At 53.2% G+C, this 115,343-nt stretch carries 97 protein-coding genes and 2 pseudogenes (2 of these 99 running past the window's edge); 41 read left to right on the top strand and 58 right to left on the bottom strand.

The genetic code is table 11. The features are described 5' to 3' along the window. Window positions 1-292, bottom strand: the 5' portion of a protein-coding gene (locus tag BH714_RS01840; RefSeq protein WP_040016885.1) for a phosphotransferase family protein. 497 nt of this gene lie to the left of the window's left edge; 292 of the gene's 789 nt are visible here — the first part of the coding sequence; the start codon lies at window positions 290-292; its stop codon lies off the left edge, out of view. 201 nt (window positions 293-493) lie between these two features. On the opposite strand from BH714_RS01840, the gene BH714_RS01835 reads away from it, so the two are divergent. Beyond that, window positions 494-1,114 (top strand): LysE family translocator, encoded by a 621-nt coding sequence (locus tag BH714_RS01835; RefSeq protein WP_040016884.1) that lies wholly within the window; start codon window positions 494-496, stop codon window positions 1,112-1,114. A gap of 223 nt (window positions 1,115-1,337) precedes the next feature. Then, on the top strand, window positions 1,338-1,742 hold the full coding sequence (locus BH714_RS01830) for a nuclear transport factor 2 family protein (protein WP_032677634.1): 405 nt from the start codon (window positions 1,338-1,340) through the stop codon (window positions 1,740-1,742). A gap of 150 nt (window positions 1,743-1,892) precedes the next feature. On the opposite strand, the gene BH714_RS01825 is transcribed toward BH714_RS01830, so the two are convergent. Further along, window positions 1,893-2,810, bottom strand: coding sequence for a LysR family transcriptional regulator (locus BH714_RS01825; RefSeq protein ID WP_032677633.1), 918 nt, complete (start codon window positions 2,808-2,810; stop codon window positions 1,893-1,895). Window positions 2,811-2,913: 103 nt separating this feature from the next. Here BH714_RS01825 and BH714_RS01820 point away from each other — a divergent pair, with 103 nt between their 5' ends. Next, complete coding sequence (locus BH714_RS01820) at window positions 2,914-4,122, top strand: MFS transporter (RefSeq protein WP_032677632.1); 1,209 nt, start codon at window positions 2,914-2,916, stop codon at window positions 4,120-4,122. Between the two features lie 188 nt (window positions 4,123-4,310). Here BH714_RS01820 and BH714_RS01815 read toward each other — a convergent pair whose 3' ends face one another. Both BH714_RS01815 and BH714_RS01810 read right to left on the bottom strand, forming a co-directional pair. After that, a complete protein-coding gene (locus BH714_RS01815; protein ID WP_040016883.1) occupies window positions 4,311-4,667 on the bottom strand; it encodes a nuclear transport factor 2 family protein in 357 nt (118 codons plus the stop codon). Between the two features lie 15 nt (window positions 4,668-4,682). After that, complete coding sequence (locus BH714_RS01810; protein WP_032677630.1) at window positions 4,683-5,642, bottom strand: LysR family transcriptional regulator; 960 nt, start codon at window positions 5,640-5,642, stop codon at window positions 4,683-4,685. A gap of 92 nt (window positions 5,643-5,734) precedes the next feature. On the opposite strand from BH714_RS01810, the gene BH714_RS01805 reads away from it, so the two are divergent. Continuing rightward, a complete protein-coding gene (locus tag BH714_RS01805) occupies window positions 5,735-6,211 on the top strand; it encodes a GNAT family N-acetyltransferase (protein WP_014169039.1) in 477 nt (158 codons plus the stop codon). A 108-nt stretch (window positions 6,212-6,319) separates the two neighbouring features. Here BH714_RS01805 and BH714_RS01800 read toward each other — a convergent pair whose 3' ends face one another. From BH714_RS01800 to BH714_RS01755, 10 genes are all read right to left on the bottom strand, one after another. After that, window positions 6,320-6,706, bottom strand: coding sequence for a hypothetical protein (locus tag BH714_RS01800; RefSeq protein WP_040016881.1), 387 nt, complete (start codon window positions 6,704-6,706; stop codon window positions 6,320-6,322). Window positions 6,707-6,769: 63 nt separating this feature from the next. After that, window positions 6,770-8,713, bottom strand: coding sequence for a putative bifunctional diguanylate cyclase/phosphodiesterase (locus BH714_RS01795; RefSeq protein WP_032677628.1), 1,944 nt, complete (start codon window positions 8,711-8,713; stop codon window positions 6,770-6,772). Between the two features lie 16 nt (window positions 8,714-8,729). Further along, window positions 8,730-9,224 (bottom strand): putative pterin-binding protein, encoded by a 495-nt coding sequence (locus tag BH714_RS01790; protein ID WP_020885054.1) that lies wholly within the window; start codon window positions 9,222-9,224, stop codon window positions 8,730-8,732. Window positions 9,225-9,633: 409 nt separating this feature from the next. After that, entirely contained in the window at window positions 9,634-10,221 is a 588-nt protein-coding gene (locus tag BH714_RS01785) for a TetR/AcrR family transcriptional regulator (RefSeq protein WP_032681464.1), read from the bottom strand. 75 nt (window positions 10,222-10,296) lie between these two features. Next, window positions 10,297-10,842, bottom strand: coding sequence for a cytochrome b (locus BH714_RS01780; RefSeq protein ID WP_040016880.1), 546 nt, complete (start codon window positions 10,840-10,842; stop codon window positions 10,297-10,299). Beyond that, window positions 10,839-11,894, bottom strand: coding sequence for a catalase family peroxidase (locus tag BH714_RS01775; protein WP_040019003.1), 1,056 nt, complete (start codon window positions 11,892-11,894; stop codon window positions 10,839-10,841). Before BH714_RS01775 ends, BH714_RS01780 begins: the two co-directional genes overlap by 4 nt. A gap of 97 nt (window positions 11,895-11,991) precedes the next feature. Then, the gene (gene aroQ / locus BH714_RS01770; protein WP_040016879.1) at window positions 11,992-12,555 is read right to left on the bottom strand and encodes a gamma subclass chorismate mutase AroQ; all 564 of its coding nucleotides are present in this window, start codon (window positions 12,553-12,555) and stop codon (window positions 11,992-11,994) included. 334 nt (window positions 12,556-12,889) lie between these two features. After that, window positions 12,890-13,537 (bottom strand): isochorismatase family protein, encoded by a 648-nt coding sequence (locus BH714_RS01765; protein WP_020885059.1) that lies wholly within the window; start codon window positions 13,535-13,537, stop codon window positions 12,890-12,892. A 170-nt stretch (window positions 13,538-13,707) separates the two neighbouring features. Next, window positions 13,708-14,622: a LysR family transcriptional regulator gene (locus BH714_RS01760; protein ID WP_040016878.1), complete on the bottom strand. Its 915-nt coding sequence runs from the start codon at window positions 14,620-14,622 to the stop codon at window positions 13,708-13,710. A 232-nt stretch (window positions 14,623-14,854) separates the two neighbouring features. Next, window positions 14,855-15,592 carry an SDR family oxidoreductase gene (locus BH714_RS01755; RefSeq protein WP_014169027.1) on the bottom strand — a complete coding sequence of 246 codons (738 nt, stop codon included), beginning with the start codon at window positions 15,590-15,592 and terminating at the stop codon, window positions 14,855-14,857. Between the two features lie 125 nt (window positions 15,593-15,717). Between BH714_RS01755 and BH714_RS01750 the strand changes: the two genes are divergently transcribed. After that, a complete protein-coding gene (locus BH714_RS01750; protein ID WP_020885062.1) occupies window positions 15,718-16,626 on the top strand; it encodes a LysR family transcriptional regulator in 909 nt (302 codons plus the stop codon). 19 nt (window positions 16,627-16,645) lie between these two features. Here the strand turns inward: BH714_RS01750 and BH714_RS01745 are convergent, their stop codons facing one another. Then, on the bottom strand, window positions 16,646-17,515 hold the full coding sequence (locus BH714_RS01745; RefSeq protein ID WP_014169025.1) for a LysR family transcriptional regulator: 870 nt from the start codon (window positions 17,513-17,515) through the stop codon (window positions 16,646-16,648). Window positions 17,516-17,628: 113 nt separating this feature from the next. On the opposite strand from BH714_RS01745, the gene BH714_RS01740 reads away from it, so the two are divergent. The 4 genes from BH714_RS01740 (at window position 17,629) to BH714_RS01725 (ending at window position 21,255) form a co-directional block, all read left to right on the top strand. Beyond that, window positions 17,629-18,375: a glucose 1-dehydrogenase gene (locus BH714_RS01740; RefSeq protein WP_040016877.1), complete on the top strand. Its 747-nt coding sequence runs from the start codon at window positions 17,629-17,631 to the stop codon at window positions 18,373-18,375. Window positions 18,376-18,424: 49 nt separating this feature from the next. Further along, window positions 18,425-19,882, top strand: coding sequence for an MFS transporter (locus BH714_RS01735; RefSeq protein ID WP_040016876.1), 1,458 nt, complete (start codon window positions 18,425-18,427; stop codon window positions 19,880-19,882). A gap of 107 nt (window positions 19,883-19,989) precedes the next feature. Further along, window positions 19,990-20,373 (top strand): RidA family protein, encoded by a 384-nt coding sequence (locus BH714_RS01730; protein ID WP_020885066.1) that lies wholly within the window; start codon window positions 19,990-19,992, stop codon window positions 20,371-20,373. Window positions 20,374-20,472: 99 nt separating this feature from the next. After that, window positions 20,473-21,255 carry an alpha/beta fold hydrolase gene (locus tag BH714_RS01725; RefSeq protein WP_080765222.1) on the top strand — a complete coding sequence of 261 codons (783 nt, stop codon included), beginning with the start codon at window positions 20,473-20,475 and terminating at the stop codon, window positions 21,253-21,255. A gap of 86 nt (window positions 21,256-21,341) precedes the next feature. On the opposite strand, the gene BH714_RS01720 is transcribed toward BH714_RS01725, so the two are convergent. Both BH714_RS01720 and BH714_RS01715 read right to left on the bottom strand, forming a co-directional pair. Continuing rightward, window positions 21,342-22,736: a sensor histidine kinase gene (locus BH714_RS01720; protein WP_040016874.1), complete on the bottom strand. Its 1,395-nt coding sequence runs from the start codon at window positions 22,734-22,736 to the stop codon at window positions 21,342-21,344. After that, complete coding sequence (locus BH714_RS01715) at window positions 22,736-23,413, bottom strand: response regulator (RefSeq protein WP_020885069.1); 678 nt, start codon at window positions 23,411-23,413, stop codon at window positions 22,736-22,738. Before BH714_RS01715 ends, BH714_RS01720 begins: the two co-directional genes overlap by 1 nt. A gap of 205 nt (window positions 23,414-23,618) precedes the next feature. On the opposite strand from BH714_RS01715, the gene BH714_RS01710 reads away from it, so the two are divergent. Next, the gene (locus BH714_RS01710; RefSeq protein WP_040016873.1) at window positions 23,619-24,455 is read left to right on the top strand and encodes a MipA/OmpV family protein; all 837 of its coding nucleotides are present in this window, start codon (window positions 23,619-23,621) and stop codon (window positions 24,453-24,455) included. A 152-nt stretch (window positions 24,456-24,607) separates the two neighbouring features. Here the strand turns inward: BH714_RS01710 and BH714_RS01705 are convergent, their stop codons facing one another. The 3 genes from BH714_RS01705 to BH714_RS01695 form a co-directional block, all read right to left on the bottom strand. Continuing rightward, window positions 24,608-24,925: a YebG family protein gene (locus tag BH714_RS01705; protein ID WP_014169017.1), complete on the bottom strand. Its 318-nt coding sequence runs from the start codon at window positions 24,923-24,925 to the stop codon at window positions 24,608-24,610. Between the two features lie 76 nt (window positions 24,926-25,001). Continuing rightward, the gene (locus BH714_RS01700) at window positions 25,002-26,789 is read right to left on the bottom strand and encodes a hybrid sensor histidine kinase/response regulator (RefSeq protein ID WP_014169016.1); all 1,788 of its coding nucleotides are present in this window, start codon (window positions 26,787-26,789) and stop codon (window positions 25,002-25,004) included. Continuing rightward, window positions 26,786-27,418: a LuxR C-terminal-related transcriptional regulator gene (locus BH714_RS01695; protein WP_040016872.1), complete on the bottom strand. Its 633-nt coding sequence runs from the start codon at window positions 27,416-27,418 to the stop codon at window positions 26,786-26,788. Before BH714_RS01695 ends, BH714_RS01700 begins: the two co-directional genes overlap by 4 nt. A gap of 175 nt (window positions 27,419-27,593) precedes the next feature. Between BH714_RS01695 and BH714_RS01690 the strand changes: the two genes are divergently transcribed. From BH714_RS01690 to BH714_RS01675, 4 genes are all read left to right on the top strand, one after another. Continuing rightward, window positions 27,594-27,908 carry a lipoprotein gene (locus BH714_RS01690; protein ID WP_014169014.1) on the top strand — a complete coding sequence of 105 codons (315 nt, stop codon included), beginning with the start codon at window positions 27,594-27,596 and terminating at the stop codon, window positions 27,906-27,908. Window positions 27,909-28,024: 116 nt separating this feature from the next. After that, window positions 28,025-31,042, top strand: coding sequence for an autotransporter outer membrane beta-barrel domain-containing protein (locus BH714_RS01685; protein ID WP_040016871.1), 3,018 nt, complete (start codon window positions 28,025-28,027; stop codon window positions 31,040-31,042). 255 nt (window positions 31,043-31,297) lie between these two features. Then, window positions 31,298-31,834, top strand: a complete 537-nt coding sequence (locus BH714_RS01680; protein WP_040016870.1) for a GNAT family N-acetyltransferase — start codon at window positions 31,298-31,300, stop codon at window positions 31,832-31,834. 137 nt (window positions 31,835-31,971) lie between these two features. Then, window positions 31,972-32,883, top strand: a complete 912-nt coding sequence (locus BH714_RS01675) for a PhzF family phenazine biosynthesis protein (RefSeq protein WP_040019002.1) — start codon at window positions 31,972-31,974, stop codon at window positions 32,881-32,883. A gap of 156 nt (window positions 32,884-33,039) precedes the next feature. On the opposite strand, the gene BH714_RS01670 is transcribed toward BH714_RS01675, so the two are convergent. The 3 genes from BH714_RS01670 to crrC all read right to left on the bottom strand — a co-directional run bounded on the left by BH714_RS01670 (window position 33,040) and on the right by crrC (window position 37,658). Continuing rightward, window positions 33,040-36,156: a multidrug efflux RND transporter permease subunit gene (locus tag BH714_RS01670; protein WP_040016869.1), complete on the bottom strand. Its 3,117-nt coding sequence runs from the start codon at window positions 36,154-36,156 to the stop codon at window positions 33,040-33,042. Window positions 36,157-36,199: 43 nt separating this feature from the next. Continuing rightward, window positions 36,200-37,108, bottom strand: a complete 909-nt coding sequence (locus BH714_RS01665; RefSeq protein ID WP_040016868.1) for an ABC transporter six-transmembrane domain-containing protein — start codon at window positions 37,106-37,108, stop codon at window positions 36,200-36,202. Between the two features lie 199 nt (window positions 37,109-37,307). Next, window positions 37,308-37,658 (bottom strand): colistin resistant protein CrrC, encoded by a 351-nt coding sequence (crrC, locus tag BH714_RS24555; RefSeq protein ID WP_437435011.1) that lies wholly within the window; start codon window positions 37,656-37,658, stop codon window positions 37,308-37,310. Window positions 37,659-38,032: 374 nt separating this feature from the next. Here crrC and BH714_RS01655 point away from each other — a divergent pair, with 374 nt between their 5' ends. Together BH714_RS01655 and BH714_RS01650 are read left to right on the top strand one after the other, a co-directional pair. Next, the gene (locus tag BH714_RS01655) at window positions 38,033-38,737 is read left to right on the top strand and encodes a response regulator (RefSeq protein ID WP_032677610.1); all 705 of its coding nucleotides are present in this window, start codon (window positions 38,033-38,035) and stop codon (window positions 38,735-38,737) included. Then, a complete protein-coding gene (locus tag BH714_RS01650) occupies window positions 38,734-39,804 on the top strand; it encodes an ATP-binding protein (RefSeq protein WP_040016866.1) in 1,071 nt (356 codons plus the stop codon). The genes BH714_RS01655 and BH714_RS01650 overlap by 4 nt, the downstream gene beginning before the upstream one ends. On the opposite strand, the pseudogene BH714_RS01645 reads toward BH714_RS01650, so the two are convergent. After that, window positions 39,792-40,728, bottom strand: a pseudogene (locus BH714_RS01645) (ATP-grasp fold amidoligase family protein). The gene BH714_RS01650 and the pseudogene BH714_RS01645 overlap by 13 nt on opposite strands. A 283-nt stretch (window positions 40,729-41,011) precedes the next feature. On the opposite strand from BH714_RS01645, the gene BH714_RS01640 reads away from it, so the two are divergent. Continuing rightward, window positions 41,012-41,317 carry a chorismate mutase gene (locus BH714_RS01640; RefSeq protein ID WP_040016863.1) on the top strand — a complete coding sequence of 102 codons (306 nt, stop codon included), beginning with the start codon at window positions 41,012-41,014 and terminating at the stop codon, window positions 41,315-41,317. A gap of 108 nt (window positions 41,318-41,425) precedes the next feature. Here BH714_RS01640 and BH714_RS01635 read toward each other — a convergent pair whose 3' ends face one another. Continuing rightward, on the bottom strand, window positions 41,426-41,752 hold the full coding sequence (locus BH714_RS01635; protein WP_014169010.1) for a winged helix-turn-helix transcriptional regulator: 327 nt from the start codon (window positions 41,750-41,752) through the stop codon (window positions 41,426-41,428). An 89-nt stretch (window positions 41,753-41,841) separates the two neighbouring features. On the opposite strand from BH714_RS01635, the gene BH714_RS01630 reads away from it, so the two are divergent. Beyond that, entirely contained in the window at window positions 41,842-42,168 is a 327-nt protein-coding gene (locus BH714_RS01630; RefSeq protein WP_040016862.1) for a nuclear transport factor 2 family protein, read from the top strand. Then, entirely contained in the window at window positions 42,168-42,947 is a 780-nt protein-coding gene (locus BH714_RS01625) for an SDR family oxidoreductase (RefSeq protein WP_025204736.1), read from the top strand. The genes BH714_RS01630 and BH714_RS01625 overlap by 1 nt, the downstream gene beginning before the upstream one ends. Before the next feature lie 332 nt (window positions 42,948-43,279). On the opposite strand, the gene gstA is transcribed toward BH714_RS01625, so the two are convergent. After that, window positions 43,280-43,885, bottom strand: coding sequence for a glutathione transferase GstA (gene gstA, locus BH714_RS01620; RefSeq protein ID WP_040016861.1), 606 nt, complete (start codon window positions 43,883-43,885; stop codon window positions 43,280-43,282). A 128-nt stretch (window positions 43,886-44,013) separates the two neighbouring features. On the opposite strand from gstA, the gene BH714_RS01615 reads away from it, so the two are divergent. Both BH714_RS01615 and BH714_RS01610 read left to right on the top strand, forming a co-directional pair. Further along, window positions 44,014-44,889, top strand: a complete 876-nt coding sequence (locus BH714_RS01615; protein WP_040016860.1) for a LysR family transcriptional regulator — start codon at window positions 44,014-44,016, stop codon at window positions 44,887-44,889. 268 nt (window positions 44,890-45,157) lie between these two features. After that, window positions 45,158-45,664, top strand: a complete 507-nt coding sequence (locus tag BH714_RS01610) for a P-loop nucleotide/nucleoside kinase family protein (RefSeq protein ID WP_040016859.1) — start codon at window positions 45,158-45,160, stop codon at window positions 45,662-45,664. Window positions 45,665-45,740: 76 nt separating this feature from the next. On the opposite strand, the gene BH714_RS01605 is transcribed toward BH714_RS01610, so the two are convergent. Continuing rightward, a complete protein-coding gene (locus BH714_RS01605; protein WP_032677601.1) occupies window positions 45,741-46,418 on the bottom strand; it encodes a DUF1963 domain-containing protein in 678 nt (225 codons plus the stop codon). Window positions 46,419-46,765: 347 nt separating this feature from the next. Between BH714_RS01605 and BH714_RS01600 the strand changes: the two genes are divergently transcribed. Then, window positions 46,766-47,077: a hypothetical protein gene (locus tag BH714_RS01600; protein ID WP_025204747.1), complete on the top strand. Its 312-nt coding sequence runs from the start codon at window positions 46,766-46,768 to the stop codon at window positions 47,075-47,077. 148 nt (window positions 47,078-47,225) lie between these two features. Here BH714_RS01600 and BH714_RS01595 read toward each other — a convergent pair whose 3' ends face one another. The 4 genes from BH714_RS01595 to BH714_RS01580 all read right to left on the bottom strand — a co-directional run bounded on the left by BH714_RS01595 (window position 47,226) and on the right by BH714_RS01580 (window position 49,788). Then, window positions 47,226-47,969: an SDR family oxidoreductase gene (locus BH714_RS01595; RefSeq protein WP_040019001.1), complete on the bottom strand. Its 744-nt coding sequence runs from the start codon at window positions 47,967-47,969 to the stop codon at window positions 47,226-47,228. 171 nt (window positions 47,970-48,140) lie between these two features. After that, complete coding sequence (locus BH714_RS01590; RefSeq protein WP_032677599.1) at window positions 48,141-48,623, bottom strand: glutathione peroxidase; 483 nt, start codon at window positions 48,621-48,623, stop codon at window positions 48,141-48,143. Between the two features lie 117 nt (window positions 48,624-48,740). Beyond that, window positions 48,741-49,040, bottom strand: a complete 300-nt coding sequence (locus BH714_RS01585) for an AzlD family protein (protein WP_014168994.1) — start codon at window positions 49,038-49,040, stop codon at window positions 48,741-48,743. Beyond that, entirely contained in the window at window positions 49,033-49,788 is a 756-nt protein-coding gene (locus BH714_RS01580; RefSeq protein WP_032677597.1) for an AzlC family ABC transporter permease, read from the bottom strand. Before BH714_RS01580 ends, BH714_RS01585 begins: the two co-directional genes overlap by 8 nt. Window positions 49,789-49,890: 102 nt before the next feature. Between BH714_RS01580 and BH714_RS01575 the strand changes: the two genes are divergently transcribed. After that, window positions 49,891-51,270 (top strand): aminotransferase-like domain-containing protein, encoded by a 1,380-nt coding sequence (locus tag BH714_RS01575; protein WP_040016858.1) that lies wholly within the window; start codon window positions 49,891-49,893, stop codon window positions 51,268-51,270. A 329-nt stretch (window positions 51,271-51,599) separates the two neighbouring features. Continuing rightward, window positions 51,600-52,076 (top strand): efflux pump transcriptional repressor OqxR, encoded by a 477-nt coding sequence (locus BH714_RS01570; protein ID WP_020885097.1) that lies wholly within the window; start codon window positions 51,600-51,602, stop codon window positions 52,074-52,076. Window positions 52,077-52,145: 69 nt separating this feature from the next. On the opposite strand, the gene oqxB is transcribed toward BH714_RS01570, so the two are convergent. Continuing rightward, window positions 52,146-55,298, bottom strand: a complete 3,153-nt coding sequence (gene oqxB / locus BH714_RS01565) for a multidrug efflux RND transporter permease subunit OqxB (protein ID WP_020885098.1) — start codon at window positions 55,296-55,298, stop codon at window positions 52,146-52,148. A gap of 23 nt (window positions 55,299-55,321) precedes the next feature. Then, window positions 55,322-56,497 (bottom strand): multidrug efflux RND transporter periplasmic adaptor subunit OqxA, encoded by a 1,176-nt coding sequence (locus tag BH714_RS01560; RefSeq protein WP_014168988.1) that lies wholly within the window; start codon window positions 56,495-56,497, stop codon window positions 55,322-55,324. Window positions 56,498-56,829: 332 nt separating this feature from the next. On the opposite strand from BH714_RS01560, the gene BH714_RS01555 reads away from it, so the two are divergent. Beyond that, window positions 56,830-57,180, top strand: a complete 351-nt coding sequence (locus tag BH714_RS01555; protein WP_032670748.1) for a helix-turn-helix domain-containing protein — start codon at window positions 56,830-56,832, stop codon at window positions 57,178-57,180. Window positions 57,181-57,253: 73 nt separating this feature from the next. Here the strand turns inward: BH714_RS01555 and BH714_RS01550 are convergent, their stop codons facing one another. Continuing rightward, entirely contained in the window at window positions 57,254-58,087 is an 834-nt protein-coding gene (locus BH714_RS01550; RefSeq protein WP_040016857.1) for an oxidoreductase, read from the bottom strand. A 103-nt stretch (window positions 58,088-58,190) separates the two neighbouring features. On the opposite strand from BH714_RS01550, the gene BH714_RS01545 reads away from it, so the two are divergent. Then, window positions 58,191-59,111, top strand: a complete 921-nt coding sequence (locus tag BH714_RS01545) for an AraC family transcriptional regulator (RefSeq protein ID WP_040016856.1) — start codon at window positions 58,191-58,193, stop codon at window positions 59,109-59,111. A gap of 70 nt (window positions 59,112-59,181) precedes the next feature. Here BH714_RS01545 and BH714_RS01540 read toward each other — a convergent pair. The 3 genes and pseudogenes from BH714_RS01540 to BH714_RS01530 all read right to left on the bottom strand — a co-directional run. Continuing rightward, window positions 59,182-59,592 (bottom strand): annotated as a pseudogene (locus BH714_RS01540) (YidB family protein); the annotation flags it as partial. Window positions 59,593-59,621: 29 nt separating this feature from the next. Continuing rightward, complete coding sequence (gene lysM / locus BH714_RS01535; protein ID WP_040019000.1) at window positions 59,622-60,071, bottom strand: peptidoglycan-binding protein LysM; 450 nt, start codon at window positions 60,069-60,071, stop codon at window positions 59,622-59,624. Window positions 60,072-60,272: 201 nt separating this feature from the next. Further along, complete coding sequence (locus BH714_RS01530; protein ID WP_040016855.1) at window positions 60,273-63,821, bottom strand: response regulator; 3,549 nt, start codon at window positions 63,819-63,821, stop codon at window positions 60,273-60,275. A 226-nt stretch (window positions 63,822-64,047) separates the two neighbouring features. Here BH714_RS01530 and BH714_RS01525 point away from each other — a divergent pair, with 226 nt between their 5' ends. Beyond that, window positions 64,048-64,398, top strand: a complete 351-nt coding sequence (locus tag BH714_RS01525) for a hypothetical protein (RefSeq protein WP_040016854.1) — start codon at window positions 64,048-64,050, stop codon at window positions 64,396-64,398. Between the two features lie 66 nt (window positions 64,399-64,464). Here BH714_RS01525 and BH714_RS01520 read toward each other — a convergent pair whose 3' ends face one another. Further along, complete coding sequence (locus BH714_RS01520) at window positions 64,465-65,739, bottom strand: tetratricopeptide repeat protein (protein ID WP_040016853.1); 1,275 nt, start codon at window positions 65,737-65,739, stop codon at window positions 64,465-64,467. Between the two features lie 481 nt (window positions 65,740-66,220). Between BH714_RS01520 and BH714_RS01515 the strand changes: the two genes are divergently transcribed. Next, on the top strand, window positions 66,221-69,166 hold the full coding sequence (locus BH714_RS01515; protein ID WP_040016852.1) for a transporter substrate-binding domain-containing protein: 2,946 nt from the start codon (window positions 66,221-66,223) through the stop codon (window positions 69,164-69,166). A 66-nt stretch (window positions 69,167-69,232) separates the two neighbouring features. On the opposite strand, the gene BH714_RS01510 is transcribed toward BH714_RS01515, so the two are convergent. The 7 genes from BH714_RS01510 to BH714_RS01480 form a co-directional block, all read right to left on the bottom strand. Next, window positions 69,233-69,931 carry a response regulator gene (locus BH714_RS01510; protein WP_025204758.1) on the bottom strand — a complete coding sequence of 233 codons (699 nt, stop codon included), beginning with the start codon at window positions 69,929-69,931 and terminating at the stop codon, window positions 69,233-69,235. 47 nt (window positions 69,932-69,978) lie between these two features. Further along, window positions 69,979-71,478 carry a TolC family protein gene (locus tag BH714_RS01505; protein WP_040016851.1) on the bottom strand — a complete coding sequence of 500 codons (1,500 nt, stop codon included), beginning with the start codon at window positions 71,476-71,478 and terminating at the stop codon, window positions 69,979-69,981. Between the two features lie 6 nt (window positions 71,479-71,484). Beyond that, window positions 71,485-72,720 carry an HlyD family type I secretion periplasmic adaptor subunit gene (locus tag BH714_RS01500; protein WP_020885110.1) on the bottom strand — a complete coding sequence of 412 codons (1,236 nt, stop codon included), beginning with the start codon at window positions 72,718-72,720 and terminating at the stop codon, window positions 71,485-71,487. Then, window positions 72,717-74,999 (bottom strand): type I secretion system permease/ATPase, encoded by a 2,283-nt coding sequence (locus BH714_RS01495; protein ID WP_020885111.1) that lies wholly within the window; start codon window positions 74,997-74,999, stop codon window positions 72,717-72,719. Before BH714_RS01495 ends, BH714_RS01500 begins: the two co-directional genes overlap by 4 nt. A gap of 216 nt (window positions 75,000-75,215) precedes the next feature. Further along, a complete protein-coding gene (locus BH714_RS01490; RefSeq protein WP_040016850.1) occupies window positions 75,216-76,124 on the bottom strand; it encodes an OmpA family protein in 909 nt (302 codons plus the stop codon). A gap of 46 nt (window positions 76,125-76,170) precedes the next feature. Next, window positions 76,171-81,825, bottom strand: a complete 5,655-nt coding sequence (locus BH714_RS01485; protein ID WP_040016849.1) for an Ig-like domain-containing protein — start codon at window positions 81,823-81,825, stop codon at window positions 76,171-76,173. A 116-nt stretch (window positions 81,826-81,941) separates the two neighbouring features. Then, a complete protein-coding gene (locus BH714_RS01480; RefSeq protein ID WP_140418750.1) occupies window positions 81,942-87,509 on the bottom strand; it encodes an Ig-like domain-containing protein in 5,568 nt (1,855 codons plus the stop codon). 309 nt (window positions 87,510-87,818) lie between these two features. Here BH714_RS01480 and BH714_RS01475 point away from each other — a divergent pair, with 309 nt between their 5' ends. After that, window positions 87,819-88,442 (top strand): response regulator transcription factor, encoded by a 624-nt coding sequence (locus BH714_RS01475; protein ID WP_020885115.1) that lies wholly within the window; start codon window positions 87,819-87,821, stop codon window positions 88,440-88,442. Window positions 88,443-88,465: 23 nt separating this feature from the next. On the opposite strand, the gene BH714_RS01470 is transcribed toward BH714_RS01475, so the two are convergent. Both BH714_RS01470 and BH714_RS01465 read right to left on the bottom strand, forming a co-directional pair. Then, window positions 88,466-89,419 (bottom strand): GlxA family transcriptional regulator, encoded by a 954-nt coding sequence (locus tag BH714_RS01470; RefSeq protein ID WP_025204763.1) that lies wholly within the window; start codon window positions 89,417-89,419, stop codon window positions 88,466-88,468. 62 nt (window positions 89,420-89,481) lie between these two features. Next, on the bottom strand, window positions 89,482-90,210 hold the full coding sequence (locus BH714_RS01465) for a cysteine hydrolase family protein (RefSeq protein ID WP_040016846.1): 729 nt from the start codon (window positions 90,208-90,210) through the stop codon (window positions 89,482-89,484). Window positions 90,211-90,506: 296 nt separating this feature from the next. Between BH714_RS01465 and BH714_RS01460 the strand changes: the two genes are divergently transcribed. The 4 genes from BH714_RS01460 to BH714_RS01445 all read left to right on the top strand — a co-directional run bounded on the left by BH714_RS01460 (window position 90,507) and on the right by BH714_RS01445 (window position 93,475). After that, complete coding sequence (locus tag BH714_RS01460) at window positions 90,507-91,133, top strand: response regulator (protein ID WP_032681506.1); 627 nt, start codon at window positions 90,507-90,509, stop codon at window positions 91,131-91,133. Between the two features lie 28 nt (window positions 91,134-91,161). Continuing rightward, a complete protein-coding gene (locus tag BH714_RS01455) occupies window positions 91,162-91,935 on the top strand; it encodes a response regulator (protein WP_072040309.1) in 774 nt (257 codons plus the stop codon). A gap of 327 nt (window positions 91,936-92,262) precedes the next feature. Further along, complete coding sequence (locus tag BH714_RS01450) at window positions 92,263-92,736, top strand: GlcG/HbpS family heme-binding protein (protein ID WP_020885120.1); 474 nt, start codon at window positions 92,263-92,265, stop codon at window positions 92,734-92,736. Window positions 92,737-92,782: 46 nt separating this feature from the next. After that, window positions 92,783-93,475 carry an outer membrane protein gene (locus tag BH714_RS01445; protein WP_040016843.1) on the top strand — a complete coding sequence of 231 codons (693 nt, stop codon included), beginning with the start codon at window positions 92,783-92,785 and terminating at the stop codon, window positions 93,473-93,475. A 155-nt stretch (window positions 93,476-93,630) separates the two neighbouring features. Here the strand turns inward: BH714_RS01445 and BH714_RS01440 are convergent, their stop codons facing one another. The 3 genes from BH714_RS01440 to BH714_RS01430 are packed head-to-tail and all read right to left on the bottom strand — an operon-like array spanning window position 93,631 to window position 96,696. Next, window positions 93,631-94,497 carry an efflux RND transporter periplasmic adaptor subunit gene (locus BH714_RS01440; RefSeq protein WP_040016839.1) on the bottom strand — a complete coding sequence of 289 codons (867 nt, stop codon included), beginning with the start codon at window positions 94,495-94,497 and terminating at the stop codon, window positions 93,631-93,633. Continuing rightward, window positions 94,494-94,709 carry a DUF1656 domain-containing protein gene (locus BH714_RS01435; protein WP_020885123.1) on the bottom strand — a complete coding sequence of 72 codons (216 nt, stop codon included), beginning with the start codon at window positions 94,707-94,709 and terminating at the stop codon, window positions 94,494-94,496. Before BH714_RS01435 ends, BH714_RS01440 begins: the two co-directional genes overlap by 4 nt. Further along, complete coding sequence (locus BH714_RS01430; protein ID WP_040016834.1) at window positions 94,699-96,696, bottom strand: FUSC family protein; 1,998 nt, start codon at window positions 96,694-96,696, stop codon at window positions 94,699-94,701. The genes BH714_RS01435 and BH714_RS01430 overlap by 11 nt, the downstream gene beginning before the upstream one ends. A 76-nt stretch (window positions 96,697-96,772) precedes the next feature. On the opposite strand from BH714_RS01430, the gene BH714_RS01425 reads away from it, so the two are divergent. Further along, on the top strand, window positions 96,773-97,567 hold the full coding sequence (locus BH714_RS01425) for an AraC family transcriptional regulator (protein ID WP_025204769.1): 795 nt from the start codon (window positions 96,773-96,775) through the stop codon (window positions 97,565-97,567). On the opposite strand, the gene BH714_RS01420 is transcribed toward BH714_RS01425, so the two are convergent. Further along, window positions 97,564-98,454, bottom strand: a complete 891-nt coding sequence (locus BH714_RS01420) for an oxidoreductase (RefSeq protein WP_025204770.1) — start codon at window positions 98,452-98,454, stop codon at window positions 97,564-97,566. The two genes, BH714_RS01425 and BH714_RS01420, sit on opposite strands and share 4 nt — an antisense overlap. Window positions 98,455-98,597: 143 nt before the next feature. Here BH714_RS01420 and BH714_RS01415 point away from each other — a divergent pair, with 143 nt between their 5' ends. After that, entirely contained in the window at window positions 98,598-99,719 is a 1,122-nt protein-coding gene (locus BH714_RS01415; RefSeq protein WP_040016833.1) for a YbdK family carboxylate-amine ligase, read from the top strand. Here the strand turns inward: BH714_RS01415 and BH714_RS01410 are convergent. The 3 genes from BH714_RS01410 to BH714_RS01400 all read right to left on the bottom strand — a co-directional run bounded on the left by BH714_RS01410 (window position 99,670) and on the right by BH714_RS01400 (window position 106,690). Continuing rightward, a complete protein-coding gene (locus tag BH714_RS01410) occupies window positions 99,670-102,804 on the bottom strand; it encodes an efflux RND transporter permease subunit (protein WP_040016832.1) in 3,135 nt (1,044 codons plus the stop codon). The two genes, BH714_RS01415 and BH714_RS01410, sit on opposite strands and share 50 nt — an antisense overlap. 9 nt (window positions 102,805-102,813) lie before the next feature. Further along, a complete protein-coding gene (locus BH714_RS01405; protein WP_040016831.1) occupies window positions 102,814-103,875 on the bottom strand; it encodes an efflux RND transporter periplasmic adaptor subunit in 1,062 nt (353 codons plus the stop codon). A gap of 106 nt (window positions 103,876-103,981) precedes the next feature. Then, window positions 103,982-106,690 carry a cation-transporting P-type ATPase gene (locus BH714_RS01400; RefSeq protein WP_040016830.1) on the bottom strand — a complete coding sequence of 903 codons (2,709 nt, stop codon included), beginning with the start codon at window positions 106,688-106,690 and terminating at the stop codon, window positions 103,982-103,984. A 488-nt stretch (window positions 106,691-107,178) separates the two neighbouring features. Here BH714_RS01400 and BH714_RS01395 point away from each other — a divergent pair, with 488 nt between their 5' ends. Then, window positions 107,179-107,427: a DUF1158 domain-containing protein gene (locus BH714_RS01395; protein ID WP_025204775.1), complete on the top strand. Its 249-nt coding sequence runs from the start codon at window positions 107,179-107,181 to the stop codon at window positions 107,425-107,427. A gap of 60 nt (window positions 107,428-107,487) precedes the next feature. Here the strand turns inward: BH714_RS01395 and BH714_RS01390 are convergent, their stop codons facing one another. After that, a complete protein-coding gene (locus BH714_RS01390; RefSeq protein ID WP_040016829.1) occupies window positions 107,488-107,829 on the bottom strand; it encodes a RamA family antibiotic efflux transcriptional regulator in 342 nt (113 codons plus the stop codon). A gap of 32 nt (window positions 107,830-107,861) precedes the next feature. Next, on the bottom strand, window positions 107,862-108,965 hold the full coding sequence (locus BH714_RS01385; RefSeq protein ID WP_020885133.1) for an MBL fold metallo-hydrolase: 1,104 nt from the start codon (window positions 108,963-108,965) through the stop codon (window positions 107,862-107,864). A gap of 190 nt (window positions 108,966-109,155) precedes the next feature. On the opposite strand from BH714_RS01385, the gene BH714_RS01380 reads away from it, so the two are divergent. The 3 genes from BH714_RS01380 to nfsB all read left to right on the top strand — a co-directional run bounded on the left by BH714_RS01380 (window position 109,156) and on the right by nfsB (window position 110,879). Then, on the top strand, window positions 109,156-109,746 hold the full coding sequence (locus BH714_RS01380) for a TetR/AcrR family transcriptional regulator (RefSeq protein ID WP_020885134.1): 591 nt from the start codon (window positions 109,156-109,158) through the stop codon (window positions 109,744-109,746). Then, entirely contained in the window at window positions 109,736-110,104 is a 369-nt protein-coding gene (locus tag BH714_RS01375; RefSeq protein WP_032677586.1) for an MmcQ/YjbR family DNA-binding protein, read from the top strand. The genes BH714_RS01380 and BH714_RS01375 overlap by 11 nt, the downstream gene beginning before the upstream one ends. 121 nt (window positions 110,105-110,225) lie before the next feature. Then, complete coding sequence (gene nfsB, locus BH714_RS01370) at window positions 110,226-110,879, top strand: oxygen-insensitive NAD(P)H nitroreductase (protein ID WP_040016828.1); 654 nt, start codon at window positions 110,226-110,228, stop codon at window positions 110,877-110,879. A gap of 121 nt (window positions 110,880-111,000) precedes the next feature. Here nfsB and BH714_RS01365 read toward each other — a convergent pair whose 3' ends face one another. Both BH714_RS01365 and BH714_RS01360 read right to left on the bottom strand, forming a co-directional pair. After that, on the bottom strand, window positions 111,001-112,035 hold the full coding sequence (locus BH714_RS01365) for a hypothetical protein (RefSeq protein ID WP_040016827.1): 1,035 nt from the start codon (window positions 112,033-112,035) through the stop codon (window positions 111,001-111,003). Continuing rightward, window positions 112,032-112,901: a helix-turn-helix transcriptional regulator gene (locus BH714_RS01360; RefSeq protein ID WP_040016825.1), complete on the bottom strand. Its 870-nt coding sequence runs from the start codon at window positions 112,899-112,901 to the stop codon at window positions 112,032-112,034. The genes BH714_RS01365 and BH714_RS01360 overlap by 4 nt, the downstream gene beginning before the upstream one ends. A 107-nt stretch (window positions 112,902-113,008) precedes the next feature. Here BH714_RS01360 and BH714_RS01355 point away from each other — a divergent pair, with 107 nt between their 5' ends. Together BH714_RS01355 and BH714_RS01350 are read left to right on the top strand one after the other, a co-directional pair. After that, the gene (locus tag BH714_RS01355) at window positions 113,009-114,445 is read left to right on the top strand and encodes an MFS transporter (protein WP_032681520.1); all 1,437 of its coding nucleotides are present in this window, start codon (window positions 113,009-113,011) and stop codon (window positions 114,443-114,445) included. A 66-nt stretch (window positions 114,446-114,511) separates the two neighbouring features. Continuing rightward, a protein-coding gene (locus BH714_RS01350; RefSeq protein ID WP_014168964.1) for a mechanosensitive ion channel family protein crosses the window boundary here: on the top strand, window positions 114,512-115,343 show its 5' portion. It continues 413 nt past the right edge of the window; only the first 832 of its 1,245 coding nucleotides appear in the window; it begins with the start codon at window positions 114,512-114,514; the stop codon falls past the right edge of the window.

The following is a 115,343-nucleotide window of genomic DNA, read 5'->3' as shown; positions in this document are numbered from 1 at the left end:
CTGGTGGAGTGCAATGAAGATGAGAAAGGCATTTCAATATGTCATCCCCCGACACCTCATCCTGAGACACTTTTCCAGGGATATATTCCAGCCTTAACCGGCGTGGATGTGGATCGGCAGACAACAGCGTCGGCGTTTTGATTCCCCTGCTGTTGAGCTCTTCCGCCGCATACTCGTAGAAAGCGTATTCCACAGGGCTAACAGGGCATTTTTCTATGACTTGCTGACCATATTGATCCACCAAACGCTGCACTTTTGCCGCACCCATTTGGGATAAATTCTCCGCAGACATACATGACTCCCTGTGTCAGGTTTGGCTTTAAGGGATAAGTGTAGTGTGATGCGGAGAGATCAGGGGCATTGCGGTTTACGGGCAGTGTTGCGGGTTGTGGGAAGGTCCGCTTAGAGCGAAGAGCAGACCTTTAAAAACAATATTTAATGGATTGATTGTAGGGAGCTAAATGATTAGCATCTGCTCTTTCGGACAAAGAAAATGACTGTTAACGATTCCCTCTTCGCATTCTCTCTCGCAGCACTGTTACTTACCCTGACTCCCGGTCTTGATACGGCACTTATTCTGCGCACCGCTTGTGCTGAGGGCGGTAAAAAGGCTTTTCACGCTGCGCTTGGCATTGATGCTGGCTGTTTTGTATGGGGCGCGCTGGTTGCGTTAGGTCTTGGTGCTCTTCTGGCGGTTTCAGAGATGGCTTACACTGTGCTCAAAGTTTGTGGCGCGGTCTACCTGAGCTGGCTGGGCTTACAACTGCTGATACGTCCTCGATCATCTTTCAGTGATGGTGATGACAACAACGTTTCTCAGGGGAACTGGTTTATCAGAGGAATGCTGGGGAATGTGCTCAATCCCAAAATGGGCATTTTTTATGTCTCTTTTTTGCCGCAGTTCGTACCTGCCGGTCACTCACCTTTAATATGGACTTTTATCCTGGTCAGCATCCACGTAGCGATTGGGACTATATGGTCAGTCACTCTCATTTTATCTACGCATTTTGCGTCAGCCGTACTGAAGAAAAGTCGCGTTGTCCGGGTGATGGACAGAGCAACAGGGGGCTTGTTTTTATGTTTCGCGGCTAAACTTGCTATTAGCACGAGATAGCCTTGGGCTGGCTGGCAATGTCCGCTTCTGGCACAAAGCGGACAAGCTAACTGAGCCAAAGGTCCGCCATGAGCGAAAATCGGACAAAAGCCCCCCCAGGGGACTGAGTAACGTACCAACCGCTCTCTATAACATGATCAAACAGCACCGTAGGACAAGGTGATTTTTAATACCATCGTTTAGTCTGACAATCCTTAACTACTCTTACTGGGATTAACAAGCTATGACAGTCCAAACACCACAGGTAGTAGCGGAAACTTTTTTTCATCGTATAGCCACAGCAGAAGATGTGAATGAGATAGCGGCACTGGTAAGTGAAAGCGTCGACTGGGTGGTCGCTGGAAATACTCAGTTAGTTCCCTGGATTGGCCGAAAATACGGCAGAAACGGTGTGGCAGAATTCTATGCGCAAATACGGACACACCTCTCACCAGAACATTTTGAAATAAAAGATATTCTCATCAAAGACAAGCGACTGGTTGCTATTGGTGAGCTTGCATCACGCGTTAAAAAAACACAGAAGCTGATTGAAACCGAATTTGTACTCGACATGTACATCGAAAATGGTCTTATTACCCGCTTTCGCATGTTTGAGGATAGCTTCGGAGTTTCCGAGGCGTGCCTTTAATTGCAGATACGTTTATTCCATTGAACGTCCGTTTCTGGCACGCAACGGACAGCCCACGTGGTCATAAGGTCTGCGTTGAGCGTACAGCAGACATTCTGCATTTAGAGACCATTGAAACACTGGAACTCTCTGTAGCTGTTTCATCTATCCTTAGGCTGCTAAGGATAGATTGCTCAAATTCTGCTGTATGTATTCAATAAGCGCTCGTGTTTTAGCGGGCAAATAACGCTTGTCTGAATAAAGTGCGTACAATTGAAGTGGGGCTGGCGGTTGTTCGAACTTAGTCTCGATCAGTCGTCCATCGTCGATGTAGGGCTGGCAGGCCTGTTTCGAAAGAATAGCGAAACCAACACCCGCTACCGCCGCGCGTCCTGCCATCTCTCCGCTGTTTACCCGGTAATGGCCTTTAACCTTTATCGTCTCAAATCCCCCCTTTTTATTCACAAACTGCCACGGAGCACCTTTAAGTGCATTTACCGTGGTAATACAGGGTAATTCTTCAAATTGCTGTATACGAGAAGGTATGCCATAACGCTGAATGACGGAGGGGGCTGCAACGATGGTGCAAGGGATCGTCACCAGGTGACGGGCTATGTAATCACCGTCATCCATCTGGCCACGGCTCACAATGATGGCTAAATCGAGATCGTCTCTCAGGGATTCAAGACCAGACAAATTTGTGACACAGCTAATTTCCAGATCCGGGTGCTGGCAGGCGAAATCGGCAATCACAGAACCCAGCAGTGCAGGACCTATTTCATTGGGAATACAGATACGTAGTGGCCCCTTGAGCTGCATCTGCCGCAACGTTAATTCTGTTTCAGTCTGCTCAAGTGCATCCATTAATGGCTTCGCCCGGGAATAGAGCAGGTGCCCCGCTTGTGTGAGTTTCATATGTCGGGTGCTGCGCTCAATGAGCTGAAGATTCAGTCTGTCTTCTAGCTGAGAAATACAACGACTAACGTTTGATGTCGGCATTTCAAGGACTTTAGATGCCCCAACAAAACTTTCTCTTTCAACCACCGCAATGAAAACTTTCAGGGTATTAAAATCAAGAGCTGGTCGCATAGACTATCCCATAAATGATAACAATACGTGCCAGTTTTACCATCTACTGAATAAGATTGAAAGCAATTAAACTCGGATATCTTTTACCCACAGGTCGCTTGTTATGTCATCGGTCACAACAACGTTTAATCATAAAGCCCTCATCCGGATAGCGGTTGTCATGGCTTTTATCCAGTTCACAAATGCGCTGGAATATATGATGTTCAACCCTGTTTTTGCTTTTATGGCAGCAGACTTCGCCGTTCCCGTGTCATTCTCTGGCTACGTATCGGGCATGTACACCTCCGGGGCGGTCCTGTCGGGAATTATCGCCTTTTACTGGATTGGTCGTTTCAATAAGAAACGTTTTTTAATCGCCAATATGGCACTACTCGGCCTACTGACACTTTTGACGACATTTACCTCCAGCTTTAGCCTTCTGCTTACATTACGATTCTGTGCCGGATTGGCTGGAGGCACAACTATGGGGGTGAGTATCAGTATATTGATAAATCTCGCACCAACTAACTTGCGAGGGAAATTGTTGGCGACGGTAATTGCATCATTTCCGATGATAAGCATTGCCGGAATGCCCACGATACTATTTTTGTGCGCTCATTACGGTTGGCATGTCGCTTTGTGGCTAACCAGTACGCTGTGTTTGTTGGCAATGCCACTGATTGTATCCATCATCCCTCAGGATACAGTCTCTTTCGATACACCCCACGCACTGCCTCTCGACGTTAATACTTTACTGTTCGCTTCCAGTAATGCGCTGGTACAGTTTAGCCCGATGCTGGTCATTCCTGTTTTGGTACCATTAATGACCCAACAGCTGGGGGGCTCTCAATACCTGCTGCCATGGCTGTTTTTCGCCGGGGGCATTGCAGGATACCTGTCAACAAAAATGACAGGTGCGCTAACTCCGCATTTTTCTGCAGTGAGTCTGGCTACAGGGTCAACTTTCGTTTTTTTACTCGCTTTGCTGATACCTGTTATGGGCTATTCGAATCCGACGCTATTTATTATTTTATTTCTCGGTGCATCTTACAGTCGTCTGGTTTCCTCCTCGGCGGTGAGTATTCAGTTTCCTGATGACAGGCAACGAGCGGGATTTTCTTCATTGCAGTCATCAATAATGTACCTGATCACAACTGTCGCATTTTTTCTGTCTTCTTTTCTATTATCTGGGCACTCCATAGCACAACAAAATATGAACACGTTGCTGGGGGTATGTGCAATTTCCGCATCAGGGTTCCCCATCATCGTTATCATTCTGCAAAAGAAGCTGGCTAAGCGTACGCTCCAGCCAAATCATCTCATCAATGATTAGCATAACGTCCGCTTCTGGCACAAAGCGGACCGACATAAGAGCCGCAAGGTTTGCTACGAGCGATAAGCGACCCCACAAACTTAAAATGAGTGCGGAGTAATGCCGCTATTTCAGGTCACTCCGTCGGCTGGCTTAACTCACCCCACTTGAGATCCAGAAATCGTTTTCTGCGGTGCGCTCCTGGGACCTTATCCGCTCACCGCAACAGGTGTCCCCTGATGGAATACCAGTTTCCATTGCCCGCTCCCGGCCCGCTCCCAACACGAAGAACGCAAAATCGGGCGAGCGCCGTCCGCATTGAATGTCCTGTAGTGTAATATCGCGACATCCTCTCTTATTTGGATGAGCTGAAAGTCGCTGCTGAGAATGGTCGGGATAACTGTTTCGGCAGAAAGTGCCTCTATTGTCTGCGAACGATCGATCAACACACCTGATCGTGTCATTTCCCTGAACTGGTCGTGAAGTATCTGTTCAAGCCATTCACGATCGTTGCGCCTGCTGCCATGAAGCGTGCGTTCCAGCGTTTTCAACTGTTCCAGAAGCATGGCATTTACCCTCATTCAAATTCGACTGTCAGTTGCATGGCCATAAATGTTTTGCGGCAACTCGTCCGCCAGCATGTGAAGTGTCGTCTTCAGCCATTTGGTTGCCCCTCTCTGGCCACTGCGTTTATGCGAGTAAATCTTTACTTCAAACGGGCTTATGGTGAACGGCAATGAAAAAATCTGAATACTGGCAGCATGTTTCAGCTTCTCAGCAGCAAAACGGGGGATGGCCATTAGCAGGTCACTTTCCGCAACGATAAACGGGGCACTCAGCATGGATGGCGTCTTAAGCGCTATCTGCCGCGTATACCCCAACTGCTCAAGCCGTAAATCCAGTACACCCTGCTTTTCGTTCCAGGGGGTTATCACCAGATGCCGTGCGGCAAGATAATCTTCCAGCGTCAGCTGTGTTCGGCGGGTATTGCTGATGACAACATACTCATCCTCAAACCAGTTTATCTCGTCCAGTTCATTGTGACGGATATCGTCGGGTGTACTGAATCCCAGCGCCAGATCCACTTCTCCTGCCAACAGTTCGTTCAGCGCCGGGCTGTGTGGCAAATAGCGTAAATCAAAGCGCAAGCCAGGAGCTTCCTGCTGCAGCCTCTGCATCAACGTCGGGAAAATGCACAACGCGGTAAAGTCCGTAATCGCAATCTGGATCCGCTCCGTGCTTTCGCAAGCCACGAACGCCGGTTGTACAGTCAGCTCCTGATTGAGAAATTTCAGTGCTGATGCAATAGAGGGCGCGAGCTGGGTGGCATACACGCTTGGGCACATCCGGTGTCCTTCCCGGTAAAATAGCGGGTCATTGAGCGCAATACGCAGTCGGGACAGTGCGTGGCTCAACGCAGAGGTGCTCATCGCCAGTTCATCCGCAGCGAGGCGAACGGAACAGTGCCGATAAATGGCGTCAAAAATGAGCAGCAGGTTTAAATCAAGACGTCGCAGCGCTGGATGCATAATATTCATCATTGGGTGATTTCATTGCACTTAATTCTTCTGACAATACCCCCTATGCTTAATGCCATCAATAACGATGCCTTGCAAAAAAGACAGGAAAACATATGAGTATCAGCCTTCGCCAGGCCCGCCCGGAAGATGCCTCCGCTATTTACGATATGATTTATGAGCTGGCGGTTTACGAAAAAGCCCCGCAAGAAGTGGTCACCACACCGGATGAGATTCGCGAAACACTCTTTGGCGACGGCAGCCATACCGAAGCGTTAATCTGCGAGATTGAAGGGAAAATCGCCGGATACGCCGTGTTCTTCACCAGCTACTCCACATGGCTTGGACGTAACGGTATTTATATGGAAGATTTGTATATTTCCCCCGATTATCGCGGCAAGGGCGCGGGAAAAGCGATGCTGAAGAAAATTGCGCAATATGCCGTGGAACGGCGCTGCGGACGCCTTGAATGGAGCGTACTGGACTGGAACCAGCCCGCAATTGATTTTTACCTCAGCATTGGCGCATTACCTCAAAACGAATGGGTACGGTATCGCCTGGAGGGTAACGCGCTGTTGAACTTTGCCGAATAACGCGACCGTGTTGCAGCAAATTGCAGATGCAGGCTGCTTCTGTTGAGGGGCAGTCATGTTCGCGTTGAGGGGAGTATCAGGAACACATTGATCAGGCTTCGGGCCTGTTCAGCCGCGGCGTGTTCGTCGGTGGAGTATTTCTTCGACATAATGGTCAATGGCAATATTGTGCTCACGGCTCACGCGCGAAATGAATATGTGCAAAAGCGCCAGCGATGCGTGGAGTGTGACTGCGACCAGGTTGTCGAAGTCTTTCTGAGTGAAACGGTCATTCCCCTTCAGTGTCGAATGCTGGAGCAAAGTGTGGGCCGTGATCTCGAGGACGGCTCGCCTGTAATCGCTCGACAGCAGGACATCCAGATCGGTCTGGCGAAGATCAAACGTGAAGTTAAAACTGACAAATCCGGAATCGACCGGCAAAGAGTAGGTCAGTCTGTCACCCTGTTGCTCAACGTACGGTTCATACCCCTCCCCCATCAGCCGTTGCGCCTGCATATCGCCCTCTCTTCTCTTCCAGGCGCCAGGCACACGTGTTGACCAGTGAGCGTCACCGCAGGATTAAACAAGTGTTTCACCCGCTTTGATTGATTGACTGATAAAGGGCGCGGGCTTTCCAAAGAGATATCCTTGTGCCAAATCACACCCCAAACGTTGAAGGCATAACAGTTGATCATTGGTTTCAACGCCTTCAGCAATAATTACCATATCAAGGCATTTCGCCATGCCGACCATTAATTTTGCGATGGTCTGAGTTTCTTCATCCGTGGATATTGTTCGCACAAAAGATTTATCGATTTTTATTTTATCAAAGCCTAACTGAATCAATCTTGAAAGGGAGGAATAGCCCGTACCGAAATCATCAATAGAGATTTTTATGCCCAGCACTCTGAGCGCCATAAGGATTTCGATGGGGGTTTCACTGTCGGTAAACAGCGAAGATTCCGTCACTTCCAGCTCAAGCCGGGTAGCGGGCAACCCCGTTTCGGCCAGCACTGCGCGTACTGTATCGACAAAATTCATACTGCTTAACTGCACCGGAGACACGTTGACAGAGATCCTTGCTGGCACCTTCCATGTCGTCGCTTCCTTGCAGGCGATTTCAAGCGCGGCTTTGCCTATCTCATGGATGAATCCCGTTTTCTCTGCTACCGAAATAAAATCATCCGGCGCAATGATGCCCTTAACGGGATGATTCCAGCGCAGAAGGGCTTCATAGCCATATATTTCAGTGGTGTACGAATCAACAATCGGCTGATAGTAAACGACCAACTCTTTATTTGCGACTGCCACTGATAAATCACGCTCCAGGGTTCTGCTTTCCTCGAGCTTTTGCAGCATGATGCGGCGAAACACTTTGATCATGTTTAAGCCTGCACGTTTAGCTTCATACAGAGCAAGATCGGCAAACTTATAAAGGTAATCTGAACGTCGTTCTAATTCTGAAACAACAATACCGACGCAGGTACCAATGGTGACGTTAGAGTTACCTATTATGTAAGGCTTTTTAATGCACTCACAGATTTCCATTGCCAGATTAACGGCACTTTCTTCTGTCAGCTCATGCGACAATAATGCAAACTCGTCGCCCCCGAGGCGATAGAATGTATTTGTTTCGTTGCTCATGGAGGATAAACGGTGCGCAACCTCACGCAATAACAGATCGCCGGCATCGTGACCAAAGCTGTCATTGACTTCTTTAAAGCGATCGAGATCAAACAACATGACCGTGACAGGCCTGTGTATGCGGCTCGCTATCGAGATATTATTAATAAGATCATCCCAGAAATAAAGCCTGTTTTTAAGCCCCGTCAACGAGTCATGGTAAACGTCATACGCCAGTTTTTTATTCTGTTGCTGGAGTATTTCCTTCGATTTCTGAAGTTCATTTGCCAGGCTGGTAACCTGTCGGTGAGTTTTAAGTATCTTCCTGTTCTGGCAGACGTTTAAAACACCCAATATCGCACTTAAAATAATCAGCAGAACCGAAAGGCCTGAGTAGATACGATACAGCTTTTGTATATTCTGGTTTGTCTCGTTGATGGAGTTAACATCATTGGAGAGTGCACTGGATGAAAACTGGCTAAGGGAGGAATCAAGCGCATACATTTTCTCAAGATAATCAGCAAGTTGAGCGCGACTCATCCCTTCCAGATGATGATCAAGATAATCAAGCGTTTCATGCAGATTTTTTGCCAGTGCATTATGGCTTTTATTCGACTTTACATATTTCCCTAAATCGCCTTCTTTCAGTAACTCACGCTGGCTAAGCATGATCTCCAGCCGCATGCGGAGATCGTCCATGGTGATATCAGGATTATTGTCAGAATAACGGCTGATCCACGACTCCAGCCTGTAGTATTCTGAAACCATCTGAGAGACAGACCAGGAGTCTTTATAATGGTTGAGTTTTTGCAGATCCTCCTGCCGCTCATGCAAAAGAAATGAAATATACCCGGTTGTAATGAATAGGAAAAATATAATGCCTACCAGGATCCTGTTCATGCATTTCTCCAGATTATTACTCTACGACCATTTTGCTAATCTGCCATGCTGATCTCGAGTAATAGACCTGGTTATCCAACTCTTTGTTACTTTCATAAGGATAGACAATAAACAGAGGGCCCTTGTCGCGAACGCGCATATATTGGCCGTTCATTTTTATTGCAAGGATCACGTTATATTTTGTGAAGTCTTCAATGGGAATTTCAGTCGTATAATCATTGAGCGCGGTTACACTCAGAACAGTGCCTTTGGCGCCGACCAGTTCCATGAGTTTTTTCATGGGAATACCCTCAAAGCTTGTCTGGTCATTATACCATGGGTTACGGGTACGCATGGTAACGAGGCCGATTTTTTCCAGGCCAGCGATATCAAAGACTGCAGCGCCATTTTGATTACTGTTCTCGATTTTCCCGGAGATGGTTAACACGGGTTTCCCTTCAAGCTTAGGGAGTTCCTTCCCCCAGGAACAGGTCGAAATAATCAAGAAAAGTAGGGTGATTGCCATTCTCATGCGCGATGACTCCATTAAGGAAATAGGTATGTCTTGTCGTCTATTCTGACACAAATTGTTACCAGCCAACCAGATAAGACTCCAGGACGAAACGGTCCCGTTATACTCTCGTTTAACGGTCCATGACAGCCATCCCGACGTTGTTGCTTGCCGTATCGTCATTAACAAAGATTAGCCTTCAGACGTGTCCCTGTCTCCCTTTTACACCATGATAATATGAGACAGAGCAGGTTATTAAAATTGGACGAAGGCGGAATTTGAAAAAATTGTCGTTTCTAATCCCCCGTTGCGTCTTAAACGGTCAGAATTTGTGCGGAGTGGTCAATTATTGGTACGGAATACCCTCAGGAGAGATGCACATTGCGCCCTTATAAGCAGGTTAAAAGGGCAATGTCGTGCTATCGAGCGATCAATCCGACACAAGAATATTGTCGATGACCGGCTGGACGATTTGCTGAAATACTTTCGCGTCGTTAAACGCGCGTGCGGCTAACATGGCACCATGTACCGTTGCCATTAACTGCCCCGCCTCGCTGGCGTGGGTTGACCGGACAGTAAAGCATTTTTCCCTTTCTCCTCTCTGAAGCAACTCCGTCAGCCAGCCAGAGAGATCGGCGAAATGTCCCGTCACTTCCGAAGCGACTTCGGGCGGCAACGTCGGCAGTTCGGCGGCAAGCATCGCGCAGATACAAAATGGCGCAGAACCGTCCTGGATGCATTTGGCCCAATAATCGGCATAGGCCTGAAGTTCGGCAACCGGATTATTTAGTTGATGGCTTAATGCCTGCATTCCGGCGCGGGCCTCCTGGCGATACTCGCTCACGACGACCCTTACCAGCTCCGCCTTGCTTGAAAAATGGTGGTGAATACTCGCCTTGCGAATATTCACCTTTTCAGAAAGGTCGGCAAAACTGAAGCTTCGGTAGCCACCGGTGGTAAGTAATTGTCGGGTGAAAAATACAATGTCGTTTGCTTTCTGTGAACGTTCGGTGGACATAGCCGTAACCCATTGTCAGTATACAGATCAATAAGATATCAGAGAGCAGAGCGAAAACCTACCGACAGGCCGCCTTTACTGCCGCCGTCTGCCGGTCCCCGCCATACTGTCAAAGACGCCATCTCGCAGCACTAACGCATGAAAAAGCGCGGCCGCCAAATGCAGCATCACGGTAGCAAATAGCATCAGCGCAACCAGAGAGTGCAAAGGGCGCAGAATGGCAAACCAGTCGTTATTCACCGGAACAATGGGTGGCAAAACAACCCCGCCGCCGAGGGTGATGGGGTACCCCGCCGCTGACTGCATCGCCCAGCCAATCAGGGGCTGAAGGAACATCATGAGGTATAACACCCAGTGTGAGAGATGCGCTATCAGGCGCTGCCAGGCCGGTATGGAAGCCGGTAGCGAAGGGACGGAGGTATAAAACCTCAGCCATAGCCTGACCACCACCAGAACCAGAATCATCAGCCCCAGCGGTTTGTGGATCGCCACCAGCAGGGCATGCTTCGACGAAATGGTTGAAACCATCGCAATGCCGATAAACAGCATTGCCACGATAGCCGCCGCCATGAACCAGTGCAGAATGCGCAACGCCGGATGGAAATAAGCAACCTGTTTCATAAGCCAGCTCCTGACTGTTGGGACTGTTCACGGGTACGCGCATTGTAGGATTTGGCATAGGCCGCCGAGCGCGCATTCAGTAAAGGATCGTCCGAAGGGGCAATGCCATCGGGCAAAATCAGCGGATCGTAGTTGATGTCATTGCACGGACCGTTTTGCTGCGGTGTTGCACGCGTCAGCACGAGGATGCCGGCATTGATGGTTTGCCGATCTTCAGGCCAGACCTGGCTTGCATCGTTGCCCGGATCGCCCGGTTTAGCGACGGTAATCATCAGATCCCATTTCAGCGGCCCTTGCTTCAGGCGCTCTTCAAGATCGTGCTGCAGAAAATCTTTATCATTTTTATCCGCCTCGCTCATCGGCTGAGAGCCAATATGCGGCACCATACTCCAGCGGACCAGATGCTCTTTACCCGCTTTATCAATAAAGCGAAATGCATTCAGGCTATTAAAGCGATCGCTTGCCCAACTGGATGAAGGTACATACTGCTTTGCCCAGGCGAGGTAGGGTTGCATCTGAGGATGCGCGATCACAAACGCCTTAAGCTTATCGGGGTTGGGTTTACCGGTTGCCGGATCGGGCAGAGTCAGGTTTTGCAGCGCATAGAAGTCTTCAACGGTAGAGACCGGAAAGCGTGGCATCGCGTTCATGCCTGTTCGCCACTGCTCGCCGTTGCTCTGCCTGAATTGCAGCGCCATGCTGCGCACGGGAACGGCATAATCCGGCGCTTTTGGGTTACCCCCTGCGATGGCGAAACGGCCCGTAACTGGCGTTTCGCCAGGGGCAAATAGCGCTGCTCGCGATAACGAACTGACCTGGCCGTTAGAGATAAAATCCCCCACCACGCACACGCCCTTCGCGTGATTGCGGCGAAAACCGGGATGTTCCCCACCCGATTTCTGCAATACCGAAACCAGTTTGTCAGACGTCAGACGATTCGGCGTCAGCCAGCCGCCTGACCAGAGAAACAGCGCTATCAAGACAAGGGGAATAATCGCGACCAGGCACAGGCGGACTATTTTTTGGCCGGTGGAAAGTGAAGTGTTCGTCATATTTTTGCTCACACAGTGAATACACAATCAAATACGCGAGAACGTATTCCTGAAAACATTAAGCACGTCTTTCGCTGCTGGCGTGATAACTCGCCCATTAAGACGCGCCACAGGATGAATGAAGCAGGATTTTTTTAACTGTAGCCCAGAGCCGCTCTTTATCTCTGTCACGTACTTTTTCATGCTGAATTTCTCGCATGAATGCCGCTTTATCAGCTCCGGAAAAGCCGCCCTCCGTTTTTAATTTCCGGGCGATACTGCGAAGCGTTGATTCATCGGCATGGGCAATTTTTGCTCTCACCGCAGAGAGCGGCATCGGTGTCCTCGGTGTGTCTTCTTCCATCAGCCAGTCGGCACAATGGAAATGCTGGATAGCCTTCGCAATGTCCATCTGCAGTTGAATGAAAGACCTGACGCTCTCTCTTTCCAGCCCTGACGCGTGGGCGACAGCAAAGGCTCTTTCAAGCACGTCCCGTTCCTGTTCAGGGTCGGCAATTGCCTGACCCTGCTGCGCCTTATACGCTGCAACCTCTTTCATCAGGCAAAAACGCAGGTTGATACTCATGCCAGGGCCGGAAAAAACCTCGATCGCTGTCGTTGTTTCCGCAATGCCATCTCCCTGAATGGATGGCCCTGCCGCTAACTCATGCTTTTTCTCCATTACCGATCTCACTTATCGCATAGGTAAAAAAATAACGTTCTCAGGCCCGGATCCGGTTGGCTGGAAAGTGAACGAAAACCAACCTACCAGTTGGTAGGTTTAGTGTCAATTTCATCACTCATTTTTTACTCAATGCTGGATGCCATGTTTGTTCGGAATGGTTTTCAAAAGAATTCGGGGTAAGACAGGCTGCCGAAACGGCGAGCGAGGGGGAACGAAGAAAGATGAACAGAACTCAGAAAAAACATGCGGGCAGGAATACTGCATCCTGCCCGCATACCGGCCATACGGTCATTCCACTCCCCCAGCAAAAAAAATCGTATGGCGAGTTATCTTAGGCGTGAACCATATCTGCACAATACTGGATGCCAATACCGAACGCTCCGCCATGTTTCTGGCTGATCGAAGTGGTCAGTTCGTAGGTTTCATGACGTGCCCAGTCACGTTGCAGTTCAAGCAGGTAAGTCAGGGCAGTAATCGGCTTTGCGCCAGCCTGAATCATGCGTTGCACAGCGCGTTCATGAGCTTCTGCACTCATGTCACCGCTGGCGTCTGTGACTATATAGACGTCAAAACCTTGCTCAATGGCAGACTGAACCGGACCATTCAGACAGACCGAGGTCCACAGACCTGCAAACACCAGGCGGTCGCGCTCCAGTTTGTTGACGGCATCAACAAAATTACCATCTTCCCATGCGTTTGAGGTGGATCGGTTAACGTACGACGCGTCATCCGGGAATACCGCTGAAACTTCAGGAAATACCGGGCCCGCAAAATCATGGCGTGAAATCGTCGAAACAAGGGTCGGAATATTAAACCCCTTACCTGTTTCCGCGAGGACTGCAGTATTTTGTCTCAGCAGGCCGATATCAATATTTTTCACATTGAACGCCATCTGGCTCTGGTGATCCAGCAGGATCAGCGCATGGTTTTCCGGGCTTAACAGATTTCTGGCCGCTGCAGGTGTTGCTTTAATCGTCATAATAATTTCCGCGATGTTTGTTTAAATTTATCAGTGTATTAAGGACCTGATTCGTGAACTCGGGAAAACTATACAAAACAAAATATTCTTTTGTCCGTTCATTTTTGCAAAGGGCTTATTGCAAAAATGAACGCTGTGAAATATTAATGAATTTTATATGAAAAAAGGAATTAACATGTTTGTCCGAATATTCTCTTTCTGTTCTCTGCTAAATAGTGGGAACAGTGATTCATAAATTCCCTTATTTTTGCTGATTTCCTTACATCAGGATGCGCGAGCAGCCAAATGTCTTCACCCAGTCCCTCCACGATGGGGCTAATCTGAGCCAGTTTATCTATCTGATTGCCATGCATGCAGGGTAACAAACCGATCCCAATCCCGCTTGAGATTGCCGACGCAACACTGAGAACGGAGTCGCCGCGAAAGGTGATATTTTTCTCGGGAATATTTTTTTCAATCCACAGAAAGGCGTTTAACTTAGACATTGCGTAATGGAAGGAGACCCAGCGATGCTCCGTGAGCGCCATAGCATTGACTTGCTTTTTTTCCCATTGTTCACGTAAACCATACACTGCCCAGAACGCCGATCCCACCTTGCGGCCGGAAAGATGCTCCGGAATGTCTCTGGTGGCTCGAAACGCGATATCCGCCCCGCCATCGAACAAATTGACGGATTCATTTCCTGTCGAGACCTGAAAGGTAATGTGGGGATTTACCCGGCTAAATGACGCGATCAGCGGGTTAAGGTAATCCTGCAAAAGGGCATCTGACGTGGTGATCCTTATCTCCCCCGAAAAACCGCATTCATCCTCTTCAATGTTTTGTAGAACATAGTGGATATCCTCTTCAATGCGGTGTCCCAGGGCGATCAGCGCGGTTCCGGCTTTTGTCGGAACGTAGTGGGTACGGCGACGCAGAAAGAGGGCTAATGCCAGCGACGTCTCAATGGCCCCCAACCGACGAAACAAGGTGGAATGATTGATGCCCAGAGCATCTGCGGCGCGTGACAGATTACCGTGCTCACCTATAGCCATAACAGTTTTCAAATCATCCCAGGAAAAGTTCTGGGAGGTCATTTTCTTCATACTCTTTAAATCCAAATATCTTATCGGCAGGCCAGCTGTAAAAATTGCTGGCGGATGCGCTCGGCAATGGCATTGACCACCGCCGCACTCTCATCAGTCGGATCAATATCAACCCGGAAGGGACGTTTCCCGCAGGTGTATTGACGATATTGACTATTGCCTGCGCGGCATGACCGTGCAGGCCTCATCGCTCATTTACCCCGGAAGCGTATGCATCCGCCTGTCGGGGGGATTAGGCGAAGCCACCGTTTACACGAATAACCTGCGAGTTGATCCAGCTCCCGTCCGGACCGGCGATCATCGCTACTGCGCTGGCGATCTCTTCTGGGGTACCGATGCGCTCGAGCGGGGCCAGTTTTGCAACGGCCGCAACCTGCTCTTCGCTCTTACCGTTAAAGAAGAGCTCAGTCCCGGTGGGGCCCGGAGCAACGGCATTAACGGTGATATTTCTGCCCCGCAGTTCGTTTGCCAGCACGTGTACAAGCCCTTCCACGCCTGCTTTTGAGGCGATATAGGGACCATAAGCCGGGAAGGATTTGGCGATCACGCTCGTCGAAAGGGCAATGATTCTGCCGCCTTCACTCACGGTTTCAGCAGCATTTGCCAGCACCAGAAATGCGCCACGCAGGTTGGTATGAATGACACGATCAAAATCGTGAAGACCGGCAGGGGTAATCTTCGCCATTGGCATGATCCCCGCGCTGTGCACCACCACATCCAGTCTGCCGGTAACCGCTTTCGCTTGCTGGAACAAGTGGCTGACGTCCGCTTCGCTGGCAACATCAGCCTGAATCGCCGTCGCACGGCCACCTTTAGCGACGATGCTCTGCACGGTTTGCTCTGCCGCCTCGGCATTACCTGCGTAATTCACGATAGTGGTAAAACCGTCCCGCGCGAGACGCTCAGCAATGGCGCGGCCGATACCACGGGAACCGCCCGTAACAAGGGCAGTTTTATTGACTTTGTCCATCGTTCTCTCCGGTTTCAGTGAAAGGGGGTCTGAATGGAGATATTAATGTTTTAGCGGGAGAGATAAATGGGTGATATTTGATAACATAATTCCATTATCGTTAATAATCGCCTTCAGGATCCGTGATGGATAAATTTGATACCATGCTGCTCTTCACCCGCATTGTAGAGCTTCAAAGCTTCAGTCAGGCCGCGGACCAGCTAGGGATCCCCAGAGCGACGGCCAGCAATGCAATAAAAAGCCTGGAGAAAAACCTGGAGTGTCGTCTGCTGGAGCGGACGACCAGACACGTGCGGGCCTCGCTGGATGGCGAGGCATTTTATGAACGCTGCGTGCATATTCTTTCTGAACTGGACGATGCGGAGTCTTCCCTGCGTCATTCCGGCGTAAGACCACAGGGGATTTTGCGCGTGAATCTTCACGGGGCCCATGCAACCCGCATTGTACTGCCCCGTATTGACGAGTTTCACGCCCGCTATCCCGCCATCAGGCTGGTTATCAGCAGTGGGGATCGTCTGGTCGATCTGATTCGGGAAGGCGTTGACTGCGCCGTACGCGCGGGCAAGCTCTTTGATTCATCATTAATTGCCCGGCCTTTAGCCCAGATGCCTCAGGTTATCTGCGCCAGTCCGGACTATCTTCGTAAGCACGGCCGACCGATGACCCCTGACGATCTGCTTTCTCACCAGAGCGTCAATTTCTTTTCCACCAGCCGGGGTAAGAACTATCCTCTGGAACTCATTGTTAACGGTAAAGAGAAAAGCTATCCGACCAAAGGCTGGATGACAGTGAATGACGCAGAGAATTACGTTATTTGCGCGTTGCGTGGATGCGGGCTGGTTCAGCTTCCACGTTATCATGTGGACGATGCCCTTCGGGATGGCCTGCTACAGGAAGTGTTAAGCGACTGGAAAAGCCCGGCCATGCAACTTTCGGCTATCTATCCACAGCACCGACAGCTGTCTCCCCGTGTCCGGATTTTTGTAGACTGGCTGGTTTCTCTCTATCGGGAACGCTTTGAGGTGAACGCTTAATGGCTGCGTAAACCGTCGCTCACGTTGACGGCGCCGCGGGATCGGCAAGCATCGCATCGGCGATATCCAGCATAACCCGCAGGCGATCCATATGCCGGAGGTCAGAGTGATACCCTACCCATATATCTTTGGACGGCGGTGGCTCCGGCATGCTGATAGCCGCTAAGCCGGTGATGGCATCACCAAGCGGGCGCGGTAACACGGCGATGCCCATTCCGCGCTGGCACATCTGTGCCTGTACGGCCCGGCTGGTACTGGTGAACACACGTCGTGACTGGGGGAACCTGTCGAGCAGCCAGGCGACGTCAGAGAAGTGGGATTGTGCCGTGTTCATCAGAATAAGCCCCACTGCGGCCGGATCGTGTCGGGCGATATCGGCGATTTCCGGCGTTCCATATAGCGCATAGGGGATGCGCATCAGGCGGCGCTGGACAATATCCGGTTCGGTAAAGGGAACGATGCGAAACGCAATGTCGGCATCACGCCGCGACAGGTTAAGTAGGCGGTAGCTTGCGATAAGCTCCGGCACAATCGCCGGATGGCGGCGCGTCAGTTCCTCCAGGACAGGTGCGAGTACATAGTTGGCAAACCACTCTGCTGAAGAGATCCGCAATATCCCTTCAAGACGTTCGTGATTACCGGCGAGACGCCGCTCCATCGCCAGCGCGGAGTTTTCCATCGCTTCTGCCAGCTTCAGCACCCTGTCGCCAGCGTCGGTCAGAACCAGACCCTCCTGTGTCCGGCGAAATAGCGCTTGCTGCGCCTCTTCCTCAAGCGCCTTTATCCGGCGACCAATCGTCGGATGGCTCACACCCAGGCTTCGTGCCGCCTCGCCGAAAGAGCCCTTACGCATAACTGCAAGAAATACCCGGACGTCGCCCCATTCCATGCCAGTGTCTCACCGTACAAAAATGAACATTGAATATACAAAAGTGGCAGTTCCAAAACAACTTTGTCGATATCACTATAGCGTCCTCACCCCCCAGTCAGGAAATGAATGACATGTACAAATTAAAAGACAAAGTGGCGATTGTAACCGGTGGTTCCAAAGGCATCGGAGCCGGGATTGCCCGTCAACTGGCGGCTGACGGCGCGAAGGTCATTGTCAATTACGCGTCAGGCAAAAGTAGTGCTGATCACGTCGTTGCCGATATACAGGCTGCCGGTGGGCAGGCGGTAGCGGTCGCGGCGGATGTCACCCGTCAGGCTGAGGTTGAGGCGCTGGTTAACGCGGCCATCGACATTTTCGGGCGGCTGGACATTGTGGTGAACAACGCCGGCATTTATGAGTTCGCCCGCATTGAAGAGAGCACAGAGGCACTCTACCGCAGACAATTCGACATCAATGTTCTGGGCCCGCTGTTAATGTCCGGCGCTGCTGCGCCGCATCTGAATAAAGGCGGCAGCATCATTAACATCAGTTCGTTCGTCACCCGCGTCTTTATCGCCGAGAGTGCCATCTACAGCGGCACCAAAGGGGCGATCGATGCTATTACCGGGGTACTGTCACGAGAACTCGGCCCCCGGGGAATTCGCGTCAACGCGGTCAACCCTGGCCTTATCGAAACGGAAGGCAGTCATAGTGCAGGCGCGATGAACTCGGACTTCCAGACATGGAATGAAAAGCAGACCCCACTCGGCCGCATCGGTCAGGTGCAGGATGTTGCGCCAATCGTCTCATTTCTCGCATCAGACGATGCGGGATGGATCACCGGTGAGGTGATTCTTGCCTCCGGTGGCATGCGCTAACGCCCTGCCTCTCAATCTCTGCACATAACCGTTACCTGTGGAGTGTTCCATGTCGACCCCTATCCTCCCGCAAGCCGAGCCGCGTCGCTGGGCAATGTTTGTCATCCTGCTGGTTGGCGCATTTTTGCCCCCGCTCGATTTTTTTATCGTCAATGTTGCGCTGCCTGCTATTCAGGACGAGCTGAGCGCCTCTTCCTCTGCTGAACAGCTGGTCATTTCGTCCTATGCAGCCGTGTATGCCGTAACCTTAATTACCGGCGGCCGTCTGGGTGATATTTATGGTCGTGGGAAGATGTTTTTTATAGGGCTTATCGGTTTTGCGGCGGCATCGCTGCTGTGCGGTTTAGCCTGGTCACCATGGGTACTGATTAGTGGACGCGTGTTACAGGGTGCTACGGCCGCGATTATGGCGCCTCAGGCACTGGCTTCCGTACAGGCCATTTTTCCGGAAGCGGAAAAACCGTTCGCGTTGAGTATCTATGGCGCTGTATTTGGCCTCGCCTCGGTTATCGGGCAGGTAGTGGGCGGTATCCTGATCTCAGCGGATCTGTTTCACCTGGGATGGCGCGCTATTTTTCTCGTTAACTTGCCGGTGGCGCTGCTGGTCATTCTCTTCGGGTTGCCACTGCTGAAAGAGACGCGTGCGCCATCCGCACAACGACTGGACCCGGTCGGCATGTTACTGGCGACCGCCACGTTGAGTGCGCTGATTGTGCCGTTAATTGAAGGCCGTGAAGCGGGATGGCCCTGGTGGACATGGCTGTCATTTCTGGCTGTCCCGCTGCTGGCGTCGCTGTTATGGCGTTATGAGCGTCGCCTTAGCCAGAACGGCGGTTCGCCTCTGCTTGATCCGGTCGTGTTACGCGCACCGGGGCTGGGCCAGGGGCTGGCGATCGTTTTGCTGTTTTATTCTATCGGGGCCTTCTTTCTTTTGTTCTCCGTTTATCTACAAGATGCGTTGCAGTTAAACGCCCTGACTGCGGGCCTGCTTTTTCTGCCTTTTGGCGTGGGTTTTCTGATCGGTCCGTTGCTAACACCTTATCTGAGGCGTTTTGTCGGCAATTACCTGAGCGCAATCGGGATGGGATGCGAGACGTTGGGGTTAGCAGGCCTGGCAGGGTTGATTGCCCATACCATGACGGGTAGCGCACCGTCCATGCTGCCACTCGCCGTATTGCTTTTTATCACCGGCCTCGGCCAGGGACTGGCGATGCCGACGCTGGTCCGGATGGTGACAGGCCGCGTTGCACCGGCGTTTTCAGGCATGATTGCCGGAGTAACCAGCTCGACACTCCAAATCAGCACTGCGCTGAGCGTCGCCGTCATCGGTGGCATTTTTTACAGCATGCTGGACACCGGCAGAAGCGGTGCAAATATTACGCATGCCTTTATCGTCGCCCTTCTGGCGATGGCGATATGCCTGGCCACGGGTGCCGCGCTAAGCATCCGGCTTATCCGGCAGGCCTCCGGTTTATTTTCTGCTGCGAGCGGCGCCTCTATCAAGTAACGTAACAGACAATCAACTGGCTGAGGCGTGGACATCCTTGCCCATGTTCCTCCCCAGCGTGCCGTTTACCCATAGCACGTACTCCTGCATCAACCTGAGAAAAAATCATGAAAAAATCGATAGTCCCTGAAGAATTCCAACACTATTTCGATGACTGGCACTTCTCGCCTGTCATCGAAGCAGATGGCACGGTGTATCTCTCTGGTGTTACCGCGGCACGGAAGGACAAACCGATAAGTCAGCATCCGGAAGAACAATTCCATGATGCGTTTTATAAGCTTGGTGTTTATTTGAAAGCCGCAGGCTTAGGGTATGAAAATATTCTTGAGATGACCACTTTTCATATTGATCTAAAAAAACATATAGACGTTTTTTCTAAAGTGAAAGATGAATATGTAAAGGCACCCTACCCGGCATGGACCGCGATAGGCGTATCAGCGTTCATTCCAGAAAATGCGCTGGTGGAAATGCGGATTGTGGCTAAAAAATAGTACCACCGTGTGTCCCCAAATCACCTCAGGCACGAACCGGATCGACTTAAGCGCCGCAAGGTCTGCTACGAACAAACGGCAGACCTCGACGAGACGACAATGTCTTCATCAACTGCAATAGGCTATGTTTACAGATTCAGAAACCCTGGCAATGGCACTGCGGCCAGAAAATGGGACTTGCCGATGAATGCAGAGAACCTTCCTGTGGTACTTATCCCGGGATTTATGCTTGATGAAACATTGTGGGACGATTTTATCACCGCATTTCCCGAGCGCAGGCTCTTTATACCTGCAAGCCTGGGCCAGGGAACCACAATCCAGGATATTGCCGCTGACATAGTCCGGAAACTACCGGAGCGTTTTGTGCTGGCCGGCTTTTCGCTAGGTGGTTATGTTGCCAGAGCTATTTATGAGGCTTTTCCGGAACGGACAGCGGCGATGATCCTCATTGCCACATCTCTCCGAGAGGATTCGGCAGAACAGATAAATACCCGTGTTGCTGCAGCGAATATCAATTCCTCCAGAGAATTTAGTGGGCTGAGCACAACGGCCATTAGAAAATCACTTCATGCTGATCTCGCCAGTAATACGGCCATTATTGAGAAAATCCGTAATATGGGAAAAAGGCTGGGAGCCGATGTATTCAGAGTTCAGTCAGGGCTAAACCGCGAGCGAATAACATTAGAACCCATTTCATGCCCGACCTACGTTATTGCAGCGAAACATGATCGGCTGCGTTCAACAGAGGAGGCAGAAGAACTCGCCAGGCTAACCGGAACCTGTGTGGATTATGTTGACGGTTGTGGACATCTTATTCCTCTGGAAAAACCGGATGAACTGGCCCAGCGTCTGTCCAGATGGCTCGATAAAACAGGCCTTTAAAATAACGTTGGTGCAAACAGAGTCCCCCTATTCTCTGCGAATCAAACGCCAGGTCATTTTTCTTAGATGTCTGCTTCTGGCCTCTGCTACGCATTTTCGGCTATCTGAGTTGGGAAATCGACAGTGACCAGCAGCCCGCCTTCTGCAGACGTACACAGGCCTACGCTGCTGTTGTGTTGCTGTGCAACCGCGTTGACGATGGCAAGCCCCAGTCCACTCCCGCTTTGCATCTGGTTGGGATCGCGAAAAAATCGGTCGAACACACGCTCCCTCAATTCAGGCCGAATACCGGGCCCGGCATCTGAGACACGAAGCTGCGTGGCGTTATCCCGCGATCGTATCTCTACTTCAACCCGTCCGCCCTCAGGGCTGTACTTGACTGCGTTCTCAATCAAATTGTCAATCAGCGACATCAGGCGCTCCCTGATGCCTGTGATCCAGACTTCATCATCAGAGATGAATTCAAGCTCTATCCTGCGCTCCGTAGCCAGCGGTTCCAGTGCAGCCATTCGCTCCTGAATGAGCGTCGTCAGCGGCACTGGCTGCATAACGGTATCAATACGTGCTTCACTGTGCATCATCAGCAATAATTGATTGACGAGTCGGGCGGCCCGGCTGTTGCTGCGAACAATCCCCGCCAGTAATTCCTGTTGAGTCTCATTGCTTACATACGACTGCAGCGCCTCCACGTTGATTCGCATTGCAGCCAGAGGAGTACGCAGCTCGTGAGCGGCATCAGCAATGAAAATCCGTTCCCTTTCCGCGCTTTCGCGCACCCTGGCAAGAAACACGTTTATCGCGTCCACCATTTGACGAAGCTCCCTGTGTTTTGGCATGGCTTTTAATGGAGAGAGATCGTCTGGCGTTCGCAAGGATATTTCATTTACGACCTTGCTCCAGGGTCGCATTGCAATACGAATTGACAGCCACGCGGGAAATAAAAGAAAAGGAATGCATACCAGTAGCGGCAATATGTAATAGCCACGCGAGTTCAGGTAGATAAAGAAGTTCCAGCCTCCTGCAGGCGTCACAAGTGTCACCTCCACATCGGAGTTCCCGGATTTTAGCGTACGGCTGGTCCAGGTGCGCCCCTCACTCTCAATGCGCTGTAATTCCCCAAATTGGGTGTTTACGACCCCTGTTGGTGCGCCATCAGATGAATAAATTATCTCGTTATGTTTGCGAATAATGAGGCTGATTGACAGTTCGGGATCTTCACCTCCGCCATATCCTTCCCGCAACGCCTTACTGAACGTGTTCAGCACATCGGTGCGTTCCTGCGGGCGATCGTCCATACTGTCCACCAGCGTAAAAAGGGTTTCGTAGGTCTTACTGCCCGTTAATATCGGGGGGCTACGCAAGTCCTCCCACAAAACAAAAGTCAAAAAAAGACACCACAGCAAGGTCAGCAGCAGCATCTGGGCGATGATGATTCGCCGTACGAGCGTGGGGAGTCTCAGGGTGCGCCAGATATTTCGCATCAATCACCGCCTTTGTAGATCGGTACAGTATCAATGACATACCCCACCCCTCTCACCGTTCGCACATAACCGTCCCCGATTTTTCGACGCAAATTCCCCATATGCACGTCGAGAGCATTACTCAGATTTTCTTTGGTGCCGAAGATTCTTTCTTCCAGAAATCGTCGTGTAAGCACGCGGTCAGCGCGCAACATTAACGTTTCAAGCAGCGCGTATTCACTTGCCGTCAACTCCACGTGACGGGCACTCACCGTCACGCGACGCGTTGGCACATGCAGAGATAACCCTCTGATTTCTATTGCCTCATTCTGAAAACCGTAACTGCGGCGCGCAAGCGCTCTTACCCTGGCCAACAACTCGGCGAGAATAAAAGGTTTAACAAGGTAATCGTCTGCACCGGCATCCAGCCCGCACAGGCGATCCTGTAGCGTGCCTCGGGCAGTCAGGATGATGACAGGGATCCCCTTGAACTGCTGCCGCAAGCAGGTCATCAGGCCCATGCCATCGCCATCGGGCAGTCCCAGGTCGAGCAATATCAGTTCTGGCACGCAGGCATCAAGCTGATGCAGCGCATCCTCTTTGCGGCGAACCCATATGACATCAAATCCTTGATCTGCAAGGGCGATCCGCACGCCATTGCCCAGATCCAGGTCGTCTTCGATTAGTAGAATTTTCACATTGGTTACGGTATCAACAGTGAATGAAGAACGTCTTAAGAAAAAAACGGTTTCGATAAATCTATCAGGTTTACTGCAGCGGTACTTGCTTCAGCGTTTCTTCATTTTCGGCTCATAAGAACCTTAGGGTGCGTATTCAAACTGAGAAAACTGGCGTGAATAACCGCTTGTATCGTCATCATTTGAATCCACAAGGACTTCTTTAATGAGAAACATCGCACTGCGTCATCAGTTTCCTCCTTTGCTCCCGCCTCGCAGCCTGAAAAAAATAGTGCCGGGAGTCGTTCTGGCGTTTCTGACCACCCCGACACTGGCGGCAGAACAGAACCAGGGTAACGTATTGACCCTGGGGGGAGGTGTGGATATTGCGCCACGCTATTCTGGTTCGGATAAAAGCCGCGCCACTACAGCATTAGTGCTTGATTACTCCATGGCAAATGGCGTCTTTATCAGCACCACGCGGGGTATCGGTTACGGTAACAGTGTCGGTAAACTGGAGTACAACGCTGCGCTGAGCTACCGCGCTGGTCGCAAGGATCGTGACGTGAACAGCGATTCAATAAGCTCCGGCAGTGACGACTTGCGGGGTATGGGTGACGTCAAAGGCTCGGCCATCATTGTGCCCGGACTGGGGTATAAGGTGACCGACTGGCTGAGTGTGCAATTGCAGGCTGAAGTGCCGGTTTCTGAAAGAAACAACGGTGAGGCCCTGCACTTCGGGATTATCAGCCCGCTTTATACATCACCGAAAAATTCCCTGACGCTGGCCCTGACCACCAGTTGGGGATCCAGCAAATACATGCAGACTTACTACGGAGTGAATGCCGCACAGTCAGCAGCATCGGGGTTTTCCCGACATGATGCTGGATCCGGTATTTATGCTTACTCGCTGAATGTGGACTGGACCCACAAGCTCACCCCGGACTGGAGCGTAGCTGTCGCAACAGGCGTTACGCAGTTGACGGGAGATGCAGGCAATAGCCCCATTGTTCAACGAAAAACGTCGCCCACGGGAAGTTTGAAAGTGACGTACAGCTTCTGATCGTGATGGGATGAGTGCTTCCCGACGACTTCTCGCTCTGAACTCTCAATAATATGTATTCGTCCCGCCCCTGTCAGATAACGGGGCGGCACTCAACACGCCCTGATGCCCCCCTGACTCGGGGCATCAGAATCGATGATGCACTCTGGCGATCAGGCAGCTTTAACGGCTCTGATTTTTTTACTGCCAGCCGCATCTGGCTCGGGGTTATCTGTGGCAGTGGCGGCATTGAGATCGGGAAGCTTGCTGGTACGCAGAATATGCTGCACGGCCTCTTTCTGCTCGGCGAGATACAGCCCAAGATTTTCAGCCTGCGTTTCATCCATCTGCATTCCGCTTTGCAACAGCCAGTCGGTGAACGCTTCTGCCATGTCGAGCAGTTTGTCGTGAGCGTCAGCCTCTTTTTTACTGGCAAATGTCATTTTCTCTTCACCTTTTCGTACGACAACATATTTTGTTTCAACAGCCATTACGCACCCCTCACACTGTATTTATATACAGTATAGTATTTCCAGAATTGTGTTGCAGTCAAATTGTACTTTCGTTTTAGCCCGAGCCTGCAGACCACTGTGTCAGTAGCGCATGCAGTTTGGCTGGCTCCAGCGGCTTACGCAACACCAGGTAGCCTTCCTGCTCCGCTTCCAGCAGAACCGGCGAGTTAAACTCCCCGCTGACCATCGCGCCGCTCATGTCGGGCAGACGTTCGAAAAGTGCTTTCAGGATGTCGAACCCGCTTTCGCCGGATCGCAGGCGCTGGTCGCACAGTACAGCAAATGGCGTGAAACCGTCGTCAATGATGGCAAAAGCGTCTTCGGCCGAGGCCGCGCAGCGCACGTTAATCCCCCAGAGGCTCATCAGGCTCTCCCAGGCGGACGTCACCAGCGGATCGTCGTCAACGATCAGGCAGGAGCCATGCAGTGGCGCATAGCGTACCGGTGTAGAGATGTTGTCACCGGCGGGCAGTGGATCCACCGCTTTCACGTCACCCGTGTATTGCGTAAAGCGCATCCAGAAGCGCGAACCTTTGCCTTCAATGGAGTGCATTCCATACTTCACGTTCATCAGCTTGGCACAGCGGGCAACCACCGCCAGGCCCAGCCCGTGCCCTGCGCTGTCGATCTTCCATGCCAGCTCGGGTCGGTAGTAAGGCGAGAAGATTTTGCTTTTTTCGTCGTCGGCGATCCCCACCCCGGTGTCCCATACTTCCACCAGACACTCGACACCGCGCGGACGGATGGCAACCAGCACACCGCCCTGTTGCGTATAGCGAAGGGCATTTTGTATCAGGTTAATCAAGGACTGACGCACCAGCAGCGGGTCCCCCATCACGAAGAGGCGACGTTTGGGCCGCCAGGTTCGCAGCCGCAGTGCGCGACTGTTGGCCTCTTCGCGAAACAGGGTGATCACCGAGTCGAGAAGCGTGCCGATGTCCACGCGTGTAGGGGCGGTCATTACATTGCCAGATTCAATTTTGCTGAGATCGAGCAGGGAATTGAACATCAGGTGCACCGAACGAACGCTCTGTTGCAGGTCAAGCAGCTGCGGCGTCAGGCTGTCGTCCTGGTTTCTGTGGATAATGGCTTCGATCAAAAAGCCCATGGCATGCACCGGCTGGCGAAGATCGTGGCTGGCGGTCGTCAGGAACTGATTTTTATCGAGCAACGCCTGTTCCGCTTCTTCTTTGGCCTGCCGGAACTGCTCCGCCAGGCGTGAGCTTTGCTCTTCCAGCAGTGCTTGCTGAATAAAGAACGCGTGGGACGTTAACGCATGGCGGTAAATTGCGAAGCCGTACAGCAGGTTCAGCATCAGCACGATGAACATCAGGTCATCCAGTCGCAGGATGATACCGAGAGTCAGAACTCCCCAGGAGGCAAAGAAAAACCGTGTGAAGGTGCTGATGACCGGCGTCAGATGCGTCGCATTGGCAGCGACAATAGCGGCAATGCTGATATTAAGGAGCAGGAAAAAGTCAAAATTCTGCGTCTGCGGGGTAATTAAATAGAGTGATGAAATCCCCAGCCCGTGAAAAAAGGCCACCTTATTAATGCGCGGAAGCCAGCGGCGCAGGACGGCCTCATCATCATTTTCTTTAACCTCTTGCTGATAGCGCCGATGCACTATTCGGATCGCCACAGCACAGAGCAAGTAAATTATTATCCAGGTAATGGTGGGACCCAGATCGTCCCCCAGCAAATGGATCCAGATAGCGAAAGGAATGCCGACAAAAGGCACAGCGCTAAAGCTGAATACCAGCCGCAGAAACGTATTATTCAGCAGGCGAATTTGCGCGGGGGGAGAGATGCCATCGTTCTGTGAACCCTGGAAAAACCTCATTCCGACGGCTCCCGTTTGCCATGCAGTAGCGTGATGGCTTCCACCCGACTGTTAACGCCTATCTTTTTCAGAATATTGCTGATGTGTTCTTTTACCGTGGGCTCAGAAATAGAAAGCTGGGCGGCAATTCTTTTATTTGGCAGGCCACGCATAATCATATTCAAAACATCAATTTGCCGCGGCGTTAAGTTAAATTTACTTAACTGCTCATTATTCGTCTTAACGGCACATTCGTTTGCACAAGGAAACCATGTCAGATTATCCGCCAGGGCAAAAACGGCCCGTGAGAATAATTCAGGAGGCTCGCTTTTCAATACGAAACCGTGTCCTCCGGCCGTATGCACTTTCTGCCAGATATCGTTATTTTCATCCCCACTGACGACCAGGAGGCGCACCTGAGGGTAACGTTGTTTCACTTCTTTGAGTAATTTCAACGCCGTACCGGAAGATAGCCAAAAATCGATTACCAGTAAACGTGGCGGGCCATTTTCCCTAATATGACGGTAGCAATCTTCTTCATTCGTCACGACATACGCCTGTTTGAACCGGCAATGTGTAATCAGAAAATTGGCGATGCCGCTTGCTACCAATGGATGGTCATCAACGACCAACGCATAATTCTGCCCCAAAGGAATCTCCTTTCACCTTCGCGTATCTGAGAGTACAGATGAATTATTATCGACCCACCCTACTTTAGGAGGGTTTTTTCAATTAGGAAAGAGAAATATATTACCCGCTGATTTGGCTAATAGAAAACATAAATACAATCAGTGATTTTAACTGGTTGGATATAAAGGATAATTTATGAAAAGACCACTAATCGCTTTAACCGTTACGTTGATGCTAGCCGGTTGTTCCACCCTGAAAACCGATCAGGCTATTCCACTGCTGCAGGCGGAAACCGCTAAAATGCTGGGGCTGGGCTCGTCGGACGAAATAACGGTGACCAACGTGAATGGTGCCCAACCGGATGCGTTGGGCGGGCAAAAACTTTCTTATCGCGCCACGACAGAAAAAGGGCGAATTTTCGATTGCTCATCAATGATGATGCCTGGAATTTTAGGATCTGCGCCGACGCTAAGCGCGCCGACCTGTACGCCGGTTGTCACGCATAAATAATTTCCTCAATACCAAAAGGCGTACAAATAATAACGCCTTTTAAATTTCCCGACACATTTGAGTTTCATATAAAAACGATTTTCCAGACATCATGCTAATGAGTACGGAGATAGCCCGTGAATAACTCTACATCGCATTCTTTAGCGGTCAAGACACCGCTTTCCAGACTTTACCTCGCTCTATTTTCCGCACCGCTGTTGATGCTCTCCCCTGCCGATTTCGCTCGCGCAGCGGATGCCATTTTTGACGGCGACGCGCGCGTTACCGAATCTTTAGGTTACACCGGCGATGTTTACGTCGGCCGTAACCAACGCGGGAACCTGCTGATCGATAATGGCAAAATCACTGCCTATAACATCAATATCGGTCGACTGTTCAACGGCCAAATTTATGAAAGCGTGGTCACGGTCCGCGGACCAAACGCTGAGCTGAACGCGGTTAACGATCAGTACATTCTGCGTGGTGGCCTGAATCTTGGCCTGGGCACCCTGCGAGTCGAAGACGGTGCGCTGGCCAGCGCGAAGGAGATCGTGGTCGGTACCACCCGTGGCTACGACAGCCACCTAATCGCTACGGGCGCCGGTTCACGCGTAGTGAGTAATTTTCTCAGCGTTGGCACTGACCTGGGAGCCCGCTCCACGCTGGCGATTGAAAACGGTGCGTCGCTCAACACCACCTACGATGCCCGTATCGGCAATGGTTCCGGCCCAGATGAAACCGACAAGCTGAGCCCGAAAGCCACCGTCACGGGATCCGGTTCGCAATGGAATGTTGGCCGTACGCTCACGCTTTATGGCGATCTGGACGTACTCAACGGCGGAGCGGTTAACGTGGGCAACATTCAGGTGGCGGGCGTCTCCGGCGCACGTAAAACCGCCGAGCTGGTTATCGCGGGCGAGGGCTCGCGTTTTACCAGTGCCAGCAGCGTTAGCGTTGGCGATTACGGCAATGGCGTACTGTCGGTCATGGACGGCGGTGCATTTTCCGCAGGCGGTAATGAGCTGGTAGTGGGGATGACGGGTTCCGGCTCGAACCGGGGCGCGCTGATAATCGGCAGCCGCGGCAATATGGACTCCGGCACCGGTTTAACGGAGCCGACGCTCGGCGCGGCGGGCGGCGCGGGCACTCTTGATGCGAAGACGGCAATCAGCCTTCGGGGTGGGTTATTCGGCAGCTATGTCTACTTCAACCATACCGACGGAAATTACGTTTTCAGCAACAAGATGAGCGGCGAAGGTGAAGTGATCAATACCTCCGGCCAGACCACGCTGAACGGCGATCTTTCAGGGCTCAAGGCGAACGTCACCGCGCGCGGTGGAAAAGTCATTATTGCCAGCAATATCAATACCCAACCCGAAGACGATATTTTTGATGTGCAGACGCTTAGCGCCGAGAACGGCGGCACGCTGATCCTCAACGCGACGGCGGGATCGGAGGTCAGTAACGGACAAGGTTACAGCAGCGCCGCGTCGATCAAAGCCGGCGGCACGCTGGGCGGTGACGGCACGCTGGGCCAGACAGAGATCCTCTCCGGCGGCCATATCTCGCCCGGTGATGGCACTATCGGCACGCTGACGCTGAAACGCTACCTGAACTTTGTGGGTGAATCGTTCTATGACGTTGATATCGCCGGTGACGGCCGCAGCGATCAGTTACTGGTGTCTGGCAAAACGACCATCAGCGATCAGGCTAAAGTACAGGTTACCGCGCTGGATCCGCAGACCAGCTACAAAACGGGCCAAAGCTATCGCATTCTAACCTCCGAGGGGGGAATTGACGGCCAGTTCGCCGGGGCCATCTCCAAATCCGCCTTCCTGGACGTGGCACTGAAACAGAGCACCGACGCTGTCGATCTCACCATCGCGCAGAAAGAGACCGGCGGAGAGAATCCTGGGGGTGAAAACCCGGGTGGTGAGAATCCGGGCGGTGAGAACCCAGGGGGTGAAAATCCGGGTGGTGAAAACCCTGGCGGCGAGAATCCAGGTGGAGAAAATCCAGGAAGCGGTAAACCGGGTATTTTCCAGACGGTAGCCAACACCAGCAACCAGTGGAATACCGCCGGCGCGCTTTCCACGCTGACACAAAACGGCCCTTCCCTGGCGCTGTATAACTCTCTGCTGGTACTCAGCGCACCGCAAGCGCGCGAGGCGTTCAACCAGCTGTCAGGTGAAGTTTACCCGTCGGTACAGTCTAACCTGATCGCCGGCAGCACTCAGCTGTTCAACGTACTGAACCAGCGCATGCAGCGCGCGTTCGATAATGACAGTCTGCCGATACCGCCGTTAGCGATGTCGCTGGTACAACAGCCGGAGCAACAAAATAACGGCGTATGGGGCCAGACCTTCAGTTCCTGGAGCAGAACGAGCGGCAACGGTAACGCAGGCAAGCTGGACGGCAACACCACCGGCTTCCTGCTGGGCGCGGATCGTACGTTGGCTGACCATAACGTACGTGTCGGGGGGTACTTCGGCTATAGCCGTGGTGATTACGACGTCGATAGCCGTCGTTCATCCACGGATACCGACAACTATCACCTTGGCCTGTATGCCGCAGCGCAACAAAATGCGTTCTCATTGCGCGGCGCACTGGGTTACACCTGGCACAAGATTGAAGGCGAGCGCAACGTTGATTTCAGTGGTTTCTCGGACCGCCTGAAGTCAGATTACGACGCCAACTCGCTGCTGGCGTTTACCGAGGCGGGCTACCGTTTTGGCCAGCCGGCGATGAATGTTGAACCGTTTATCAACCTGTCCTGGATTCGACTGCATACCGACAGTTTCAGGGAAGATGGCGGTGCCGCCGCGCTGAGCGTGCGTAATGAAACGATGAACACCTTCTACTCCACGCTCGGGATGCGCGGCGTCACCGAACTGCCGAAAAACGTTAACCTGTATGGTTCGTTGGGCTGGCAGCACGCCTACGGGGATAAAAACACCTCATCGCGGATGGCATTTGCCGGCAGTGACGCGTTCATCACCCAGGGCCAGGCCGTTGATGAGGACGTGATGGTGGGCGATATCGGCGTCAGCGTACAGCTGTCGCGCGCTGCGACGCTGGATGTCGGTTATCAGGGGCAACTCGGTCAAGACACCCGCATCAATTCGGTCAACGCTAACCTGCGCTGGTCGTTCTGATTACCCTTTTCAGCATTTATACAGACCCGCGTACTGCGGGTCTTTTTTTGTCCGTATTCTGTCCATCGCATCCTGATATCTGGTGAGGCTGACCTGTGCCCATTGGTTAACACACCAGGGTATTCGTCGTGTGCGTTTCGCCACGACAGCACACAATCGGATCTGTCGAATTACGTCAAAACACATATATGCTTAAATCAGAGAGCATCAATTAATGAAAGACATATTCCCGTCAACACATATCAGGAGGTCTGTTTGCGAATTGAAACAACTCGATTGTGCCTTCGCCCGGTAATGGCATCAGACGTAGCCGATCTCTTCAGAATTTATGGTGATCCGGCGACGAACACGTTTAACCCCGCAGGCCCCTACCCGGATATTGATCATGCAAAAACGGTTCTCAATCGCTGGCTCGCCCACTGGCAAACTCACAGCTTTGGTAGCTTCGCCATATCGCTTCTCGAATCCCCTGAAAAAATCATCGGATTTGGTGGTCTGAGCATCCGTAGCTATGGCGATTGTGTGATTAACAATCTTGGGTATCGATTATCGACAGATGCCTGGGGAAAAGGCCTGGCGACAGAATTTGCTACACGCGCGGTAAGGTATGGTTTTGATGATAGGAAACTCACCGAGATCTCAGCCGTTGTCAGAGCTAACCATCTGGCGTCACAGAACGTTCTTGAGAAAACGGGACTGAGATATGTCAGAGATATACATGATATTAAAGACGCACCGCCGAGCCTTTTGTATTCACTCACCTTAACGGAGTGGATGAACAAAATCAGGTAAACATCACCGTCCGTCGTTAAGGTGAAAAATACGCATACAGGTAAATGCCAGTGGGTTATGTTTTCACGTGAGCATATATTAAAACGATAAACTCGTTGAGTATAAATTCATTTTAAGGCATGGAAGTTGAGGTCCTGGTGAGAAGACGTTATGTGATTGCAGATGTGTTTACTGATAAACCGTTTTGCGGTAACCCGGTCGCTGTCGTTCTGGATGCCGAGGGATTGACCACTGAGCAAATGCAGCTGCTCGCGTTAGAATTTGGCTACAGTGAAACGACGTTTGTTTTACCTCCTGAAGAACCATCACATACGGCTTGGGTACGGATTTTTACCCCGACGCGTGAAATCCCTTTCGCTGGTCATCCCAATATTGGGACTGCTTTTGTCCTGGCGTATCAGGCTGAACTGAATGGCGAATCGCTACCTGAAACGCTGATATTCGAAGAAGCTGCCGGGCGGGTACCTGTCAGGATTATCAGAGAAAATGCAAAGGTCACGGGTGCAGAACTTCTTGTTCCGCAAGCTTTATCCTGCCATTCAGAAGTCAGTACGGAAAACGTGGCGGCCTGCCTCTCTCTTGAAGCCAGTGATATACGCACTGAAATGCATATGCCTGTCGTCGCCTCTGTTGGCCTGCCTTTTTTGATTGTCGAACTCGCGACCCGAAATGCGCTTCGCTGTTGCGTACCCAATTTGCAGGGTTTCAGGGCTATTTTGCCCCTCGACGGTGCGGTGTCCATTTACGCCTATACGCTGGAAACGGATCCTGAAGACCCATGCGATTTGCAGGCCCGGATGTTTACGCCACGCATGACCGAAGATCCGGCAACAGGCAGCGCGACTGGCGCAGTAACAGCCCTGCTGGCCCAGCTTCGCAATAAAAAAGAGCTCTCTCTTCGCGTAAGCCAGGGCGTTGATATGGGGCGCGCCAGCATATTATTTTCAGGTTATGACGGCACTGCAGAAAGCCCGTCAGTTCGGGTAGGAGGAAAAAGCGTTATTGTCATGGAAGGCTATTTTCATTGCCCTGACGGCCGCGGTGAATGAGGAGAAGCGGACGGTTAACCAGGACCTTTACGTAGTTCAGTAACACATAGATGTATGTGTCATCATACCTGTCCTCACCATGCTCACTGGCAAAGGAGATATACCAGCCAGTCAAGCGATAACCATGCTTTAACCGGCTGGAAAATATGACCGATATTAGCCGTTCCGGCTATTTTCCAGTCTATCTTTTCGCCTTCCGGTAAATCGGCTGACCACAACGAAAAATACCGGAACAAAGAAAATTGCCAGTAGTGTGCCGCTAATCATCCCGCCGAATACACCGGTACCAATGGCATGCTGCGTACTGTCACTGGCCCCACTGGCAAGCATCAGTGGAACAACGCCCAATGTGAAAGCCAGAGAAGTCATCAGTATGGGTCGCAAACGTTGCTTCGCTGCAGTTATTGTCGCATCAATTAGGTTCTTTCCGTCATTCATCAATTGTCTCGCAAATTCGATAATCAGAATCGCATTTTTAGCGGAAAGACCAATCAGGGTAATCAGGCCCACTTTGAAAAAGATATCATTAGTCATATTCGTAACGGCTACGGCCAGCACAGCACCGAGCAGCCCCAACGGAACAACAAGCATTACCGCGAAGGGCACGGACCAGCTTTCATAAAGAGCAGCCAGCACCATAAATACTACCAGTATAGAGAGCACAATGAGTCCTGGAAGCTGTGAAGCGGATTCCCTTTCCTGTAAAGAACTCCCCGCCCACTCCCCTGCAAATCCTGGCGGTAAGTGCTCAGCCAGTTTGTCCACGGCGACCATTGCAGTGCCCGACGATTTTCCCTGAGCGGCACTTCCGGTTATGCGTATGGCTGGATATCCCTGATAACGATTCAGTTGCTGCGGGGCAACATTCCACGAAAGTGTCACAAAAGTGGATAACGGAAGCATCTGCCCCAGATGATTTCTGACTGACAAGGCCAAAATTTGTTCTGGCTGCATCCTGTACGGAGCATCCGCCTGGACGATAACCTGCTGAACCCGACCATGATTGGTATAGTCATTGACATAATTGGAACCCGCTGCGACGGAAATGGTTTGATTAATCTCATCAAAAGACACACCCATGGCTTCCGCTTTTTCCCGGTCGACATTGAGGGAGAGACGTGTCCCCTCACCAAGCCCATCAATATAGACATCGGCCAGTCGAGGATCCTGATTTGCTTGCATAACAAGCTCATCCGCGGTCTTTTTTAATGCCTGATAACCCTTACCGCCTCTGTCCTGTAAATAATAAGTGAACCCGGAAGAGGTACCCATATCAGAAATCGCCGGAGGCAGAAGACTCATCGTAACGGCGTCAGGCACATTTGCCATTCGGGACTGAATATAGTCGGCTTCATCCTGCGCCGTGATCCCTTTACGCTGTTTCCAGTCCTTCAGTGTGGTGAACGCCATAGCCGAGTTCTGACCCGAGCCTGAGAACCCAAACCCCAGGATCATAATGTTGCTTTCTACCGCCTGACGGTGGGCGATTTCATTTTCAAACTCATCGACGACCTTAAGCGTCCTTTGCATCGTGGCATCCGATGGAAGCTGGATTGACGACATAAAATAGCCCTGGTCTTCATCAGGTAAAAATGAAGAAGGTAAGGAAGACAGACCGGCATACAGCGCTATACATAAAGCAGCGTAGATCGCCATCATGCGGCCAGTACGCTTAAGAACAAAGCCCAGCCCGGTGGCGTAAAATGAAGCCAGTCTATGAAAGTGAGCGTTAAACCACGCTGAAAATGCACTGCTCTTACCGTGATGACGACCATGGGGCTTGAGCAGGGTTGCACAAAGCGCAGGGGTTAATGTCAGCGCCAGGAATGCCGACAGTAAAATAGATATGGCCATTGAAATAGAGAACTGCCGATAAATAATACCAACAGAGCCGCTGGCAAAGGCCATCGGTATAAATACCGCGGTAAGCACCAGCGTGATACCAATAATCGCCGGAGTGATCTCACGCATCGCTTCTCGCGTCGCTTCCTGCGGAGACATGCTTTTTTCCTCCATCAAACGTTCCACATTCTCGACCACAACAATCGCATCGTCGACAATAATCCCGATGGCCAGCACCATACCAAACATGGTCAAAATATTGATGGAATAACCACTTAATAACATCACGGTAAAGGTACCGAGTAGCGCCACCGGTGCAACAATCGCAGGAATAATCGTGCAGCGAATCTTGTGAAGGAAAAGCAGCATAACGAAAAAGACCAGAACCATAGCTTCGACAAATGTCTCAACCACTTTCAGGATAGAAAGCTTCACAAACGGAGCCGTATCGAAAGGTACGGTGAACTCCATTCCCTCCGGAAGTACACCCGATAGCTCTGTTAACCGCGTACGGATACCCGATGCGGTACTCATTGCATTAGCGCCAGGCGACAGTTGAATGGCTGCAGCCGTGGCGGGCACACCATTTTCACGTATCCCAAATGCATAACTTTGTAACCCGGACTCCACGCGGGCAACGTCTGCCAACGTCAGACGCGCAGCGGAGACCTGCGATTTAATCGTGATATTGCGAAATTCTTCAACCGAAGAGAGTTGCCCTTTTACCGTTATAGGATAGGTAACCCCCTGCCCGTCGGTCGTAGGTTCATCTCCCGTTCGGCCCGGAGAAACAATCACGTTTTGTTGACTGACGGCGTTTAATACATCGGTGACAGACAGCCCATAGCCGTGTAATTTCATAGGGTCCAGCCAAATGCGAAGTGCTTTTTCTCCGCCAAAAAGTTGAACCTTCCCTACACCGGGTACGCGTCGGAGTTCATCCGTCACATTTCTGGCGAAATAATCACTTAAATCAGCTTCCTGATATTCTCCATTTTGGGATTTTAATCCCACCATCATCAAAAACCCGGAATTGGCCGCTTCAACAGTTATCCCATTTTGTCGTACAGACTGCGGCAAGCGAGGCTCCACAATCTTAATTTGGTTTTGCAGATCCATTTGGGCAATTTTGATATCTGTTCCGGGTTTGAAGGTCACTGTAATTGACGCCATACCCGTAGCGTCACTGGAAGACTCAAAATACAGTAAATTATCAACACCAGAAATTTCACGTTCAATCAGTGATACGACGGAAGTGTTCATAACATCCGGGCTAGCGCCAGGGTAACTGACTGATACGATAATACCCGGTGGCGCAACAGCAGGATATTGTGCAACCGGTAGACGAGGAGTAGACAATACGCCTGCCAGGACAATAAACAGAGCGACAACCCATGCGAAAATGGGACGTTCAATGAAAAAGTACGGCATCAGGTATACTTCCAGTCAATATGCAAATGGTCTAAATTCATAATCACTTTCCCGTTAAATGCGTTTCATCGTCTGTTGAGACCCGCCGATCTACATCTCGAAGCTGGGAAAATTTCTCAAGGAGATGTGGAGCGTCATCCAGGCTTGTTGCAAACATCCACATATAGGTCATTACGGAATAAACATGACCGGCATTAATTCCGGGTTCCATACTCATCCTGATAATGGTCATTGAAAATAGCGCAGAGACCAGAATGCCTATGAATAAGAATCCCCATGCCTCTCTGTCGGATAAGACCATCCGTAGACGGGCAAGCGTGTCATAGTGTCGGTTCAAAGCACTAAAAGATGCCTTATCAACATAATCGACTTCTTTTTCAAGGCGGTTGTTAAGTCGTCGGTAAAGCGCCTCGTTTTTACAGGCATAGCCTGAGACAAAGCACATTAATATTGCCACGATGATCAAACAGGTTATTCCTGTCCAGAACTCAATCCACAAAAGCATAATTGCAGCACCGAAAAGGGAAATTATCGAAGTGATAAAGACAGGCAGATGCAATTCAAAAAAGTCCACAAATTCTCGCGATAGCGTTACTCTCGCGGCAATAGTCGATTGATTGTGTGAATATTTTCGCTGAGCTAACACTACCGTCACGGCAAGACTTGCGTAAATACGTGCAAAAGTTCGGGTATCTACGCTACGTCTGGCGGCCCCGATGCACCACATGAATAGAACCAGAAGGCCATAGATGGTCGCACGTGCCGTCTGCCCTGCCAGAATGGCATTTATGGCCACGCCAGCCAGAACGGGATAGAGCAGAAATGCAACGTTTTCTGTAATAACGAGCAGAAAAGTAATACACAATTTCTTAATGTGACGGAACGCGAGTCTCTTTAGTGAGATAGCCACCCCAGGTGCCGTGGAACCGTATTTTTCGTTTTTATAGGTCATGATGAATGTATGTTAAGCATCGGTTCGAGAAAGTATTCTGCCATTAGCTAATGAGTTCAGATCGCGTAAAAATGAACTGATATAGCTATCAAATAAAGTACATGAGGAGTTTAACGTCATGATATCAATTGCGAATGGACGTTTTATGGAGGGTATATGTACGCCTCTAAGCCGTTCTCCGGAATGAACACAACTGGAATCAAATCATCCTTAGACATAAATACATAGGCAGCCCACAAAAAAACATCAACAAAAAACACTCATAATAAAAAACGAAATCATCGATATCCGGAACCACATTCAAAAGCAGATGTAACACAGTGATTGTGTATAAAAATATCAAGATTAACCCAGATATTATTATGAAAAGATTTTTTAATACGCCGGGTCTTTTCTGAAACACGAAAAATATGACAGCCAATATTATCGAAACATGAATCACTGATGACTCAGGTAAAGTTGAATCTACTCTTTCATTGGTGGCACGCATAAGATAAACCCAGGAATACAATAACCCCCAGGACAAAATAGAAAATAAAATAGAGGCCATGACATTCTCACGCCGAAAACTCACCTTAGCCATCATGATAATTGCCCTCTAAAAATAAAAATATTTTTTCACTAAACTTACCCTGCCCCAGGCAAGAGTCATCGGATAGTGGGAATCTGAATTATTCATACCCTGGCTAAGGATTATTACTTAACAATGTTGGATAATTATTTATGAATTGTGTAGCCAATATGGAGACGCTGACAGCTTACGTTTTCGCAAAAAATATTCTGATGAACTTTTTCAAAAAATATCTGTCAAAATAAATTAGCTTAAAACCTTGATGATTATAATTGAGCAAACACTCTTTTAGCATGACGGAAAAAGGCATTTCAGGATAAAATACACGCTGTCATCGGTACTGTGGAAAAAATATGCATAAAAACACTCTGATCATCGTTGCTGAAGACGATGATGACATCGCCGCCATACTGACAGGCTATTTACATAAGGCAGGAATGAAAACCATGAGAGCCGAAGACGGTGAACAGGCGATCAATCTTACCCGTCTCCACAAGCCTGACCTCCTGCTATTGGACATTCACCTGCCCGTGTACGATGGCTGGAACGTTCTCACAACGTTAAGAAAGGAAACGAATGTACCCGTCATCATGGTTACGGCACTGGATCAAGACGTTGATAAACTGATGGGTCTACGGCTCGGGGCAGATGACTATGTGATAAAACCCTTTAATCCTTCAGAGGTTATTGCCAGAGTTGAAGCAGTCCTTCGCAGAACCAGACCGATTGCAGAGGCTACACATTCACGTCCTTTAAGAACGCCTTTTCTTACAATTTACCCCGATGAATTTTATGTAGAAATCACTACGCAAGGTGAGGTTTCCACGCCAGTACTTACCACGACTGAGTTTAAGCTTCTGACCTATCTGGCCAGAAATCCGAGAAAAGTGTGCTCAAGAGAGGAGTTACTCGATGCGTGTTTACCAGAGGGCGACTCGCTGGATCGCACTGTAGACAGTCATATGAGTAAACTCCGGAAAAAACTTGAGCATGCCGGACTAAAAGGCATTCCGGAAAGCATCAGAGGATTAGGCTACCGGCTCGGTGACAAAAAATGAACAAAGAAACAATTCTGAGCCGTCAGATATTGACATATATGTTGTCATTAACTTTCGTCATTATTGCGATTGCCATACTTGGCTCCTACTTATTTTATAGTTTCATAATTGATTATCTGCCGGGAGGGATTAACGCAGGTAATGAAGATAACATGACATTCCTTGACTGGATGTGGATCTTGATCGCTTCAGTTACCAGTCTGGTCGTTTCACTCTTTTTTACCGTAAAATTGTCTGCAAGAATATTAAAACCTTTGAATGAAGTAGCATACAGTCTGAAACAGATCTCTCAAGGAAACCTTAGCGCAAGAGCGTTTAGCAGTAATTCTCAGTTAGGCGAGATGAATAAACTCGTCAATGATTTCAATATAATGGCGGAAAAATTACAGACACTGGATGCTCAGCGAAATTTATGGAATGCTGCAATCGCTCATGAGCTCCGGACACCAGTGACTATTTTGAGAGGGAGGCTTCAGGGACTGGTTGACGGCGTGTTTGAACCAGAGCCGTCGCTATTCCAAAATCTCCTTAAACAAACTGAAGGGCTGACTAACTTAATAGAGGACCTTCGTGTCGTGAGTTCTTCAGGCGGGGCCGGATATTCTTTGGTGCTCAGTGAGGTCGATCTCAAGACAACAATTTCAAATACGCTGGATACCTTTTTACCAGACTTTGAAACTAAAGATTTTAAAATAGTAACTAAACTTAGCTCTCAGTGTAGCGTCTGCGATCCTTTACGCATAATTCAGTGCCTGACTGTCCTTTTTGATAATGCCTTAAAATATTCCACATCGAAAACGCTTTTAGTTAATAATGGTATCATGGGAAGCGATAATTTTATAATCGTTCAGGATAAAGGTCCGGGGATCCCTGAAGACCTCCAGAAGACCTTATTCCAGCCTTTTCAGCGAGGAGAACATGCAAAAAAAATTAATCCTGAGGGTTGTGGATTAGGACTATCGGTTGTTAAAGCCATTATGCGTGCCCATGGTGGAGACGTCAGCTACAGCTTAACACGAGAAAACGGTTCAGTTTTCAGGCTTTCATGGCCTGTTCAAGGGCATTGATACACAGGCTCAATTGAGCCTGTTTTTAGTCAACGACAGATCCCACATCCCCCCGAGTTTTGTATCCCATATCGCTGGGGTAATTTTCAGTTTTCCTCTTTTAGGACTTAACGTTATTTCGCTAAAATAGATATCTTGTCCTTTTAGCATCAGATCGACACGACAATAGTCGATTTCTTTCGCTAACTGCTGGGCAGCAATTATGGATTTATGGAATGACTCGGGTTCATCAACCGGAGTGGGTGTATTCGGGTATTCCATTTGAAAGGGTTGTAAATGCCACGATCTATCATATACATTGATGAATCCTCGGCCCTTTTCATCGGTAAAATCAGCTTCAATGAAACAAGCCACACCATGAAAGCAATGTATTCTTAACATTTCTGGAGTGACACTCTTATTGTTACTGGAAAATAAATCCACATACATTTCACAGATTACAACAGGTGATATATTTTTATATTGCCACTCCCTGGTTGTGTAATACATATTCTTTTTAAGGGCCAGCTTTAATTTATTTAAAATCTTCTCCGGTTCAAAACTTTCCCTGTCTGTGCATATGATTGCACTACCGCTATCATGGCTGCACTTCAAGACGAATTTGCCAGGTAGCTTGTCGAAATCAATATCTTCAACACGGTTATATACACCAATCACCGGAACAATGTTAACTAAACGAGTGTTTCTAGCCACATACTCCCTGACAGCAATTTTATCCGCTAGCATTGTATAAAATGGGTTGCGTTCAAATATAAGACGATGACAAATCTTCTCATTAAGCGTTAAAGGGTTAAGTAAATCCGGATAAACCCCTGAAATTTTATTTAACCTGGCCGCATGGAATGAAATATCCCCGGATAAAATCGTCCTGCACTTTCTTAATAAATACTCGAAGTATTTAATGTGATAAGTTATTTTATTCATCCCTCCTCCGTTTCAGTTAAATAATTCTGACAGAGGATTATTGATTTATGTTTCGCAGATTATGGAGAGTATATGGACCGAAATAAGGGCCGCAAGGCCTGCTATGAGAGAAGGGAGGGTCTTCCGACTCACAAATTCAACACACTACCCAGAGCCTCGAGTTTCTGGATATTTTTACTTAATATTTCTCTCCCTCTTACAAGGATTTTCTAAATTTGATACTGCAATGAATAGAAGATGTGTGTATCCTGCCAATCTCACGTACTAGTCAGGTGGACCGAATATGAATTTTTCATCAATTGAAGACGTTAGAAAACGAATCGATGAAATTGACAGTAAACTGGTGAAGATAATCGCGCAACGCAGCGAATGTGTTAAAGCTGCAGCAACGTTCAAAGTTGACCACTCAGCCGTCCGCGCGCCAGACCGCGTCCAGCAGGTGATCGACAAGGTACGTAAACAGGCCACTGAAGCAGGACTTCCCGAAGTGATTATCGAAAAAATCTATCGGACTATGATTGGAGCGTTTATCGATTATGAACTCGAGCAACACGACCAACTGCGGAAGAAAAAATCTGAGCTTGATTAATGTCCACTCCCGGCACAAAGCGGACCGAAATAAGAGCCGCAAGGTCTGCTATCAGCAAGGAATGAACATCAACAATTTTCGATCATAAACAAAAATGTACCCGAGTCCCTAAACCTCGCGTTTTTCCGCCCATTTCAGCATTGCATCGAGAGCCGGACACAGCGCCTGCCCCCACTCAGTGAGCCGATATTCGACTTTCGGTGGAACCTGGGGATATACCCTACGTGACACAATGCCGTCGGCCTCCAGCTGTCGCAGCTGTTGTGCCAGCATCTTCTGCGAAATTTCGGGGATCAGTTTTTCAAAATCAGAATAGCGTTGCACCTTTCCGTCGAAAAGATGAAACAGAATAATGAGTTTCCAGCGGCCTTCCAGCATTCGCAGAACTTGTTCCACGCCGCTTGCGGCGGTTTCAGGGCTATATAACTTACTCATAATTCAGTTGCTCACTTTTTTGTGCGTACTTGTCAATTTTACAGTCTATGTTAAAAATTCCCGTACTGTAAATAACGGGAGTAAGGGCCATGTCATTATCTCTACCGCAAGCTATTTCAACCTATTTTGCGATCGGCAATGGTGCCGATATTGCCAGCGTTAAGCGCTGTTTTACTCTCGATGCCGTCGTGTTCGACGAAGGTAAAACCCATCGGGGGTACGCGGCAATCGAAGCGTGGCAACGCGCGGCGCGGGCTGCCTTCGACTATAGCGTTCACCCCATTGAAGTTCTCACGCAAGGCGATCGAGTAATAGTCACCACGAACGTTGTCGGTAATTTTCCCGGTAGCCCCGTGATGCTTACACATACTTTCGGCCTCGCTAGCGACAAGATTGCGACTCTGGAGATAATCTGATGCTGATGGATCTTGATTTACAGGGCAGACGTGTTCTGGTTACCGCAGGTACCAAAGGGATCGGCAAAGCAGTTGTCCACCTTTTAAAACAGCAAGGGGCAAGGGTGCTAACCACCGCGCGTCACGAGCCCGCAGAATCTAGCGCAGACGCTTTCGTGGCAGCGGATCTGACCACCATCCAGGGATGTAATTTAGTCGTGGACGCCGTTCAGAAACACCTGGGCGGCGTCGATATCATTATCCACGTAGCAGGCGGTTCTACCGCTCCCGGCGGTGGGTTTGCAGCCCTGGGGGAAGAGGAGTGGCAACAGGAGCTCAATCTTAATCTGTTGCCTGCGGTACGCTTAGATCGCGCGTTGTTGCCTGGGATGCTGGCGCAACAGGATGGGGTGATCATCCACGTCACCTCTATTCAGCGTGAACTGCCGTTACCGGAATCGACCACCGGATATGCGGCGGCCAAAGCGGCACTGTCGGCGTACAGCAAAAGCCTGTCGAAAGAAGTGTCCCCTAAGGGGATTCGGGTGGTGCGTGTGGCGCCTGGCTGGGTAGAAACCGAAGCATCGGTAGCGATGGCGGAACGACTTGCTCAGCAGGCAGGAACGGACTACGAGGGCGGTAAGCAGATCATCATGAATGCACTCGGTGGAATTCCGCTGGGCCGTCCCTCAAAGCCCATCGAAGTGGCGAACCTTATCGTCTTCCTTGCGTCATCCTGTGCTGCCACTATTACCGGTACGGAATATGTGATCGATGGCGGTACTGTCCCGACGGTATAATTTTATATCTTAAACAGTGCATTATTTTGAGCCTTAACGTTTCCTCGCGACAAACGAGTGGCCAGGCGTAATGGCCGCTTAGGGTATAAAGCGGCCTGATATAAGAGCCGCAAGGTCTGACTTGAGGCAAAGATTAAGGCAAAAAGTCGCGCGGCGTTGAGTCCATAATGAAACGAAAGCAGCAGTGAATGCCGCCGGGAATGGGTTTCAGCATCTGCTCATGCTAAAGAGCAGAACGCTACGCGCAACTTCAGGCCCGCGTAGAACAAAGGGCAGACGACCTCTTTGCAGACACTCAACATGCTGTGTCCAGCAATAAGCGATTACCTACCCTACTGAGACGCTTCAGCCAGTAATGCAGCCTGTACAGCAGGTCGGGCATTTATTTTTTCCATGTACGCCGGTAGCGCTGGCCAGCGTTCCAGTCGGATTGAGAAGAATTTACACCAACCCAGCACAGTAAAAAGGTAGGCATCCGCTACGCTGAAGGATGAGCCAGTCAGATAAGTGTTTTCATTGAGCCTAGCCTGGAGTAAATCGAACTGTCGGAAGAGCTTATCCTGAAAAATCGCTTTAATGTCCTCGGGCAGTGCGGGGTTGAACAGCGGTGCCGAGCCAGCGTGGATTTCACTAGTGATAAAGTTAAGCCATTCCTGCAGACGCACCCGAGCCCAACTGTCCGCGCGCGGTGCCAGGCCATATTCTGGTTTAAGATCGGCGAGGTACTGCACAATGGCTGGCCCCTCAGTGAGTATCTGCCCATTATCCAATTCAAGTGCAGCGACATAACCTTTAGGGTTAATGGTGCGGAAGTCGCGACCATCAGCAGTGAGCTTGCTTTTATTGTTAACCTTCACCAGTTCAAATTCAATTTCCAGTTCGCGCAGCACAATGTGCGGTGATAACGAACAGGTATCCGGGGCGTAATAAAGTTTCATGTTGTCTCCGTTAAATGTGTAAAGCCATCGAGAAATTCGAAGCAATTCTGAACTCACTGTATTTGACGCGTATTTCACTGTAAAATTAATGATATAGAATCTAACTATTAGCTGAGCTACTGATAATCATGATGAATCTTTTACACTGGCGCCTGCTGGTGGCCGTCGCGGATGCCGGCAACATCTCGCGCGCCGCAGAAGAGATAGGAATGACTCAATCAGGTGCCAGCCAGGCCATCGCCCAGCTAGAAGCTTCGCTTGGATTTCCGGTATTTACGCGTGAGCGACGGTATATCGGCATTACCGCGCTGGGTGAGCAGGTTATTGAAAATGCAAGAAACATGCTTTCGCAGCTGAATGCCATCCGCATACTGGCTGATAAGAGCCGAGACTTACACCAAGGGCGCATTCGCCTGGCCAGTTTTCCCTCAGTGACGTCCACATTGTTGCCAGGGCTTCTGCGCGACGTTAAGCGCCTGCATCCGGGTATTGAAATCGTTGTCCTGGAAGGTTCGGACGAGGAAGTCGAGGAGTGGCTTGCCGCCGATACCGTAGAACTTGGGGTGGTCATGAATCCCGGCCCCGGGCGTGCACAGGTTATATTAGGACAGGATGCATGGGTCGCGGTAATACCAGCTAAACATCAGCTGGCACATCATGCCAGGGCTTATGGCATAACGCTAAAGGCGCTGGCAGACCAGCCCTTTATTCTGGCGACAGGCGGATGTGTCGTTAATGGAAAAAGCCTGATGGAAATGGCTGGTTTGCAACTTTCCGATATACGCGTAACAGTACGCGACTGGATTAGCGCCTGTAAGCTGGTCGGGGAAGAGATGGGCGTCGCCCTTGTACCTGAATCAGCCCTGCCGGAGACGCTGCGCAACCTGTGCGTGGCACCTTTGACGCCTGCTATACACCGGGAATTTGGGCTGGTTTGTTCGTCATCTGGAGCGTCTTCTGATGCAACGCAGACGCTGCTTAATGCGCTACGTAAGCGAAGATGAGCCAGCTGGTGTTATTCATTTCAGCGCCTTGTTAGATGTCCGCTTCTGGCACGAAGCGGCCAAACTCACTGGAGTGGACATTCAATGTATAAGGGAAAAAATTGCTGATTTTGCATTCAGGCCCTGTTAACTTGAATGACAATGAAAACACACTCTGTCCTATTCCATTCAATGATTATTATCACCTGTCTGACTCAGGTGGGATAACGTTCGCCATTTTCCCGCCGGTAAGGCGGGCCTTACCGGTAACAATCCAGTGAGGTAAATAATGGATATCGCTACAGTCACAACGTCAGAAAAACCCACTTTGCACTTGTTATGTGGGAAAATTGCATCAGGCAAATCCACATTGTCAGCAAAGTTAGGTGCATTACCCGGCACCATAATTGTCAGTGAAGATTATTGGCTGGCTGCCCTCTTTGCCAATGAAATGCAATCCATAGCTGATTATGTGCAGTATTCCTCAAGACTCAGAAACGCTATGAAGCCTCATCTGGTGTCGCTACTCAAAGCGGGTTTATCCGTAGTTCTGGATTTTCCGGCAAACACGCAAACCAATCGTGAATGGATGATGAGCATCATTAAGGAGTCAGGTGCCAGTAACAGGCTGCATTATTTGAAAGTTACTGATGAAGTATGTAAATCCCGCTTGCGCGCCCGTAATGAAGAAGGAATGCATGAATTTACAGCCTCAGATCAACAATTTGAAACCATAACGCGCTTTTTCGCAGAGCCAACGGCTGATGAAGGGTTTGATATTATTGAATACAGCTGAATTTACCTTTCTGCACAAAGCGGACCGGCATAAGAGCCGCAAGGTCCGCTGTGAGCGATAAGAGGACGTTGAGTTTCTAGTAAAACTGACATGAAAACGTCCAAAGTCCCTCTGGGGATTTGTGAAAGTAGCCGATACCATTGTCCGCCCACATCCAGTTTACTTTTTCTTCTGACCCCACTTGAAAGACAAAATCTTGAATCCCCACACCATGTTGTATCTCCATTGGATATCCTCCAACCTTGGTTCCCCTGTACCGGTTAAAACCATCATAGAATCTATTACTTGCATCCTCATCATCGTTTACGTCAGATAAGTCAATAATATCCCAAGCATCCTCCCATCCCGGAGCATCATCATTGACACTCACCCACCGAACCGGAAATGCTCGATATGGAGTGTTAATTGCAGGCAATAACTCAAGCCCATCAAGGGTGGCGTATTCTCGTATTAGCCACCCCTCGCCATGAGGTTTATCAAATGGATGGCTTTCCATATTATGATAAAGCACTAAGAGCGCGATCCCCTTCAGTTGTTCAGGAATCACGGGAAGCTCATCTACGCGAATCTGGAGAAGCGGAAACATCGGCTGCCCCTTCCAAACTGGCAACCCTTCACCTGGAAGAGCGACTCCTTTTAAAAACCAGGATGTAATTGGGTCTGCTGTAGGGCGGAAACCACCGACTTGTGCCACAGATGCAGTACGTAATTTGGATCTGAGTTCTTCTAAAACTAACGCACTCTTGGATTTCATAATTGCATCCTTGCGTATGCCCATACTCTTGGATTCTGAAATGGAGGAGTTTTTATTATATATCGTAATTATTACCCAACAGACCTAAATATTTCTGTGCTTCCTCGTCAGAAGAGTAACGGAGGTCCGCTTCTTGCACAAAGCGGACCGACATAAGAGCCGTACGATCACCTACGAGCGAGGAGCGGAAGTGACCTAAATTTATCGTGGTCATGAGATTCAGTCTGAAGCAAGGTGAAGAATGTCCGACAAATCGATGTGCGAGATAGCGTTCTTCGTTAATCACACCATGAGGTGCTTTCTGATGATATGGTTATACCCTCACCATCCTTAAAGAGAGAACACTAATGATTGTAAGGACCTGGCATGGATGTGTTCCGCTTGAACATGCGGAAGGTTTTGCAAAACACCTTGAAAAAACAGGGGTAGAGCATTCCAGGAGCATATCGGGGAACAAAGGCGCGTTCGTTCGCAGAGAAACGCAGGGGAGTTGGGAGCATTTCTTTCTGGCAACTTACTGGCAGGATCTGCAGTCAGTGAAGGCATTTGCTGGAGAAAACTATCATGTGGCAGTCACTTACCCGGATGATGAAGAATTTAAGCTACTTTCTGACCCTTACGTTTTCCAGCATGTTGTTGAAGCAATTTCCCCCCTTTAATGTCATCTTCCGGGTATCCTGTCGCTATCCCTGAATTGCCATAACCCCCATATTGACTCAACGCATCCACTTAGGGCACAGAGCAGCCTGTTTCATCTGGTATCAACGCTGCTCTGTGCGAAGACTCTTCTGTTTAACATCACCCAATTTAGACCCTATCACTCAGGTCTTCGCGGGTTGGACCTTGAAAGTAGAGGCTACTTATATGGCAACTACGCGGTTGAACCAACACAAAACGAATCGCTTCCCAGACCGATCGCCCGTTCAAGAGCCGCTCTCCCATTCTGCATTGGCTATCGACACTCGAATCTAACCCTGTAAGTTCGAAATCAGGAGGGTACAGTCCGGTAACCCGTATATTTTCTTCGGACAATTGCTGTGCGAGTTTTGTTGTAAATCCGCTGAGCCCATGTTTGCTGGCGAAAAAAGCGGGGTGCGCAATTGAATCCGTGAAATTCGGGATCCCGCAGGAAGAGATAATTGAGACGATATCAGCACTGTCTGAACGTCTTAGCCCAGGCAACAGAGCCTGCGTCAGAAGAATCGACGCTGTCAGGCCGGAACTGACGGTATTAATAATGTCGGTATCAGGCTGGTCGTCTAACGTTCCTGACAACCATTGGGCAGCATTGAGAATTAAAATATCTATGGGCTTGTCTGAAGTTAATAGCTGTGAAGAAAACGCAGAAACGGATTCAGGCCGGGTTAAATCACAGATATACCCTTTTGCCATACCGCCTTCAGCAGTGATAAGACTGCAGGTTTGTTGAATATCATCAGCCCGCCGCGCACAAAAATCTACCTCAACGCCTTCCCGCGCCAGCCATACGCACAGCGCCTGACCAAATCCCCTGCCCCCACCCGTAATAACCGCTCTTTTGCCTCTCAGCATCTCCATACGTCCTTTCATTAATGGGTATGTTTATGGAGATATAGCATGAGGAGAGGGAGTGACATCTTTCCGTGAGTGCTATTTTAGATGCGGACATAGCGTCTGCGATGCGCGATAAACGACCCCTGCAACGAATACCCTCCTGAGTTCAGGCCATCATGACCACAATACTTAGCGTTCAAGCGCAGTAAGGATTGCGGCTTCCATTTTCTCGGGGGTGGTGATCGGCGCAAAACGCTTGAGCGGTTTACCGTCGCGTCCGATCAGAAACTTGGTGAAGTTCCACTTGATTCGCCCCCCCAGCACGCCGGGCAATTCGTTTTTCAGATAGCGAAACACCGGATGCGCTGCGGCTCCGTTGACCTCGATCTTCTCGAATATCGGGAAGCTCACACCGTAATGAATGTGACAGGTCCTGGCGATGTCGTCGGCATCGCCGGGCTCCTGTTTACCGAACTGGTTGCAGGGGAACCCAAGCACCACCAGCCCCTGAGCGGCGTATTTCTTATAAAGCGCCTCAAGGCCGCCGTATTGTGGCGTGAAGCCACATTGGCTGGCGGTATTCACGACCAACACCACCTTGCCAGCGAAGTCGAGCATAGCGACAGGCTGTCCATCCAGACGGGTGGCTGTCAGTTGATAAAACGTGGTCATAGCGGGATCCTCAACGCAGAACCTGTTCGACGCCAACATTACCACGTCGCGCACAGCGGCGGGGAATGGAACGTGGGAAGTCGGTTCTGTTTCTGGTTGCGCGGCAGGTCTGGAAACTTACCCTAAATAATAGCGAAGTATAAAGGCAAACATCACGCCGGAGATCACCGTCACCGGCATTGAAAAGCGCATTGCAACAACTAACGTTAACCCTAACGCGATCAGATCTGCAGGATTTCCGGAGGCAAAAAAAGGCGCAATGAAAGCCAGCATGACACAACCGGGAGACGATTTAAGAACCGTCATCGCCCTGGGCGTAAGCACCCGGTTTCGTAATATAAGATAAGCGGTCACACGCGTTGCATACGTGGTGAGTGCCATTAATACGATGGCGATGAAGGTCTGATAATCAGGCATCCTCTCCCCCTAAAAATGCGGCAACGGCTAATCCTGCTAAAGGGCCAGCAATGACGTACCACAGGCCGGCAATAAAATGACATACCGCCACGGAGACAACCAGACTGATTATCCAGGGCACGGCTTTACGAATGCCATTCCACATGCCTCTGACCAGCACAAGAAAGACCGCCGGAAAGGCCATATCAAAACCATACTGGTGAACATCGCCCAGCACCGGGCCAATTAACGCGCCGAGTGCGGTACAGAAAACCCACATCGTATAGAAAGATAAAGAGACCGCCATATAATACGGCATGCTGAACAGCGGCGCCGTTTTGTTATTTCTGGAATGCGCGTCATTATAACTGAGTGCCCAACTCTCATCCGTCATAAAAAAAAGCGCAGGTAAGACCTTTCGTTTTGGAAAACGAGAAAGTAAGGGAACCAGCGTCGCCCCCATTAAAATATGACGACTGTTTACCAGTAATGTTACGGCCATAATAAGTAAAAAAGGTGGCGGCGACGTCCAGATTTGTATGGCGGCAAATTCAGACCCACCGGCAAAATTTAATCCTGTCATCAAGGGAACGTCGAGAGGCGTGAGCCCCTTATGGCTTGCCTGCGCACCCAACACCAGCGCAAACGGGATCACGCCCAGTAATACGGGTAACCCATCTTTCAGGCCACGAAGGATTTCTTTTTTCTTCGTTTCACTCTTATCCAGTAATGGTCTGGCAGAACTGACATCCACACGTTGTTCACTCATGCGTTTCGCTCATTTCGTCTATTTCAAATACTGGCGCCAGAATAAAAGATGTGACACTATCAGTAAATATAAATAGTGTCACATTACACTTATGGTAATCTCATGCGCGAACGTTCTCCGTGGCAACCCCGTCTTGCAGAAGGCAATTCATCCCCTACCGATCGGCTGGTCCAGGCGTTGTCAGACGATATCCTTTCAGGCCTGCTGAGGCTCGGCGCGCGCCTTCCGGCGCATCGTGAACTGGCAGATACGCTCGGTATCGCGGTGGGTACTGTAACGAAAGCCTATGGGATCCTGGAGAGACGGGGTCTGGTTCGAAGCGTTAAGGGCAGCGGAATGTTTGTCGCGCTGGCCAATTCCAGAAGCCGAACCTTTATCGACCTGTCGCAAAACACCCCGCCAGCAGCACTGACCTCCCGGTCACTGAGTAAGACACTCACCACCCTCGCCCGGCGTCCTGACATGGATATGTTTAACACTTACGCCCCGGCAACGGGCCATGATGAACACCGGCGGCTTCTTGCGCAGTGGTTCAGTCGTCTGGGTGTCCCGGCAGATTACCAGCATCTCATCTTAACGAACGGTGCTCAGCATGCGCTCTCTGTAGCGTTGTCTACGGTCTGTGAACCTTTTGGCCGACTGTACGTTGAGGCTCAAACCTATTCAGGGCTGATTCAGCTGTCGCATTTACTGAAGCTCACATTAGTGGGGATCCCGATGGATGACGAAGGCATGGATGTCTCTGTTCTGGAAAAGATCCTCGATGAAAATGCGGAAAAAGGCGGTGCTGTCTATGTCACGCCGCTCTTACAAAGTCCGTCCACACGCATTATGAGCCTGGCCCGCCGTCAGGAACTGGTTCGGGTTTGTCGGGAAAGGGGCATAAAGATTATTGAGGATGATGTTTATCGGCTGATGAGCACGACAGAATTGCCCCAGATTGCCAAAATAGCCCCCGATATCACCTTATATGTGAATAGCTTATCTAAGATCCTTAATCCAGCATTGCGGATTGGCGGGCTGCTGGTACCGGAGGCGCTGTATTCACGAGCAGAATCCATGCTAAGGGCAACGGCGATGATGGTCTCTCCGCTAAGCAGCTCCATCATGGAGCAATGGCTGATTGATGGCACAGCAGAAACCGTCACCCTCGCAATTGAATACGAAACCCGGCGTCGTTACCAACTCGCTATCGACATTTTAGGGGAGCACGTTTATCGCTCGGGGCTGCCCAGCTTTCATCTCTGGTTACCGTTTTCACGCGATGACGCGCACTCGTTCTACAATGCAGCGCTGGCGACAGGCATCAAAGTGACAGCACCGGCCTCAACTGAAGTGGGTCAACAGTCGGATCAGTATGGCGTCAGGTTGTGTATTGGCGGAACGGAGTTCAGCCAGTTAAAGCAAGCACTCTTGAAACTCAACGAGATTGCCGGGCAACTCAAACAGAAACCAGACCCGTTCCCGCTTTTTAATGTATGAATGACAGGATAGGTATGACTCCTTTTCTTCTGACGAGGGTAATGTCATTCCCTTTATGTGCTCAAAAAATCAGCGGCGATTCGATCAGCATTTTTTCATAATATTTTTATCAGTCGCCATGATGAAATAGACGATGCTTATACAATCGGTAAAGCGTATGGATAGGTCTTATGCTGCCATTCGACGCGAAGCGTAAACGCTTTTTTACGGGCCAGGTCAGGCGTTGTCTGCTTCAAAAAAATTGCCGTATTTGTTATATTGTTACTTATTGATTATTCACCTCTGCGGTGCCAAAAAGAACAAGATTCACCGCAACCCAGGACAATGAAATGTTAGATTACCGCTTCCCGACAGCTTTGCAGATGGTTCTCAGCGTAGCGATGGCGGAGCAATCGGGTGAACGTTCGACGAGTGCGATTCTGGCCTACGGACTGGAAGCGAATCCGAGCTTTATCCGCAAGTTGATGGTTCCGCTTACGCGTGACGGCATTATCGTCTCAACCCTTGGCCGTAACGGTTCTATTCATCTTGGTCGTCCGGCGGATAAGATCACCCTGCGTGATATCTATGTTTCTGTGATAGAAGATAAAAAGCTGTGGGCGTCGCGTCCTGACGTACCGGCTCGCTGCGTCGTCAGCGCCAATGCGTGCTGGTACTTCAAATCTATCGCCGATGAAGCGGAGCAGGCTTCGTTAGAGGTTCTGGCTCAACATACCGTGGCCAGCGCGCTGGAAAAGGTCAAAAAAGCCGATACCAGCGGGTGCGATCCGGTGCCTGAAATTGAAGGCCTGCATAAAAAAGCGTAGTCATGCCCTTCCTGATACGAAAAAAAACCGCCTTAACGAGAAGGCGGTTTTTTTGTGCCCTGTAAAAACCTAGGCAGGTAAAACGTCGTTGACCGGTTTGCCGCGCGTAACGAATTTACGCAGCGTCACGTAAAACACCGGCGTCAGGAACAGACCAAACAGCGTCACGCCCAGCATCCCGGAGAACACCGTGATCCCGGTGACACCGCGCACTTCTGCGCCTGCGCCGTGGCCGAGGATCAGCGGAATCGTCCCGGCAATAAAGGCGATGGAGGTCATCACAATCGGGCGTAAACGCAGGCGGCACGCTTCCAGCGCCGCTTCCATAATCCCTTTCCCCTGAAGCTCCAGCTCGCGCGCAAACTCAACGATAAGAATCGCGTTTTTACATGCCAGCCCCATGAGTACCACCAGCCCCACCTGCACGAAGACGTTGTTATCGCCCCCGGTCAGCCAGACGCCAAACAGCGCGGACAGCATCGTCATCGGAACGATCAGGATCACCGCCAGCGGCAGGGTCCAGCTTTCATACAGTGCGGCCAGCACCAGGAAAGCCAGCAGCACCGCGACCGGGAAGACGATCAGCGCCGTGTTGCCCTGAGTGGCCTGCTGGAAGCTCAGATCCGTCCATTCAATATTCATCCCGTTCGGCAGGATCTGCTTAGACATTCCGTCCAGTTGCGTCATCGCCTGTGCCGAAGAGAGAATGCGCGGATCGGCATCGCCAATCAGATCCGCCGCCGGATAACCGTTATAACGGATCACCGGATCCGGCCCGTAGGTGGTGCTGATATTCACCATACTGCCGATTGGCACCATTTCGCCCTGATTATTACGGGTGCGCAAATTCGCAATGTCTTCCACGCTGTCGCGGAACGGCCCGTCGGCCTGCGCCATCACGCGCCAGGTACGCCCGAACTGGTTAAAATCGTTCACATAAGACGATCCCAGATAGGTTTGCAGCGTACCGAACAGATCGGTCAGCGACACGCCCTGCGCTTTCGCCTTATCTCGATCAACCTGCACATCCAGCTGCGGAACGTTAGCCTGGTAGGTTGAGATCGGGAAATGCATCCCCGGCGTCTGCATAATCGCACCGGACATGGTGTTCACCGCGTTTTGCAGCGCACCATAGCCCAGACCGCCGCGATCCTGGATGTACAGCGAATAGCCCGACCCCTGCCCCAGCCCTAAAATCGGCGGTGGCAAAATGGAGAAACCAAAGCCCTGCTGAATTTGAGCGATTTTGGCATTGATCTCAGCGTTAATTTCCGCCGCCGTGTGTTTACGCTGATCGAACGGTTTCAGACCAAAGAAGACCGTCCCGGTATTCGGCGTGTTGGTGAACTGCAGCGCGTTAAGCCCAGGAAAAGCGACCGCATAATCCACGCCTTCGGTATTCATCCCGATTTCGCTCATTTTGCGGATCACCGCATCAGTGCGGGCCAGTGAAGAACCTTCCGGCATTTTCACGCCGCCAATTAAATACAGCTTATCCTGGGTAGGTATAAACCCGCCGGGGACCGCTTTAAACATGACGCCAGCCGCGCACAACAGCAGCACATAAACAACAAACACCGCGCCACGGCGTCCGAGCGTTTTCCCCACCAGTCCCTGATAACCATTAGAGCTACGGTGGAAAAAGCGGTTAAACGGACGGAACAGCCAGCCGAACAGACGATCGATAAGCCGGGTCGGGAAGTCTTTCGGGGCACCGTGCGGTTTTAACAGCAGCGCTGCCAGTGCCGGCGAGAGCGTCAGCGAGTTGATGGCGGAAATCACCGTCGAAATCGCGATAGTCACCGCAAACTGTTTGTAGAACTGGCCAGTTACTCCTGAGAGGAACGCCATCGGTACAAACACCGCGCACAGCACCAGCGCAATCGCGATAATCGGCCCCGAAACTTCACGCATCGCCTGATGCGCCGCCTGAAGCGGAGAAAGCCCCTCTTCGATATTTCGCTCGACGTTTTCCACCACCACGATGGCGTCATCCACGACGATACCGATAGCCAGCACCAGCCCGAACAAACTCAGGGTATTCAGTGAGAAGCCAAGCAGGTAGAGAATGCTGAACGTCCCCACAACCGATACCGGCACCGCGATCAGCGGAATAATCGACGCGCGCCAGGTCTGCAGGAACAGGATCACCACCAGTACTACCAGCACCACCGCTTCCAGCAGGGTCTGTACAACCGCGCGAATGGAATCGCGAACGAAAACCGTCGGGTCGTACGGTGCTGCCCATTTCATATCTTCCGGGAAACGCGTGGCCAGTTCGTTCATTTTCGCGCGCACGGCGTTAGACAAATCGATGGCGTTCGCGCCCGGGGACTGGAAGATACCAATCCCGACCGCGTCTTTGTTGTTGAGCTGGGAACGCAGCGCATAGCTGCCAGAGCCCATTTCAATACGCGCCACGTCGCGCAGGCGTACCAGCGAGCCGTCTTGCGCCGTTTTCAGAATAATATTGCCAAACTCTTCTTCCGTGTGCAGACGCCCCTGCGCGTTAATGGAGATCAGGAAATCGCTCTCTTTCGGCAGCGGCTCTGCGCCAAGCTGCCCGGCGGAAACCTGAACGTTTTGCTCCTGCATCGCCGTCACGACATCCGAGGCCGTCAACCCGCGGGCTGCCACCTTGTCGGGATCCAGCCAGATGCGCATCGCGTATTCGCCAGAGCCAAAAATCTGAATCTGACCCACGCCCGGCAGACGCGCCAGTTCGTCTTTCACTTTAAGCGTGGCGTAGTTACGCATATACAGTGAATCGTACTTGCCGCCCGGCGAAAACAGATGCACCACCAGCGTCAGCGTCGGTGATTGTTTCTGGGTGGTAATACCCAGACGTCGTACATCTTCCGGCAGACGCGCCTCGGCCTGTGACACGCGGTTTTGCACCTGAACCTGCGCCTGATCCGGATCGGTACCCGGGCGGAACGTCACGGTGGTTACCAGTACGCCGTCAGAGCCTGCAACGGATTTCATGTACATCATGTTTTCAACGCCGTTGATGGCTTCTTCCAGCGGCGTCGCCACGGTTTCTGCAATCACTTTCGGGTTGGCACCCGGATACTCCGCGCGCACCTGCACGCTTGGCGGTACGACGTCAGGATATTCGCTCACCGGCAACAGCGGGATAGCGATTAATCCTGTGATGAAAATCAGAATCGACAGTACTGCGGCGAAAATCGGCCTGTCGATAAAAAAGCGGGAAAAGTCCATATGTCGGATTCTCGGGTAAGGGATCAGTTAAGCGCGGCGCTGGCGGTCATCGGAACGGTTTTCGCGTTAACCGGCATACCCGGCATAAACACTTTTTGTAAACCGTCGACGATGACTTTATCGCCAGGGTTCAGCCCCTGCTGCACGATACGTAAACCGGCGGCCAGACGTCCCGGCGTGATATCGCGGCGCTGCGCTTTACCTTCTTTATCAACGATATAAACGTATTTGCGATCCTGATCGGTCAGCACCGCTTTATCGTCGACAAGCGTGGCTTTGAATTCAGCGCTGCCCGGCAGGCGTACGCGGGCAAACAGTCCTGGCGTGAACTGACGCTGCGCATTATCCAGCAGCGCGCGCATACGGATGGTGCCGGTGCTCGGCGTTAACTGATTATCAAGAAAATCCACCTTGCCCTGATGGGGATAACCCTCCTCCCCCACCAGACCAATCTCAACCGGGAGCGCCAGGTGATTACTGGACGCGCCCTGCCCGCTGCGGGCGAGATTTTGATAGTGGAGGTAGGTTGCCTCATCCACGTCAAAGTAGACGTAAACCGTTTTCAGGGAGACCAGCGTGGTGAGGACGCTGGCACTGTCACCCGCAGTGACCAGATTACCGCTGGTGATCAGCGCGCGGCTGGCGCGGCCATCAATAGGCGCGGTCACTTTGGTGAAATCGAGGTTAAGTTGTGCCGCGTCAACAGCCGCCTGCGCGGCGCGAATGTCGGCCTGCGCCTGAGCGGCGGCCGAACGGCGCTGCTCCCACTCTTCACGGGAGACGACGTTGGTATTGACGAGTTTATCGGTACGGTTAGCCTCACTGCGCGCCAGGCTGGCCTGCGTTTTGGCTCTCGTTAAGGTGGCCTGCGCCTGTTCCAGCGCAGCGCGATAGGTTCTGTCATCGATAGTGAACAGCACCTCGCCCTTTTTCACTTCCTGGCCGTCGGTGTAATTCACTTTATCAATGTAGCCGGAGACACGGGGGCGCAGCTGAACGCTTTCCACCGCTTCAATCCGGCCGTTAAAGCTATCCCACTGACTGATGGATTTCACTACCACGTCAGCGGCGCTCACAGCGGGCGCTTGTGGGACGGCATTTTGTGCCACGCCGTCATCGCATCCGACAAGCAGCATGGAGAGGAACATCGCTCCCAGCGCCGTCAGATGAACGTTAACCCAGGGTTTTTGCAGGCTCATTATTTTTATTCCGGTAATGGTAGCCGCCGGGCAAGACGCTGCGGGAGACGCGGCGCCACTTCCTTTGTCCGGACTGGCTTGAGACTATTTGTGTCGTTCATCGCCACAAAACTGTAACAGTTGCGAATACACTATCGCGGCGATTGTAGGAAGGCGTCAGATTTAGTGCAAGAATAATTAATACACTTTATGTGCTATTTGGCTCAGGGGCAAAAGGCGCGTTTTCGGCAAGGATTTAAATGCAACAATAAAACTTGCATTTAATGTCAGAGCGAGTCATCTTTAAATGCAACAGACAAAAATGCTTTTTAAAACGCGGCGTGGGGGAAACCATGAACACTGACGCATTTATTCATGATCTACTCGACTGGATCGACAACAACCTTGAAAGCCGCCTGGACATTAACACCGTTTCCAGGCGCGCCGGCTACTCGAAATGGCATCTCCAGCGGATCTTCAAGGAACATACCGGGTATCCGCTGGCCGAGTATATTCGTGCACAAAAGCTGCAAAAATCGGTCGAGCGCTTAACCCACAGCGATGAACCGATCCTGAACGTGGCGATCGCGCTGGGCTTTGATTCCCAGCAGTCCTTCAACCGCAGCTTTAAGCGTCAGTATGGCCAGGCCCCCGGGGCATGGCGTCGCAGTACCGTCTGCCCTGAACGCCAGCAATCAACCTAGCGTCGCGGCTTTCGCCGCGACCCGTACTGGCCGGTGGCAAACCGGCCTGTAATCATGTTCCCCTGTTCGCCGCTCAGCCGTCCGTTGAACGTGTTAGCGCTTCCCAGCGATCGATTTCCTCACCTAAACGCGCGAGCTTTTCCCGCACTAAACTCAAAGCATCACTGCCAAGCAATAAATGCGTCGGCGGGTTCTGGCTCTCAATGATAGCCAGCATGGCGCGCGCCGCTTTTACGGGGTCGCCGAGTTGCTGACCACTTTTTTCCTGACGAGCCTGGCGGACAGGATCGAATAACGCGTCATAGTCCGGGATGCTGCGCGCACTGCGTACCATCGAGCGTCCTGCCCAGTCGGTGCGAAACGAGCCCGGTGCCACCGCAGTGACATGTATGTTGAACGGAGCAAGCTCTTTGCTCAGCGTATCTGATATGCCTTCGAGTGCAAATTTACTGCCACAGTAATAGCTGATGCCGGGCAGAGTGATGAAACCGCCCATCGAGGTGATATTAAGAATATGGCCGTGACGACGCTGGCGCATGCCCGGCAGCACGGCTTTGATCATCGCGACGGCGCCAAACACATTCACCTCAAACTGGCGGCGCATGTCTGCGAGCGAGGACTCTTCCAGTATGCCTTCGTGACCGTAACCGGCATTGTTCACAAGGACATCAATCGGGCCGACGGTGGATACACTCTGCGTAATCACTTCATCAATGTGCGCATAGTCCGTGACATCAAGCAGGCAGCCGAATGCCCGCTGCGTATCGAGTGCCTCGAATGCCTGCTTTGCTTCGGGGGTGCGCACGGTCCCCACGACCCGATGACCTGCGGCGAGGGCTTCCTCCGCCAGAGCACGACCAAAGCCGCTGCTGACGCCGGTGATTAAGATTGTTTTTGCAGATGCCATAAATAACTCCCATGAACAGTGAAGGCTGCATGGTATTCTCTGATTTGCCGTATTTTTAGGCCGTATTTTCTCTTTTTATTGCCTGATTTTATGAGGTGCAGTGATGTCCGGGATGATTACCTTAGTAAAAGCACTGGCGGTGCAGGAAGGGTACAACCTGACGGCGTTGCCTGATGTGCGAATTTTGCGTGCCGACCGCCCGCTTGCGCGAACGCCCGTGCTTTACGATCCGGGGATTGTGATTGTCTGCCAGGGCAGCAAACGCGGCTTTTTCGGTCAGCAGACCTATCTGTATGATGAACAGCACTATCTGGCCGTGTCAGTACCGGTGCCGTTTGTGATGGAAACCGACGCGTCGGCAGAACACCCCTTACTGGCGATATATCTGCATCTGGATTTTCAGCTTGCCGCTGAACTGATGTTGCAGATTGAGCAGCATCACGCCCCACATCCTCCCGCTGCGCCACAAAGCATGATGTCGAGCCCGATGGACGACGCGGTAAAAACGGCCGTGCTGCGCCTGCTTGAAGTACTGAACAATCCGCTTGAGGCGGCGATCCTCGGCCCGGCGCGGGTGCGAGAGCTCTATTTCCGCGTCCTGACGGGCGCCCAGGGCAAGGCCATGCGCGCCGCGCTGGCCTTACAGGGGCAGTTCGGCAAAATTGGCAAAGTACTGCAGCACATCCATACCGCCTACGCTGAGCCGTTAACGCTTAATCAACTGGCGATGGAGGCCGGAATGAGTGTGCCGACGTTTCACACCCATTTCAAAGCGATAACCCGTATGCCGCCGATGCAATATGTGAAATCGGTGCGCCTGCACCAGGCAAGGATGTTGATGGTGCGTCAGCATATTACCGCCGCCGCCGCGAGCTACGCCGTCGGTTATGAAAGTCCGTCGCAGTTTAATCGTGAATTCAAACGGCTGTTTGGTTTGCCACCCGCAGAGGAAATAAAACGCATGCAGCGTAATTTCGCCGTTCCGCCTGTGCAGCAGGCGTCGATATTTGTCTCTTCCCATTAAGCCTGATACTACATACCAGGCCTGAATACAGGCCTGGTATGTACACGGCGTCATCACGCCGTGGATTGCACTAACTCAGGAACTTACCTTTGAGCAGGTTAAGTCCCGCAGACATCAGGTCGCCCTGGGCCGGGGCTTCGCCCTGCGGTGAAAGGCCGTCGACGATTTTAGGCAGGTATTCAGCAATCAGCGTCGACGCGGTTTGAGAATCCACGCCCAGTTTCGCGCCAAGATCCTGCAGCGCTGGCGATCCAAACACCGATGTGATCTGTTCGCTGTTCACCGACTGATTACTCTGCTGGCTAAGCCACGACTCGACAACGCCGCCCAGGCCGCCATTGCGGAATTTTTCGAGGATCCCCTGAATGCCGCCCTGCTGCTCAATCCAGGTCATGATCGCCTGGAGTTGCTCCGTCTTACCGCCCTGCCCGCCGGCCAGGCTGCCGATTTGATCTAATAATCCCATCACAGACTCCCTACAAACATCGCTAACACGTCCTGATTGACGGCTTACTTAGCCGGGATAATCAGTACCTGACCCGGGTAGATTTTGTCGGGATGCGTCAGCATCGGTTTATTGGCTTCAAAAATACGCTGATACTCATTGGCAGAGCCATACATCGCTTTTGAGATGGCGCTCAGGGTATCGCCGGATTTCACCGTGTAATAGCGGCTTTCCACCCCGCTTTGGGTGACGGTCACGCTATCATTGACCTGACCAATCCCGGTGACGTTACCTATCGCCACCAGAATTTTTTCTTTATCTTCCTGGGAGCCCACGTCGCCGGTCACCGTCGCCGTACCGTCGTCCGCGACATTAATGTTGACCTTTTCGGCACCAGGCAGGTTAAGACTATCAATATGTTTTTTCAGCTTGTCGGCCTGATCTTCCTTGCTACCGCCGGATACGGCATCCCAGATTTTCTCGCCCGCTTCTTTCACAAAACTTAATAATCCCATCTTCCACACCTCCATAACTGTTTCATGGTGAACATTTTCATTGGTTCCCGTTGCAGGATGTACGATGCGGTGTCTCCGCTCTGGCTGAAAAATCCGGAAACAGCACAACCTGCCACATGAAGTATATCCAATAAGCGTCAGGGTGCAGGATATTTGCCCTGGTATCGCCGTTATGCCGCAACATTCCCTTTTGCCGACGTCTCACGTCTGGCGTTCCAGCCACGCGTTAAACCGTTCCATCTCTTCCAGCACACGGCTGACCAACGGTTCGATGGATTCCCAGCCTTGTTCGTTGTTGCAGGCGAGTTCCAGCGCCTCACAGGCCTCTTTCAGCGAGGTAAAATTCATCAACCGCGCACCGCCGTTAATCCGGTGAGCCATGCGGCCAACCTTGTCGCGCTCTCGCTGTTCAAGTCGCTGTTTAAGGTGTTCGGCGTCGTCATGATTCACGGCGATCATTTCGAACTGAAGCTGGCGTGTTTTATCGTCAACGGTGGCGTCCGTCTTTCCGGCACTGGCGAAATACCGCTCCAGCATCTCCTGCAATTTTTGCGGCGTTAGCGGTTTTTCCAGATATTCATCCATCCCGGCATCAATACAGCTTGCGGCCGCTTCTGTGCCGCTCATGGCCGTCAGGCCAAAAATGGGGATCGCCTCACGTCCTTCCCGTCGTTCATGCTCACGGATCTGCCGGGTCAGTTCGTAACCATCCATCACCGGCATAGTACAGTCAGTAATAATGGCGGCATAACGCGCTGGCTGCGCTTTCCACATTGCCAGCGCCTCTTCTCCTTGCGTGGCCAAAGAGACGCGGTGTCCCCATGATTCGAGTCGCTGCTGTAAGGTCTGACGCGCGGGAGGATAATCATCCACCACCAGAATATGCAGGCTGGCTACGCTGTCCGGTGCCGGATGATGCAGGGCTATTTTCGCTGAGGGTGTCGCATTAAAGAGGAAACTCACCACACATCCTTCGTGCGGCTCGCTCTCAACGCGCACCTCCGCCCCGGCAGCGCGCGCCATATGCAGACAGGCGGGCAAACTAAAGCCGGTATCGGTCCACTCCGATTTAAGCGTCACGTTGTTCGCGCGTTCGATGATTTGTGCCTGGGTTGCTTCGGAAATCCCCGGGCCCCCATCGCACACCTCAATCACCAACCGGACGCTTTCAACCTGTGGATCACGGGTTCCCTCATACACCTCGATATCAATGGCATCGCCGTCAGCATGCTTGATGGCATTGCGCAGGAGGCTCGACAGAATGCGGATAATTAACAGCGGATCGGTATCGTAGCGTTGAGCTGAAAGCTCGATCAGCACGTTCAGGCTCATACCTTTCGCTTCTGCCTGCTGACGATAGAGAGCGACCGTGCTGTCAATCAGCTGCGGCAGGTTCGTGCTGCGCGTTAAGCCGAGCAGTTGCGGGTTATCGGCACGGAAAACATCGAACATGTCGCCAATTAACGAAAGCAGATTAAGGGAGGACTCCCAGATGAGGTTCAGATTCTCGTTGCGTTCATGGCGCTCGTCCAGCGCCTGAAGTTCCAGTTCCAGCAGACCCGTAATCACGTTAAGCGGTGTGCGAACCTCATGCCCCATGCTCAGCATAAAGGCATTTTTACTGGCAATCGCCTGCTCAAGATTACTTTTTGTTTCAGAGAGTTGAGTAATTAACAGCTCTTTTTCGGTGATATCCAGCCAGCCACCAATTAACCCGCCAATCTCGCCCTGCCCGTCATGCCACGGCACGACCCACCCCTGCAAGTATCGTGGCTGCTCACCCACCTGAAACCTGGCGGACCATTTCTGCGGTTGACCATCCTGCAATGCCTGGCGATAGCGGGCTTCGATCGCCGCCAGCTCTGAAGGCTCAACCGTATTGATGGCGGTGATCGGCAGACCTTTCAGATCCTGCCCTGACAGGCCAATAGTATCGCTCCAGGCCTGGTTATAACGCAGTAAATTCCCCTGCCGATCGCGGACATAGAGCGCAACAGGAGAGGCGTCTATCAGTGATTGGGTAAATTTCAGCTGCTCAGCCAGCTTCTGCTGCCAGACGTTGCCGCGGCGTAATGCACGGCGCAAATACTGGATCCACAGCCAGCAGCCCACCACGACCAGAAAGAGCAATATGCCCCACAGCAGCGAGTTCACGAACGTGCTTTTATTCCAGGTTTCACTGTTTTCTATCGCCGCCTGACGCCAGTCACCCGCCATTTGCATCAGCGCCCGTGGCTGCATATCGGCCAGCGCTTTGTTCAGGATATTGATCGGCTGGCTGCTGTCCGTTTGCGCCGACAACACCAGATCGACGGGTGTCACAGGAAGGGTCACCGCCAGATGAAAACGGGTTGGATGGTGGAGAGTCACGAGATAACTGGCAATAAACTGCGGTGCAATCACCCCACGGACTTCTCCACGTTTTAAGCGTTCAAGGGCGTCGTCCATATGCGGAACTTTCACCAGCTTAATGGTGGGATACCAGGTGTCCAGCCAGGGTAACAGCGGGTCATTCGCCTGAATGGCAATTTTCTCGCCTTTCAACTGTGAGAAATCACTGGGGCGCTTGATGCCCTGATCCATCACCACCACGGCGGGCGTGGTAAGCAACGGAGGCGTTTTCGCTGCACCGCTTTTGGTCTGCTGCGGCGTATCGATAACCTGTTCAACAAACAGTGCGTCAGGGTGAGCGCGCTTCATTGCCAGAAGTTCAGCATCGCTTTCAACGCTGAGGAAGGAAAAGCGAATGCCGTACTGGTCGTTAAACTGGTTAAGCAGATCGACCACCAGCCCCTGAGGTTCACCTTCGCTGACAAACGTGACAGGCCTTTGACGGCGGTCAATAATGACCTGAATTTGCCCGTGCTCGCGTAGCCAGCTTTCCTCCTCGGGATCTAACCCCAGTGGATTGGCGGTGATCACAAAGCTCCGGTTCAGACCCCAGCTGGTCGCAATGCGTAAACGGCTGGCTAAAGAGATATGTTTAAATACGGTATCGATGGATTCCGCCAGCAGCGGTAGCTGTCGGTCGATACCAAAACTCATGTTCAGATTAGGTATCGTCGGGCTGAACGTCCAGCTCAGGTCTCTGACCTGGTGGTATTGCGTAAGATATTCCGCACTGGCCCGGTTAATCCACAGCGCATCGATTTGCTTAAAGGCCAGCGCGCTGACGGCGGTGTTATACCACGACTGGAAGCGCAGTGTGCTGTCCGGATACTGGCGGCGAAGCGCTTCACTGGCCTGGCTTCCTGAGACGACGCCAATCACTTTATTTCGCAGATCGACAGGCGTTTCACCCTGTGATTTTGGGGTCATCAGAACCGCTTTATCCAGCAGCCAGGGCGGTGAGGCTTGCAGGTCCGGGCTTGGCCACAGTTCCGGATTCCAGATAGCCACCATCTGTATTTCCTGGCGCTTCAGCGCGAGTAACGCTTCACTGCTGTTTTCGTAGTAATGCAGCTTAATTTTTACCTTAAGGCTGTCTTCCAGCATAGCCAGGTAATCAGCAGCAATGCCGCCAAAGACGCCATGTCCCATCCCTTCGCTTAACGGCGGTTGCTCCTGCCCCCAAACCCCCACATGCAGCGTGGAATGGCTGTCCAGCCAGCGTTGCGCCGCCTCACTGAACTGGACATGCGGCGCGTTAACCTGAACGCGACGCTGCAGTTCCAGTGGCTGGGCGTGCAGTTGCCCTACACAACACACGGTAAGAAGCAGGCTCAATAGCCGGGCTGATAAAAAACGCATCGTACGAGTCGTTCCCTGAATAAAACATGCTGGAAAATAAAATTATACCGATGACCCGGCTTACCCTGAGTAAGCTTTGTCTTGTTCTGCGCAGATACCTCAGTGGCAGACAAGATCCCGACAGTATAAGACCGGACTTATTGTCGCGCCTGTTCCGTCCCGGTAAAAATTTCTCCTCCACTTTACCAGGAAAGTACTTTTTTACGTTTGAACAGGTTAATCCGTGATGAACAACAATATTGATAATCGCGATATCGCGCCAGAGGCCCTCACGGATGGGGACCGCGATACGCCATTTCCGGTGGTGCTGGAAATAACGCTCGACGACGTTTTAATTCAGAATGAAGCGCGTCTTTTTGCCGACGATACCAGCCAGCAACTGATGATAAAAGGTGATGCAGGGGATGAAATTAACCTCTCGGACCTACTTCCCGAAGGCGCGGAAATGGGTGAATGGACGAAAGCCCGGGGCTCAGTAACTGTCGATGGCGTGCAATATGCCGTATATCAGCATTCAGGTATGGAAACGGAACTGCTGGTTCAGGTCGGTATGCAGGTCGCCCTCAATAATATGTAAATGCAGGCGTCCTGCGGTCCTGGCGACACGCGGGACGCTGCGTTTCCGGGAGTCCCGCAATCTGTCTCAGCTCCCCTGACGATCGTCGTCGTTCACTATCTCGACCTTAACGTCTCCCTGACGAAACCCCTCGGCAATAAAAAAAGGCATCGGCAGTTTCCACTGCCCCTGCTGCACGGGTGCCGTATACCGCCAGGCATTACCGTCCATTTTCAGCAGCACAGCCTGCTTTTCCCCGTCTTGTTTATGGCTTGGCCCGGCCATGATCGTAAACCCGGCATTGCTCCCGACGTGGAAGTGTTCTGCCTTCCAGCGAACAGGAGGATGCGCCGGCCAGGGTTCAGCATGATGAAAACCAAAAATAGCATCATGGCTAAGCAGACTTTGCCGCACGGTGGACCACAGCACCGCCTTCAGGAAATACTGGTCAGTGAAGCGCGCATTGCCCCGGTACTGCACGACAAACTCACGCATCATTCTTGCAACGTTCGGGAAGATGCCGCCACATCCAGCCCACATCCCGGCGAGTAACAACTCGGTATGCGTGAAATAGTCACGCATATGGTGAAAGTACCAGGGCGAACGTAGCCACGCCTCGACACAAACCTGCTCGCGTTCGGAGAGCAACGAGTCGGCATCACGAACCAAAAACCGCTCAACCGTCGGGTCGTCCATCACCAGAAAACGCCATAACGTGGGATAGATGGTTTTTTCGTGGCTCATATCGACCAGTTGAGCACCGCCCGCCTGCAGACGTTGCCAGACGTGCTGCGGCACAGAATTATCCAGATACACACGGCAGCACCAGCCAGGAAACAGCGAGTTTGCGGCTTCAATGTTTTTAATCAGCGTTTCGCAATAGCGCGGCCGATCGCCGAACAGGCTGAAGGCGATAATATTTTTTTCGCGCTGCGTGGCATCAAAAGGACGCGGCGGCGTTGAGGGAAGCGGCCAGCATTTGCCGTGACCAAAGCGTTGATCCGACAGCGTCAGCGACTCAAGGCCATAGGTGCGCATCTCCTGGGTTTTGCCCATGTGCCCACACAGTTCAGCAAAACCATCCAGCCAGGTTTCAGAGGCTTCATGACGCTGCGGCGACCGGTGTATTTTACGATACACTTTATACGCCTGATCGTACTTTCCCTGACGCATCAGGCTTAGCGCATAGTCACTTTGCACTGACATATTTTTGGGCAATATGGCCAGGGCTTTTTCACAGCAGCGAGAGGCGCTGGCGTAATCCCCGTCAGCCATAGACTGGCGATAAATCTCCGCCAGGGAATGTAACTGCTGGCTTATTGCGGCGTGGTTAACAGGTCGACGTTGAGGTACCGGGCGCATAAAAATCCGCTCAATTATTTAATCAGAAAAATTAAGCCGATTTTTTCATTGTTACGGGTGGCTCACGATAAGACCCGTCTTGATATTCCCTGAAGAGAGTACAGCCCCGGCACAGGCAGGTAAAAAGCGATTTCCGCCTCTTATTCAATTTCACTTAAGCTGAGTATTTTACAGCAACTTAATTAATACCATTACCGTTTATAATGAGATGTTATTTCATTAAAAAAAATAACCAAGTCAGGTCTTATAACCCTTTATCGTCTGTTTCATCATACTGCGCACACATAAATGAGGATGACATCGGTATAATTCGACCCCGGTATTGCTGAGGTCAGGCATGAAGGATGTCTTTTCATCGGCTATACAGTAAGTTATGGGCTAGCCCGTACAGGTTGTTTATGATGTTTCATTCACAGCACACCCGATGTCCGGGGAAGATATTCCCAGGCTCACTTCGTCTTCAGGAGTCAGTTAAAGAGATATGCGTCACTATTTTCGCCTTTTTGTGCTGCTGGTTTTATTCTTGCTTTCAATGCCTTCAGCGATAGGCGATGAATATAAGATCCTGATGAGAACACCGGTCCAGGGATTACAGCGTTTATCTCTTAGCGCCGATCAAGCCGCGTTTATAAAACAACAACGACAACTGAACGTGGGCGTGACCCATTATGATGCCCCACCGTTTGGCATGCGTAACATTCGCAATGAGTATGAAGGTTTGAGCGCGGATTATACGGGACTGGTCGCCTGGCAACTTAACCTCCCGGTTAAGATAAAAGTGTTTAGCTCCTCTGAAGAGGCGTGGCAGGCGCTGGCACGTGGCGATATTGACCTGATCCCGTCCGTGGCCGCCTTCCCGGATAACGATGCTTTTGCCTTTTCTTTACCTTATGCCAGCGATAAACCGGTGCTGGGGCTCAACGATAGCGATACCGCCCCTCTGGCAGAGGATCTGCGTGATACCGACGTAGCAATGCCGAGGGACTATTTGCCCCTGTCACAGGCTCAGGCCGCCTACCCTAACGCCCGTTTTCGCCTGTTCGACAGTTATCAGGAAGCGTTGAGCGCGGTGGCGTTTGGTCAGTCGCGGGTTTACCTGGGCAACAGTTACTCGCTCAGCCGCAACTACCTGAACAATATTCATGTTGAGCGATTCTCACGCCTGACCAGCCGTGAAGTGGGGTTTGCCGTCAGCCAAAAAAAACCACAACTGCTCACACTGATTAATGCCGCAATCAAGGCCGTGCCAGAAGATGAAAAGCAGGAGCTTTATCGTCTCTGGCAGCCCGATCGCATTGATCTCGCACAGGGGTCGAAATCCCTTCTCTTTACCGAGCAAGAGAAAACGTGGATCAAGAAACATCCCATCGTTAACGTTCTGATCTACAGCCAGGACAATGCAGCCCCAGTCTCATTTATTGATAATAAAGGTGTGCTGCGCGGTATTGCCGCCGATCTGTTTTCCGTTGTGTCGCTCAGAACCGGTTTACAGTTTCGTTTTGAAACGGGCAGCACCACCGAGGAACTGATTCAACAGGTGAACGAGTCAAGCGCGGATATGCTCGCCTCAATCACCCCCAGTGAAGCGCGTAAAAATAAAATTCTTTTCACCCGCCCCTATCTGCGGAGCGCCTTTTCCCTGGCAACAGCGACAAATCGTAACGACATTCATATGCTGGCAGATCTGCGTGGAAAACGGCTGGCGATGGTAAAAAACATTGGTGTGGAAAGTATGGTGCGCCAGCGTTACCCGGAAATTGAAATTGTTCACGTGGGCAATGAATCACAGCTGCTTTCCACCGTACTTGAGGGGAAAGCGGATGCCGCGGTGGGTATTCTGATCATGAGTGACTATCAAATCTTCACCAACTTTCAGGACAAACTTAAAGTGGTGTCGATTGTGGGGGACGCCCCTGTCTGGATCTCTTTCGGGGTCGGGCTGTCCAATCCGGAACTTCAGGGGATTTTAGATAAAATATTGCTGAGCATTCCCCCTGTTGAGCTGGAAAATCTGGCCAACCGCTGGCGGCCCAACGAACTGGTGGTTGTTGACAGCTTCTGGTATCGCTATCGGGAAGTGTTGATTGCCACTGCCGTCTTTAGCGCCGTCTTAATTATTCTGGCCCTGGGTTGGGCACTCTACCTGCGTCGACAGATCGCGCGTAAAGCGGCACTTCGTCGTCAGATGAACACCCAGCTTGTGCAATTACGCGAGGTCATCACCGAGCGTGAAGCGCTGCTGGTTGAACTTAAGGAAGCCAAAGACAGGGCCGAGGATTCTAACCGCGCAAAATCCGTCTTCCTGTCGACCATGAGTCATGAAATCCGCACGCCGATGAATGCCATTATTGGCATGCTGGATATCGTGCTGAAAAAAGGACGCCGTGGTGAGCAAGATATTCAGGCGCTCGAGGTGGCGTATGAATCGGCAGAAGGACTGGTGGGATTAATTGGCGATATTCTGGATATTTCCCGTATTGAGGGGGGGCATCTCGATTTCAATCCTGAAGCCACGAACCTCGGTACGCTGATTAACAATATGATGCGGGTTTTCCAGGGCGTGGCCATTGAGAAAAATATCGAACTCACTCGCGCGTTCCCGACGGAACCGATAATCGATGTCTGTGCCGACCCCTTACGCATCAAGCAGGTTCTGTCGAACCTGTTAAGTAATGCCATTAAGTTTACCGACGTCGGCGGCGTATCACTGACGCTGCAGCAGGCTGAAGACCCGGTAAATGACAGCGTTCACTACATCATTGACGTCAAGGACAGCGGCGTGGGGATCGATGCCAGCCAGCAGGCAGCCTTGTTCAGGCCCTTTAGTCAGGCAGACAACCGCCGCGCAGGAACGGGGCTGGGCCTCTATATCAGCCGGACCATTTGCGAAAGCATGGGCGGCACGCTTATGCTGACCAGTGAGAAAAACGTGGGCACCACGGTGAGAGCAACCTTTACACTGCCGAAAGTAAAAACGGCGGCGGCCGTGGATGTCCAGCAGCACGAAGACGAAGACAAAATTCCGGCCCTGAAGATCCTGGTCGTGGACGATAACCCTGCCAACCGGATCCTGCTGGCTAAACAGTTGGCCTGGTTAGGACAGCATGCGTATCTTGCGTCAGAGGGAAATGAGGCACTGGCTATCTGGAAAAAAACAGATTTCGACGTGATCATTACCGACTGCAACATGCCCGGCATGAATGGTTATCAGCTGACTCACATAATCCGCACGCGCGAGCAGGAACAGCACAGGGCCGCGGCCTGGATTATCGGCTTTACCGCCAATGCCATGCATGAGATCACGGCGCGTTGTTTACAGGCTGGCATGAATGATTGCCTGTTTAAGCCCTGCTCAATCAATCATCTCGCGGCTGCACTGCGAAATATTCATCCCATTGAGCACAAAGCATCGGACGATACCGTCTGACTGAAATAAAAAAGGAGCCTGTTAAAGGCTCCTGATAATGTCTCGGATGAACCGGTTGCAATGGGATTAAAGCAGTTGGTCGTGCCAAAGAAACAGTTCAGAGTCCGTTTTCACGCCCAGCTTTTTCATGGCCGATTTCTTCTGTCCGCTGACCGTCTTACGACTACGATTGAATTTCTCTGAAATCTGCAGGACAGACATTCCACCGGTAAAGAGTCGCAGCACCTCAAGCTCCTTAGGAGACAGCTGATCCAGGCGGCCAATGCCCTCAATCACCTGCGGCGCGTTGTCACCCTCTGAACCCGATTTCGTGTCTGCACAAGGCTCGGAAATTAGGTAGAACTCTTTCTCCATGCTTTCTGAGAGGGAGATACGCCCCGCCGCGACCTGGCGCGCCGCATTCACCACTTCCGATAAATCACGGCTTTTACCGACATGCCCACGCACGCCGATTTTTAACGCCATGCGCACAATCGCCGTGTTTTCCAGCGTGGAGGAAAGAAGAATTTTCAGCCACGGGAAGTTGCTCATGAGCTGTTTGATCATCGGTAAACCGTCGATCTCTTCATCACCAAGCAAATAGTCAAGAACCAACACATCAACACGGTTGTTGCGTAAAAAATTCATGAGTTCGATACGAGTGGCAAAGCTGCCTTTTAGTTCGAAATCAGGCTCCTGGCTAAATATAATTTCCATCCCCTTACGGACAATCGGGTGATCGTCGAGTAAAGCGACGTATATTTTTTTACCTGAAAACGGGTTCATACATATTCTCTTTTATGCCTGCAGTGTGAGCCATCTTTAAAAAAGACTTAATTATTATTCCGTAACCATAACAATAAAGTACCGGAACTGGCATAGCTACGAAAAATAGCGGAATAGCCATCAAAACGGTTAGTCACTTCCGCGACCTGGTTGCCGTAAAAATCACTTTCTGCACTCAACACATCTAACAGAGTACGTCGACCGAGGTGATACCACTGATCGAAGAAATCATGACGAATACGATCGGATTCAATCGATAAGTTATGATACAACCCCGCGCGCTCCAGCATGCTATGGGCATCCTGATCGGCAGCACGTACCCGGTTATCCAGATCGCGGGATTGCTGTTCAATGGCCTCTCTGCTGGCATCTGCACGGCGTGCGGCAGAAAGCTCAGCGGCCCGCTGTGAACCGCCCCGGAAAATCGGCCAGCTTAAGTTTACATTGGTTTCCCACGCCTGTTCACGCCCCAGTTCATCGCGCCCGGTACTTTTGCCAACGTTCCACGTCACCGTTGGGTAGGCGGCAGAACGCGCCGCTTCCGCATCCGCCAGTGCTGATGCGGTCTCTGCCTGCGCCTGTCGAATGGTGGGATGGCTTTCAATGGCGGATAACTGCTTGTTCAGCTCCCCTGGCTTCAGGTTCCACACCGGTGCTGTTGGCAGAGGAACGGGCGTATCCCCCAGCAGGCGGTTGAGGATGATTTCCGTATCACGCGCGCGCGATATGGCCGTATCTAAAGAAGATTGCGCCTGTAAAAAACGCCCTCTGGCCTGCGTCAGTTCACTGCGACGCCCCTGGTCAACCTTCACAATGCCGTCCAGCATTTCGACCAGTTCATTCATACGCGCCACGTACTTTTGGCTGAGAACAATGATCTGGCGCTGCTTACTCAACTCAATGAGTGCACTACTGACCTGCCAGGCAATGTTTTCCGCCTGTGCGCCCGTATTCTCTTTCGCGGCCAGATGCAGCGCTTCACGGCTTTTAATGGTGTTGCTGGTACGACCAAAATCGAGCAATGTGGTTGCGACATTCACGGTCACCGCCGGACGACTGTCGCTGTAGCCCCGTTCTCCGCCACCGAACTGGACGCTTTTTGAACGCGTCCCGACATCCACCTGCGGCCAGCGTTGCCCTTTCGCTTCATCAACGTTGGCCTGTGCCGCCTCGGTATTGAACTGTGCGCCACGAACCTCAGGGCTCATACCCAGTGCAGTATTAACCGCATTATTAAAGAGCAGACGGATTTCATTCTCGCCAGGCGCACGGGCGGTCTGTCGATCAACGTTTGTCGCGTTGCTTTTCGCAAACGCGGTGTGGGTTGTGCTAGTAGCATGGTTATCCACCGCGCTTTTCTGCGCCACCCGTGGCGCGAGAGGTGCAGGCGGGGTGGAGGCCATCACCATGCCGGATTTTGCCTGCGGAGCGACAGGTTGAAAGGCTAATAAGCCCTCGCTACTGGCGACACTTTTCCCTGAAATCAGGCAAGAGAGGACCGTCAGCGTCGCCGCCAGGCGACGCTGTACTGGAGAATACTTTTTCATCGTAAATTAACGCTCCCGGAAGGCTTCTTTCGCTTTGAAAATAGGTTTCAGCAGGTAATCGAGAATGGTTTTTTCGCCCGTACGAATTTCCACGGTCGCAATCATGCCGGGAATAATCGGCAGGGCTTTATCCCCTGCTTTGAGGGTGCTGCTGTCGGTTAAGACCATCACCCGGTAATACGTATCATCAGGACGGCCCGCCGCAGCTTTAGCGTCATCTTTTAACGTATCCGGACTGACGAGAGACACTTGCCCCTTCAGGCCGCCATAGATTGCAAAATCGTAAGCGGTGATTTTCACCATGGCAGGCAAACCGGCATGCAGGAAGGCCACGTCAGACGGTTTGATCTTCCCTTCCACCAGCAGCTGATCTTCCAGCGGCACGATCTCCATGATGTGTTCACCAGGCTGAATAACCCCGCCAATAGTGGTAACCCGCACATTTTTGACCGTGCCTTTTACCAGTGCGGTAATGGTTGTGCGGTTCACAATATCTTCGCGACCGGTCAGACTCTCTTCAGCCTGCACCAGATCCAGCTCCTGACGGATCAGGTCGGCGTTGGCATCCGCCTGATAGCGGTTGCGGCGCTCAACAATCTGCGATTGCAGGTCGTTTGCCTGACGGCGCATGCGCAGCAGCTCTACTTCGGAAAGCAGGCCGCGCGCCGCCAGCGGCTCAGACATGGCAATTTCGTTTTGCGCCAGACGATAGCTCTTCTCAAGCGAAGCCACACCCTCTTCCAGCGCTTGCTTACGGCTGTTGTAAGCGCGGGTTTCCAGCTCGACCTCAGAAGGATACTTTTTCACGCGGTCGCTAAAGGTCAGCGGCAGACCATACGCTTCCGCACGCAGGCGGTTAACGGTCGCTTCCAGTGCCACCACCTTGCGCAGCGTCTCCTGATAACTCGATTGCGCACGCGTCGGGTCGATTTTCAGCAATACCTGCCCCGGTTCGACGATATCGCCCTCTCGGACATTCAACTCTTCGAGTATCCCGCCCTCGAGGCTCTGGATAATCTGTTCGCGACTTTTTGAGACGATCTTCGCATCACCCTTGGTGATCTCTTCCACTTTGGCGAAATGCGCCCAGGTTAAGAAGCCGATGAACACCGCCAGGATGAGCCATAACACCAGCCGCGATTTTGGCGTGGTCTGAGAGAACAGCGCCTCCTGGATATCGCTCATCCAGGCTGCATCACGCGCTGAGAGCGGTTTATTTTTCTTCTGTTTTAGAAATTTCATGCGCTGGCCTCCGCCTGCTCTTTTACTGGCACAGCTTGCGCTGGCGTACTGTCGTTAGCGGGCGTCTGCTCAGGTTGCGCTGTTGGCGTGCCGTTGAGCGCAGCCAGAATCTGCTGTTTTGGACCATCCGCGACGATTTTGCCGTCCTCAATAATCACCATTCTGTCCACCAGCGCCAGCAGCGACGGGCGATGGGTGACAACAACCAGCGTGTGTCCGGCGGTCGCGATTTTCAGGTGTTGCAGGAACAGGGCTTCGGTCTGCGCATCCATCGCGCTGGTCGGTTCATCCAGCAGCAGCAGGTTAGGACGCGCCAACAGCGTTCGCGCCAGGGAAACCAGCTGACGCTGGCCGCCGGACAAACTGTTGCCCTGCTCGCCAACGGGCATATGAATGCCACGCGGGTGGCGTGCGGCAATGTGGTCCAGCCCGGTTAAACGCAGTACCTTAAGAAACTCATCAGACGACGCATTCTGACGGCCAATCATGATGTTTTCGCGCAATGTGCCGTAAAACAGACGCGCATCCTGCCCCACAAACCCTACGTTGTTTCGCCAGTCAGACGGCTCAATTTGATTCACGTCCAGACCGCTACTGAAAATCTGCCCTTTCACCGGCGTGTAAAGGCGGGCAATGATGCGCAGCAGCGTGGATTTACCGCTGCCGATTTTTCCGACGATCGCCACACGCTCGCCCGGTTTTATCGTCAGATTCACGCCTTTGAGGATATCCGGGTTCGGCTGCATGGGCGGCGCCGGATAAGAGAAGGTAATGCCTTTAAGCTCGATATCACCGTTCAACTCAGGCTGTTTGATGTAGTCAATCTCACTGCTGCGATCGGTTGGGTTCTCCATCAGCTTGTTCAGGGAAGTCAGCGCGGCTTTGGCCTGCTGATAACGCACGGCTAAACCGACGACCTGGCTTAACGGCGCGGTCACACGACCGGCCAGCATGACCGTACCGATTAACGCGCCCTGCGTCAGGGTGCCGGCATCAATCAGGTACACGCCGGTGACAATCAGCATGACCGTCTGCAGTTGTTGCAGGAAACTCACCGAATTCATCGCCAGCGTAGAGTAGTGCTTAGACGCCGCCGAGCTGGACGATTGCATGGCGCTGAACTTTTGCCAGCGGCTCTGCATCCATGACTCGCCCCCCACGGATTTCAGCGTTTCCATCCCTTCGATGGATTCAATCAGGACGCCCTGCTTCAGCGATGCTTCCTGCAGGCTGGCTTTCATCACTTTGGCCAGCGGCCACTGAATGGCCATACTGACCAGCAGGATCATTGGCAGCATCAGCAGCGGGACAATCGCCAGCGGGCCACCGATGGCGAAGATAATGCCAATAAACAGCAGAACGAACGGCAGGTCGGCAATGGTTGCAAGCGTCGCGGATGAGACAAAATCACGCACGGATTCGAATTCGCGCAGCTGGTTGGCAAAAGAGCCAGAAGAGGCGGGCTTATGCTCCATTTTCACCGCCAGCGCCTGACGAAACAGCACGCTGCCGACAATCAGATCCGCTTTTTTTCCTGCGGTATCAAGCAGGTGAGCACGCACGCTACGGGTTACGGCTTCAAAAATCATTGCCACCAGCACGCCAATCGCCAGCGACCAGAGCGTGGTAAACGCCTGGTTAGGGATCACGCGGTCATAAACGTTCATGGTAAAGAACACGGTGGCCAGCGCGAGCACGTTCACCAGCACCGACGCCAGCGCGGCGCTACGATAGTAACGACGGTAGCGCCACAGCGTACTGAACAGCCAATGGCCTTTCGGCTGCGGCGGCGCGATATCGCTAACCCGACTGTCAATACGCGCAGTCGGTTTAGCCGCGATCGCGTAGCCAACATACAGCTCGTTAAGCGCTTCATGATTCAGTTCAACCGGCTCGTCAGAGACATCCGGCATGACCAGGGAATAGAACAGATCCCATTTGTCTTCGGCATTTTTACGACGCTCGCGCCCCAGCAGCACCATCCCGCCAGCGCCCTTACGCAGCAAAATCATCGGGAAGATCTGCTCCGGCAGTTCTGCGCTATTACGCTTGATGAGCCCTCCGGTCACACCGGCATTTTTGAGCGCATCAAGCGCTAAAGAGGGAGTGAGGAGTTGTTCGACAGGCAGACCCGCCAGCAAAACATCATCGCTTTTACCGAGACCATAATGCTCACACACCCAGGCAATACTTCTGAGCAGAGAATCATCACTTTGTCGGTTATCGCGAGCGGCGGCAAGCAGCTGTTCCTCCTGAAAATTTGCAGTTGAGGATTCCATATTTCGCGTTTTTCCTGATTGATTATTTATATTTAAATCAATGAATTAAATTGATTTATTGGTTTAAATTAAGAATATTCTGTCACGCGGAACAGTCTTAAATTAATGAGACCTGTCTCAATGGAACGGGTTATTTTTTGTCACGAAACAGGTTTGATGAGGGATTCACGAGGGAAAAGAGAATGCCCTCCCATTGCGGGAAGGCAGGACGCAAGATTATTTTTGCTCAGGTGCAGTCACGTTCTGATCGCCGCTTACACGCACAACAACGCGGCGGTTTGGCGCATAGCAAGAAACCAACTCACGCTTGCCGGACGCGGCACAGTCATTAACAACCGGCTCGTTACTGCCGACGCTGGACGCCACCATCAAACGCGCCGGAAGGCCATTTTCTGCCAGCATCGTACGTACCGTCTGCGCACGTTTCAGCCCCAGCGCGTAGTTGCTACGATCGCTGCCGATAGCATCCGTATGGCCAATCACCTGGATTTGTTTCAGCTCGACGTTTTCACGTTTTATTGTCGCCACCAGGTCTTTCACCGCCTGGCGGCCCTGAGCGGAAACGCCCTTTTCCCCGGACTGTCCAAAGCGGAACATAATATCGCCAGACAGGGTGTAATCTTTGTACTGAGGCGCGGCCAGAGTCTTACAGGCTTCCACGCTGGATGCGCGGGAAAGCACATGGGTCTGCTCGCGCAGCCCCGATAAATCCTTCTCCGCCTGCTCGCGCGTACGGGCTTCCGGCACGGCATTCATCGTGTCACTGACGCGCACGAAATAGGTTTGCCCGCCGTTCATTTCGACGTTGTAACCCTGTTCTTTACCACGATACTGCGGTGCATCGTTCTGGTATGCGCCGAGATTATGCTTACCCGGCGCCAAACAGAACACGGTATAACCGCCAGGCAGCAGCGCATCGTGGAATTCATTATCCACATAAATATGTGCCGCCCCGCCGGTGGTGTTACTGGCGTCACGGTAGTAAACAATTTGCGCCTGAGTCTGAGCGACGGGTGCAACAGGCTGATACACCTTGCCAAAATTCTCCGCAGCGGTGGCGGTGTGAATGAAAAATGCGGAGGAGGTAAACAGCGCCGCAAATAAAGAGGTCTTGAAAAAAGTCATAAATCCTCCAGAGGCCTCCCCGAAAGGAGGCCTGGAAAAGTTTAAGTTAGTGATTATTCACGTTGACGGTTACGCCAGCTTGTACCAGCAGCTCGACATCCTGGCTTTCCATGTGGAACACCTGATACTCAACACCCGATACCTTCACATTACCGGCGTTGGTCCAGTTGCCCGGATCGCTGTTGTCAGGCAGAAGATCGCTCAGGTTTACCACGTCGCCTTTATTACCCTGCACCATCAGCTGTTTATTGCCATCGGTGATAAACAGGTCTTTTTCAGCGTGGGTCAGCACGTCGTGCAGACTGATATTCAGCTTGTCCTGCTTGCTGTTGGTAATATCAATCGTCTTGTGCTGGAGATTATCCAGGTTAATCTCACGATCGTTCAGGGTGCTAACAACACTGGCGTTATCGTCATGCTGCTCTTCAGCGTTCATCATCATGCTTCTGGATGCTGAGCGCGGTGTGTTCACTGTCCAGCGGACATCATCAATCCAGTACTGATCGGTATTGATAGTGTTACCGCCACCCGACAAACCACTGCTTGCACCACGCCCCATACTGAAGACGATATTTCCAATCTCACGCCCCGACGGGGCATTAACAGAGAAGGTTGACTCACCAACTGGCAGATATCCTGAAGAGATCACTTTCCCTGCCGTGTCGTAAACGGTGTATGTTGACTTCACAACGCTAGACTGGACGGAATCGTTCGCACCAGAAAGTTTCATGCTGACAGCATTTACCCCGTCAAAATGCATGGTGATGTCGCCAGTCATTGCTAATACACGACTGGTGGATGAAACGCCCCACTGATAAATCGCCGCACCATAACCAGGGTAATATTTATCGTTTAACGTAAATTTCAGACCACTTGGCAGTGTGACCAGACCCTTTCCAAAGTTCTGGAACGGTACAGTGTTAAAATCTTCGAACCCGCTCGATTTCGGAGAAACCACTGTCAGGCTGCGTGAAACACCCGCACTCTGGTTCCCTGCTTTATCGATAGAGAACACGCTAAACGTGTGGTTCCCCAACGGCAGTGCAGACGGCGTTAAGCTCCAGCTGCCGTTAGCGGCGGCGGTGACACTGTACGTAGAACCGTTCACCGCGATGTACACTGTGCTACCTGCTTCAGCGGTACCGTTCAGGGTCGGCGTGTTGTCATCCGTTGAACCCGCGTTGGCCACGTTGCCCGTTACCGGACCGACGTTATCCGTGACGCTGGTGATCACTGGCGCGGCGTTGACGGTATCTACAGTGATCCCAAATTTCGACGAGGTAGCCGAACGGTTTCCGGCCCTGTCGATTGAATAAGCCTGGAATTCATACAGCTTGTTGTAGTTGGTCGTCACTGGGTATGCCCATGCGCCATTCGCAGCCGCAACCGCCGAGCCATAAGTCCCACCGGTTGCCGGGTCGATGATATACACCACGCTGCCCGCTTCCGCTGTCCCGCGTAAATCCAGGCCACGGTCGTTGGTTACGCCACCGTTGCCTACCAGGCCGTTATACACACCACCCTGAACATCATCGTAAGAGCCGGTGATTACGGGCGCGTTATTCACCGTATCCACAGTGATCCCAAATTTCGACGAGGTAGCCGAACGGTTTCCGGCCCTGTCGATTGAATAAGCCTGGAATTCATACAGCTTGTTGTAGTTGGTCGTCACTGGGTATGCCCATGCGCCATTCGCAGCCGCAACCGCCGAGCCATAAGTCCCACCGGTTGCCGGGTCGATGATATACACCACGCTGCCCGCTTCCGCTGTCCCGCGTAAATCCAGGCCACGGTCGTTGGTTACGCCACCGTTGCCCACCAGACCGTTATACACGCCGCCCTGAACATCATCGTAAGAGCCGGTGATAACAGGTGCGTTATTCACCGTATCAACCGTGAGTGAGAAGGTTGATGAGTTCGCTGAACGGTTCCCAGCATTATCGATTGAGAAAACCTGCCAGGAATATGTCTGGTTATAGTTAGTTGTCGCCTGATAAGACCATTTACCATCAGCTCCCGCCGTTGTGGAAGCCACTGTCGCACCATTCGCCATGTTGACGAAATACACAACGCTACCTGCCTCCGCCGTACCGCGTAACTCAGGCGTGCGGTCGTTCGTTACGCCACCGTTGCCCACCAGACCGTTATAAATACCACCTTCTACGTTGTCGTAAGCACCTGTAATAACTGGTGTCGCATTAACGGTATCCACGTTGATCGAATAGGTCTCAGATTTACCCGACACGTTACCCAGATCGTCTTTCGCAATGGTGTAGAACATATGCGGACGACCGGCAGCCGTGTCAGCAACCGCACGATCCCAGGTCCAGTTACCTTTCGCATCAGTTTTCACCGTATCCAGCACCGCGTTGTTATACGCATTGTAGATGTACACGACGCTGTTTGGCTCAGCGGTTCCGCGCAGCTGCATATTGCCGTCGTTGCTCAGCCCACCGTCTGGCACCAGGCCGTTATAGATGCCACCTTGCACGTCATCGTACGCCCCCAGAATGATCGGAGCTGCAGCGCGGGTATCCACTTCCAGACCGTAGTGGTTGGATTCGCCAGAGACGTTGCCCGCCGCATCCTGTGACGTCACGTAGAAGTCATGTTTCGCATCTGCCAGCGCAGGCGATGTCCACGTCCAGTTACCGTCTGCATCTGCATATACGGACGCAATCGGGTTCTTGTTGTCCGAACCATAGATTGTCACCAGGCTGTTTTTCTCAGCCGTACCGCGCAGTTCTGGCGTGGTGTCGCGTGAACGACCGCCATCGACGATCAGCGTATCCGCATCGTCATACATGCCGGTAATGGTCGGCGCCGTTGGCGCGTCAGTATCAATCGTCAGATCCCACGGCGCGGTTGGTGCGCTTTTCACACCGGTCGGGCTCTGGAAGACCGCGCTCAGAGACAGCTCGGTGCCGTTGTTCTGCGGTGGCAGCGTGTAGTTCCAGGTGCCGTCATTGCCTACGGTCACAGAATTAACAAGCGTGGTGCCGTCGTAAATGAACACGGTATCGCCCGCACGGCCAGTACCGTGTAGCGTTGGCGTGGTGTCATCGGTCACCGCCGGGTTCGCCAGGTCGCCCTGCACCAGGCCTACATCGTCGGCGATGCGATCCAGCGTCCCTGTCGGAATGTTGGTGTCCAGCGTCAGCTCAAACGGTGCGGTAGGCGCACTGTCACCCGTTCCCGGATCTTCCGTCGCGGTGATCTGATATGTCCCATCCGTGCTCAGCGCAGGGGTGATGGTCAGCTGCCAGTTACCGGTTACCGCATCCGCACGTACGCTATCGATATAATTGCCGTCAACGTACACCTTCACCAGTGCGCCCGGCGTCGCGCGGCCCACCACCGTTGGGGTCGTGTCATCGGTGTGGCTGCCGCTGCCCAAATTGCCGGTAATGGCACCTTCATCATCCACGACGTGGCTGATGGATACGCCGTTACCGCTGGTGTCCACGATGAAGTGGATCGGGTCGGACGCAGGGCCGACGTTACCCGCTTTGTCTTCAATCGAGACTCTCCAGGTGTAGTCGCCGTCCGCCAGCGCAGGTGCCGGGGTGTAGCTCCAGTTACCGCTGCCATCGACAGGAACGCGCACGGTAGTGCCATTACCGAGATCGATAATAGCGGTACCGCCCGCTTCACCTTTACCACGGTAGGTTGGGGTGTTGTCATCGGTGGTGTCGTTGTTACCAATCAGACCTGGCGTACCGAAGTCGTCCCACAGTTCCACGTCAGCCGCTTCGCCTGGTGCGACGGAGTCCACAATAATGACCCACTCGCCGGTCTCCGGGCTGCGGTTGCCGGTCACATCTTCTGCGACCGCGCGGAAGCGGTGCTCGCCCTGCGCCAGCGCCGAATCAAACTCAATGGTCCAGCGTCCACCGGTGACCACCGCGCTGCCGATTGGGTTCGGGTTCGCGCCGTCGTACAGATAGACGGTGGTGCCATCCTGCGCAGTACCGGTAATAACCGGACGATCGTCATTCGTGATGCCACCGTTCTGTACCGTGCCAACGTGTGATTCGACATCGTCAATCACATCGGTGATTGCCGGAGCCGTTGGAATACCGCCCGCCAGCAGGTCAAAGGAGAACGCATCAGAAGGATCCGAACGCAGACCCGCTTTGTCTTCGGCGACCACTTTCACGTCATAATGACCGTTCGCCAGCCCCAGCGGCGGTGTCCACGTCCAGGTACCTTCATCGGTGGCGCGAACGGAAGCAACTTCACGGCCATTGACGATGATGTACACCAGGCTGTTCTCTTCGGCAGAACCTGCGAACGTCGGGGTGCTGTCGTCAGTGATATCGCCGTTTTGCAGATAACCTGTTTGCTGACCCGCGTCGTCAAAGACGGTGTCGATAGTCGGTTTCACCGGTGGCGTGGTGTCAACGATAAAGCCGATCGGATCGGACGGTTCGCTGGTGTTACCCGCAGGATCGGTGATGACCACCACGGCTTCATGCTCGCCTTCTGCCAGTGGATTTTCGGGTGTGACTTCCCATTTACCGTCTTCACCCACGATCGCGGTACCCACCACTTCATCGTCGATGATCAGTTCTACGGTTTCACCCGGCACAGCGCCTTCGCCGCTGAATACCGGCTGGGTATCATCGGTCACATCGCCGTTATTAATTGGGCCGATAACCGGGCCCTGATCGTCTTCAACATCACCAATGATTGGTTTCACTGGCGCTTCGGTGTCAATCACCAGCTTCCAGGGATCGGTTGGCGCGCTTTCAACGCCCGTTGGGCCACGGAATACCACACTCACATCCAGTGCGGCACCGTTCGTTTGTTCAGGCAGGGTATATTCCCAGCGGCCATCAGTGCCCACGGTTACCGAGCTAATAATGTCGCTGCCATTACGTACGAAAACGATGTCACCTGGACGGCCCGTACCGTGCAGGGTTGGCGTGGTGTCATCCGTCACCGCCGGATTCGGCAGGTCCCCCTGATAGCGACCAACGTCATCCGATACGCGATCGAACGTCCCGGTCGGAACAACGGTATCGATGGTCAGCAGGAATGGACGTGTCGGAGGTGGAATTTCACCAGGACCGCTGAATTCCCCTGCCGTAATTTCATAGGTTTTACCCGACTCCAGCGCAGGGTTGATCTCAATGGCCCACGCACCGGTCGTTGGATCGGCAGTCATCGTACCCACCGCTTCCCCGTCAACATACAGCGTCACCAGAGAGCCAGGCGTTGCCGTCCCCACGATAACCGGTTTAAGGTCATCCGTGCTGCTGCCGCTGGCCAGCGGGTTGGTCAACGTGCCGGTATTATCTTCCGCGTGGCTGATGGAAACCGCATTACCCACGGTATCGACGATAAAGGTCACTGGCGTGGTGGCTTCGCCACGGTTACCCGCAGCATCTTCCAACGCCACAGACCAGGTATAGGTTCCGTCCGCCAGCGCAGGGGCAGGCGTCCAGCTCCAGTTACCTTCTGCATTGACGGGTACGCGAACGCTCTGCCCGTCACCGAGGTCGATCACAGCCGTCATGCCCGGCTCACCCTTACCGCTAATGGTCGGGGTGTTATCTTCGCTGATATCGTTATTGTTAATTTCACGCGGGAACTGGTAATCGTTCCACAGTAAAACGTTGGTCGGCAGCGGCGGCAGTGTCGCCACAGCAGCGATGTTTGGCTCAGTATTGTTGTTAGAAGCGATGGTCTTTTTCATACTCTATTTCCAACTATATTCTGTTTATGTTCGGGAAAATCCCTGGATTAAAAAAACGGCTAAACGTTTTTACTTTCCGGAGGCGCCTTAAAGGCGCCTCCGTTTCCTGATATCAATTAGTGGTTTTGCAGCGTGACCGTCACTCCCATCTGAACGAGGATTTCGGTATTCAGGCTTTCCATCTGGAAGGACTGATACTCCACTCCGCCAACGTTAACCGTGCCACCGTTTGTCCAGTTGCCCGGGTCTATATCGTTTGGCAACAGGTCGCTGAGATTGACCCGATCGCCTGCATCGCCCTTCACCATCAACTGGTTGAAGTCGTTATCGTGGAACAGGTTCTGTGTGGCGTTTTCCAGCACATCGCCCGCGCTCAGCGTCAGGGTGTTGTTGCCTGTTCCCGTAATATCGAACACTTCCATTGACTGGATTTTGTTGGTCAGCGCGCTCATATCGAGATGCTGATCCGCACCCAACAGCTTCAGCGTGTCCGTCCCTTCTCCCCCCTGGATCACCGCGTCGGTCAGGCTGGCCACGTCACTCACCTGATAGAGGTTGTCCGCCGCGTCGCCATACCAGACATCGCCCTGGTTATCCGCCAGGAATTCACCCGGCGTGACGGTTTTCGCCGTGCCGCTCACCACCAGGTTATCGATACTGAAACCAAATCCGGTGCTGCCCGGCTGCTCCTGATGGTGGATTTCCATCCGGTAAACCGGCGTATCCTCCGGATTGTTGAACGACACATGGACGTTACGGTTGCTGATCGGCGCGTTCACAGGCTGAGAACCAATCACATTGCCGTTGATGTCATAGAACGTCACCACCGTAGACGGACCCGCAAATCTCGGGTTGAAATCGAAATCGACGGTTCTGGCGCCATACTGGAAGTCGACAAACATGCTGGCTTCCATCCCGCCATCTGTTGACGAACTGAACAGATACAGGCTGTTTGTGCTTCCCACCCCGATGGGCTGTCTGTCGAATTCGTAGTCAGCCGTACTGGTATCCGTCGTGTGTGAGAAACGCATTCCGTGCACCCACTGGCCCGCATTGATCGCCGTAAACTCATCAGCTGATTCAAAGTTGTTGGTGCTGGTGAAGTCGCTGGTACGGTAGTCCGAGCTGTTACCCGCCGCGTCCACAATGGCTGCCCCGACTGGAATATCGGTATAACCGCCCGGTGGCAGGCTCAGCGTCACATTACCGTTCGCGATATCCGCTGCCGTCAGCGTGTGCGTGACAGAGACATCTCCGACCTTCACCAGAACCGAATCACCCGCCGTCACGTTGCTGCCCGGCAGCGTGACGGTGACATCGTTACCGCTCCGCACCACGTCGGTCGGGGCGTCCGGTGCAACCTGATCCACCACCACGTTCTGCGACGACTCGGTGTAGTTACCTGCCGCATCAACAACACGGGTCAAAATGGTCCAGTCAGCGCTGTGGCCCTGCGTGTCCACATAGGCCCACTTATCGCCGTCGACCAGCGCTTCCTGCCAGGTCGCGCCGCCATCAACGGAGACAAGGACTTTGTCGCCCGCGTCCAGCGCAGCCGAGAGATGGCCGGAGACCAGGCTGCCAGGACCGCTGTTATTGGTGATGAAGTCCGCATCGCTCACGCCGGAGTCTTTGCTCAGGCCGTCAGCCACCGCACTGGCCGTTGGCGCTTCGGTATCAATGATGATTTTCCACGAATCGCTCGGTGCGCTTCTGACGCCCGTCGGACTCTCGAACACCACGTTCATATCCAGCCCTGTACCGTTATTCTGCGGCGGTAACGTGTAGTTCCAGTTGCCGCCAGGGCCAACGGTGACGGAGTCAATCAGAGTCGTGCCGTCGTAAATAAACACGACGTCGCCCGCCACACCGGTACCGCGCAGGGTCGGGGTGGTATCGTCGGTCACAGACGGGTTCGCCAGATCGCCCTGAACCAGGCCGACATCATCCGCTATACCGTCCAGGGTGCCGGTCGGAATGCGGGTATCGAGCGTCAGTTCAAACGGTGCGGTTTGTGGACCGTCACCGGTGCCGGTGTTTTCACTGGCGGTGATCTGATATGTGCGATCCGCCGACAGCGCCGGGTTGACGGTGTACTGCCATTGACCCGTGGTCGGATCGGCCACCACGCTGTCAACCAGGTTTCCGTCAACGTAGACTTTCACAATGGCACCAGGCGTAGCGCGGCCCACAACGGTTGGCGTCGTGTCATCAGTGTGGCTGCCGCTGGCCAGGTTGCCCTGAATGCCACCTTCATCATCCACAACGTGGCTAATCGAAATCCCGTTTCCGCTGGTATCCACGATGAAGTGGATAGGGTCGGATGCAGGTCCGACGTTGCCCGCTTTGTCTTCAATTGAGACTTGCCAGGTGTAGTCGCCGTCAGCCAGTGCAGGCGCCGGGGTGTAGCTCCAGTTGCCGCTGGCATCAACCGGTACACGCACGGTGGTGCCATCGCCCAGGTCGATAATCGCCGTACCGCCCGCTTCGCCCTTACCCCGGTAGGTCGGGGTGTTGTCATCGGTCGTACCGTTGTCGGCGATAATCCCCGGCGTGCCGAAGTCGTCCCACAGTTCAACGTCTGTCGCCTCGCCCGGCGCGACGGAATCAATGTTGATGACCCACTCGCCCGTTTCCGGGCTGCGGTTGCCGGTGGCATCTTCCGCTACCGCACGGAAGCGATGCTCGCCCTGCGCCAGCGGCGTACTAAATTCAATTTTCCACTGTCCACCCGTTACCACTGCACTGCCGATCGGGTCCGGGTTCGCGCCGTCGTACAGGTAAACGGTGGTACCGTCCTGACCGGTCCCCACGAGAGTTGGGCGGTCGTCGTTGGAGGTACCGTTTTGCTGTACGGTGCCGGTGTGAGACTCAACATCGTCAATCACATCGGTAATTGCTGGCGCTGTAGGTATTCCGCCCACCTGCACGTTAAAGTTAAAGTCCTCAGACGACTCAGAGCGCAGCCCAGCCTGATCCTCCGCAACAACGCGGACGTTATACGGACCGTTAGCCAACCCCGGAGACGGTTCCCAGGTCCAGGAGCCGGTTTCGGTGGCGCGCACGGAATCCACCACGTTCTCGTTGACGATGATGTAAACGAGGCTATTTTCTTCAGCCGTACCGCTGAAGGTTGGCGTGTTGTCATCGGTGGTTTCACCTGCCGCCAGGTTGCCGGTTCTGTCGCCAACGTTATCGAAAACGGTATCGATGGTCGGTTGTGCCGGTGGCGTGGTGTCAACGATAAAGCCGATAGGATCCGACGGTTCGCTGGCGTTGCCTGCCGGATCGGTAATGACCACCACCGCTTCATGTTCGCCTTCCGGCAGCGGTTTTTCTGGCGTCACTTCCCAGTTGCCGTCTTCACCCACAATCGCAGTGCCCACCACTTCATCGTCGATAATCAGCTCAACGGTTTCGCCAGGCACGGCACCGCCGCCGCTGAATACCGGCTGAGTATCATCGGTGACATCGCCATCGTTAATCGGGCCGGTGATCGGGCCGACGTCATCTTCCACGTCACCGATCACCGGTTTTTCCGGCGCAGTCAGGTCGACGATAAAGCCGATCGGATCGGACGGCTCGCTGGCGTTGCCTGCCGGATCGGTGATCACCACCACCGCGTTGTGCTGGCCTTCAGCCAGTGGGGTTTCCGGCGTCACTGCCCATTTACCGTCTGCACCCACCACCGCGGTACCCACGACTTTATCGTCGATGATCAGCTCAACGGTGTCGCCCGGCGTGCCGTTTTCACCGCGGAATACAGGCAGCGTGTCGTCAGTGGTGTCACCGTCATTGATTGGGCCAACCACCGGACCGACGTCATCTTCCACCTCACCAATCACCGGTTTTTCCGGCGGGGTGAGATCGACGACAAAATCAATAGGATCGGACGGTTCGCTGGCGTTGCCTGCCGGGTCGGTAATGACCACCACCGCTTCATGTTCGCCTTCCGGCAGCGGTTTTTCTGGCGTCACTTCCCAGTTGCCGTCTTCACCCACGATCGCAGTGCCCACGACTTCATCGTCGATAATCAGCTCAACGGTTTGGCCAGGTACGGCACCGCCGCCGCTGAATACCGGCTGGGTATCATCGGTAATATCGCCATTGTTAATCGGGCCGGTGATCGGGCCGACGTCATCTTCCACGTCACCGATCACCGGTTTCGCTGGCGCAGTCAGGTCAACGATAAAGCCGATCGGATCGGACGGCTCGCTGGCGTTGCCTGCCGGATCGGTGATCACCACCACCGCCTCGTGCTGGCCTTCAGCCAGTGGGTTTTCCGGCGTCACTGCCCATTTACCGTCTGCCCCCACTACCGCGGTACCCACGACTTTATCGTCGATGATCAGCTCAACGGTGTCGCCCGGCGTGCCGTTTTCACCGCGGAATACAGGCAGGGCGTCATCAGTGACGTCACCGTCATTGATTGGGCCAACCACCGGACCGACATCATCTTCTACGTCACCGATCACCGGTTTCGCTGGTGCAGTCAGGTCGACGATAAAGCCAATCGGATCGGACGGCTCGCTGGCGTTGCCTGCCGGATCGGTGATCACCACCACCGCCTCGTGCTGGCCTTCAGCCAGTGGGTTTTCCGGCGTCACTGCCCATTTACCGTCTGCCCCCACTACCGCGGTACCCACGACTTTATCGTCGATGATCAGCTCAACGGTGTCGCCCGGCGTGCCGTTTTCACCGCGGAATACAGGCAGGGCGTCATCAGTGACGTCACCGTCATTGATTGGGCCCACCACCGGACCGACGTCATCTTCCACCTCACCAATCACCGGTTTTTCCGGCGGGGTGAGATCGACCACGAAATCAATAGGATCGGACGGTTCGCTGGCGTTACCCTCAGGGTCGGTGATGACCACCACCGCTTCATGTTCGCCTTCCGGCAGCGGTTTTTCTGGCGTCACTTCCCAGTTGCCGTCTTCACCCACGATCGCGGTGCCCACGACTTCATCGTCGACAATCAGCTCAACGGTATCGCCAGGGTTCGCACCACCTCCACGGAAAACAGGCTGGGCGTCGTCAGTGGCATCGCCGTTGTGGACAGGGCCAGTGATCGGGCCAACGTCATCCTCAACTTCGCCGATCGTTGGTTTGCCAGGACCTGTCGGTGGAGGGGGAATAACGTCGCCGTTATCACCACCGTCGTTACCGCCACGGTTATGGCGAATAATGGAGCCGATGCCAATCGCCGCACCAATCGCCGCTAATGCACCCAGTGCCAGCAAGGCAGGGGAAAACGCGGTACCCGCAACCGCCAGACCGTCAAGGCTGGCAATCGCGCCTGCGCCCAGCGCTTGCGCAGAGGATTCACCGTCCAGCAGGAAAGCAGCTTCGTGGTCATCATCACCGTCGGTGGCGATGTATTCATGCCACTGACCATCTTCCCCTTTACCGACCAGTTCACCCGGATTATCAAAGTAGTCTTCGATAATCAGCTGCGGCTGATCTTCATCAGTGCCTTCCAGCATGATGAACAGGTCTTTACCGACACGTTTCAGGGTAATGTTTTCTGGCGCAACGCCGTTTTCCCCTTCAGCAAGAATGTACTTTGCATTTGGGATGGCTTTAATTTTGACGGCACTGCCTATTTTTTCACTGCGCAGAACGTCGGCTTTGACAATCGTATTTTTATCAACGACTGCAATATTTACTGGCTTGAGATTCATTCGCTAAATTCTCGTGTAAATAATCGATCTGTGTCTGCGCAACGCGCCAGACGCACTTCCATACGGGATTCTTTCCCTGGCTGACGCTATCTTCCTGTCAGAGCGACGGAGTCTTAATAAGACCTGTCGCAAACGACCAGGTTAAGGTTGCAAGGAGACGTAATAAAAGGAAGGATCCGTTATCTGGCAGGCCAGGCAGGGCAGCGCTGAGGAGGAAAATAAAGTCTCAGTTAAAGACAAGTCTTAGCCAAATTTGCATTGACGGGATAGAGAATAAATTTTTCCTTTCCCGATTCAGGACAACCAGGAATGTCAGGCAAAAAAGTCATTGTCATGGACGCCAGCCCATTGCTTCGCGCTGGACTCCAGGGCTTATTATCAGAACATGGTCATCAGATTGTTGCGCAGTTTGGCACAATGGAAGAATTGCTGGATAAACATTCGTTGTTCAACGCCGACTTGATAATAATGGAGCATCTGCAACAACAGCCAGACGTGTTTTCTTCTCTGGCTCAGTTAATAAAAAATATCCCTGATACACAGGTAATGATTTTATCCTCATCATCCAGTGATTTTCACATTCAGCTTAGCAGGAAGGCGGGGGCTGCCGGCTATCTTAATAAAAGCAGTACGCTGGACAACATCGTCCGGACTGTCAATAAAGTCGCATCCGGCCAGTTCTGTTATGGCAATGAACTGAGACTGCACCGGACAAAATACCCGCGAGACGCCTCGTTGTTGTTATCGCTATCCCATACTGACATCTGTATCTTGCGCTACATTTCTGCGGGCTACAGCAATCAGGTCATTGCCGGCATAATGAATATAAATAATAAACGCGTCAGCGCTTATAAAAAGCGCATCATGCTGAAATTTAAAATATCCAAATTGACTGAACTGGTGGATCTGGCAAAACGTAATTATCTCTATTGAACAGAAATGACGCCGGGAAATGGCTAACGACCACGAAACTCGCGACGATAGCGGGAAGGTGAGGTATTAAGCTGCTTTTGAAAGTGGCGCCGTAAAGAGGTCGTGGAAGGGAAGCCGACGCGTTCGGCAATATCTTCCACTGGCCGATCGGTTTTTTCAAGAAAGCGCTGGGCAACGAGAATGCGCTGGTTCAAAAGCCAGTTTGAAAAACGTTCCCCCGTCGTTTGCTGAAAGCGGCGGGTAAAGCTCCGACGGCTCATGCAGGCTTTCTCCGCCACGCAGTCAAGCGTAATGGCCAGCTGTAAATTCTCTGTTGCCCAGGCCAGTGCGTCGGTGAAGTGATCTCCACGACGCGTATTCTGCACCGGCAGCTCCACAAACTGCCGCTGCCCGCCCTGACGATGAGGCGGCACCACCAGCAAGCGCGCCACGCGGTTGGCGACATCCGCACCCCACGCCTGCCGGACCAGATGCAGACAGCAGTCGATACTGGCTGCCGTTCCTGCTGACGTCACAACATCGCCATCATCAATGTAAAGCACATCTTTATCCATCTGCACTGAAGGATAAAGACGCTGAAAGTCCGCCGCCCATCGCCAGTGCGTCGTTGCCGGACGGTTTTCCAGCAGGCCTGCGGCGGCCACCACGAACGTGCCCATACACAACCCAACAATGCGGGACCCGGCCGCATGCGCGTTTTGTAACGCCGTTAACAGTTCAGGCTCCGGTGCATGCTCGGGCACATCCCAGCCCGGCACAATCACCATATCCATCCCGGCTAACGCATCCAGACCTCGATCGACCACGATGGAAAAACCGGCATTGGTTTTAAGCGCGCCGGGTGTAGTGGCACAAACCACGAGCTGACACAGGGCGTCACCCTGCGGCGTCAGTGCTTTTTCAAACACGGCATAAGGCACCGAAAGGTGAAAAGGAATAATGCCTTCAAAGACTACGATACCAATTTTCAATGTCATGACCGCCTCCGTAAGCCAGCCAGTATAGAGGGCTGGCTGGCCACAGGGATTTCAGTTCGGTCTTATTTTTCCACCGCCAGCGCCATCACCTGATCCGTGGTCATGATTTCAGCAAAGACATCCGCGACGCCTGCCAGCGCTGCACGCTGCAGCGTGTCGTGATCCACCACGCCCCCCTTCCCGTCATCCAGATCGCGCGTGGCTGTCGCATCTTCCGGAATAATCACGCTATAACCCAGCGGTACAGCATCACGTGCAGTCGATGAGATACACATATGCGTCATCAGACCCGCCACGATGACCTTTTTAATTCCCTGTTTCTTTAAGCGGGCATCCAGATCGGTGCCCACGAAAGCGCTCGGGGTCTCCTTGGTAATAATGGTGTCCTGCGCAGTCGGCTGCAGATCCTTATGGAACTGGGCAAATACGGAATTCTCAGCGAACAGCGGAGTACCGTTTTGCTGCGGGCTATTTTTTGTTATGTGGCGCACAAAGTAGACCGGCATCCCTTTTTGGTGTGCATACTCGACCAGCTTTTTGTTTTTCAACAGTACATCCGCACCATCCGGGATAACCATCCGGCCACGGAAGTCCTGACCCGCGTAATATTCATTCTGAATATCCACCACGATTAACGCGGTTTCAGCTGCGGATAAAGACGCCGTAGCAACAGCGCCTGACATCGCGCGAATTGTTTTTGTATTCACCTGATTTGTCTCCTGTGCGGTGGCCTGGCTGGAAAATGCGCTCATCATGCTCACCAACAGTGCGGTACGGAAAATCGTTTTCATAACAAGAACTCCCTCTGTGTTGTGTTCGGGAAGCATTATTTCGTATTGACGTAAAAGACAGGAGTCACCTGAAGAACGAAAAACGGTACTTTTGGGCCAATATAAAAAGGATTATCCCGTCGTTCCTGCCGAGCAAATATGCCAGAAAAACCCACCACTCTAATTTTCATGTCATTGAAATAGCGCTATTTTCCGCTTATTGACCGGCGGGTAATATCGTTGCAGATATGGTATAGTTATGCATAATATTCATGCCTGTGTTCATCAGGCAAAGCCCTTTGAACCAGGATGATAAAATGAATAGCGTATTAATCGTGGATGACCACCCGGTTGCCCGTCTGGCGGTGAGAATGTTGCTGGAAAAAGACGGGATGACGGTGATCGGCGAGACTGATGATGGCCTTAAGGCATTACAACAGGCACGTCAGTTACTTCCGGATTTGGTTATTGTCGATATCGATATTCCTACAATCAATGGGATTAACGTTGTTCAGCGACTCCGTGCGAATGATTTTAAAGGCGGGATCCTGGTTCTGACGGGTAAGGATGACGATCATTATATTAAGCGTTGTGCCGGTGCGGGTGCCGATGGGTTTATTAGCAAGCGCAATAATCTGACGGAACTTCATGACGCTATCCGTGCAATTAAAAGTGGCTATGGTTTTTTCCCGATTAATCGCGCCCGCCAGATTGCCGCAGAGGATATTCCACTGGATGACAAAGGGAATATTGCGAGTCTGTCGGATAAGGAACTGCAGGTTCTGCATTTTCTGGCAAAAGGAAGCCGGATTGTCGATATCGCCGGGGAAATGATGATCAGTGATAAAACGGTCAGCACCTATAAAAGCCGCCTGATGAAAAAGCTCGATCTTAAAAGCCCGAAAGACATTTATGATTTTGCCCTGCGCAACAAAATAGAATGATCCAACACCGGGTCTTAAAGGGAAAAATGTGACGGAATCCCCTTCGGCGGCGCGCCCGCTACGCATACTGACTGTAGACGATCACCCGGCAAGCCGGCTCCTGCTCAGGCAGCAATTGATCCGCCTGGGGTATGAGGTTGTCGAGGCAGAAAACGGCGAACAAGCCCTTGTGCGCTGGAGCGAACAGCAGGTTGATATGGTCATCACCGATTGTAATATGCCGGTGATGGACGGGCTAACCCTCACCCGGCTGTTACGGGAACGGCAGCAAAAACCGTTAATTATCCTTGGTCTCACCGCGAATGCTCAGCCCGAAGAGCGTAGCCGCTGTATTGCCGCAGGTATGGACGACTGCCTTTTCAAACCGCTCAATCTGAAGCAACTGGAGGCGGGTCTACAGCGGGTATCGCCAAAAGAGGCGACCACAAAATCTGCTGACCCGGAAGGCCTCGGCCAGTTTATCCGTGTGGACAATCTTCGGTCGTTAACCGGCGATGACAATACCTTATTGTTCACCCTGCTGAATGCCACGCGGGATGAAAACCAACGCGACATGCAACCCTGCCTTACGCTGGCCCGTCAGGGCGACTGGGCAGCGCTGGCGTATCATATACATCGCCTGGCCGGTGCCGCCGATATCATTGGCGCAACTGCGATAGCGCAGCAGTGTCGCAGTCTTGAAAAGGCATGCGAAGGGACAACGTTGCCCGTCGAGTCTGACATTGTACCCCGCCTCCAGGCCCTGCTCAGGGACATCGCGGCGCTGAATCAGGCGATTACAGCCTTCACCACACCACGCTAACCTCAGGTTTACTTTTCCTCACACGCTGTCGAGCGGGCGCCTGCGCCTGGCCTGTACTGTTTTTCACCGACAAGGACTACACGCCTATAGTCCTTCCCTTACACGCCTATCATCCTGCCCTCATGTATCTCACTGACCTGGAATTTATATAGTGACCCCGTTGTCACCATGGCAACGTTTTTGAAATAAAGAAGGTTGCCATGTTAAATAATTTATTTGAGACCACTACAACAGAACTGCGTTTTCTTATTCTGATGCTCTTGCTGATCAACCTCACGGGCGTTTTATTTTTATTATTTACGCCTCATTAATTAAAAGGTATTCCTTGTGAAAAAGACATTTCTTATTCTGCCTGTGCTCACAGCATTAACCATGACTGCGCACGCTAAATCATTGACGCAGTCCACCCTGTCTCTGGAACAGGCATCTGTACTCGCCAGCGAAGCCGTTAAATCGTGCAGCGCTAAAGGCTATAACGTCAGCGTGACGGTTGTCGATGCTGCAGGCCTCACCCGTGCGGTACAGCGTATGGATAACGCCGGGCCACACACCCTGACAGCCAGCTATCAGAAAGCGTTTACCTCTGCGTCCAGCGGAGCGGCGACCAGCCAGCTTCTGGAAAATTCAAATAAGTACCCGGCGGCGAAAAACCTCGGCGATATCCCCGGTTTCTTATTACTGGCTGGCGGCGTACCGGTTAAAGAAAATAACGCCACCATCGGTGCCATTGGTATTGGCGGCGCGCCGAGCGGTGATATTGATGAAGCCTGTGCACTCGACGCTATTAAAAAGCTGAAATAAGTAAAGCTATCTGTCATTTATCGGAAAGATAAAAAAGGAACTTATTATGAAAGTAACGCCACGTGTTTTATTCGCCTCTGTGATTTCACTGTGCGCTTCCGGCCCGGTACTGGCTGCCGAAAACGTTAAAGAAGGCTATTACGGCGCCCTGAACCTGATTGACACCCATCAGAAGGCCAAGAGCATGAACCTGAGCGAACGCCCGGGGATCGGTTCATTTGTGGCCGGGGACGAAAAAGAGCACAAGCTGAACGGTTCCGTGGCCGCCGGCTATCAGTTCGGCAATAACTGGCGTACCGAAGCGGAATATGTGTTTAAAGAAAAAACAGAATTCACCAGCGGATCTTCCACGTTTGCGACCAGTTTCAACCACATGAAAGTTGATTCTGAACGTGCAATGCTCAACGTTTATCGTGACTTTATGATCACCGATAAATTCGCCCTGTACGCAACGGCGGGTGCCGGTGTGGCGAAAGTGAAAGTGGGTGGCTGGCAGGGTAATGACACCCGCGAGTTCGCTGGCAACACGCAAACCAACTTTACCTACTCCGTGGGTGCTGGTGCGTCTTATGAAGTTATTGACGATCTGACCCTGTACGCCACTTATCGTTATGTCGATATGGGCAATATCGAAAGCGGCCGTAACACCTTTGTCAACGCCCGTGATCTGCAGGATGAAAACCTGCGTGGACGCCTGGTGAACAATGAATTTGTATTCGGCGTGCGCTACGTCCTGTAAGGCACGTTGACAGACAGTTTCATCACCCTCATTTCAGGTATTTTTCCTCTCTTTTATGCCACTTTGCCTATCCTTACCGCCTGTCTGCCGTGCGGTAAGGTTTTTTTGCTCAAGAGCGCTCACTATCGGATTTCCCTTCAGTACGCTGACGCCCCTCATTCCGGCACCACCTCCACGCTCGCCGACAACCCGGCTACCAGCTCAACCCCCTTCGGTAATGCATCAATATGTATGCGCACCGGGACGCGCTGCGCCAGCCGCACCCAGCTAAACGTCGGCTCGACGTCTGGAAGCCCAAGCCCGCCCGTCTCGTCGTTGTTATCACCGATCCCATGGCCGATGCTCTCAACATGCCCGGCAATCACCGGTTCATAGCCCATCAACACGATATGCGCCGTGCCCCCAACGCGAATATGGCGAAGTTTGGTCTCCTCGAAATACCCCACCACCCAGAAACTGTGCGCATCGACGATGGCGACCTTAGTCTCCCCCGCGGTGGCATAGTCCCCCGGGCGAAGCCGCAGATGGGTGATATAACCCGAGACGGGAGCCCGTACGGTGGCATGGGACAAATTAAGCTCGGCCAGTTCCAGCGCAGCAAGCGCACCGTGATAATTCGCCACCGCGACGTTCGCGGCGCTGCCCGTTTGCTGCAAATCCTCGCTGGATATCGCGGCTTTAATCTGTGCGCGTCGTCTGGCGGCATCCTGTCGCATAACCATCTCATGCCGTCTGGATTCCACCTCCGCCTGCGCGCTGGCCACCGCCAGCGTGAGCCAGTGCGGGTCGATAGCGTAGAGCACATCGCCCCGGTTAACCCACTGGTTATCCCGGACGGCCACGCGGATTACCGGCCCGGATACGTCCGGCGCAATCTGTACCACATCCGCCCGTACACGGCCGTCGCGGGTCCAGGGCGTTTGCGCATAATGTTTCCACATCATAAAAGCCAGAAGTGTGGCCGCCGCGACGGCACATAACGTCAGCGCATAGCGACCGACCAGAGAAAGTAATGATTTCATCTAAATAACCCCAGCGCGGTCAGGCCCTGCATCAGCAGGAAAAAGGTGACCAGATAAGTTGAAACGTCCAGCAGCGGGCGAAAAGGCAAACGACGGTAGAGCCTGCTGAGCGATAAAAGCGCGATGAGTGCCAGCGTGCAGGCCAGCGCCGCGAGCGCGGTGACAAGCAGTCCCGGGATAAAAACGCCCCCGATATTCAGATCATTGACCATCGTCTGCCCTCCGTAATGCGCAATGTAAATCCACCAGATGGCCGACAAACTGGCGCGTTTGTGCATCTGCGGCAGGCAAACAGAGGCGGATGTGGTCGGCGATGTGTTCACGCAAGGCGTCGGTGTCGCTCAGGTGATACAGGTGCGCGCTGATCTCCCTGCTCGCGGGCATACCGCAGCGGCGTAAATGCATCACCGAAAGGCCGATGCGCAGCGCGCGCAGCAGCGGGTTCAGCACCTGCTCTGAGGCACGTCCGCTGCGCTGCAGGCGCGGCAGTAACAGGGCAGCGCGGTCAATCATCAGATTGGTCCAGTGCGTCTCATCCAGCAGAAGCTTGCCCTTCACGCTGCGACGAATATCGCGCTGGCACAGCGTGTGCAGACGCGCGATGGCCGCGTCGGCCTGCACGGTTTGCAGCAGGCTCATGCTGATAACAGCAAAGCCGGTTGCGGCAAACAGCGCAATGGCGGTATTGGCCGCCGTGGCAAAATCTCCGCTGTAGTGGGCACCCAGCTCGCACAATACCGGCAGCGTCAGGGTGATCCCCATCGCCATAAACGTAGTGGGAGGACGTGCCTGAAGCGACCCGGCCAGCAGATATACCGGCGCCAGCACGGCCACCAGCACGGGGAAATCGCTCACCTGCGGAAGCAGCGCAAAGCTGTACAGCAGGCTAATCAAGACGCCCCAGAACGAGCCAATAATGTATTTCACTATGTGCGGAGCCGGGGTGTCGAAACTGCCAAACAGCGTGCAGCAGACCCCAAGGATAGAGACCGCCGTGCTGCCATCGGGCCAGGCGGAGAAGATCCAGACCAGGCAGCCGCTCAGGATAATGGCGAACGCGCCCAGCGCGGTGCGGGCGGCAGTAAGAGGATCGCGATGAAAAACATACCCTTTAACTGCCCTGCCCGCCGTCAGTCCGTGGGCGGGCTTCGCATGGTGGATGGCATCAGAAAGACGTTCGCACTGCTGCAACAGCGCAATGGCCTGCGTCAGATAACGGACAAAACTGGCCAGCAGCGCGTCGTTCATCGTCCGGGCCTGTGCAGCGTAGCGCTCTGCGAGCTGTTCACTGCGTGCCATTAACGCATCTGCCGTGCTGTGGCGTGCAGCATCTTTATCCCCCAGCCAGGCCTGAACGTCGTCGAGCAATACCTGCAACCCGGCAGGCACCGTCGCCGGTAAGCGATCGCGTAATTCACAGTTAACGATGACCAGCCGCGCCAGTCGGTCATGGATAGCCTTTCTGCCCTGCCGCACCGGAGCAGACAGGGCAAAATCATACGGAATATGGTGGCTTATACCCTGCAGAAACTGCAGCGCCAGCGCCAGATGCAGCGGGTCTGAAACCGCGACGGGTTTGCCTGCGAGGGTGTCAGCCACCCGCTCACGCGCGGCGTGCAGGGTTTGCGATAACTTACTGTTGAACAGGCCGGAGATACGCGCGGGTAACACATAGCGATGTATCAGCGCCGCGCAGAAGATCCCAATGACAATCTCCTGCACACGGATAATGGCGATATTAAAAATCCCGCCGGGGTCGGATACCGCAGGAAAACCAATCAGGCTCGCAGTGTACCCGGCCAGCACAAAGGCATACGCCCGCGGGGTGCGCTCCAGCAGAGATAAATAGAGGCAGAATGTGATCCAGCCCGACAGCATCACGCTGCAGAGGATCGGCATATTGACGAAGGCAGGCACGATCGCAACGGTGGCGCAGGCCCCCACAACGGTGCCGGCCAGACGATAGAGACTTCTGCTCAGCGAGGCCCCCACCGAGGTCTGCGACACGATATAGACGGTAATAATGGCCCACGATGGACGTTCGAGGCCTATCGACAGCGCAATGGAGTAAGCGAGCATCGCCGCTGCAAAACTTCTCGCGGAATAGAGCAGCGCGCTGGCATCGTTACGCAGCCCGGGAGATAACCGCTCACGCATGGCGCGCCACGAATGAAAATGAAAAGCGTTTAATATGTTCATGCCAGAATTATTACTGGCTTGCGAACCCGCTTAAATACTCTATTCTGTCAAAAAATACCTAAATGTTGCCAGAAACGTGAAACCTCAACTTGCCAATACGCTCTTCGACCCTGACGCCACCGCATGCCCGGCCGTAGCCCGACATCTGGATTTCGTGGAGTACGCCGCGGAAGTGCCGGTGCACACCCACCGTAAGGGGCAGCTGATTATTGCTTTGTATGGCGCGGTGATTTGTCATGCGGAAAATGATATCTGGATCGTGCCGCCAGACTGTGCCGTCTGGATCCCTGGCGGGATCGCACACAGCGCCAAAGCGACCTGGAATGCTCATCTCAACTATCTGTTTATTGAGCCCGGTGCCGCCGCGCTGCCGGAGAAATGCTGCACGCTGGCCATTTCCCCGTTAATCAAAGCGCTGGTTGACCGTTTGACGCATGAACGCGTTGATTATCCGCCAGAGAGCCATGCCGCGCGGCTGACCAGAGTGACGCTTGATGAGCTCGCCAGCATGCCGCAGCAGAAGCTGAGCCTGCCCGTTTCAGCCCATCCCAAAATTCGCGCCATGGCCGACGCGCTGGTCAGCCATCCTGACGACAGAAGCACCCTGAAAGCCTGGGCGAAACGGCTGGCGCTGAGCGAGCGCTCCTTTGCACGTTTGATGGCGCGCGAGACCGGGCTGAGCTTTGGCCGCTGGCGTCAGCAGCTGCAGTTGATTATTGCCCTGCAGGAGCTGGCAAGCGGTGTCCCGGTCCAGAACGTGGCGACAACGCTTGGGTATGAATCCGTGAATGCGTTTATCACCATGTTCAGGAAAGCCATGGGCACCACGCCCGCGCACTATTTTGCCGAACGAAAAGTCAGCGGCCGTTAACCCGGCCCTTCGCTGCCTGCAGCAAGCAGGGGAACCAGCACATCGCTAATCGGAACGGGAATACCGTGAGCACGACCATAGCGCTGGATCACGCCGTTGCGGATATCCCACTCCATGGGACGGTTGGCCTGACGATCGGCCAGGATAGACGTGCCCAAATCGGCAGGTGCGCGCTGGAAGTTCGCCAGGATCTCCTGCGCAACGTCATCATGCAGCACCGCGCCTTCTGCTCGGGCCACGGCAAGCCCCTCGCGCAGATACGCCAGCGCCAGCTCGCTGATATCCTCACGGGAGAACATCCCGGCACGACGATTCGCAAGCACCATCAGGCCTGCAACCGCATTTTGCAGCAGCTTGCGCCATGCGACGGTAAGAAAATCTGCCGACAAGTCTACTGCGCAGCGCGTGCCGTTCAGCGCATCAGCCACCCGTTTTGCCTGCGGCAAATCCGGCAGCGTCAACCGCGGACTGGCGCGCAGCCAGACGGAGGCATCCGGCTCACGCTGCGCCGGGAACCAGACCACCGACGGCAGTACCGTCGCGCCATTGACCCACGGTGCCAGTTGCGCCTTTTGCTCGACGCCGTTTTGCAGCGCGCAAACCACCGTGTTTTCATCGCACAGCGCGTTCAGCCATCCCGCGCTGTCGGCGTTCTGGGTCGTTTTCACTGCGATAAAAACCAGATCGTACGGACGATCGATGACCGTCGGATCGGTTAATACCGGACCGGGTACCACGATTTCACCCTCATCGTGCCGCAAACGTAATTGCGGATGTGCGGTACGTCCACACAGTTGCGGCGTGCGGCCAGCCTCATGCAGCACCGCAGCGATAGTGGTTCCGATTGCACCGGGTCCAATCAGCGCAATGGTTGGATAGTCAGACATTGTTAACTCCCCTGGTCGCTAAAGCCCTAATCAGTGTGCCGTGGCGTTCAGCATAGCCGCCACACGTCCCTTTATACCACCGCCTGAAGTGGGAGCCATACCCGTTGTCTATACTCATGTCATCTACGACAACGGAGTGCACCATGCCATTACCCGATTTCCATTCCTCTGAACCTTATACCCTTGGTATTGAACTTGAACTGCAGGTGGTTAACCCGCCGGGGTACGATCTGAGCCAGGACTCCTCCGCCCTTATCGCTGCCGTCAAAGACGACATCAAAGGTGGGGAAGTGAAGCACGATATCACCGAGAGCATGCTCGAAATCGCCACCGGCGTGTGTCAGAACATTGATCAGGCCGCCGCACAAATCTCGGTGATGCAGCAAAGTATTCTGCGCGCCGCTGCGGAGCAGCATATTCAGATCTGCGGCGGTGGGACGCACCCTTTCCAGAAGTGGCAGCGTCAGGAGGTGTGCGATGACGAGCGCTATAACGTCACGCTCGAACGGTTTGGCTATCTGATTTTGCAGGCGACGGTATTCGGCCAGCACGTGCATGTCGGGTGTCGGACCGGCGACGACGCTATTTATCTGCTGCATGGTTTGTCGCGCTTTGTCCCCCACTTTATTGCTCTGGCGGCGTCCTCACCCTATATGCAGGGTACGGACACGAAGTTCGCCTCGTCGCGGCTCAATATCTTCTCGGGATTTCCGGATAATGGACAGATGCCGTGGGTGAACAACTGGCAGGAGTTCGAAGGGCTGTTTCGTCGTCTGAGCGCCACCAGCATGATCGACAGCATTAAAGATTTGCACTGGGATATTCGCCCCAGCCCGCATTTTGGCACGGTCGAAGTGCGGGTGATGGATACACCGCTGACGCTCGGCCACGCGATCAACATCGCCGGGTTGATTCAGGCGACGTCTCACTGGCTGCTGACCACGCGGCCCTATAAGCATCAGGAAAAGGATTTTCTGCTGTACCGCTTTAACCGTTTTCAGGCGTGTCGTTATGGGTTAGAGGGCATTCTGACGGACGTGCAGACTGGCGAGCACAAAACCGTGGCGGAAGATATTGGGTGGCTGCTGGAGCAGGTTGCGCCGTCGGCCGAGAAGCTCGGCGCGACGAGCGCGATTAAGGAAATAGCCCTGATGTTAAAACAGGGCAAGAGCGAGGCGCAGCGCATGCGCGATTTTATCGCAGACGGCGGTTCGCTTATTTCTCTGGTTCAGAAACATTGCGAGCTGTGGGCGACGAGTCCGTAAGGCGATGCCCCCACTCACGCAGGCGCTGGAACAGCACAAACAGCGCCGGGATAAACAGAATGCCGACCACGGTGGCCACCAGCATCCCGCTGAACACCGTGGTGCCAATGATGCGGCGGCTCTGCGCCCCTGCCCCGGACGCCAGCATCATCGGCAGCACACCGATAATAAATGACACCGCCGTCATCATCACCGCCCGGAAGCGGCGTGAGGCGCCTTCACGGGCCGCATCGACAATCGCCATCCCCTCATGACGCCGTGCGCGGGCAAACTCGACGATCAGGATCGCGTTCTTGGCCGCCAGCGCGATTAACAGCACCAGGCCAATCTGCACATACACATCGTTGGCGTATCCCGCGATCCACAGCCACACCAGCGCGCCCCCGATGGCGAACAGGACTGAGAGCATCACGCTCGCGGGCAGCGTCCAGCTCTCATACTGCGCGACAAGGAACAGCCACGCCATAACCACTGCGGCCAGGACAATCCAGATGGCCTGATTTCCGGTCTGCTGCTCCTGATAAGACATCCCGCTCCAGGCATAGTCGTACCCGGCAGGCAGGTTTTCCGCCAGAAGCTCGCTCATCACGGCCATCGCCGTGCTGCTGCTCACGCCGTCTGCCGCCGACCCGCTCACTGACACCGACGGGAACTGGTTGTACTGCTGCAGGAACGGTGCGCCAACGGTCGGGGTAATCGTGACAAGATTACTCAGACGCACCCGCTCACCGTTATTGCTACGCACGAACAATTCGCTGATTTGCCCGGCACGCTCGCGCCACTGCATTTCGTTCTGTACCACCACGTGGTAGACGCGGTTGTTAACGCTAAAATCCCCGGCACGCGTGCCGCCAAAGGCGGTTTGCAGGCTGCTGAAGATGCGCGAGACCGGCACGTCGAGGCGGGCAGCGCGCTCGCGATCAACGGTCAGCGTCAGCTGTGGCACGTTGCTGCTCCAGGTGGTAAACACCCGGTTAAGCTGCGGATGCTGGTTAGCTTTTATCAGAACGTTGCGGGTAACGCGTTCCAGCTCCGCCGGGCTTTGCCCCGCCTGGGCCTGAATACGCAGGTCGAAGCCGGAGGCGTTGCCCAACCCCGGCAACGTCGGCGGGGCGAAGGTCATGATGGTCGCTTCCGGCAGCGCCAGCAGCTGACGCTGCAGCGTTCCCATCACCTCATCAAGCGGCGGACGCTCACTCCATGTCTTCAGCATGATGGAGATAAACCCGCCGTTAGACGCGCTGGTACCGTTGAGAATGTTAAAACCGGAGACCTGAATCACATCCTCGACCGCAGGGTGTCTGGCGATAAGCTCCCGCGCGGTGGTCATCACCGCTTCGGTACGCTCCAGCGACGCCGCTTCCGGCAGTTGCACGCTGGCGAAGAAGTAGCCCTGATCTTCCTGCGGCAGGAAGCCCTTTGGCATCGACATAAAGCTGAACACCACCACGCCCGCCGCACCGGCCGTTGCCAGCAGCACCAGCCACGGACGGAGGTTAATGCAGTTAACGATGCGGGTATAAACGGTGCGCGTGGTATCCAGTCCGCGGTTGAAAACGCGGTAAACCGCGGCTGGCTTCTTCGGGCGCGGGCGCAGCAACAGCGCACAGAGCGCTGGCGTCAGGGTCAGCGCCACCAGGCTTGAGAGCGTGACGGCGGTGGAGAGCGTGACCGCGAACTGGCGATACAACTCCCCCACGATCCCCGGCAGCAGCGCCACCGGCACAAACACCGCCAGCAGCACCAGGGTGGTGGCAATCACCGGCCCGGCAATCTGGCGCAGCGCCTGTGCGGTAGCCGCCGTGCGGCTTTGCCCTTCCGCCATTAGCGTTTCAACGCTCTCCACCACCACAATGGCGTCATCCACCACCATGGTAAGCGCCAGAATAATGGCGAACAGGCTGAGCGTGTTGGCCGAATAACCGAGGGTATAGAGCACCGCAAAGGTGCCGACCAGCGACACTGGAATGGCGAGCGCCACAATCAGCGTCGCACGCCAGCTCTGCAGAAATAAGGAAACCACCACCACGACGGCGAGCAGGGTCAGCGCCAGCGAGACGCCAATCTCCTTGATGGTCGCGGCGACAAAGGTGGTGGTATCGAATTTCACTTCATAGGTCAGATCGTCCGGGAAGGGTGCAGAGAGTCGCGCCAGCTCCGCGCGAACCGCATCGGCTACGCGCAGGGCGTTGGCGGACGGCGTAGGGTAGATGCCAAGATAGGCCGAGTCATGCCCGTTCAGCTGGGCGCCGGAGCTGTAGCTGCGCGACCCCAGTTCAATCGTGGCGACATCTTTCAGGCGCACCAGCTGGCCCATCTCCCCCGCACGGATAATGATGTCTGCAAAGTCCTCAGCCTGATTTAAACGCCCCAGCCCGTTAATCGTCAGGGTTTGCTGCTGGCCGTTAAACACCGGCGGCGTTCCGACCTGGCCTGCCGCTCCCTGGACGTTCTGCTCGCGTAACGCCTGAGCCACGTCATCGGTGGTCACGTTCAGGGCGTTCATGCGATCCGGACGCAGCCAGATACGCATGCTGTAGTCGCGCGCGCCAAACATCTGCACCTGCCCGACGCCCGGCAAACGCGCCAGCGCTTCACGCACCTGCGTGCTGGCGTAGTTACTGACGAAAAGCGGCGTGTGGCTATTGTCCGGTGAGTAAAGGCTTACCCCCATCATCAGATTGGTGGCGCGTTTACGCACCTGCACGCCGTTTTGCTGCGCCTCGGTGGGCAATTGCGCCACAGCCTGCGCCACGCGGTTTTGCACGTCGATGGCGGCCAGATCCGGATCGGTCCCTGCCGCAAATGTGATGTTCAGGCTGTAGGCACCTTCATCCGAACTGGTGGATTCCATATAGAGCATGTGATCCACGCCGTTAAGCTGAGTCTCCAGCGGCGTGGCAATGGCTTCCGCCACGTCAGCCGAACTGGCACCCGGCCAGCTGGCGGAGACATTCACCACCGGTGGGGTGATCTGCGGGTACTGCTCCACCGGGATAATCTTCAGCGCGATGGCACCCAGCAGGGTTATCACCAGCGCAATCACCATCGCGAAGCGCGGGCGTTTGATGAAAAACGTCAGCATGATGGCTCCTTAATTCAGTATCTGCACGGCTGCGCCAGGCTGTACGCGCTGGGCACCGTCGGTGATCGCTCGCTCACCGGGATGTAAGCCGGATGAAATCTCAAACTGCTGGCCAATCTGTCCGGCAATCTTCAGCGGGCGTTTTTCGGCTTTGCCTTCTGCGTTAACCACCCAGGCAAAGAATCCCTCGCCGTTTTGCTGTACCGCCGCAGCGGGCACTGTCAGCACCGGCTGCGCGCTTGCCGGACGCAGGTAGACATTCACATTGCCGCCCGGCAGCAGCTGATGGCGCGGGTTGGCAAATTCAGCGCGCAGCATCACGCTGGCGGTACGCGGGTCGATACGATTGTCCACGGAGGTCAGTTCACCGCTCAGGCGCTGACCATTGCTGTCAATCCGCGCCTGCCAGGCGCGCTTCAGGGCGCTGATATCCGCATGTTGTCCGGCTTTGGTGGCAAACGCCCCCTCTTCCAGCGCAAAGGCGATACGGATCGGATCAAGCTGCACGACATCCACCAGCACGCCGCTTGACGGGTTCACCAGGCTGCCGGCATGGAACTGGCTGTGCCCCACGCGGCCATCAATCGGCGATGTGATGCGCGTGTACGCCAGCGTCACGTTACGGGTTTCGAGGCGAGCTTTCGCCTGCTCCAGCGCAGCGCTGGCGACATCGCGCTGCATGCGCGCGTTATCCACGTCGTGACGGCTGATGGCATTGCTGTTGCCCAGGCTTTCAAAGCGTGAAAGCTGCTGCTGCGCCTGACGCAGCGTGGCTTCCGCGCTCTTTACCTCAGCCTGTGCCAGACGCACGGCGGCGCGTGGCTCGGCATCGTCCAGCTCGAACAGCACGTCACCTTTTTTCACGTATTGTCCGTCGCGAAAATGAACCTGGGTAATCACGCCTTCCGTGCGCGCTCTTATCTGGACGGTATGAATGGCTTCAATGCGGCCAGGCACGTGCCGTTCAGCTGCGTGGGTCGTTTGCTCCACAACCGCCACGCGAACCGGAATGGCAGCAGCAAACGCGGGTTGAAAGAGGGCGAGGAGGACGAACAGGAGCGGGAATTTCATGGGGATGTACCTCTGATGTGTTTCCCTCACCCCGGCCCTCTGCCCAATGAAAGGGAGGTCAGCATCCCCTCTCCCGGCGGGAGAGGGTTAAGGTGAGGGCAAAAGGTTATGCAGCCTTACGGAACCTGCGGGTCAGTCGCTTCTCGATTTCAACAACGAAGAACATCACCGCGGCTACCGCCAGCGTGACGAACCAGTAGCGCAGAGGCAGCGCTTCCGTACCGAAAAGCATCTGCATAAACGGCAGGTAGATGATTGCCGCCTGGAGCAGGAACAACACGCCTGTGACCAGCCAAATCCCTTTGTTCGCCAGCAGGCCACGGTTCAGGGAGAACCCTTCAGTGTTGCGGCAGTTAATCATGTATACCCACTGGGCGCAGACCAGCATCTGCAGCAGCACGGTGCGGATGAACTCCGCGCTGTGGCCACGCGGTGCCAGCCAGGCTTCCAGCGCAAAAGCGGCGATGGCAATCATGGTCCCGACGAAGGCCACGCGCCATACGGCGTACGCATCCATCACGTGCTGTCCGGTCTGACGCGGCGGACGCTTCATGATGTTGCGCTCAGCGGCTTCAAAGGCCAGGCCAAAGGAGAGCGTGGCGGAGGTTGCCATGTTCATCCACAAAATCAGTACCGGCGTCAGCGGGATAATATTCCCTGCCAGCAGCGCAATAACAATCAGCAACCCCTGCGCCAGGTTGGTCGGCATAATGAACAGAATGGTTTTCTTCAGGTTGTCGTAAACGCGACGCCCCTCTTTTACCGCGCTGGCGATGGTGGCGAAGTTATCGTCGGTCAGGACCATATCCGCCGCCTCTTTAGTCACTTCGGTGCCTTTGATGCCCATTGCGATGCCCACGTCCGCCTGGCGCAACGCCGGAGCGTCATTCACACCGTCGCCGGTCATGCCCACGATCTCACCCTTGTCCTGCAGGGCTTTCACCAGGCGCAGCTTATGCTCCGGGCTGGTACGGGCGAAAATGTCATATTTCACCGCGGCGTCTGCAAGCTCAGCGTCGTCCATTTTCTCCAGCTGGTAGCCCGTCACCGCCTGCTCGCTATTGGTGATCCCGAGCATCTGGCCGATGCTCATTGCCGTCTGCGGGTGATCCCCGGTGATCATCTTCACGCGGATCCCGGCCTGCTGGCAGGCATGAATCGCATCAATCGCTTCAGGACGCGGTGGATCCATCATTGCGGCAATACCGAGGAAGATCAGCCCGTGATTCAGATCGTCATGCGTCAGCGCCTGCTCACCGTTCGCCGGTTTGAACGCCGCGGCAACCATACGCAGCCCCTGACGTGCATAGCGCTCCATCTCGGTTTCCCAGTAAGCGCGGTCGAACGCTTCAGCGCCGTTACGGGCCTGCTGCTGTTTACACAGCGCGAAAATCACGTCCGGCGCGCCGGTAATCAGGATGTGCTCCTCGTGACCAATCTGATAGTGGGTGCTCATGTACTTGTACTGCGAATCGAACGGGATCTTGTTAATCAGGGTGGTCATCACCGGCTCAAGATGCGCCTTCGCCGCCAGCACCTTCAGCGCCCCTTCGGTCGGCCCACCGGTGATGCCCCACAGACCGCGTTCGTCCTGAATCAGCTGGCTGTCATTACAGAGATCGACAGTGCGCAGGTACTGCTCCAGCACGGTGCCCGGCTGGATCTGCATCGGCTCGTCGCTGCCTTCCAGGTAAATGTTTCCCGCCGGCTCGTAGCTATTACCGTCCACGCGGTAGCAGCTGTCGGCAGTAATGATGGCTTTCACCGTCATCTCGTTCATGGTCAGGGTGCCGGTTTTATCCGAGCAGACCATGGTCATCGCCCCCAGGGTTTCAACCGTTGGCAGCTTGCGGATAATCGCCCGCTTGCGTGCCATCGCCTGTACGCCAAGAGAAAGGATGATAGAAATAATGGCTGGCAGACCTTCCGGCACGGAGGCGACCGCCAGGCTAATCAGAGAGAGCAGCAGCTCGCCCATGGGGATTTCGCGGAACACCAGGCTGAAGACAAACAGTGCCGCCATCATCGCCAGAATAATGGCGAAGATCGCTTTCCCCAGCTTGTCCATCTGCACCAGCAGCGGCGTACGATGCTTTTCAATACCCGCCATCATCTGGTTAATGTGGCCAAGTTCAGTCTCTTGCCCGGTGGCAATGACCACGCCAATGCCGCCCCCTGCACTCACGGTCGTACCGGAAAAGACCAGGTTAGTGCGGTCGCCCAGCGGTAATTCACCGGTCAGCGGATTAATGTGTTTATCCACCACGGTAGATTCGCCGGTCAGAATAGCCTCTTCCACGCGTAAATTATGCGCTTCGATTAAACGCATATCCGCCGGAATACGATCACCTGCGCGTAATACAATAATATCGCCCGGGACTATTTCAGTTGTCGGTAGCGTTTCATGATTGCCATTGCGAATGACGCGCGCTTCGCTGGAGAGCATATTGCGAATACTCTTCAGGGATTTTTCCGCATTGCTTTCCTGAATATGGCCAATTAACGCGTTGATTACCGCCACACCGAGGATAACCAGCGTATCGACCCAGTGGCCCATAACCGCGGTTAATACCGCCGCGGCAAGCAGAACGTAAATCAGTACATCATTAAAATGGGCGAGAAAACGTAGCCAGGCGGGCTTGCCTTTTTTCTCCGGCAACGCATTAGGGCCATACTGATGCAGACGTGCCTGCGCTTCAGCACGGTCGAGGCCGCTTGCCTGGCTCTGCTTGTTAGCAAGCACTTGCTCAACGGTCTGCTGATACGCCTGCCCACCAGCAGGTGGCATGTTCTGAGAGAGATTTTTTTTGGTCATCGTATTTTTCCTTCAATATACGGTGGACGGAAGCCTGAATTCCTTTCTGGCTTTAATAAATTCATTTTTAAGGCTTGCGGGTAAAATTGATCTACCGCAATATAATTACTGCCGGGATATTCAAAAGTAATAACTATTATTCGAATACGATGATTTTTACAAAATATTTCTAAACCAACGCTAAACGAGGAGGAACCATGTTTGGTATTTATCGCGCACGCCGCCTGGCGTTATACATTGTCGCAGCCATTGTTATTGCCACGTTAATTGGATATAGCACTTATATGTTTGTAAAATTATTTGCATGACAAGGACATTTATTTACATAACGCGATAATAATTTAATCGCTTCTGAGAGATTATTCTCTTTCTGTTATTTATTCGCAGAAAAGCGCATTTGATTTAACAAAAAACGTCTGCCGGGTTTATATTGCTTTACGTTCCGCGATGCCGGACAATGACATTTTTAACTGACGATTAACATTAAGATGAAACACCCGTTAGAATCGCTGCTCACAGCGGGGGGCATTTTGTTGATGGCCCTGCTCTCCTGCCTGCTGTTACCTGCGCCGTCGCTTGGGCTGGTGCTGGCGAAAAAGCTGATGACGATCTTCCACATGGTCGATCTTAACCAGCTGTACACCATTTTGTTCTGCGTGTGGTTTTTACTGCTTGGCGCCCTCGAATTCTTCATCCTGCGTTTCGTCTGGCGTCGCTGGTTTTCACTGGCATCGTAAGTAAAAAAAAACCGGGTGCGGCTGCGCCTTACCCGGTCGGATTTCTGCATAACGCCACGTTCAGTGTGTCCGGCTGTGGTTCTCTTTGCGGTACGCGCCAGGCGGCTGGTTGAAGGTACGGGTAAAGATACGCGTAAACGTCTGCTGCGAATCAAAGCCGTAGCGCAAACAGATATCGTAGACACGCTCGTTCGATTCACGCAGGTCACGCGCTGCCAGCAGCAGCTTGCGTTCGCGAATGTAACGCCCGAGACTTTCGCCCTTGTACTGCATAAACAAACGCTGCAGATGCCATTTCGAGTAACCCGCGTGGCGGGCGATCTCTTCGATACGTAATGGCTGGTGCAGGTTGTCGTCGATCCACTCGACGATGGTGTCGATGACTTGAGCGGAAATGGTCATACTGCTCTCCCCCTCTGCTTCTCGCTTAAACATTATTCCCACCACTCACGAAAGGTTTGCGTGGTATCACTCACGTGAACAGGTTCACCCAGCTCCGGCGTCAGTAGCCGATAATTTTTATCTTTACTGGCCTGCGCCAGCTGGATCAGCGGATCGTTCCAGGTGTGTTTCGCCAGCACAAAGCGTCCGTTATGACCGGGCACGACAGCTTTCGCGTTAAGGTCAGCCGACGCCTGCGCCGTTTCCGCCGGCATCATGTGAATGTACTTCCAGTCCCGATCGTACTGGCCGTTTTCCATGATGGCTAAATCCACCTCGCCGAACTGCTCACCGATGGCCCTGAAGTGCGGGCCGTAACCGGAGTCTCCGCTGTAATAAACCTTCTGCGCCGGCGTGACGAACATAAAGCTCCCCCACAGGGTTTGATCGCGTTTAATCCCGCGTCCGGAGAAGTGACGTGCCGGCAGGACGTGCACCGTTAAGTCATCACTGATGCGCACCGACTGGTTCCAGTCGCGCTCGTCGATAATCTCCGGCTTCATGCCCCAGTAGCGCAGATGAGATCCAACGCCCAGCGGGGTAACCACACGTTTCACCTTCGGCAGTAACGCCCTGATGGTGGCGTAATCCAGATGATCGTAGTGATCGTGGGAGATGATCAGCAGGTCGATCTCCGGCATGTTCTGCGCATGCCAGGGATACTCGCCCGCAAAAGCTTTATTGAGGAACGAGAACGGCGCGGCATAGTTGCTGAGTACCGGGTCAATCAGAATACGTTTACCCGCCAGCTGCATATACCACGACGAGTGACCGAGCCAGACCAGTGTGTCCTGCTCCAGCGGCAGACTGGCGAGATCGGTTTTCACCAGCGGCAGCGGCTGCGCGGGACGGGCATTTTCGGTTTTGCGGGTCAGAAATTGCCACCACGCCACCAGCATATTTTGCTCGCCGGTGAAGCCCGGTGTCGGCAACGTATTGTGGAATTTCCCGTCGCGATACTGCGGGGAGGCCTCCACTTCGGTAAGCTGCGCACCCTGCGGTGGCTGGCCAAATCCAGGATTCAGGACAAAAGGTAAACTCGCAGCTGAAGCAATAATCATGACGAACACCACGCAGATGAATAGAGGCTTTTTCATATCCTGACCCGAAAACGCGCCCCATCCGATGGTTTACGCGGGTTGAACTTGATTATGAGTGAGTAAGCACTCATTATAGATATGATGATAAAGTCGTCAAGACGTTTTCGATCTTTGACATTGCGCGTTGCAGCCTGTCAAAGCACGTGTTTCAATCAAGGTTTTTACAATTGACAGGAGGAACAATTTAGTGGCACGTCCGAAGAGTGAAGATAAAAAACAGGCCTTACTGGACGCAGCAACCGCTGCATTTGCACAGTCAGGTATTGCCGCCTCAACGGCCTTAATTGCCCGGAACGCGGGCGTCGCTGAAGGCACACTGTTCCGCTACTTTGCTACCAAAGACGATCTGCTGAATGCCCTCTATCTTCACCTGAAGCAGGATCTCTGCCAGACGATGCTGGCGGAGCTTGATCGCACGCTCACCCTTCCCAAAGAACATACCCGCAATATCTGGAACAGCTACGTGGACTGGGGCATCCGTAATCCTGTCGCTCACGCCGCCATTCGCCAGCTTGGCGTCAGCGAGAAGATCAGCGCCGAAACGGAGCAGGCCGTGCAGGAGATGTTCCCGGAACTGCATGAACTGTGCCGTCGTGCAGTGCGTCCGGTATTTATGTCCGATGAGTTTCGTACCTTTGGTGATGCCATGTTCTTATCGCTTGCCGAAACCACCATGGAATTTGCCACCCGCGATCCGTCCCGCGCCGTCGATTTTAAAGCGCTGGGCTTTGAAGCCATGTGGCGTGGACTCGCCTCCGAGGATATTGATGGACAGTAAATCGCTGCAGGAACACGCCAAACGCGTGGCGCTGGAACTGCCGTTCACCGAACACTGCTGGCCGTTCGGGCCGGAATTTGATGTGTTTAAAGTGGGTGGCAAGATTTTCATGATTGTTGCGGTTGCTCACGGGCGACCGCATGTCAGCCTGAAATCCGAGCCGGAAAAATCCCTGTTAAACCAGCAGATCTACCGCGGCGTTGAGCCGGGGTATCATCTCAATAAAAAGCACTGGATTTCACTCTACGGCACCGACGATGTTACGCCGGAACTGGTGGCCGATCTCATCAACGATTCCTGGAATCTGGTCGTCGATAAGCTGCCGAAAAAAGACCAGAAATGGATCAGGCCGCGCTGATTGTTCGTCTGAGACGAACAGATTAAGCGCTCAAAATGCACTTATCTTTTCCCGCTTCGCACGGTAATCTGCACTCCTTTTCGCGCCCGCACGCGGGCGAATTTTATCACCAGGAGTTGTTATGGATATCATTTCCGTTGCCCTGAAACGCCACTCCACCAAGGCGTTTGACCCAAGCAAGAAACTGACCGCTGAAGAAGCGGAGAAGATCAAAACCCTGCTGCAGTACAGCCCGTCCAGCACGAACTCCCAGCCATGGCATTTTATTATTGCCAGCACTGAGGAAGGTAAAGCGCGCGTGGCCAAATCTGCGGCAGGCACTTACGTGTTCAACGAACGCAAAATGATGGACGCCTCTCATGTGGTAGTGTTCTGCGCGAAAACCGCCATGGACGATGCGTGGCTTGAGCGCGTCGTGGATCAGGAAGAGGCCGACGGTCGCTTCAACACCCCAGAAGCAAAAGCGGCGAATCACAAAGGTCGCTGCTATTTCGCCGACATGCACCGCGTGGATCTGAAAGATGACGACCAGTGGATGGCGAAACAGGTTTACCTCAACGTCGGTAACTTCCTGTTAGGCGTGGCCGCGCTGGGCCTGGATGCCGTACCCATTGAAGGTTTTGACGCCGCCATTCTCGACGCAGAGTTTGGCCTGAAAGAGAAAGGCTTCACCAGCCTGGTGGTGGTCCCGGTTGGACACCACAGCGTGGAAGATTTCAACGCCGCGCTGCCAAAATCTCGCCTGCCGCTGAGCACGATTGTGACCGAGTGCTAAGACAAACGGGCCGCAACTGCGGCCCGTTTTCAATCACGCGTCATCTGCCTGGTTTCGCCATTGAACCAGCATCTCACGCAGACGGCGTTTTCTGCGTCTTCCCGATCAACACGCGCAAAACTTACTTCTCCGCACGCCCGGCATGCCAGATCCGCTCCGCATACCGCCCTATCACCGCCAGCGACGCCGCCAGAATCAGGAAGAACACCACCTTGTTCATCCCATCCCAGAAGTATTCGAAGTAGCGGGTATAGAGGTTAATGGCGAGGAACGTCAGGCCAAACCCGCGCAGCATGCCGTCGTCGGTTTTCAGACTGATGTAAATACAGAGAACCGCCGCCACCGCAAACAGCAGCGCCCACGGCAGCAATGAGGCCTGGGTCACGCTGTACCAGTTATCGATATCGTAATTACCAAATATCGACATGATCCACAGGGCGACAAAGAGATACGTCAGCCCCATCGCTTTACTGGTGGTGTAGAGATGACGGGACTGCAGCACAGCGCGCAGGATCCAGCACAGGGCCAGCAGCGCGCCGCCGAAAAAGATAAAGCGCACTGGATAGTTCATCCCCAGCCAGTAAGCGCCCCAGCCGGACATATAGCCCGTCTCCGCGCCAAACCAGTTGCCAAGCGAGAGCAAGAAGAACAGCCAGACCAGCCCGGAGCGGCCGAAAAAGCCTACCAGGCCATAGACGGCACAGCCGGCCAGGAACAGGGGCGCGATGTGGCCGCTGCCGTTATCCAGCCGTTCACCCAGCTGCCAGAGCGCGATGGCGGTAAACAAGACTCCGAGGAACAAAATCGCTTCGGTACTGTAATGCCACTGCGTCTCCCGCCGCTGGCGGCTGAAGCCCCACAAATAAAACAGCACGGCCAGCAGTGCCGGCAGCCCGATGCGGGCAAGGGAGGAAAAAGCGAAGAATTCGATAATACGCGCCATCAGTTCGCTGTCCGAGAACAGGCTGCCGATGGCGATAATGACGCAGGCGAGTGCCGTCCAGAAGGCATAGCGGCTCAGCCGCTGCCAGTCCATGGTCACGCGTTGAAGCGTACCGGCCAGCCGATGATGGTCGTCAGCGGTTAATGTGCCTTCCTGTTGCCATTCGTTGAGTGCGCGGCGTAGCAGCCGCTCCTGTTTGCCGGTAACCTTCATTTTGCCTGCTCCGTCAGCCATTCCATTGCTCTCTCCCCGGCTTCATCCACTGGCAGATACACCAGCAACCGGGAACCGTTTCGTGGAGCAGAGTACCAGTACATCTGCTGCAGGGTAAATTCCCCAAGCTCAGGATGGGTAAACAACTTGAGCTGGTTTTCCACACCGCGCACGTCATTGCGCTGATGCCACAGATTTTTAAACTCCTCAGAAACCGCAAAGAAGCGCGCCAGTTTGGCTTCCCACAGCGGGTCACCCCGGTGCTCGGCCATCGCCGCCCGGAAATAGGAGACAAAGACGGGCAGCACATCGTCACGTCTGCCGAGACGGGCGCGCCATGCCGGGTGGGTGAGGAACAGATAAATACAGTTGCGGTCTTCCGGGGGGATCGTATTGAAATCGACACCCATCAGATGACCAAAGCTGTCGTTCCACGCCACGATGTCGAAATTGGGTTTCTGAATGCTGGCCGGTTTCGGCATTAACGTATCAAGCAGGCGGCGCGTGCCTTCGCTGATCCCTTCACAGCAGGTGGCCTGCGCTGCTTCACCCGGCGGTAGCCCGGCCAGCACAAAAAGATGGCGCGCTTCGGTCGGGGTACATTGCAGCGCTTTTGCCACGGCGGCCATCACCGCGCTGGACGGATTGACGTCCCTGCCCTGCTCAAGCCAGGTGTACCAGGTCACCCCGACGTCCGCCAGCAGGGCCACCTCTTCACGGCGCAGCCCGGGCGTGCGACGTCGACCGCTGCGCGGCAGGCCGAGCCGCTGCGGATCGAGGCTTTCGCGTCGGGCGCGTAAAAACGCACCAAGTTGTTTTCGGGTGTCATCCTTGAGCGAGACGACGGGTTCAGACATCAGCGCCATAAATCCCCCTGCATGGTAGTGCCAGTACCAGTATAAGCAAGAACTGGTACCCGTTTATCAGATCGTTGATGCTACGACCATCTGTTGAATGACGCAATGGAGTTACCATGAATACGTCAGTCGTTTCACCGGGCCGCGCAGGCCTGATATTGCTGTTAACCGGCCAGATGCTGCCGCTGATTGATACCTCAATCACCAACGTGGCGCTGGATGCTATCACCCACTCGTTGCACGCTACGGCCACCGAGCTGGAATTAATTGTTGCCCTCTACGGTGTGGCCTTTGCCGTCTGCCTTGCCCTCGGCAGCAAGCTGGGGGATAACCTTGGCCGCCGTCGTCTTTTCATGTGGGGCGTGGCGAGCTTTGGCCTGGCCTCGCTGCTGTGCGGAATGGCAGGCAACATTGAACAACTGCTGGGCGCCCGTATTCTTCAGGGGGCTGGCGCGGCGCTGATCATGCCGCAAATTCTCGCCACCCTGCACGTAACGCTGAAAGGCACGGCCCACGCGAAGGCCATCAGCCTCTTTGGCGGCATCGGCGGCATCGCGTTTATCGTCGGCCAGATGGGCGGAGGCTGGCTGGTATCGGCGGACATTGCCGGCCTCGGCTGGCGTAACGCCTTCTTTATCAACGTGCCAATTTGTCTGGTGGTGCTGGCCATGAGCCGCCGCTACGTGCCGGAAACCCGCCGTGACACGCCATCAAGCATTGACTGGACGGGCACCGTCCTGCTGGCGATCATCCTCTGCTGCCTGCTGTTCCCGATGGCGCTTGGCCCGCAGTGGCACTGGTCCTGGCCGCTCAAGGTCGCGCTTATCGCCATTATTCCGCTTGCCGGGTTGATGGCCCTCAACGCCCGCAAAAAAGAGCGGGACGATGCGCATCCGCTGATCCCGCCGCGCCTGCTGCAGTTGCGCAGTATCCGTTTTGGCGTGCTGATTGCGTTGCTCTTTTTTAGCGTCTGGTCCGGCTTTATGTTCTGCATGGCGTTAACCATGCAAACCGGTCTGGGGATGGCGCCGTGGCAGTCTGGCAACAGTTTTATCGCCCTGGGTGTCACCTACTTTATTTCAGCGTGGTTTGCCCCGCGTCTGATTGCCCGCTACAGCACCAGTACCATTCTGCTCACCGGTCTGGCGATCCAGATAGCGGGCCTGCTGGCGCTGATTGTCACCTTCCGCCTCTGGGGAATGCACAATACCGCGCTGACGCTGGCACCCGCGACCGGGCTGGTCGGCTACGGTCAGGCGCTGATCGTGAACAGTTTTTATCGTATTGGCATGCGCGATATTCAGCCTGATGACGCCGGGGCGGCGAGCGCCATTTTGAGCACGCTGCAGCAGGCGGCGCTTGGACTCGGCCCGGCCATCTTTGGCGCGATTTTGCTGCACGGTCTGCAAAATCATCACGGAGATTACACCCAGGCGATCACCCTCTTCCTCGCGGTGGAAACTGGCCTGATGGTGATCCTCGCGCTGGCGACGCTGCGGGTTCGCCATCGGCTGTGCCTGCCAGTGGTGACGACCTGCCACGCCGTCAAATAACCCTGACGAATTTGCATAATAGATCCGCAGCCGCCATTATGGGGCTGCATCAATACAGGAGACGTTATGCAGGAATTAATTGCTCAGGTTGAAGAGTTAGGCATTGAAATTAATCACACCACCTCTTTAGTGATTATCTTTGGTATTATTTTTCTTACCGCACTCATCGTTCATTTTATTCTGCACAAAGTGGTCCTGCGGGCCTTTGAGAAGCGCGCGCAGGCCAGCAGCCATTTATGGTTGCAAATCATTACCCAGAACAAGTTATTTCACCGTGTCGCCTTTACCCTGCAGGGGATTATTGTCAACGTTCAGGCGGTACTGTGGCTGCAAAAAGGCAGCGAAGCCGCGGAAATGCTCACCACCTGCGCAAAGTTGTGGGTGATGGTGTATGCCCTGCTCTCGTTCTTCTCGCTGCTGGACGTCATTTTCAATCTTTCGCAAAAGATGGCGACAGCCTCGCAGCTCCCGCTGAAGGGCATCTTCCAGGGGATAAAACTGGTGAGCGCTATTCTGGTGGGGATTTTAATTATCTCGCTGCTGATTGGTCAGTCGCCAGCCATTCTGATTAGCGGCCTGGGCGCCATGGCTGCGGTGTTAATGCTGGTGTTTAAAGACCCGATCCTCGGGCTTGTCGCCGGGATCCAGCTCTCCGCCAATGACATGCTTAAACTCGGTGACTGGCTGGAGATGCCAAAATACGGAGCCAACGGCACGGTCACGGACATTGGCCTGACCACCGTCAAGGTGCGCAACTTCGACAATACCATCACCACCATTCCGACCTGGGCGCTGGTCTCTGATGCCTTTATCAACTGGAGCGGCATGTCGGCCTCCGGCGGGAGACGCATCAAGCGTAGCCTGAATATAGACACCACCAGCATCCACTTCCTCGACG

The sequence above is a fragment of the Enterobacter ludwigii genome (assembly GCF_001750725.1).
In the GTDB taxonomy this organism is placed as follows: domain Bacteria; phylum Pseudomonadota; class Gammaproteobacteria; order Enterobacterales; family Enterobacteriaceae; genus Enterobacter; species Enterobacter ludwigii.
The sequence above is the reverse complement of the archived record's forward strand: the minus strand, read 5'-3'. Positions and strand labels throughout refer to the sequence as shown.

Bases quoted from the DNA above. Each gene is read 5' to 3' on its own strand.
- BH714_RS01835 (WP_040016884.1), top strand. From the start codon at position 494: ATGACTGTTAACGATTCCCTCTTCGCATTCTCTCTCGCAGCACTGTTA.
- BH714_RS01830 (WP_032677634.1), top strand. From the start codon at position 1,338: ATGACAGTCCAAACACCACAGGTAGTAGCGGAAACTTTTTTTCATCGT.
- BH714_RS01825 (WP_032677633.1), bottom strand. From the start codon at position 2,810: ATGCGACCAGCTCTTGATTTTAATACCCTGAAAGTTTTCATTGCGGTG.
- BH714_RS01820 (WP_032677632.1), top strand. From the start codon at position 2,914: ATGTCATCGGTCACAACAACGTTTAATCATAAAGCCCTCATCCGGATA.
- BH714_RS01815 (WP_040016883.1), bottom strand. From the start codon at position 4,667: ATGCTTCTGGAACAGTTGAAAACGCTGGAACGCACGCTTCATGGCAGC.
- BH714_RS01810 (WP_032677630.1), bottom strand. From the start codon at position 5,642: ATGATGAATATTATGCATCCAGCGCTGCGACGTCTTGATTTAAACCTG.
- BH714_RS01805 (WP_014169039.1), top strand. From the start codon at position 5,735: ATGAGTATCAGCCTTCGCCAGGCCCGCCCGGAAGATGCCTCCGCTATT.
- BH714_RS01800 (WP_040016881.1), bottom strand. From the start codon at position 6,706: ATGCAGGCGCAACGGCTGATGGGGGAGGGGTATGAACCGTACGTTGAG.
- BH714_RS01795 (WP_032677628.1), bottom strand. From the start codon at position 8,713: ATGAACAGGATCCTGGTAGGCATTATATTTTTCCTATTCATTACAACC.
- BH714_RS01790 (WP_020885054.1), bottom strand. From the start codon at position 9,224: ATGAGAATGGCAATCACCCTACTTTTCTTGATTATTTCGACCTGTTCC.
- BH714_RS01785 (WP_032681464.1), bottom strand. From the start codon at position 10,221: ATGTCCACCGAACGTTCACAGAAAGCAAACGACATTGTATTTTTCACC.
- BH714_RS01780 (WP_040016880.1), bottom strand. From the start codon at position 10,842: ATGAAACAGGTTGCTTATTTCCATCCGGCGTTGCGCATTCTGCACTGG.
- BH714_RS01775 (WP_040019003.1), bottom strand. From the start codon at position 11,894: ATGACGAACACTTCACTTTCCACCGGCCAAAAAATAGTCCGCCTGTGC.
- aroQ (WP_040016879.1), bottom strand. From the start codon at position 12,555: ATGGAGAAAAAGCATGAGTTAGCGGCAGGGCCATCCATTCAGGGAGAT.
- BH714_RS01765 (WP_020885059.1), bottom strand. From the start codon at position 13,537: ATGACGATTAAAGCAACACCTGCAGCGGCCAGAAATCTGTTAAGCCCG.
- BH714_RS01760 (WP_040016878.1), bottom strand. From the start codon at position 14,622: ATGAAGAAAATGACCTCCCAGAACTTTTCCTGGGATGATTTGAAAACT.
- BH714_RS01755 (WP_014169027.1), bottom strand. From the start codon at position 15,592: ATGGACAAAGTCAATAAAACTGCCCTTGTTACGGGCGGTTCCCGTGGT.
- BH714_RS01750 (WP_020885062.1), top strand. From the start codon at position 15,718: ATGGATAAATTTGATACCATGCTGCTCTTCACCCGCATTGTAGAGCTT.
- BH714_RS01745 (WP_014169025.1), bottom strand. From the start codon at position 17,515: ATGGAATGGGGCGACGTCCGGGTATTTCTTGCAGTTATGCGTAAGGGC.
- BH714_RS01740 (WP_040016877.1), top strand. From the start codon at position 17,629: ATGTACAAATTAAAAGACAAAGTGGCGATTGTAACCGGTGGTTCCAAA.
- BH714_RS01735 (WP_040016876.1), top strand. From the start codon at position 18,425: ATGTCGACCCCTATCCTCCCGCAAGCCGAGCCGCGTCGCTGGGCAATG.
- BH714_RS01730 (WP_020885066.1), top strand. From the start codon at position 19,990: ATGAAAAAATCGATAGTCCCTGAAGAATTCCAACACTATTTCGATGAC.
- BH714_RS01725 (WP_080765222.1), top strand. From the start codon at position 20,473: ATGTCTTCATCAACTGCAATAGGCTATGTTTACAGATTCAGAAACCCT.
- BH714_RS01720 (WP_040016874.1), bottom strand. From the start codon at position 22,736: ATGCGAAATATCTGGCGCACCCTGAGACTCCCCACGCTCGTACGGCGA.
- BH714_RS01710 (WP_040016873.1), top strand. From the start codon at position 23,619: ATGAGAAACATCGCACTGCGTCATCAGTTTCCTCCTTTGCTCCCGCCT.
- BH714_RS01705 (WP_014169017.1), bottom strand. From the start codon at position 24,925: ATGGCTGTTGAAACAAAATATGTTGTCGTACGAAAAGGTGAAGAGAAA.
- BH714_RS01700 (WP_014169016.1), bottom strand. From the start codon at position 26,789: ATGAGGTTTTTCCAGGGTTCACAGAACGATGGCATCTCTCCCCCCGCG.
- BH714_RS01690 (WP_014169014.1), top strand. From the start codon at position 27,594: ATGAAAAGACCACTAATCGCTTTAACCGTTACGTTGATGCTAGCCGGT.
- BH714_RS01670 (WP_040016869.1), bottom strand. From the start codon at position 36,156: ATGCCGTACTTTTTCATTGAACGTCCCATTTTCGCATGGGTTGTCGCT.
- BH714_RS01665 (WP_040016868.1), bottom strand. From the start codon at position 37,108: ATGACCTATAAAAACGAAAAATACGGTTCCACGGCACCTGGGGTGGCT.
- crrC (WP_437435011.1), bottom strand. From the start codon at position 37,658: ATGGCCTCTATTTTATTTTCTATTTTGTCCTGGGGGTTATTGTATTCC.
- BH714_RS01655 (WP_032677610.1), top strand. From the start codon at position 38,033: ATGCATAAAAACACTCTGATCATCGTTGCTGAAGACGATGATGACATC.
- BH714_RS01650 (WP_040016866.1), top strand. From the start codon at position 38,734: ATGAACAAAGAAACAATTCTGAGCCGTCAGATATTGACATATATGTTG.
- BH714_RS01640 (WP_040016863.1), top strand. From the start codon at position 41,012: ATGAATTTTTCATCAATTGAAGACGTTAGAAAACGAATCGATGAAATT.
- BH714_RS01635 (WP_014169010.1), bottom strand. From the start codon at position 41,752: ATGAGTAAGTTATATAGCCCTGAAACCGCCGCAAGCGGCGTGGAACAA.
- BH714_RS01630 (WP_040016862.1), top strand. From the start codon at position 41,842: ATGTCATTATCTCTACCGCAAGCTATTTCAACCTATTTTGCGATCGGC.
- BH714_RS01625 (WP_025204736.1), top strand. From the start codon at position 42,168: ATGCTGATGGATCTTGATTTACAGGGCAGACGTGTTCTGGTTACCGCA.
- gstA (WP_040016861.1), bottom strand. From the start codon at position 43,885: ATGAAACTTTATTACGCCCCGGATACCTGTTCGTTATCACCGCACATT.
- BH714_RS01615 (WP_040016860.1), top strand. From the start codon at position 44,014: ATGATGAATCTTTTACACTGGCGCCTGCTGGTGGCCGTCGCGGATGCC.
- BH714_RS01610 (WP_040016859.1), top strand. From the start codon at position 45,158: ATGGATATCGCTACAGTCACAACGTCAGAAAAACCCACTTTGCACTTG.
- BH714_RS01605 (WP_032677601.1), bottom strand. From the start codon at position 46,418: ATGAAATCCAAGAGTGCGTTAGTTTTAGAAGAACTCAGATCCAAATTA.
- BH714_RS01600 (WP_025204747.1), top strand. From the start codon at position 46,766: ATGATTGTAAGGACCTGGCATGGATGTGTTCCGCTTGAACATGCGGAA.
- BH714_RS01595 (WP_040019001.1), bottom strand. From the start codon at position 47,969: ATGCTGAGAGGCAAAAGAGCGGTTATTACGGGTGGGGGCAGGGGATTT.
- BH714_RS01590 (WP_032677599.1), bottom strand. From the start codon at position 48,623: ATGACCACGTTTTATCAACTGACAGCCACCCGTCTGGATGGACAGCCT.
- BH714_RS01585 (WP_014168994.1), bottom strand. From the start codon at position 49,040: ATGCCTGATTATCAGACCTTCATCGCCATCGTATTAATGGCACTCACC.
- BH714_RS01580 (WP_032677597.1), bottom strand. From the start codon at position 49,788: ATGAGTGAACAACGTGTGGATGTCAGTTCTGCCAGACCATTACTGGAT.
- BH714_RS01575 (WP_040016858.1), top strand. From the start codon at position 49,891: ATGCGCGAACGTTCTCCGTGGCAACCCCGTCTTGCAGAAGGCAATTCA.
- BH714_RS01570 (WP_020885097.1), top strand. From the start codon at position 51,600: ATGTTAGATTACCGCTTCCCGACAGCTTTGCAGATGGTTCTCAGCGTA.
- oqxB (WP_020885098.1), bottom strand. From the start codon at position 55,298: ATGGACTTTTCCCGCTTTTTTATCGACAGGCCGATTTTCGCCGCAGTA.
- BH714_RS01560 (WP_014168988.1), bottom strand. From the start codon at position 56,497: ATGAGCCTGCAAAAACCCTGGGTTAACGTTCATCTGACGGCGCTGGGA.
- BH714_RS01555 (WP_032670748.1), top strand. From the start codon at position 56,830: ATGAACACTGACGCATTTATTCATGATCTACTCGACTGGATCGACAAC.
- BH714_RS01550 (WP_040016857.1), bottom strand. From the start codon at position 58,087: ATGGCATCTGCAAAAACAATCTTAATCACCGGCGTCAGCAGCGGCTTT.
- BH714_RS01545 (WP_040016856.1), top strand. From the start codon at position 58,191: ATGTCCGGGATGATTACCTTAGTAAAAGCACTGGCGGTGCAGGAAGGG.
- lysM (WP_040019000.1), bottom strand. From the start codon at position 60,071: ATGGGATTATTAAGTTTTGTGAAAGAAGCGGGCGAGAAAATCTGGGAT.
- BH714_RS01530 (WP_040016855.1), bottom strand. From the start codon at position 63,821: ATGCGTTTTTTATCAGCCCGGCTATTGAGCCTGCTTCTTACCGTGTGT.
- BH714_RS01525 (WP_040016854.1), top strand. From the start codon at position 64,048: ATGAACAACAATATTGATAATCGCGATATCGCGCCAGAGGCCCTCACG.
- BH714_RS01520 (WP_040016853.1), bottom strand. From the start codon at position 65,739: ATGCGCCCGGTACCTCAACGTCGACCTGTTAACCACGCCGCAATAAGC.
- BH714_RS01515 (WP_040016852.1), top strand. From the start codon at position 66,221: ATGCGTCACTATTTTCGCCTTTTTGTGCTGCTGGTTTTATTCTTGCTT.
- BH714_RS01510 (WP_025204758.1), bottom strand. From the start codon at position 69,931: ATGAACCCGTTTTCAGGTAAAAAAATATACGTCGCTTTACTCGACGAT.
- BH714_RS01505 (WP_040016851.1), bottom strand. From the start codon at position 71,478: ATGAAAAAGTATTCTCCAGTACAGCGTCGCCTGGCGGCGACGCTGACG.
- BH714_RS01500 (WP_020885110.1), bottom strand. From the start codon at position 72,720: ATGAAATTTCTAAAACAGAAGAAAAATAAACCGCTCTCAGCGCGTGAT.
- BH714_RS01495 (WP_020885111.1), bottom strand. From the start codon at position 74,999: ATGGAATCCTCAACTGCAAATTTTCAGGAGGAACAGCTGCTTGCCGCC.
- BH714_RS01490 (WP_040016850.1), bottom strand. From the start codon at position 76,124: ATGACTTTTTTCAAGACCTCTTTATTTGCGGCGCTGTTTACCTCCTCC.
- BH714_RS01485 (WP_040016849.1), bottom strand. From the start codon at position 81,825: ATGAAAAAGACCATCGCTTCTAACAACAATACTGAGCCAAACATCGCT.
- BH714_RS01480 (WP_140418750.1), bottom strand. From the start codon at position 87,509: ATGAATCTCAAGCCAGTAAATATTGCAGTCGTTGATAAAAATACGATT.
- BH714_RS01475 (WP_020885115.1), top strand. From the start codon at position 87,819: ATGTCAGGCAAAAAAGTCATTGTCATGGACGCCAGCCCATTGCTTCGC.
- BH714_RS01470 (WP_025204763.1), bottom strand. From the start codon at position 89,419: ATGACATTGAAAATTGGTATCGTAGTCTTTGAAGGCATTATTCCTTTT.
- BH714_RS01465 (WP_040016846.1), bottom strand. From the start codon at position 90,210: ATGAAAACGATTTTCCGTACCGCACTGTTGGTGAGCATGATGAGCGCA.
- BH714_RS01460 (WP_032681506.1), top strand. From the start codon at position 90,507: ATGAATAGCGTATTAATCGTGGATGACCACCCGGTTGCCCGTCTGGCG.
- BH714_RS01445 (WP_040016843.1), top strand. From the start codon at position 92,783: ATGAAAGTAACGCCACGTGTTTTATTCGCCTCTGTGATTTCACTGTGC.
- BH714_RS01440 (WP_040016839.1), bottom strand. From the start codon at position 94,497: ATGAAATCATTACTTTCTCTGGTCGGTCGCTATGCGCTGACGTTATGT.
- BH714_RS01435 (WP_020885123.1), bottom strand. From the start codon at position 94,709: ATGGTCAATGATCTGAATATCGGGGGCGTTTTTATCCCGGGACTGCTT.
- BH714_RS01430 (WP_040016834.1), bottom strand. From the start codon at position 96,696: ATGAACATATTAAACGCTTTTCATTTTCATTCGTGGCGCGCCATGCGT.
- BH714_RS01420 (WP_025204770.1), bottom strand. From the start codon at position 98,454: ATGTCTGACTATCCAACCATTGCGCTGATTGGACCCGGTGCAATCGGA.
- BH714_RS01415 (WP_040016833.1), top strand. From the start codon at position 98,598: ATGCCATTACCCGATTTCCATTCCTCTGAACCTTATACCCTTGGTATT.
- BH714_RS01410 (WP_040016832.1), bottom strand. From the start codon at position 102,804: ATGCTGACGTTTTTCATCAAACGCCCGCGCTTCGCGATGGTGATTGCG.
- BH714_RS01405 (WP_040016831.1), bottom strand. From the start codon at position 103,875: ATGAAATTCCCGCTCCTGTTCGTCCTCCTCGCCCTCTTTCAACCCGCG.
- BH714_RS01400 (WP_040016830.1), bottom strand. From the start codon at position 106,690: ATGACCAAAAAAAATCTCTCTCAGAACATGCCACCTGCTGGTGGGCAG.
- BH714_RS01395 (WP_025204775.1), top strand. From the start codon at position 107,179: ATGAAACACCCGTTAGAATCGCTGCTCACAGCGGGGGGCATTTTGTTG.
- BH714_RS01390 (WP_040016829.1), bottom strand. From the start codon at position 107,829: ATGACCATTTCCGCTCAAGTCATCGACACCATCGTCGAGTGGATCGAC.
- BH714_RS01385 (WP_020885133.1), bottom strand. From the start codon at position 108,965: ATGAAAAAGCCTCTATTCATCTGCGTGGTGTTCGTCATGATTATTGCT.
- BH714_RS01375 (WP_032677586.1), top strand. From the start codon at position 109,736: ATGGACAGTAAATCGCTGCAGGAACACGCCAAACGCGTGGCGCTGGAA.
- nfsB (WP_040016828.1), top strand. From the start codon at position 110,226: ATGGATATCATTTCCGTTGCCCTGAAACGCCACTCCACCAAGGCGTTT.
- BH714_RS01365 (WP_040016827.1), bottom strand. From the start codon at position 112,035: ATGAAGGTTACCGGCAAACAGGAGCGGCTGCTACGCCGCGCACTCAAC.
- BH714_RS01360 (WP_040016825.1), bottom strand. From the start codon at position 112,901: ATGGCGCTGATGTCTGAACCCGTCGTCTCGCTCAAGGATGACACCCGA.
- BH714_RS01355 (WP_032681520.1), top strand. From the start codon at position 113,009: ATGAATACGTCAGTCGTTTCACCGGGCCGCGCAGGCCTGATATTGCTG.